The 106,063-nt window shown below is 33.6% G+C and carries 109 protein-coding genes, 1 tRNA gene and 2 pseudogenes; 76 read left to right on the forward strand and 36 right to left on the reverse strand.

The window, feature by feature from the left end:
- The 3 genes and pseudogenes from ACLL8X_RS06515 to rrpA form a co-directional block, all read right to left on the reverse strand.
- Positions 1–183, reverse strand: a pseudogene (locus ACLL8X_RS06515) (hypothetical protein); the annotation flags it as partial.
- Positions 184–405: 222 nt separating this feature from the next.
- A pseudogene (locus ACLL8X_RS06520) lies at positions 406–1,122 on the reverse strand (cache domain-containing protein); the annotation flags it as partial.
- A gap of 649 nt (positions 1,123–1,771) precedes the next feature.
- Positions 1,772–2,107: a MarR family transcription factor RrpA gene (gene rrpA / locus ACLL8X_RS06525; RefSeq protein ID WP_411990120.1), complete on the reverse strand. Its 336-nt coding sequence runs from the start codon at positions 2,105–2,107 to the stop codon at positions 1,772–1,774.
- 102 nt (positions 2,108–2,209) lie between these two features.
- Here rrpA and ACLL8X_RS06530 point away from each other — a divergent pair, with 102 nt between their 5' ends.
- The 4 genes from ACLL8X_RS06530 to ACLL8X_RS06545 are packed head-to-tail and all read left to right on the forward strand — an operon-like array spanning position 2,210 to position 4,543.
- Positions 2,210–2,725: an NAD(P)H-dependent oxidoreductase gene (locus ACLL8X_RS06530; RefSeq protein ID WP_411990121.1), complete on the forward strand. Its 516-nt coding sequence runs from the start codon at positions 2,210–2,212 to the stop codon at positions 2,723–2,725.
- A complete protein-coding gene (locus tag ACLL8X_RS06535; protein WP_411990122.1) occupies positions 2,722–3,069 on the forward strand; it encodes a TIGR04076 family protein in 348 nt (115 codons plus the stop codon). Before ACLL8X_RS06530 ends, ACLL8X_RS06535 begins: the two co-directional genes overlap by 4 nt.
- On the forward strand, positions 3,066–3,656 hold the full coding sequence (locus ACLL8X_RS06540) for an NAD(P)H-dependent oxidoreductase (protein ID WP_411990123.1): 591 nt from the start codon (positions 3,066–3,068) through the stop codon (positions 3,654–3,656). The genes ACLL8X_RS06535 and ACLL8X_RS06540 overlap by 4 nt, the downstream gene beginning before the upstream one ends.
- A complete protein-coding gene (locus ACLL8X_RS06545) occupies positions 3,653–4,543 on the forward strand; it encodes an MDR/zinc-dependent alcohol dehydrogenase-like family protein (RefSeq protein WP_411990124.1) in 891 nt (296 codons plus the stop codon). Before ACLL8X_RS06540 ends, ACLL8X_RS06545 begins: the two co-directional genes overlap by 4 nt.
- 41 nt (positions 4,544–4,584) lie before the next feature.
- Here the strand turns inward: ACLL8X_RS06545 and ACLL8X_RS06550 are convergent, their stop codons facing one another.
- From ACLL8X_RS06550 to tupA, 4 genes are all read right to left on the reverse strand, one after another.
- On the reverse strand, positions 4,585–5,550 hold the full coding sequence (locus ACLL8X_RS06550) for a 5-oxoprolinase subunit C family protein (protein WP_411990125.1): 966 nt from the start codon (positions 5,548–5,550) through the stop codon (positions 4,585–4,587).
- Positions 5,531–6,271, reverse strand: coding sequence for a 5-oxoprolinase subunit PxpB (gene pxpB / locus ACLL8X_RS06555; protein WP_411990126.1), 741 nt, complete (start codon positions 6,269–6,271; stop codon positions 5,531–5,533). The genes ACLL8X_RS06550 and pxpB overlap by 20 nt, the downstream gene beginning before the upstream one ends.
- A gap of 9 nt (positions 6,272–6,280) precedes the next feature.
- On the reverse strand, positions 6,281–7,048 hold the full coding sequence (locus ACLL8X_RS06560; protein ID WP_411990127.1) for a LamB/YcsF family protein: 768 nt from the start codon (positions 7,046–7,048) through the stop codon (positions 6,281–6,283).
- A gap of 170 nt (positions 7,049–7,218) precedes the next feature.
- Positions 7,219–8,028: a tungstate ABC transporter substrate-binding protein TupA gene (gene tupA, locus ACLL8X_RS06565; protein ID WP_411990128.1), complete on the reverse strand. Its 810-nt coding sequence runs from the start codon at positions 8,026–8,028 to the stop codon at positions 7,219–7,221.
- Positions 8,029–8,110: 82 nt separating this feature from the next.
- Between tupA and tupB the strand changes: the two genes are divergently transcribed.
- The 10 genes from tupB to ACLL8X_RS06615 all read left to right on the forward strand — a co-directional run bounded on the left by tupB (position 8,111) and on the right by ACLL8X_RS06615 (position 17,391).
- The gene (gene tupB, locus ACLL8X_RS06570; protein ID WP_411990129.1) at positions 8,111–8,797 is read left to right on the forward strand and encodes a tungstate ABC transporter permease TupB; all 687 of its coding nucleotides are present in this window, start codon (positions 8,111–8,113) and stop codon (positions 8,795–8,797) included.
- A 4-nt stretch (positions 8,798–8,801) separates the two neighbouring features.
- Complete coding sequence (gene tupC, locus ACLL8X_RS06575) at positions 8,802–9,794, forward strand: tungstate ABC transporter ATP-binding protein TupC (RefSeq protein WP_411990130.1); 993 nt, start codon at positions 8,802–8,804, stop codon at positions 9,792–9,794.
- Positions 9,795–9,928: 134 nt separating this feature from the next.
- Entirely contained in the window at positions 9,929–11,899 is a 1,971-nt protein-coding gene (gene acs / locus ACLL8X_RS06580; protein ID WP_411990131.1) for an acetate--CoA ligase, read from the forward strand.
- Positions 11,900–11,991: 92 nt separating this feature from the next.
- Positions 11,992–12,165 carry a hypothetical protein gene (locus ACLL8X_RS06585; protein ID WP_411990132.1) on the forward strand — a complete coding sequence of 58 codons (174 nt, stop codon included), beginning with the start codon at positions 11,992–11,994 and terminating at the stop codon, positions 12,163–12,165.
- Positions 12,125–12,766 carry an FkbM family methyltransferase gene (locus ACLL8X_RS06590; RefSeq protein WP_411990133.1) on the forward strand — a complete coding sequence of 214 codons (642 nt, stop codon included), beginning with the start codon at positions 12,125–12,127 and terminating at the stop codon, positions 12,764–12,766. The genes ACLL8X_RS06585 and ACLL8X_RS06590 overlap by 41 nt, the downstream gene beginning before the upstream one ends.
- 75 nt (positions 12,767–12,841) lie before the next feature.
- Positions 12,842–13,666 (forward strand): UTP--glucose-1-phosphate uridylyltransferase GalU, encoded by an 825-nt coding sequence (gene galU, locus ACLL8X_RS06595; RefSeq protein WP_411990134.1) that lies wholly within the window; start codon positions 12,842–12,844, stop codon positions 13,664–13,666.
- On the forward strand, positions 13,660–14,880 hold the full coding sequence (locus ACLL8X_RS06600) for a glucose-6-phosphate isomerase (protein ID WP_411990135.1): 1,221 nt from the start codon (positions 13,660–13,662) through the stop codon (positions 14,878–14,880). Before galU ends, ACLL8X_RS06600 begins: the two co-directional genes overlap by 7 nt.
- Before the next feature lie 125 nt (positions 14,881–15,005).
- Complete coding sequence (locus ACLL8X_RS06605; protein ID WP_411990136.1) at positions 15,006–15,455, forward strand: Dps family protein; 450 nt, start codon at positions 15,006–15,008, stop codon at positions 15,453–15,455.
- Complete coding sequence (locus ACLL8X_RS06610) at positions 15,439–16,329, forward strand: alpha/beta hydrolase (protein ID WP_411990137.1); 891 nt, start codon at positions 15,439–15,441, stop codon at positions 16,327–16,329. The genes ACLL8X_RS06605 and ACLL8X_RS06610 overlap by 17 nt, the downstream gene beginning before the upstream one ends.
- A 24-nt stretch (positions 16,330–16,353) precedes the next feature.
- Positions 16,354–17,391, forward strand: coding sequence for an ATP-binding protein (locus ACLL8X_RS06615; protein WP_411990138.1), 1,038 nt, complete (start codon positions 16,354–16,356; stop codon positions 17,389–17,391).
- On the opposite strand, the gene ACLL8X_RS06620 is transcribed toward ACLL8X_RS06615, so the two are convergent.
- The 3 genes from ACLL8X_RS06620 to coaE are packed head-to-tail and all read right to left on the reverse strand — an operon-like array spanning position 17,381 to position 19,432.
- Positions 17,381–18,106 carry a glucosaminidase domain-containing protein gene (locus ACLL8X_RS06620; RefSeq protein ID WP_411990139.1) on the reverse strand — a complete coding sequence of 242 codons (726 nt, stop codon included), beginning with the start codon at positions 18,104–18,106 and terminating at the stop codon, positions 17,381–17,383. The two genes, ACLL8X_RS06615 and ACLL8X_RS06620, sit on opposite strands and share 11 nt — an antisense overlap.
- Positions 18,081–18,830 (reverse strand): diaminopimelate epimerase, encoded by a 750-nt coding sequence (gene dapF / locus ACLL8X_RS06625; RefSeq protein WP_411990140.1) that lies wholly within the window; start codon positions 18,828–18,830, stop codon positions 18,081–18,083. The genes ACLL8X_RS06620 and dapF overlap by 26 nt, the downstream gene beginning before the upstream one ends.
- Positions 18,827–19,432 (reverse strand): dephospho-CoA kinase, encoded by a 606-nt coding sequence (gene coaE / locus ACLL8X_RS06630; protein WP_411990141.1) that lies wholly within the window; start codon positions 19,430–19,432, stop codon positions 18,827–18,829. Before coaE ends, dapF begins: the two co-directional genes overlap by 4 nt.
- A 60-nt stretch (positions 19,433–19,492) precedes the next feature.
- Here coaE and purM point away from each other — a divergent pair, with 60 nt between their 5' ends.
- From purM to ACLL8X_RS06655, 5 genes are all read left to right on the forward strand, one after another.
- Positions 19,493–20,482 carry a phosphoribosylformylglycinamidine cyclo-ligase gene (gene purM, locus ACLL8X_RS06635; RefSeq protein ID WP_411990142.1) on the forward strand — a complete coding sequence of 330 codons (990 nt, stop codon included), beginning with the start codon at positions 19,493–19,495 and terminating at the stop codon, positions 20,480–20,482.
- A 13-nt stretch (positions 20,483–20,495) separates the two neighbouring features.
- Entirely contained in the window at positions 20,496–21,773 is a 1,278-nt protein-coding gene (locus ACLL8X_RS06640) for an adenine-specific methyltransferase EcoRI family protein (RefSeq protein ID WP_411990143.1), read from the forward strand.
- A gap of 76 nt (positions 21,774–21,849) precedes the next feature.
- Positions 21,850–22,134: a hypothetical protein gene (locus ACLL8X_RS06645; protein ID WP_411990144.1), complete on the forward strand. Its 285-nt coding sequence runs from the start codon at positions 21,850–21,852 to the stop codon at positions 22,132–22,134.
- Positions 22,124–22,393, forward strand: a complete 270-nt coding sequence (locus ACLL8X_RS06650) for a type II toxin-antitoxin system YafQ family toxin (protein ID WP_411990145.1) — start codon at positions 22,124–22,126, stop codon at positions 22,391–22,393. Before ACLL8X_RS06645 ends, ACLL8X_RS06650 begins: the two co-directional genes overlap by 11 nt.
- A gap of 23 nt (positions 22,394–22,416) precedes the next feature.
- A complete protein-coding gene (locus ACLL8X_RS06655) occupies positions 22,417–23,418 on the forward strand; it encodes a glycosyltransferase family 9 protein (protein WP_411990146.1) in 1,002 nt (333 codons plus the stop codon).
- A 4-nt stretch (positions 23,419–23,422) separates the two neighbouring features.
- Here the strand turns inward: ACLL8X_RS06655 and dcuC are convergent, their stop codons facing one another.
- Positions 23,423–24,874 carry a C4-dicarboxylate transporter DcuC gene (gene dcuC / locus ACLL8X_RS06660; protein ID WP_411990147.1) on the reverse strand — a complete coding sequence of 484 codons (1,452 nt, stop codon included), beginning with the start codon at positions 24,872–24,874 and terminating at the stop codon, positions 23,423–23,425.
- Positions 24,875–25,163: 289 nt separating this feature from the next.
- Here dcuC and ACLL8X_RS06665 point away from each other — a divergent pair, with 289 nt between their 5' ends.
- Positions 25,164–25,358 carry a hypothetical protein gene (locus ACLL8X_RS06665; RefSeq protein ID WP_411990148.1) on the forward strand — a complete coding sequence of 65 codons (195 nt, stop codon included), beginning with the start codon at positions 25,164–25,166 and terminating at the stop codon, positions 25,356–25,358.
- 11 nt (positions 25,359–25,369) lie between these two features.
- On the opposite strand, the gene ACLL8X_RS06670 is transcribed toward ACLL8X_RS06665, so the two are convergent.
- The 6 genes from ACLL8X_RS06670 to cueO all read right to left on the reverse strand — a co-directional run bounded on the left by ACLL8X_RS06670 (position 25,370) and on the right by cueO (position 30,830).
- A complete protein-coding gene (locus ACLL8X_RS06670; protein WP_411990149.1) occupies positions 25,370–26,560 on the reverse strand; it encodes a molybdopterin molybdotransferase MoeA in 1,191 nt (396 codons plus the stop codon).
- A 10-nt stretch (positions 26,561–26,570) separates the two neighbouring features.
- Positions 26,571–27,026, reverse strand: a complete 456-nt coding sequence (locus tag ACLL8X_RS06675; protein ID WP_411990150.1) for a molybdopterin synthase catalytic subunit — start codon at positions 27,024–27,026, stop codon at positions 26,571–26,573.
- Positions 27,027–27,035: 9 nt separating this feature from the next.
- Positions 27,036–27,257 carry a MoaD/ThiS family protein gene (locus ACLL8X_RS06680; protein WP_411990151.1) on the reverse strand — a complete coding sequence of 74 codons (222 nt, stop codon included), beginning with the start codon at positions 27,255–27,257 and terminating at the stop codon, positions 27,036–27,038.
- Positions 27,258–27,486: 229 nt separating this feature from the next.
- Positions 27,487–28,641, reverse strand: a complete 1,155-nt coding sequence (locus tag ACLL8X_RS06685; RefSeq protein WP_411990152.1) for an Eco57I restriction-modification methylase domain-containing protein — start codon at positions 28,639–28,641, stop codon at positions 27,487–27,489.
- Positions 28,631–29,263 (reverse strand): restriction endonuclease, encoded by a 633-nt coding sequence (locus ACLL8X_RS06690; RefSeq protein WP_411990153.1) that lies wholly within the window; start codon positions 29,261–29,263, stop codon positions 28,631–28,633. Before ACLL8X_RS06690 ends, ACLL8X_RS06685 begins: the two co-directional genes overlap by 11 nt.
- Before the next feature lie 25 nt (positions 29,264–29,288).
- Positions 29,289–30,830, reverse strand: a complete 1,542-nt coding sequence (cueO, locus tag ACLL8X_RS06695; protein ID WP_411990154.1) for a multicopper oxidase CueO — start codon at positions 30,828–30,830, stop codon at positions 29,289–29,291.
- A gap of 126 nt (positions 30,831–30,956) precedes the next feature.
- Here cueO and nspC point away from each other — a divergent pair, with 126 nt between their 5' ends.
- The 13 genes from nspC (at position 30,957) to putP (ending at position 48,260) form a co-directional block, all read left to right on the forward strand.
- The gene (gene nspC, locus ACLL8X_RS06700) at positions 30,957–32,105 is read left to right on the forward strand and encodes a carboxynorspermidine decarboxylase (protein ID WP_411990155.1); all 1,149 of its coding nucleotides are present in this window, start codon (positions 30,957–30,959) and stop codon (positions 32,103–32,105) included.
- A gap of 310 nt (positions 32,106–32,415) precedes the next feature.
- Positions 32,416–33,117 (forward strand): TorD/DmsD family molecular chaperone, encoded by a 702-nt coding sequence (locus ACLL8X_RS06705; protein WP_411990156.1) that lies wholly within the window; start codon positions 32,416–32,418, stop codon positions 33,115–33,117.
- On the forward strand, positions 33,092–33,283 hold the full coding sequence (locus tag ACLL8X_RS06710; RefSeq protein WP_411990157.1) for a twin-arginine translocation signal domain-containing protein: 192 nt from the start codon (positions 33,092–33,094) through the stop codon (positions 33,281–33,283). The genes ACLL8X_RS06705 and ACLL8X_RS06710 overlap by 26 nt, the downstream gene beginning before the upstream one ends.
- Positions 33,283–36,087, forward strand: coding sequence for a molybdopterin-dependent oxidoreductase (locus ACLL8X_RS06715; RefSeq protein WP_411990158.1), 2,805 nt, complete (start codon positions 33,283–33,285; stop codon positions 36,085–36,087). The genes ACLL8X_RS06710 and ACLL8X_RS06715 overlap by 1 nt, the downstream gene beginning before the upstream one ends.
- 1 nt (position 36,088) lies before the next feature.
- Entirely contained in the window at positions 36,089–36,730 is a 642-nt protein-coding gene (fdh3B, locus tag ACLL8X_RS06720; protein ID WP_411990159.1) for a formate dehydrogenase FDH3 subunit beta, read from the forward strand.
- Positions 36,727–37,659 (forward strand): formate dehydrogenase subunit gamma, encoded by a 933-nt coding sequence (locus ACLL8X_RS06725; protein WP_411990160.1) that lies wholly within the window; start codon positions 36,727–36,729, stop codon positions 37,657–37,659. Before fdh3B ends, ACLL8X_RS06725 begins: the two co-directional genes overlap by 4 nt.
- A 59-nt stretch (positions 37,660–37,718) precedes the next feature.
- Positions 37,719–38,501 (forward strand): formate dehydrogenase accessory sulfurtransferase FdhD, encoded by a 783-nt coding sequence (gene fdhD / locus ACLL8X_RS06730; protein ID WP_411990161.1) that lies wholly within the window; start codon positions 37,719–37,721, stop codon positions 38,499–38,501.
- The gene (locus ACLL8X_RS06735; RefSeq protein ID WP_411990162.1) at positions 38,494–39,231 is read left to right on the forward strand and encodes a winged helix-turn-helix domain-containing protein; all 738 of its coding nucleotides are present in this window, start codon (positions 38,494–38,496) and stop codon (positions 39,229–39,231) included. Before fdhD ends, ACLL8X_RS06735 begins: the two co-directional genes overlap by 8 nt.
- A 97-nt stretch (positions 39,232–39,328) precedes the next feature.
- Complete coding sequence (ccaA, locus tag ACLL8X_RS09350; protein ID WP_489671748.1) at positions 39,329–41,431, forward strand: aspartate chemotaxis receptor CcaA; 2,103 nt, start codon at positions 39,329–39,331, stop codon at positions 41,429–41,431.
- A 110-nt stretch (positions 41,432–41,541) separates the two neighbouring features.
- Positions 41,542–42,114 carry a sulfurtransferase-like selenium metabolism protein YedF gene (gene yedF, locus ACLL8X_RS06750; RefSeq protein WP_411990163.1) on the forward strand — a complete coding sequence of 191 codons (573 nt, stop codon included), beginning with the start codon at positions 41,542–41,544 and terminating at the stop codon, positions 42,112–42,114.
- A gap of 8 nt (positions 42,115–42,122) precedes the next feature.
- Positions 42,123–43,145, forward strand: a complete 1,023-nt coding sequence (selD, locus tag ACLL8X_RS06755) for a selenide, water dikinase SelD (protein ID WP_411990164.1) — start codon at positions 42,123–42,125, stop codon at positions 43,143–43,145.
- 129 nt (positions 43,146–43,274) lie between these two features.
- Positions 43,275–46,772 carry a bifunctional proline dehydrogenase/L-glutamate gamma-semialdehyde dehydrogenase gene (locus ACLL8X_RS06760; RefSeq protein ID WP_411990165.1) on the forward strand — a complete coding sequence of 1,166 codons (3,498 nt, stop codon included), beginning with the start codon at positions 43,275–43,277 and terminating at the stop codon, positions 46,770–46,772.
- Between the two features lie 12 nt (positions 46,773–46,784).
- On the forward strand, positions 46,785–48,260 hold the full coding sequence (putP, locus tag ACLL8X_RS06765) for a sodium/proline symporter PutP (protein ID WP_411990166.1): 1,476 nt from the start codon (positions 46,785–46,787) through the stop codon (positions 48,258–48,260).
- Positions 48,261–48,275: 15 nt separating this feature from the next.
- Here putP and yedF (ACLL8X_RS06770) read toward each other — a convergent pair whose 3' ends face one another.
- Together yedF (ACLL8X_RS06770) and yedE are read right to left on the reverse strand one after the other, a co-directional pair.
- A complete protein-coding gene (gene yedF, locus ACLL8X_RS06770; RefSeq protein ID WP_411990167.1) occupies positions 48,276–48,503 on the reverse strand; it encodes a sulfurtransferase-like selenium metabolism protein YedF in 228 nt (75 codons plus the stop codon).
- Positions 48,500–49,711 carry a selenium metabolism membrane protein YedE/FdhT gene (yedE, locus tag ACLL8X_RS06775; protein ID WP_411990168.1) on the reverse strand — a complete coding sequence of 404 codons (1,212 nt, stop codon included), beginning with the start codon at positions 49,709–49,711 and terminating at the stop codon, positions 48,500–48,502. The genes yedF (ACLL8X_RS06770) and yedE overlap by 4 nt, the downstream gene beginning before the upstream one ends.
- Positions 49,712–49,859: 148 nt before the next feature.
- Here yedE and ACLL8X_RS06780 point away from each other — a divergent pair.
- The 30 genes from ACLL8X_RS06780 to ACLL8X_RS06925 all read left to right on the forward strand — a co-directional run bounded on the left by ACLL8X_RS06780 (position 49,860) and on the right by ACLL8X_RS06925 (position 77,677).
- Positions 49,860–49,957 (forward strand) — tRNA-Sec (locus ACLL8X_RS06780).
- A 17-nt stretch (positions 49,958–49,974) separates the two neighbouring features.
- Complete coding sequence (locus tag ACLL8X_RS06785; protein ID WP_411990169.1) at positions 49,975–51,225, forward strand: adenylosuccinate synthase; 1,251 nt, start codon at positions 49,975–49,977, stop codon at positions 51,223–51,225.
- A complete protein-coding gene (locus tag ACLL8X_RS06790) occupies positions 51,222–51,650 on the forward strand; it encodes a flagellar export protein FliJ (protein ID WP_411990170.1) in 429 nt (142 codons plus the stop codon). The genes ACLL8X_RS06785 and ACLL8X_RS06790 overlap by 4 nt, the downstream gene beginning before the upstream one ends.
- Positions 51,643–52,161, forward strand: a complete 519-nt coding sequence (locus ACLL8X_RS06795) for a MotE family protein (protein WP_411990171.1) — start codon at positions 51,643–51,645, stop codon at positions 52,159–52,161. Before ACLL8X_RS06790 ends, ACLL8X_RS06795 begins: the two co-directional genes overlap by 8 nt.
- Before the next feature lie 92 nt (positions 52,162–52,253).
- Positions 52,254–52,805 (forward strand): DUF507 family protein, encoded by a 552-nt coding sequence (locus tag ACLL8X_RS06800; RefSeq protein WP_411990172.1) that lies wholly within the window; start codon positions 52,254–52,256, stop codon positions 52,803–52,805.
- An 11-nt stretch (positions 52,806–52,816) separates the two neighbouring features.
- Positions 52,817–53,935, forward strand: a complete 1,119-nt coding sequence (gene carA, locus ACLL8X_RS06805; RefSeq protein WP_411990173.1) for a glutamine-hydrolyzing carbamoyl-phosphate synthase small subunit — start codon at positions 52,817–52,819, stop codon at positions 53,933–53,935.
- Positions 53,932–54,591 carry a sulfite exporter TauE/SafE family protein gene (locus ACLL8X_RS06810; RefSeq protein WP_411990174.1) on the forward strand — a complete coding sequence of 220 codons (660 nt, stop codon included), beginning with the start codon at positions 53,932–53,934 and terminating at the stop codon, positions 54,589–54,591. The genes carA and ACLL8X_RS06810 overlap by 4 nt, the downstream gene beginning before the upstream one ends.
- Positions 54,592–54,798: 207 nt before the next feature.
- Positions 54,799–55,479, forward strand: a complete 681-nt coding sequence (bumR, locus tag ACLL8X_RS06815; RefSeq protein ID WP_411990175.1) for a butyrate response regulator transcription factor BumR — start codon at positions 54,799–54,801, stop codon at positions 55,477–55,479.
- Between the two features lie 125 nt (positions 55,480–55,604).
- Positions 55,605–57,071, forward strand: a complete 1,467-nt coding sequence (gene ccoN, locus ACLL8X_RS06820) for a cytochrome-c oxidase, cbb3-type subunit I (protein ID WP_411990176.1) — start codon at positions 55,605–55,607, stop codon at positions 57,069–57,071.
- A gap of 12 nt (positions 57,072–57,083) precedes the next feature.
- A complete protein-coding gene (ccoO, locus tag ACLL8X_RS06825; protein ID WP_411990177.1) occupies positions 57,084–57,749 on the forward strand; it encodes a cytochrome-c oxidase, cbb3-type subunit II in 666 nt (221 codons plus the stop codon).
- A gap of 4 nt (positions 57,750–57,753) precedes the next feature.
- Positions 57,754–58,017 carry a cytochrome c oxidase, cbb3-type, CcoQ subunit gene (locus tag ACLL8X_RS06830; RefSeq protein WP_411990178.1) on the forward strand — a complete coding sequence of 88 codons (264 nt, stop codon included), beginning with the start codon at positions 57,754–57,756 and terminating at the stop codon, positions 58,015–58,017.
- Entirely contained in the window at positions 58,017–58,883 is an 867-nt protein-coding gene (locus tag ACLL8X_RS06835; protein WP_411990179.1) for a c-type cytochrome, read from the forward strand. The genes ACLL8X_RS06830 and ACLL8X_RS06835 overlap by 1 nt, the downstream gene beginning before the upstream one ends.
- On the forward strand, positions 58,880–59,101 hold the full coding sequence (locus ACLL8X_RS06840; protein WP_411990225.1) for a DUF4006 family protein: 222 nt from the start codon (positions 58,880–58,882) through the stop codon (positions 59,099–59,101). The genes ACLL8X_RS06835 and ACLL8X_RS06840 overlap by 4 nt, the downstream gene beginning before the upstream one ends.
- Positions 59,098–59,199, forward strand: a complete 102-nt coding sequence (locus tag ACLL8X_RS06845) for a hypothetical protein (RefSeq protein ID WP_411990180.1) — start codon at positions 59,098–59,100, stop codon at positions 59,197–59,199. Before ACLL8X_RS06840 ends, ACLL8X_RS06845 begins: the two co-directional genes overlap by 4 nt.
- The gene (locus tag ACLL8X_RS06850; RefSeq protein WP_411990181.1) at positions 59,196–59,789 is read left to right on the forward strand and encodes a hypothetical protein; all 594 of its coding nucleotides are present in this window, start codon (positions 59,196–59,198) and stop codon (positions 59,787–59,789) included. Before ACLL8X_RS06845 ends, ACLL8X_RS06850 begins: the two co-directional genes overlap by 4 nt.
- A complete protein-coding gene (locus ACLL8X_RS06855; RefSeq protein ID WP_411990182.1) occupies positions 59,776–60,297 on the forward strand; it encodes a FixH family protein in 522 nt (173 codons plus the stop codon). Before ACLL8X_RS06850 ends, ACLL8X_RS06855 begins: the two co-directional genes overlap by 14 nt.
- Positions 60,294–62,660: a PD-(D/E)XK nuclease family protein gene (locus tag ACLL8X_RS06860; RefSeq protein WP_411990183.1), complete on the forward strand. Its 2,367-nt coding sequence runs from the start codon at positions 60,294–60,296 to the stop codon at positions 62,658–62,660. The genes ACLL8X_RS06855 and ACLL8X_RS06860 overlap by 4 nt, the downstream gene beginning before the upstream one ends.
- Positions 62,657–65,422 carry a RecB-like helicase gene (locus ACLL8X_RS06865; RefSeq protein ID WP_411990184.1) on the forward strand — a complete coding sequence of 922 codons (2,766 nt, stop codon included), beginning with the start codon at positions 62,657–62,659 and terminating at the stop codon, positions 65,420–65,422. The genes ACLL8X_RS06860 and ACLL8X_RS06865 overlap by 4 nt, the downstream gene beginning before the upstream one ends.
- 4 nt (positions 65,423–65,426) lie before the next feature.
- Positions 65,427–65,582, forward strand: coding sequence for a GIY-YIG nuclease family protein (locus ACLL8X_RS06870; protein WP_411990185.1), 156 nt, complete (start codon positions 65,427–65,429; stop codon positions 65,580–65,582).
- Between the two features lie 283 nt (positions 65,583–65,865).
- Positions 65,866–66,291 carry a 50S ribosomal protein L13 gene (rplM, locus tag ACLL8X_RS06875; protein WP_411990186.1) on the forward strand — a complete coding sequence of 142 codons (426 nt, stop codon included), beginning with the start codon at positions 65,866–65,868 and terminating at the stop codon, positions 66,289–66,291.
- Positions 66,292–66,293: 2 nt separating this feature from the next.
- Positions 66,294–66,683: a 30S ribosomal protein S9 gene (rpsI, locus tag ACLL8X_RS06880; RefSeq protein WP_411990187.1), complete on the forward strand. Its 390-nt coding sequence runs from the start codon at positions 66,294–66,296 to the stop codon at positions 66,681–66,683.
- A gap of 117 nt (positions 66,684–66,800) precedes the next feature.
- Complete coding sequence (gene cadF, locus ACLL8X_RS06885; RefSeq protein WP_411990188.1) at positions 66,801–67,760, forward strand: fibronectin-binding outer membrane protein CadF; 960 nt, start codon at positions 66,801–66,803, stop codon at positions 67,758–67,760.
- Complete coding sequence (locus ACLL8X_RS06890; RefSeq protein ID WP_411990189.1) at positions 67,760–68,401, forward strand: HAD family hydrolase; 642 nt, start codon at positions 67,760–67,762, stop codon at positions 68,399–68,401. Before cadF ends, ACLL8X_RS06890 begins: the two co-directional genes overlap by 1 nt.
- Before the next feature lie 87 nt (positions 68,402–68,488).
- Positions 68,489–72,049 (forward strand): pyruvate:ferredoxin (flavodoxin) oxidoreductase, encoded by a 3,561-nt coding sequence (gene nifJ, locus ACLL8X_RS06895; protein ID WP_411990190.1) that lies wholly within the window; start codon positions 68,489–68,491, stop codon positions 72,047–72,049.
- A 23-nt stretch (positions 72,050–72,072) separates the two neighbouring features.
- The gene (locus tag ACLL8X_RS06900) at positions 72,073–72,375 is read left to right on the forward strand and encodes a transformation system protein (RefSeq protein WP_411990191.1); all 303 of its coding nucleotides are present in this window, start codon (positions 72,073–72,075) and stop codon (positions 72,373–72,375) included.
- Positions 72,353–73,762, forward strand: coding sequence for a pilus (MSHA type) biogenesis protein MshL (gene mshL, locus ACLL8X_RS06905; RefSeq protein WP_411990192.1), 1,410 nt, complete (start codon positions 72,353–72,355; stop codon positions 73,760–73,762). Before ACLL8X_RS06900 ends, mshL begins: the two co-directional genes overlap by 23 nt.
- The gene (locus tag ACLL8X_RS06910) at positions 73,755–74,363 is read left to right on the forward strand and encodes an ATP-binding protein (protein WP_411990193.1); all 609 of its coding nucleotides are present in this window, start codon (positions 73,755–73,757) and stop codon (positions 74,361–74,363) included. The genes mshL and ACLL8X_RS06910 overlap by 8 nt, the downstream gene beginning before the upstream one ends.
- A 3-nt stretch (positions 74,364–74,366) precedes the next feature.
- A complete protein-coding gene (locus ACLL8X_RS06915) occupies positions 74,367–74,954 on the forward strand; it encodes a transformation system protein (protein ID WP_411990194.1) in 588 nt (195 codons plus the stop codon).
- A complete protein-coding gene (locus ACLL8X_RS06920; RefSeq protein WP_411990195.1) occupies positions 74,955–76,502 on the forward strand; it encodes a GspE/PulE family protein in 1,548 nt (515 codons plus the stop codon).
- Positions 76,499–77,677, forward strand: a complete 1,179-nt coding sequence (locus tag ACLL8X_RS06925) for a type II secretion system F family protein (protein WP_411990196.1) — start codon at positions 76,499–76,501, stop codon at positions 77,675–77,677. Before ACLL8X_RS06920 ends, ACLL8X_RS06925 begins: the two co-directional genes overlap by 4 nt.
- Here ACLL8X_RS06925 and ACLL8X_RS06930 read toward each other — a convergent pair.
- Entirely contained in the window at positions 77,655–77,849 is a 195-nt protein-coding gene (locus tag ACLL8X_RS06930; protein ID WP_411990197.1) for a transcriptional regulator, read from the reverse strand. The two genes, ACLL8X_RS06925 and ACLL8X_RS06930, sit on opposite strands and share 23 nt — an antisense overlap.
- Before the next feature lie 125 nt (positions 77,850–77,974).
- On the opposite strand from ACLL8X_RS06930, the gene ACLL8X_RS06935 reads away from it, so the two are divergent.
- On the forward strand, positions 77,975–79,177 hold the full coding sequence (locus tag ACLL8X_RS06935; RefSeq protein WP_411990198.1) for an acyltransferase: 1,203 nt from the start codon (positions 77,975–77,977) through the stop codon (positions 79,175–79,177).
- Here ACLL8X_RS06935 and ACLL8X_RS06940 read toward each other — a convergent pair.
- From ACLL8X_RS06940 to ACLL8X_RS06985, 10 genes are read right to left on the reverse strand one after another with little or no spacing between them, the layout of a single operon-like run.
- Complete coding sequence (locus ACLL8X_RS06940) at positions 79,149–79,913, reverse strand: TSUP family transporter (protein WP_411990199.1); 765 nt, start codon at positions 79,911–79,913, stop codon at positions 79,149–79,151. The two genes, ACLL8X_RS06935 and ACLL8X_RS06940, sit on opposite strands and share 29 nt — an antisense overlap.
- Entirely contained in the window at positions 79,895–80,683 is a 789-nt protein-coding gene (locus ACLL8X_RS06945) for a TIGR02757 family protein (RefSeq protein WP_411990200.1), read from the reverse strand. Before ACLL8X_RS06945 ends, ACLL8X_RS06940 begins: the two co-directional genes overlap by 19 nt.
- 17 nt (positions 80,684–80,700) lie before the next feature.
- Complete coding sequence (gene flgK / locus ACLL8X_RS06950) at positions 80,701–82,527, reverse strand: flagellar hook-associated protein FlgK (RefSeq protein WP_411990201.1); 1,827 nt, start codon at positions 82,525–82,527, stop codon at positions 80,701–80,703.
- 9 nt (positions 82,528–82,536) lie between these two features.
- Positions 82,537–82,971, reverse strand: a complete 435-nt coding sequence (locus ACLL8X_RS06955) for a flagellar protein FlgN (RefSeq protein ID WP_411990202.1) — start codon at positions 82,969–82,971, stop codon at positions 82,537–82,539.
- Between the two features lie 40 nt (positions 82,972–83,011).
- The gene (gene flgM, locus ACLL8X_RS06960) at positions 83,012–83,209 is read right to left on the reverse strand and encodes a flagellar biosynthesis anti-sigma factor FlgM (RefSeq protein WP_411990203.1); all 198 of its coding nucleotides are present in this window, start codon (positions 83,207–83,209) and stop codon (positions 83,012–83,014) included.
- Between the two features lie 57 nt (positions 83,210–83,266).
- The gene (locus tag ACLL8X_RS06965) at positions 83,267–83,608 is read right to left on the reverse strand and encodes a rod-binding protein (protein WP_411990226.1); all 342 of its coding nucleotides are present in this window, start codon (positions 83,606–83,608) and stop codon (positions 83,267–83,269) included.
- Positions 83,608–84,654 carry a flagellar basal body P-ring protein FlgI gene (locus ACLL8X_RS06970; protein WP_411990204.1) on the reverse strand — a complete coding sequence of 349 codons (1,047 nt, stop codon included), beginning with the start codon at positions 84,652–84,654 and terminating at the stop codon, positions 83,608–83,610. The genes ACLL8X_RS06965 and ACLL8X_RS06970 overlap by 1 nt, the downstream gene beginning before the upstream one ends.
- A 58-nt stretch (positions 84,655–84,712) precedes the next feature.
- Complete coding sequence (gene rsmD / locus ACLL8X_RS06975) at positions 84,713–85,405, reverse strand: 16S rRNA (guanine(966)-N(2))-methyltransferase RsmD (RefSeq protein ID WP_411990227.1); 693 nt, start codon at positions 85,403–85,405, stop codon at positions 84,713–84,715.
- Positions 85,398–85,781 carry a hypothetical protein gene (locus ACLL8X_RS06980; RefSeq protein ID WP_411990205.1) on the reverse strand — a complete coding sequence of 128 codons (384 nt, stop codon included), beginning with the start codon at positions 85,779–85,781 and terminating at the stop codon, positions 85,398–85,400. Before ACLL8X_RS06980 ends, rsmD begins: the two co-directional genes overlap by 8 nt.
- On the reverse strand, positions 85,778–86,851 hold the full coding sequence (locus ACLL8X_RS06985) for a DUF5644 domain-containing protein (protein ID WP_411990206.1): 1,074 nt from the start codon (positions 86,849–86,851) through the stop codon (positions 85,778–85,780). Before ACLL8X_RS06985 ends, ACLL8X_RS06980 begins: the two co-directional genes overlap by 4 nt.
- An 84-nt stretch (positions 86,852–86,935) precedes the next feature.
- Between ACLL8X_RS06985 and ACLL8X_RS06990 the strand changes: the two genes are divergently transcribed.
- Both ACLL8X_RS06990 and truD read left to right on the forward strand, forming a co-directional pair.
- Complete coding sequence (locus ACLL8X_RS06990) at positions 86,936–87,757, forward strand: thiamine-phosphate kinase (protein WP_411990207.1); 822 nt, start codon at positions 86,936–86,938, stop codon at positions 87,755–87,757.
- Positions 87,726–88,844 (forward strand): tRNA pseudouridine(13) synthase TruD, encoded by a 1,119-nt coding sequence (gene truD, locus ACLL8X_RS06995; RefSeq protein ID WP_411990208.1) that lies wholly within the window; start codon positions 87,726–87,728, stop codon positions 88,842–88,844. Before ACLL8X_RS06990 ends, truD begins: the two co-directional genes overlap by 32 nt.
- Positions 88,845–88,968: 124 nt before the next feature.
- On the opposite strand, the gene ACLL8X_RS07000 is transcribed toward truD, so the two are convergent.
- Both ACLL8X_RS07000 and prfB read right to left on the reverse strand, forming a co-directional pair.
- Positions 88,969–90,000, reverse strand: coding sequence for an isoaspartyl peptidase/L-asparaginase family protein (locus ACLL8X_RS07000; RefSeq protein ID WP_411990209.1), 1,032 nt, complete (start codon positions 89,998–90,000; stop codon positions 88,969–88,971).
- 189 nt (positions 90,001–90,189) lie between these two features.
- Entirely contained in the window at positions 90,190–91,287 is a 1,098-nt protein-coding gene (gene prfB, locus ACLL8X_RS07005) for a peptide chain release factor 2 (protein ID WP_411990210.1), read from the reverse strand.
- Between the two features lie 72 nt (positions 91,288–91,359).
- Between prfB and rimO the strand changes: the two genes are divergently transcribed.
- Both rimO and tilS read left to right on the forward strand, forming a co-directional pair.
- Positions 91,360–92,679 (forward strand): 30S ribosomal protein S12 methylthiotransferase RimO, encoded by a 1,320-nt coding sequence (rimO, locus tag ACLL8X_RS07010; RefSeq protein ID WP_411990211.1) that lies wholly within the window; start codon positions 91,360–91,362, stop codon positions 92,677–92,679.
- The gene (gene tilS / locus ACLL8X_RS07015) at positions 92,669–93,634 is read left to right on the forward strand and encodes a tRNA lysidine(34) synthetase TilS (RefSeq protein WP_411990212.1); all 966 of its coding nucleotides are present in this window, start codon (positions 92,669–92,671) and stop codon (positions 93,632–93,634) included. Before rimO ends, tilS begins: the two co-directional genes overlap by 11 nt.
- On the opposite strand, the gene ACLL8X_RS07020 is transcribed toward tilS, so the two are convergent.
- Genes ACLL8X_RS07020 through ciaI form a run of 3 tightly spaced genes read right to left on the reverse strand, consistent with a single transcriptional unit; the run spans position 93,617 to position 95,609 of the window.
- Complete coding sequence (locus tag ACLL8X_RS07020; RefSeq protein WP_411990213.1) at positions 93,617–94,339, reverse strand: EI24 domain-containing protein; 723 nt, start codon at positions 94,337–94,339, stop codon at positions 93,617–93,619. The genes tilS and ACLL8X_RS07020 overlap by 18 nt on opposite strands.
- Positions 94,332–95,015, reverse strand: coding sequence for a dUTPase (gene dut / locus ACLL8X_RS07025; protein ID WP_411990214.1), 684 nt, complete (start codon positions 95,013–95,015; stop codon positions 94,332–94,334). Before dut ends, ACLL8X_RS07020 begins: the two co-directional genes overlap by 8 nt.
- Positions 95,016–95,045: 30 nt before the next feature.
- Positions 95,046–95,609: an intracellular survival protein CiaI gene (ciaI, locus tag ACLL8X_RS07030; RefSeq protein WP_411990215.1), complete on the reverse strand. Its 564-nt coding sequence runs from the start codon at positions 95,607–95,609 to the stop codon at positions 95,046–95,048.
- A 73-nt stretch (positions 95,610–95,682) separates the two neighbouring features.
- On the opposite strand from ciaI, the gene ACLL8X_RS07035 reads away from it, so the two are divergent.
- The 8 genes from ACLL8X_RS07035 to ACLL8X_RS07070 all read left to right on the forward strand — a co-directional run bounded on the left by ACLL8X_RS07035 (position 95,683) and on the right by ACLL8X_RS07070 (position 104,827).
- Positions 95,683–96,090 carry a hypothetical protein gene (locus ACLL8X_RS07035; protein WP_411990216.1) on the forward strand — a complete coding sequence of 136 codons (408 nt, stop codon included), beginning with the start codon at positions 95,683–95,685 and terminating at the stop codon, positions 96,088–96,090.
- Between the two features lie 69 nt (positions 96,091–96,159).
- Positions 96,160–96,942, forward strand: coding sequence for a capsule polysaccharide transporter KpsM (kpsM, locus tag ACLL8X_RS07040; protein ID WP_411990217.1), 783 nt, complete (start codon positions 96,160–96,162; stop codon positions 96,940–96,942).
- Positions 96,939–97,601 (forward strand): ABC transporter ATP-binding protein, encoded by a 663-nt coding sequence (locus tag ACLL8X_RS07045; protein ID WP_411990218.1) that lies wholly within the window; start codon positions 96,939–96,941, stop codon positions 97,599–97,601. The genes kpsM and ACLL8X_RS07045 overlap by 4 nt, the downstream gene beginning before the upstream one ends.
- Complete coding sequence (locus tag ACLL8X_RS07050; RefSeq protein ID WP_411990219.1) at positions 97,601–98,719, forward strand: KpsE/RkpR family capsule polysaccharide export protein; 1,119 nt, start codon at positions 97,601–97,603, stop codon at positions 98,717–98,719. The genes ACLL8X_RS07045 and ACLL8X_RS07050 overlap by 1 nt, the downstream gene beginning before the upstream one ends.
- Position 98,720: 1 nt before the next feature.
- On the forward strand, positions 98,721–100,379 hold the full coding sequence (locus ACLL8X_RS07055; protein ID WP_411990220.1) for a polysaccharide biosynthesis/export family protein: 1,659 nt from the start codon (positions 98,721–98,723) through the stop codon (positions 100,377–100,379).
- Positions 100,380–100,388: 9 nt separating this feature from the next.
- Positions 100,389–101,336, forward strand: a complete 948-nt coding sequence (locus tag ACLL8X_RS07060; RefSeq protein ID WP_411990221.1) for a KpsF/GutQ family sugar-phosphate isomerase — start codon at positions 100,389–100,391, stop codon at positions 101,334–101,336.
- The gene (locus ACLL8X_RS07065) at positions 101,337–102,311 is read left to right on the forward strand and encodes a galactosyltransferase-related protein (RefSeq protein WP_411990222.1); all 975 of its coding nucleotides are present in this window, start codon (positions 101,337–101,339) and stop codon (positions 102,309–102,311) included.
- Positions 102,311–104,827: a CDP-glycerol glycerophosphotransferase family protein gene (locus tag ACLL8X_RS07070; protein ID WP_411990223.1), complete on the forward strand. Its 2,517-nt coding sequence runs from the start codon at positions 102,311–102,313 to the stop codon at positions 104,825–104,827. Before ACLL8X_RS07065 ends, ACLL8X_RS07070 begins: the two co-directional genes overlap by 1 nt.
- Positions 104,828–104,860: 33 nt before the next feature.
- Here ACLL8X_RS07070 and ACLL8X_RS07075 read toward each other — a convergent pair.
- The coding region (locus ACLL8X_RS07075; RefSeq protein WP_411990224.1) for a DUF2972 domain-containing protein at positions 104,861–106,063 on the reverse strand (1,203 nt) is incomplete at its 5' end.

Consider the following 106,063-nt stretch of genomic DNA (forward strand, 5'->3'; position numbering starts at 1 on the left):
TGCTTGATTATCTTGTTCTAAACCTTTTTTAGTAGCTAGAATGTTTTCATTGATGGCATTTGATATTTGACCAAATTCATCATTAGTTTTTACATCAATAGTAGCTATGTTTTTTGTTTTATGATTGATGAAATCAAAGAAGGAATTTAGTCCTGATTGAATGGAAGAGAGTGGGGAGAGACTTCGTTTGATGAGAATTCGAATGAGAATAAGAGCTATGACTATGGCAATGACGCCTATTAAAATTTGTTGGATTAAAATTTCGTTGCTTGCAGCACTATAAGAGCTTTCGTTGATGATAGCACAAACCCTAAAATAAGGATTTAAAGCACTTTCACACATTACCGCTTCCGTTTCTCCCGTATTTCCTTCAACATAAAATAAAAAATTCGACTTATTTGGGTCGATAAGTGAAGGGTCTTTGGAAACAGCGTCATTGATGTTTTGGCTTAGGGTTGTTTTGCTAAGAATTTTGCTCTCATCTTCGTGTAGAACAACATTTCCTTCAGGATTTAAAACTTGTAAAATGGTATCTTCAGAATGCTCAAGCACTAAAACTTTTTTTGTTAAGCTTACCAAGTCCAAATCCCCGCCTACTATACCCACAAGAACACCATTTTGATACACAGGCACCGTGTAGGTGATAACGAGCTTACCTGTGGTTGCTGTCTTATAAGGGTCTGAAACAACTAATTGCTTAGCATTGATAGTTTTTTGATACCAATCTCTTGTTCTTACATCAAGTTGAGAAATGCTTAAAGAACTTCCACTAGAAAGATAGGTTCTATTATCTCTTTCTGAAAAGAAAAAAACTTCTGATAAATCCGCGGCATTTTTTATCATATTTATCATTTGGTAAATTTCTTTTTCATTTGAGCTTTGTAAATTTCCAAGTTCTTTAGCTAAAACTTCCATAGAAGCTCTTTTGAAAGTAACTTGAGAGTTAAAGACTTTAACGGTGTCGTCCATCAATCTATACTGAGAGTCTTTTAAAAGTTCGAAGCTATTGCTTTGAGACCCTGTATAGCTGATAGTGCCTACTATACATAAAATTACGACGATTAACCCGCCTATAAGAAAGGTGAGCTTGGAAGATACGCTCGCATTCTTTGATTTTGTCATAGTTTTTCCTTTTAATTGAAAATATATTTCAAAAATAATTGAACATAAAATCGTAAATTCTACAAGCAAATTTGTTAATTATTTCTTAAAAATCGTTTTTTTTTTTTTTGATTTTTTGTTAAATTTATATTAATTTTTAAGTGTTTTTTAATAAAAATGAGCTTCTTGGCTACGAAACCCAAATTATTGCTTTCTCAAAGCCCTGCAATGTTTTAGAATATTTTTTCTGTAAGAAGGGAGTTTAAAACCATTCCTAGTGGCTATAAATTTTCGTCATTGCGAGGCGATTTATCGCCGAAGCAATCTTTATTAAAATTTTAAGCAAATGGTCTAAAAGAAGCTTTTTTAAATTTTCTTAGATTGCTTCGCCTTCTTTGAAGTCTCGCAATGACGGAGCTAGTGTAGTTATCCTTACCAAAGAGCAAAACGGCTTAATTTTACCATCACAAAAGCCAACTTGCAAGCGTCTAAGCTAGAAAATCAAAAATTGCTTTAAACGCTATGCCTTCTTACAATGACGCATAAGGTTTGAATTTATAGTAATTTTGGAGTTCTTTTAAGGGAATAAATTTAAAATCTATTCTTATTGCCCTTTTTAAAAATAACTAAAAAACTAAGCCAATTTTTAGGCAAATCCCCTTGATAAAATTCAAAACTCTTTTTTATTTTTCTCGCCCCATTTACACATCGCTTCAAGCACAGGGATAAGTGTTTGACCCTTTTTAGAAAGCTTGTATTCGACCTTGGGCGGGATTTGAGGGTATTCTTTACGCAAGATAAGCTTATCGCTTTCAAGCTCTCTTAAAGCATTGGTTAAGGTTTTAAAGGAAATACCTTCTAATAAGCGTTTTAATTCATTATAACGCACCAATTCATAGCGGAATAATATATATAAAATACTCATCTTATACTTACCGCTAATAAGAGCTAAAGTATAGTGAAACCCACATTCTTTAAAGCTACATTTTTCAGTGTTTTTATCCATTTTATACACTCCTTTTATATAGTATCTTTCTTTATTTTGCGTATTGTAAATTTTATTAGGTTTGGTTATTATTTTATCATAAATTCATAAAAAGGAGTAAAAATGCAAACTTTAATTTTACTTAGCCATCCTAATATGGCAAATTCTAAGGTCAATAAAGCCCTTAAAAATGCGGCTTTAGAATGTCAAAATTTAAATCTAAGTGAGCTTTATGCTAAATACCCTAATGAAAAAATCGATGTCAAAGCCGAGCAAGAGCTTTTGCTAAATCACGAAAAAATCATTTTTCAATTCCCTGTTTTTTGGTATGCCACCCCGCCTTTGCTGAAAAAATATTTCGATGAAGTATTTAGCTACGGCTTTGCTTATGGCGAAAAAGCACGGGCTTTAAAAGGCAAGGAATTTGGCTTTTGTCTTAGTTTTGGCGATGAGGAGCAAAGCTTTGAAAAAGAGGGTAAAGTGGGCTTTAGTGTGGATGAAATCATCACGCCTTTTAAGGCTATGAGTAAATTCGTAGGGGCGAAGTATGGGGGCTATTTTGCCGTTTTTAATGCCCATGAGCTTAGTCAAAATGAGCTTTTGCAAAAGGGTGAGCAGTATAAAAGGTTCTTGATATGAAACGCATTAAAATAGAAGTTTTAAAAACACATTTTGATGAGAATTTGGCTAGAGAATATGGTGTTTTAGGTCCTTGCCCAGCTCATAAAGTTGGCGAAGTTTTTTACAGCGAAGGTTTTAATAAGCCTGATAATTTTTGCGATGAGGCTTGGAAGGCGATTTATCAATATGTCTTTGCCCTAGCCCATATGAAAAAGGATGAAATTTTTTATTATAAGGACTGGATAAAAACGCCAGCTGTGGCTATAAATTCTTGCAATGACGGGATAAGACCTGTGATTTTTAAAATCACGCCTTGTGATGAAGAAGGACAAAAAATAAAACTTTATGGAGAAGAAAAATGAAAAATATTTTATTAATCAATGGTGCTAAGGAATTTGGGCATTCTAAAGGTAAATTAAGTGAGCTTTTACACCAAAAAGCCGTGCAGGTTTTAAATGAGCTGGGTTTTCATACAGAACAAACCCTTATCGATAAGGGTTATGAGTCTTCTTTGGAAGTGGAAAAAATTCTCAAAGCTGACGCTCTTATTTATCAAATGCCCGGCTGGTGGATGGGTGAGCCTTGGATAGTGAAAAAATACATTGATGAAGTTTTTAGCCTTGGTGCTGGGGTATTTTGTAAAAATGATGGCAGAACTAAGCAAAACCCTACTAAAAATTACGGCACAGGGGGCTTACTTCAGGGTAAAAAATATATGTTTTCTCTCACTTGGAATGCCCCGCTTGAAGCCTTTACGGATAAGAATGAATTCTTTGGCGGTGTCGGTGTTGATGGGGTGTATTTGCACTTGCATAAGGCTCACGAGTTTTTGGCTATGAGTGCTTTAAAGACCTTTATTTGCAATGATGTGATGAAAAATCCTCAAGTGCCAAGTTATTTGCAAAATTACGAAAAACATTTAAAAGAACTTTTTGGAGCTAAACAATGAAAGAATTTAAAGCCTTTGCCTTTGAAAAAGGCGTTTTAAAGCCTGTTATAAGAAGCTTAAGAGAGCTTAAAAGTGATGAAGTGCTGATACAAAATCACGCTTTTAGTCTAAATCCAGTGGATTTTAAGGTTATCAAGGAAGGCAAAATCGCAGGGGTCGATGGTATGGGAGTTTGCGTAGCTGGGGGTGAGCTCGGAAAACGCTTTGCTTATCATAGTTATTTGGGCGATGATGGGAGTTTTGCGGAATTTAGCATAGTCAAACGCAAGGCTTTAGTGCCTTTAAAAGATGAGTTAAGCAATGCTTTAGCTGCTGCCTTGCCTTGTGCAGGATGGACGGCTTTAATGAGTCTTGATAAATTACCAAATCTTTGTGGGCGTAGGGTTTTAGTCAGTGGCGGGGGTATGGTGGCTAAAATTTTGATTTCTCTTTGTTTGCTTGAAGGCTGTGAAGTTTATGCACTTTGCCATCCTTCTCATCATAAGACTTTGAAAGAATGGGGCGTTAAGGAATGTTTTGAGCAATATTTTGATATTGATGAGCTTTTTGCTATTTTTGATACGGCAGCAAGAGCGCAAAATTTGCTTGATAAATTAGCCTATAATTCGCATATGGTGGCTATTTTAGGCAGGATAGAGCAAAATCACACCAAGCCTTTTAGCACTTGTGTTAGTTTGCACGAAGTGGCACTAGGAGCCATTTATGAAAAAGGCACACAAAAGGATTTTCAAAGATTAAGACAAAATGCTTTAAGGCTTTATGATTTAGCCCTTGAAAATAAAATTTTATTGCCCCGTTTTGAAAAATTTGATTTCAATGAGCTTCCAAAGGCTTTAAACGAGCTTAAAAATGGGGCTAGGGGAGTAAAATACCTGTGCGAGTTTTAAATGGGTTTAAGCAAAGTTGATTTTTTAGAAAATTAAAAGTTTTAAATTAAATTTTCAAAATCCAAATTGATTTTTTTATCCATAGCCTTAAATTCGGCTTCTCTTTGTTTATAAAGCTCTAAAGCTTCTTGCATTGTGATACTTTTAAAGCGAAAACTAGAGCCTAATTTAGCCTGTGCGAGCAAGGGTAGGTCGTTTCCTATCACCGTGGCGATTTTTGTGTAGCCTCCCGTGCTTTGCCTTGCCGCCATTAAGATGATAGGAATGCCACTTTTTGGCACTTGCACACTTCCAAAAACCGCAGGGTCTGAAATAATATCGGCTGAGTCTTTATGCTCTATGAGTGTATCAGCTTCTGCATAAATTGCCATTCTATCGCTTTTTGAGCCTATTTTATAAGGGGTATTTAAAAAAGTTTCTAAGCCCTTTTGCGTAAAAGCGTCTTCATTGGTCCCTAAAATTACCCGTATAATAGGCTCTTTAGGGTTTTTAAAAAGGGGATTTTCGCACTCTCTTGATGGGAGATTAAAGGGGATAAATTTATCCTTGATGTTTAAAATATCATTTTTTTGCAAAGCCCTTCCATCAAAGGCTCCAACGCCCATTTTAGCATCGCTTGATTTGGAATTTAAAAAAGTTTTCACATCAAAGCCCCCTGCTAGGCATAAATACCCACGAAAGCCGATTTTTGCAAGATTTAGCTCTAAAATATCGCCCTTATTTGCCTTATAAACCTTGCAAGTTTTAAGTTGTGTTTTATTTAGTTTTGCCCCAAAATCCGCCCCGCTTAAAACAAAATAATTCTCAGCCAAAAACTCGTATTTTCCACCCTTTAAACAAAGCTCAAGCCCCGCTTCATCTTGCTTGTTTCCAAGCAAAATATTAGCCATTCTTAAAGCATTTTCATCCATAGCTCCGCTTCTTGCTATGCCAAGCTTGGCAAATTTTTTTCTACCCAAATCTTGCAAACTTGAATTTATCGATGCTTCAATGATTTTTATACTCATAACTTTCCTTTTGATAGAGCTTTTTGGCAACTTGTTCTTTGATTAGAAAAAATTCATCCTTTGAGATGGCTTTAAATTTCAAAAACATTCCAGCCTTTAAAAGAGTGGGACTTTTTTCATCTTCTTTATTGAAAAAATTTAGAGGCGTTCTAGCGATGATTTGCCATCCACCCGGGCTTGATATGGGATAAACCCCCGTTTGTTTATCGGCAATGCCCACGCTTCCTGCTTCTATTTTGCTTCTAGGATTTGCAAGTCGTGGGGTAAAAAGTCGTTTATCTAAGCCACCAAGATAAGCAAAACCTGCCATAAAACCCAACATAAAAACAAGATAATAAGGCTCGGTGTGAAGCTTGATAAGCTCTTCTTTTGAGATTTGATTGTGCTTGCATACAAATTCCAAATCCAAAGCAAATTCTTCATCATAACAAAGTGGAATTTCTATGCAAAGATTTGAATTTTGCTCACTAAGTTCAGTGTCATTTTTGATTTTTTCTAAAAAATCAAGCAAGGAAGTTAAGCAAATCACACAAGGATTAAAATAAATTAGCAAACTCGCATAAGCACTCACAAGCTCATCAATGCCGTAAATTTCACCCTCTTTGATAGCCTTTTGAATTCTTTTTTCTGTGCTTAAAACACAGGCATTTATCTTAGGAGAAATTTCTTGTTTAAAACGCAAAAGCAGGGCTTTGCTTCCGCTAAAATGCACACTAAACATCATTAAAACCTATACGAAATTTTCTAAAGCACAAATTTGAATTTGCTCTTTTTCTAAATTTTCTTTGATTTTTTTCACAAATTCTAAAGCCTTGACATTGTCCCCATGAACGCAAATGCTATGGGCTTTTATACTTATTTCTTTGCCATTTATGCTGGTAACTTTGTTTTCTTTTATCATTTTTATCACTCTTTTTAGAGCCAAATTCTCATCTTCTATCACAGCCCCTGCTAATTTCCTTGAAACCAAGGTGCCATCATCATTATAAGCCCTATCAGCAAAGACTTCACAAGCGTATCTTAAGCCCTTTTTCTTAGCCGCTTCATCCATAGCTGATTGACTAAGTCCCATAAAAATAATATTTTCATCAAAACTAGCTACCGCTTCACAAAGAGCTAGGGCTAAATTTTCATCCACAGCCGCCCTATTATAAAGTGCGCCGTGAGCTTTAAAATGCTGTATTTTCATCGCTTTTGCCTTAGCAAAGCCAAATAAAGCCCCAAGCTGATAAAGGGCATAATTTTTAGCTTCATCTAAAGAAATTTGCATATCACGCCTTCCAAAGCCTAAAAGGTCAGGATAAGATGGATGTGCTCCTATGCGAACACCCCTTTGTTTGGCTAAATTTAAGGTTTTATCCATCACACAAGGCTCACCAGCGTGAAAGCCACAAGCAATATTTGCCGAGCTTACAAATTGTAAAATTTCTTCATCCATACCCATTTTATAGGCTCCAAAACTCTCCCCTAAATCACTATTTAAATCCACTTTAAACATTATTTCGCCTTGTAATTTTCTTTTAATTATATCTTTTTAATTTTTAGAAAAAAAGCTTATGTTTTTGAAAAAGAAAAAAATAGGAAAAAAGATAGGAAAAATATTATAAATTGTAACAAATTTAGAACTTGGGTTTGAATTTAAAAAAGCAGGAATAATCCTGCTAAGTTTTAATCTTTTCTTGTTTTGGCATCCACTACAAACATTGCTTTATCAAGAAGTTTAAAATCACTGATGAATTTTAAGGTCTCATCGCTTGTTAGCCACTTTATAAACTCACTTGCCTCAGTGTAATTTGTATTTTTGCAATGCTTAGGATTTGTAGCGATTATGGAATAGAAATTTTTAAGACTATCATCGCCTTCATTAACGATGACTAGATTAGGATTGCCTTTTTCATTCGCTTCGTATTTGATATAAGTGCCTCTATCTGTGAGTATGACGCCCTTTTTTTCTTCTGCTATTTTAATGCTAGCTAACATACCCTGTCCGCTTTGTTGATACCAGCTTTCTTTTTCATCTACGCCGCCTATGCTTTTCCAAAGGCTTTTTTCTTTATTATCCGTGCCTGATTTATCGCCCCTTGAGATAAAGGTTAGCTTTTCGTTTTTTATAAGCTCTAGGCTTTCTTTTAAATTTTTACCCTTAAATTTAGAAGCTATTGACTTATCCGCTATGATGATAAAATCATTATACATCACAGGGGTTCTATCCACGCCAAAACCCTTAGTTACAAATTCCTTCTCTGCTTTTGGAGAATGCACAAAAAGCACATCCGCATTGCAATCTTCACCCATCTTTAAAGCCGCGCCCGTTCCTACCGCAACCCATTTAAGCGTGTTACCGCTTTGTTTTTCATAAAGGGGTTTTAAAGCGTCTAAAAGCCCTGTATTATCAGTGCTTGTTGTAGTTGCCATTTTAAGCTCTGCTGCAAAAGCACTTAGGGCTAAGGCAAGAGCTAAAGAAATGATTTTTTTCATTTTTTCTCCTTAGAAATTTACATAAAAAAATATTTTAGCACAATTATGCTAAAATTATTCGTTTTTGGAATAAGGATATTTTTTGGATTATATTTTAGAGGGTTTTAAACAGGCTTTATTTTTACTTTTTAATGCAGATGAAAGTGTTATTTCAGCGATAAAAACAACGCTTTTAAGCTCAAGCATTTCTATAATTTTGGCTTTGATTGTGGGCTTTCCTTTGGGTTTTGCCTTAGGTTTTTTTGACTTTAAGCTCAAACGCTTTTTCAAACTCATCGTAGATACTAGTCTTTCTTTTCCAACGGTTGCTGTGGGGCTTATACTTTATGCTTTGATTTCAAGTCGTGGTCCCTTAGGGGAGCTTGGTTTGCTTTTTACCATCAAAGCTTTGATTTTGGGGCAGTTTGTTTTGGCTTTGCCCATTGTGATTGCCTTGTTTTCGAATTTAATTGAAAATATGAATAAAAAGCATTTTTTACTCATTAAATCCTTTCATTTGAGTGCTTTAAGCCTTGTTTGGAGTATGATTTATGAGTTGCGTTTTGCCTTAGTGAGCGTTGTGGCTTTAGCTTATGGACGCATTGTGGCTGAAGTGGGAGTGGCTATGATAGTAGGAGGGAATATAAAATACGACACAAGAACCATAACCACAGCCATCTCACTTGAAACCAATAAGGGCGAATTTTCTAGTGGAATAGCTTTGGCTTTGGTTTTAATTCTCATTGCTTTTTGTTTAAATTTCATCACTCATAAACTCAAAAGAACTTAGCTTAATGATAGAGCTTTTTAATCTTTCATTTGCTTACCCTAACAAAGAGCTTTTAAATATTAAAAATTTAAAGCTTGATACGAGTAAAATTAGCATTTTAATGGGGGCTAATGGGAGTGGTAAATCGACTTTTTTAAGGATACTTAAATTCTTAGAAGGGGATTTTTCAAGCCATATTTCTTATTTTGGAAAATTTAAACTCACTAGCAAAGAAAAGCGTGAAATTTATTTGCTTTTTCCAGAGCCTATTTTGCTAAATCGTAGCGTAAGGGCGAATTTTTTATTTACCCTAAAAGCTTATGGGGTAAAAAAAGAAGCGAACGAACGCATAAGAGAAAGCCTTGCTTGGTTGGAATTAGATGAGAAATTTTTGGATAAATATCCCAGTGAGCTTTCATCAGGGCAAAGTCAAAAAATAGCCTTTGCCATAGCTTTGAGCGTGAGAGCTAGGTATTATTTGCTTGATGAGCCTAGTGCTTTTTTGGATAAAAATACAACGATTTTGTTTAAAAAAGCCATTCTTCAAATGAATAAGAACTTTGGCATAGGCTTTTTAATCGCAAGCCACGATAAGCATTTTTTGGATTCTTTGGCTCAGAAAAAACTATACTTGCATAGCGGAGAAATCTTAGAATTTGAAAATACTAATGTTTTTGATTTGGAAAATAAGGGTGTAAGCTTTAGTCATTTTATAGATTTTAGTCTGTGTGAAAAATACAAAATTTTAAAAAAAATTCCCAGTAAAATCGCCATTAATCCTTATAAAATTTCTTTTTTTAGTCTAAATGAGCCAAAAAATAAAGAGCTATTTATCTTAAATAAGTGCCTTATCATCGCACTTAGAACTAGGAAAAATGATGTTTTTGTAAGAGTAAATTGTGCGGATAAGATTTTGGAATTTGCCCTAACAAAGCAAGATTTTATTAAGGCGGATTTGAAATTATATCAAGAGCTTAGTCTTTATTTTTGCGAAGAGGCTATATGTTTCTTAAATTAACAAAACTTGTAAAAAGTTAATCAAATATTACGAATTTTCCCATTTTGTCAAATTTATATTAATTATTTTTTAAATTTGTGTTTAATGCAAATAAACTCTTATATAATGTTAAAAATAAGCAAAAAGGAGTTTTTATGCCACATCAAAATAGCCCAGAACTTTTTAAGCCGAGTAAGGAATTTTCTCGTAAGGCACGCATAAAAAATTTGTGCGAGTATTATGATTTATGCGATGAAGCTAGGGAGAATTTTGAAGATTTTTGGAAAAGACAAGCCCTTGAAAAAATAGCTTGGTTTTCGCCTTTTTCTAGGGTTTTAAATGAAGACAAAGCCCCTTTTTATAAGTGGTTTGAAGGGGGAACTTTAAACGTGAGCTATCAATGTCTTGATAGGCATATGAAAACAAAACGCAATAAAGCGGCTTTGGTTTTTGAAGGCGAAATGGGCGATTATGAGGTTTATACTTATAGAAGATTATTGCACGAAACTTGCAAAACGGCTAATTTGCTTAAAAAATTTGGAGTGAAAAAGGGCGATAGGGTAGTCATTTATATGCCTATGATACCTCAAACTGCCATAGTGATGTTAGCTTGTGCTAGGATAGGGGCTATTCATAGCGTGGTATTTGGGGGCTTTTCACCTGAAGCTTTAAGGGATAGGATTGTAGATGCTAGAGCAAAGCTTGTTGTAACCGCAGATGGTGCTTTTCGCCGTGGCAAAGCTTATATGCTAAAACCCGCTGTGGATGAGGCTTTAAGCGAGGGTTGTAAGAGTGTAGAAAAAGTGCTTGTAGTCATACGCAATAACGAGCCTATAAACTATGTCAAAGGAAGGGATTATGTTTATAATGAACTTGTGAAAAATGAGTCTTATAAGTGTGAGCCTGAGATTATGGATAGTGAAGACTTGCTATTTTTGCTTTATACTTCAGGCTCTACGGGTAAGCCAAAGGGTGTAATGCACGCAAGTGCGGGTTATATTTTGTGGGCGCAAATGACTATGGAGTGGGTTTTTGATATAAAAGATTATGATAATTATTGGTGCAGTGCGGATGTGGGTTGGATTACGGGGCATACTTATGTGGTTTATGGTCCCTTAGCTTGCGGGGCTACGACTATAATGCACGAAGGAACTCCTACTTATCCAAATTCGGGGCGTTGGTGGAGAATGATAGAAGAATATCAAGTGAGTAAATTCTACACATCTCCTACGGCTATAAGAATGCTTCACGCTGACGCACCCGATGCACCTAGCGAGTATGATTTAAGCACTTTAGAAATTTTAGGCACGGTGGGAGAGCCGATAAATCCTAGTGCTTGGACTTGGTTTTATGGGAGAGTAGGGGGGTCAAATTGTCCCATAGTCGATACTTGGTGGCAAACTGAAACGGGTGGGCATATGATTAGCCCTTTACCGGGGGCTACTGCTTTAAAGCCCGGTTGTGCTACCTTGCCTTTGCCCGGAATTTTTGCTGAGATTATTGATGAAGAAGGCAATAAAAAAGGCGTGGGCGAAGATGGATTGCTTTGTATCACTAAGCCTTGGCCTTCGATGATTCGTGGAATTTGGGGCGATGAGGAACGCTATAAGCAAAGCTATTTTTCTCAGGCTAAAAAAGAAGGCAAGGCAGTGTATTTTAGCGGGGATGGAGCCTTTTATGATGAGAAGGGTTATATTACCATCACAGGACGCACTGATGATGTGGTCAATGTCGCAGGACACCGTATAGGGACAGCTGAAATTGAAAGTGCTATCGCTAAACACCCAAGCGTAGCAGAATCGGCTGTGGTGAGTGTGCTGGATGCGATTAAGGGGGAAAGTTTGTTTGCCTTTGTGGTTTTAAATTCTGCTTCAAGTTGTGATTTAGGCGGGGCTGTGGAGACTTTAAAGGAGTTAAATGATATTTTAAGAGCGGAGATTGGACCCATAGCAAAGATTGAGAAAATTCTTTATACCCCGGGTCTGCCAAAGACTAGAAGCGGTAAGATAATGAGAAGAATTTTAAGGAGCATAGCAAGGGGAGAAGAGCTTAAACAAGACATCTCAACGCTTGAAGATTCTGCTGTGGTGGAAAAGATTGTTAAACTGGCTAAGAATGAGCTTTGAAGTTTGAAATTAGGGTTTGAAAGCTTTGTTTGAAAAGGATTAAGTTAAATTGATTAGAATAAATTTCTTAAATTAATTTAAAGGATAAAAAGATGTTTAAAAAAATAAAACACCCAGATGGCTCAAGAGAGCTTTATTTTGGTAAGATAAAAGTATTAAGATATACCAATAAACGAAGCTATTTGAACTATAAACTTTCTTTTCTTAATCCACTCCAAAAAGGTAATGGGGGGGGGGATTGGTTACTTCAAGCATCTTTTAGATAGAGCGGGTATAGCCCCAAAATACCATCATATTTTTTATGATTTTTATTTAAGGACTCAAAATAATGAGAAGCTAGTTTTCATAGATGGTGGCACTCATGCTGGGGTCTTTAGTGATGTGGCTTTAGCTTGTGGAGGGCTTTGTTATGCCTTTGAACCAAATATTTATCTAGCGGCTTTTTTGAAAAATCAATATAAAGATGAGACAAGATTTATTTTATACCAACAAGCTCTTTCTAATAAAAATGAAAAAAGTATTTTTTATAATATGGATGCGGATTTAATCAGTAATGGCAATAGCATAATTTCCATTCATAAGGGCGAACAAGAAAGAGCTTATGAGGTGCAAAGCATTGATTTTTGTGAATTTGTTAGAAAATTACTTCAAAAGCACGGCAAAATTAATTTTGTTAAGCTTGATATTGAAGGGGCGGAATTTGAGCTTCTTGATTCTTTGATAGAACAAAACTTGTATAGAGATATTGAATTGATTATGGTAGAAACCCATGAGAGATTTTTTGAAAATCCTAAAGAAAAAATAAATAAACTTAAAGAAAAAATTGCAAAATATGAAATTAAAAATATTTATTTAGATTGGGTTTAAAATTTAAAACTATTTTTGAATAATGGTTTGTCAAGTTGAAGTATAATTTCTCAAATTATTGTTTAAGGAAATTTTATGCTTCAAACTTGTATTTTCCCTGCAGCAGGTTATGGGACGCGATTTTTACCTGCTACAAAAACCTTGCCTAAGGAAATGCTACCTATTTTAACCAAACCTTTAATCCACTATGGCGTTGATGAAGCTTTAGAAGCAGGTATGGAAAATATGGGTTTTGTAACAGGGCGTGGGAAGAGAGCTTTGGAGGATTATTTTGATATTTCTTATGAGCTTGAGCATCAAATTTCAGGCACAAAAAAGGAATATTTGCTTAGCGAAATCCGTTCTTTAATCCACCGTTGCACCTTTACTTTCACAAGACAAAATGAGATGAAAGGCTTAGGCGATGCGGTTTTAAAAGGTAAGTCTTTGGTGGGTGATGAGGCTTTTGGGGTAATTTTGGCTGATGATTTGTGTGTCAATGAAGAAGGCTTAAATGTGATGGCACAAATGGTAAAAATTTATGAAAAATATCGCTGCACTATTGTAGCTGTAATGGAAGTGCCTAAAGAGCAAGTTTCAAACTATGGGGTGATTTGTGGGAATTTTGTAGAAGATAGGCTCATTATGGTAAGCTCTATGATAGAAAAACCAAGCCCCGAAGAAGCTCCAAGCAACCTAGCTATCATAGGAAGGTATATTTTAACTCCTGATATTTTTGGAATTTTAGAGAACACTCAAGCAGGAAAAAATGGAGAAATTCAACTCACAGACGCACTTTTAACTCAAGCAACCAATGGTATGGTTTTAGCTTATAAATTTCAAGGAAAACGCTTTGATTGCGGAAGTGTGGAGGGTTTTGTGGAAGCGACAAATTATTTTTATGAGAAAAGTAAATGTTAAATAACACTCTTTTTTTTAAAAAAAGTGAGTTTCATACCATAAGTTCTTACGCAAATCGTATTAATGATGAAGTAAAAAGCGGAGATGTAGGGTATTATCATCTTATCGATACAAGTTTGGCTTTGATTGATGAAAGTTTGAAATTTATTCAAGATAAAGAGTGTGTAAAAAATATCGTTTTAGTAGGAATGGGTGGTTCAAGTTGCGGTGTAAAAGCCTTACGTGATATGCTTTTTGATGAAAAAAATAATCAAAGAGAACTTTTTATACTTGATAACACAAGCTCACATTCTTTTAACAAGACTTTAGAAAAAATCAAGCTTGAAGAAAGCTTGTTTTTGATTGTGAGTAAAACAGGTAGTACCATAGAAGTAGTATCGCTTTTTAAACTTCTTATTGAGCATTTTAAACTTGATATGCAAGAGCTAAAAAAATACTTTGTTTTCATTACTGATAAGGATTCAAAACTTCATCAAGAAGGTAAAAATTTAGGCATTAAATGCTTTTTTATCCCTGCAAATGTAGGGGGTCGTTTTAGCATACTTTCAGCCGTGGGTATAGTGCCACTTTGTTTTTGTGGCTATAATGCTAAAGCTCTTTTAGAAGGAGCCAAAGCTTGCTTTGAAGACTTTTTTATTCACAAAAAAGATGAAATTCTACAAAAAGCTTATCACTACTGCACACATAAAAATGCGAATATCAACGTGCTTTTTTCTTATAGTGATGCTTTTAAAGGTTTTAATGAATGGTATATACAACTTATTGCTGAAAGTTTGGGTAAAAAACAGGGCTATAAACGCATAGGTTTAACGCCAATTGCCCTTATAGGTGCAAGGGACCAGCATAGTTTTTTACAGCTTATTATGGAAGGACCTAAAAACAAAACAATAACTTTTTTAAAAATAAAAGATAGTCAAAAAGCACCTATTATCCCTGATATTCATTTTAAATTTTTAGATTCTTTAAGTAATAAAGTCAATCTCCACGAACTTTTAAACGCACAGTGTGATGCAACTATGTACGCTTTAATCGCTGAAAATTTAAGCGTTGATGTGATAGAGCTTGAAAGACTTGATGCTTGGCATACGGGATATTTGATGTATTATTATGAACTTTTTACTTCAACTTGCGGTGTTATGCTAGGGATTAATACCTATGATCAACCCGGTGTGGAAGTAGGAAAATTAATCTTAAAAAACATACTCAATCCTTAATAGAAATTTATTAAAAAAGGGTATAATGATTTTAAATTAAAATTATGATATAAATTTTTAGTTAATAATTATTCTTATTTAAGAATTTTATGCTATAATTTTAAAAATTAAAAAAGGAGTCAATTATGTCAGTTACAAAACAATTACTACAAATACAAGCAGACGCTCATCATTTATGGGTTAAATTCCACAATTATCACTGGAATGTAAAGGGTTTGCAGTTCTTTTCTATACACGAATACACAGAAAAAGCTTATGAAGAAATGGCAGAACTTTTTGATAATTGTGCTGAAAGGGCTTTGCAACTTGGCGAAAAGGCGATTATCTGTCAAAAAACCTTGATGGAAAATGCAAAGAGTCCAAAGGTAGATAAAGACTGCTTCACACCGCTTGAGGTAATAGAATTTATCAAAAAAGATTATGAATATCTTTTGATGGAATTTAAAAAGCTAAATGAAGTAGCTGAAAAGGAAAGCGATACCACAACAGCGGCTTTTGCTCAAGAAAATATCGCAAAATATGAGAAAAACCTTTGGATGATAGGAGCTACTTTACAAGGTGCTTGCAAAATGTAATTTAAGGGGCTTTTTGCCCCTTTATGAACTTGCCGATTTTATAGAACTTTCTCAAAAGAACATCCAAACATCATTTTATTTTGAACTTAAACAAAAGTTGCTTGAAAATTTAAAATACTTACAAAAACTATGTGATTATGCCTTGCTTTCAAATGCTGCTTATGTTAATTTGAAAGTTGGGGAATTTGATTTTATTTCAAATAAAAGACTTTTTAGGGCTTTGAGTGCTAATATTTTTTCAAAAGAATGTATAAAAATAGGCAAATTCCAGCCTTTTACCGCATTTTATTTTGTCAAAAGATATGCTTTGGTAGCACATAAGAGCGAGATTGCTTCTAAAACAGGCTTTAAAGCAAGTTTGTTTTTAGATAAAAAAAGTAAAGAATATATTTTAGCAGTAGCTGGAAGTGATTTTAGAATTTGGTATTTTGATTTTAAAGATTTATGGAGTGATTTTTTGATTTTAAATAAGCAAATTCCAAAAGCACAATATTTTTCCCTGCTTTGTTTTTACCGAGAGATTAAGCAACGCTTTGGCATAGAAAAGCTTAGTATGGTAGGACATTCTTTGGGCGGATATTTAATCCAGCTTTTTGCAGATAATCATCCCACAAGAGTAGAAAAGATATATACTTTTCAAGCACCCGGCATTGCCTATTTAAAACATCTTCAAAGTCATAAAGCCTTTCATATTCATACTTTAGATAGTAGCAATTTGTCAAGTTTCAAGTGGATTTATTTTCATTTTGTCCAAAAATTACATCAAAAATCAGGCACAAATATTTTTCTTAATCTTAAAACAAAACTCCATCATCCTAGTTTATGTGGAAAATTTTTATTTCAGAGCATTAAAATTTTAAGTAAAAAAGATTAGTTATAATATCTTTAAAGGATAGAAATGAAAATTCTTAATTTTTTTTACGAAAATCATCCCAAATTTGAAGCGGGTTATGAAAGAAAAATTCAAATTTCAAAGCCAAATATCATTTTAAAAGGTCCAAGATTTTGTGGTAAAAAAACACTTATTTTTAATTTTTTATCTCAGTTTAAAGCGGATGAAATTTTGTTTTTAGATTTGTATGATACACGCTTTGAAAAACAAAGTTTAGAAAGACTTCCTGATTTTTTGAATGAAAAGGGACAAATTAAAATTCTCTGTCTTTATAATCTCGATTTTATCCCCAATTTAGAAAAAATTAAAATCCCCGTCATTTTAAGCACAGATAAAAGAGCTTTAGTCCTAGAAGGTTTTAAAGAGCTTGAGCTTGATTATTTTGATTTTGAAGAATTTATCAGTATAAGTAGAAAAAATTTGCCTATAAATCATTTGCTTGGACTTTTTTTGCAAAGTGGGCGTAGTCAATTTGGAGAGAAAAACGCACTTTTAAGAGAGAATTTCACCCCCTTAGAATTAGAAATTCTAAGGTATTTAGCCCTAAATTTAGGACAACAAATAAGCATTTCTAAAATCTTTTTAGAACTTAAAAAAAGATTAAAAACTTCCAAAGACAGCGTTTATCACTCCATAAAAAAACTAGAAAATACTTATATTATACATATTTTATCCCACGATGAAAAAAGGGTGCAAAAGATTTATTTTAGGGATTTTGGCTTGAGAAATAATCTTTGTGTGGCTAAAGATTTTCCCCATTTGTTTGAAAATTTGATTTTAAGTGAGCTTTTTAAATTTAAACAAGTTTTTTTCTATAACAAATATTTTCATTTTTATAGCCAGAGTTCTAAGATTGCTTATATTTCAAGCCCTACTTTGGATATTGACTTGATAAAATTGCGTGCTAAAAAAATTCTTCCTAAAGCTTTGGAGCTAGGTATTTTTCATGTGATTTTTATCACTCTTTCAAGTGAGTATAGTTTTTTTGAAGAAGGGGTGAAGTTTGAAATTCTGCCCTTTGGAAATTTTGCTCTTAGTTTTTAAAATCGTATTTTTCAAGTGCGTATTGGGTGATGATTTTAGCGATAAGCTCGGTGTAATCTCCTTTAAGCTCCGAATAAGCGTGCAAACTCTTAGCGGCTTCTAGCCCCGTTATTTGCTTACCTTCGCTTTTCAATTTAGCTCTTTCGTTACGAAAATTTTCATAAGCAAAATGGCGGTTGAGATTTAAGACATAAGAATCAACACTATCTTGCAAACTATCAAAAATTTTAATCTTATGCTTTTTATTTGGATGTCTCAAATCAGGGATTAAGCCCTTTTCGCCCCAAGTCCATTCCCCAAAAAGATTATTCGCCTCTCTTGCAAAACGACTTGTTCCTGTGGCACTTTCAACCAGAGCTTGGGCTATACCCATAGATTTTGGAATACTTTGAATGCGTTTTTTGTATTCAGCAAAATCATAAAGATTTTCAATGCGATACTTGTTTTTGAGTGCGATAAGTTTTTCAAGATTAGCTTGATTTGAAGTTCTAAAGCCTGTTTTGTAGCTATCTTTGAAAAAGGCTTCGATAAAAGCCCTTTCTTGTTCAATTTTTTTAAAGCTTTGATTAAACATTTCATTCATTTTTGTAAAAAAAACTTGCCTTTTTTGTTCTATATCAAGCTCATAATAGTCCTTGCCAAAGCCGTCTTTTAGATTATCATCAGCAAAAAATGGACTTAAAAAAAGACTAAGAAAAATTATAATTCGCTTCAAAACAATACTTTACCTTTCCTTGAAAAAATATTTCTTCATTTTCAAATTTAAAACCAAGCTCTTCGCCACTTTTGGGTGTGATTGTAAGCTCCTTTTGTGCTTTTTTATTTAAAAATGCTAGATAAAAACAAGCCCCCATACCCGTGCCACAAGCTAAAGTTTCATCTTCAACCCCGCGTTCATAAGTGCGAACTTTTAAATGATTTTCATTTATAATCTTTACAAAATTGACATTTGCATTGTATTTTTGTCTCATTTTTTGGCAAAGCATTGTATCAAATTCATCTAAATTTTCACAAAAATGCACCAAATGAGGCACCCCCGTATCGCAAAGTTGCCAAGTTTTTCCTAATTCTTCAAAAGCCTTTTGCACACTTTTGACTTTTCCTAAGGATACTTGAACTAGGTTTTGATTAACGCTTGCTTTTATTACCCCTGCACCGCTTAAAAAGCTAAGTTTAGAAGGAAGTTTATTAATATGATGAGCAAAATGCACAGCAGCCCTAGCACCATTACCGCACATTGCAGCTCTTGAGCCATCGTTATTGTAAAATTCCCATTCAAAGTCGTATTTTTCGTGGGGTAATATCACGATAAAGCCATCCGCTCCTATACCTTCATAACGGTTGCAAAGTTCTTTAGCTAAGGTGCTTCTATCTTGTTTTTCCTTAGCATTTGTTAGGATAAAATCATTCCCACTTGCACAATATTTATAAAATTTCACATTTTTGCCTTAGATATATTTTGTATGAGTTTAACACACTCTTGCCTAAAACTCTCATAAGAGAGCGTATTTTTAATGACAAAATCCGCTTTTTTCACTTTTTTTTCTATATCCATTTGAGCTTCTAATCTCATTAAAGCTTCCTTAAAGTTTAGTTTATCTCTTTGCATTATTCTTTGAATGCTTAATTCTTTAGGTGTATAAATTACTATGACTTTGCCTAAATTTTCATAAGCACCGCTTTCAAAAAAAAGAGGAATTTCCACAAAAAAAGCTTTATTTTCTTTATCTAAAATTTGCATTTGTTCTAAAATTTTAGCTCGAATTTTAGGATGGGTAAAATTTTCTAAGATTTTTTTAGCCTCTTTGTTGTTAAAAATAAGCTCTCCAAGAACTTTTCTATCGATTTTATTTTCTTTTGTAAGTAAATTTTTTAAGCCAAATTGAGAGAAAATTTGCACAAGTTCTAAAGCATTTTCATCTAAAATTTCATGAGCGATTTTATCCGCACTCACACTTTTAAAACCCAAAGAATTGGCTATTTTTATAAAGGTGCTTTTGCCACAAGCAATACAGGCGGTTACAAAAAAAGCATTTTTCATCTTATGCCTTATTAAAACTTTTTTCGTTAAAATACCTTTTTAGTTCTTAAAGGAAAATAAATGAAAATTTCATACGAGGATGCGGGTGTAAGCATAGATAATGGAAATGCCTTTGTAGAGGCTATAAAACCTTTGGTTAAAGAAACTTTTAATGATAGCGTTATAGGGGGGATTGGTTCTTTTGCGGGTGCTTTTAGAATGCCAAGTGGTTTTAAAAAGCCTGTGATTTTAGGTGCCACAGATGGAGTAGGAACGAAGCTTCGCTTGGCAATCGATGCGAAAAAATATGACAGCATAGGACAGGATTTAGTGGCTATGTGTGTGAATGATTTGATTTGTAATTTTGCTACACCTTTATTTTTTTTGGATTATTATGCTACGGCTAAGCTTGAAGTAGAAGTGGCAAAGGCTGTTGTAGCAGGCATTGTCAAGGGATGTAAGATGGCAAATTGTGCGTTAATTGGCGGAGAAACGGCTGAAATGCCCGGAATGTATGCCAAAGATGATTTTGACTTAGCGGGTTTTGCTGTGGGCATGGCTGAAGAGCATGAGCTTGATAGAAGTAAATTTGTTAAAAATGGCGATATTTTATTAGCACTTCCTAGCTCAGGGCTTCATTCAAATGGCTATTCTTTAGCCAGAAAAGTGCTTTTTGAAAGCTTAAAATTAAAATTAGATGATAGGATAGAGGGTAAAAATTTAATCGATATTTTATTAGAGCCTACAAGAATTTATGTGCGTGATTTTCTTGCTTTAAAGCCTTATATTAATGCTTTAGCACATATTACAGGCGGGGGTTTGGTAGAAAATTTACCGCGTGTTTTACCGCGTGGGCTAGGAGCGGTGATAAGAAAACATCATCTTAAAACCCCTGAAATTTTTTATCTCATAGGACAAAGGGTTGAAGAAAGCCAAATGTATAGAAGTTTTAATATGGGAGTAGGCTTAGTAATGGCTGTAAATCCATCTAAGGTAAGTAAGGTTTTAGAAAATTCAGATGCCTTTATCATAGGCGAAATTTGCATTAACGAGGGTGTGGTTTTAGAGTGAAAAGGAAGAAAATATGCAATTTATCTACATAGTTCAATCCAAAAAAGAAAAAAGCTGGTGTAAAATCGGCATCACCAATGATTTAAAACGCCGCTTAAAAGAATACAATGCGACCACGGGAATTTCGGCTGAGAATTCTTATGCTTATCTTTTTGCTGCCCAGGTAAGTGATATGAAAGCCTTAGAGCAGGATTTGAAAAAGAAATTTTCTTATTTAAGAGAGCTTCAAAAAAGAGAAATTTATCTTTATAATCCAAGCTGTTTTGATATGTATGTCGATTTTATAAAAACGAGTGTTTATTTTCTAAAAAAAGTTGTGCTAAAAGAGCCTAAGGAGCCTAGAATTTCAAGGCTTAAAACCCAGCCTACTATGGAAGAAAGGGGCGTTAAACAAAGAATTGAAATTTTAAATAGAGCCAAAAGGATAAAAGATGATGAATTTTACACTCGTATAGAAGATGTAGAAGCTGAACTTTCTATGTATGCTCCTAAAATTTGGCAAAACAAAGTCATCTTTTGTAACTGTGATGATGCGGTAGGGCAAGAAAGGGATTATACGGATACTTCGGCTTTTGCTTTGTATTTTTTAAAGCATTTTTTTAGACTTAAGATTAAAAAACTTATTTGCACCCATTACGCGGGACCTGTGGATTTGTTTAATGCCAGAACGGGAACAAGGGGCTATGTCTTTACCAAAGAAGGAGCCACCGAAATGACAAATATGCCAAAAGGCTATACAGGAAGCTTTGATTCAGAACTTTCTGTGAAAATTTTAAACGAAGAAGCTGATATAGTTTGCACCAATCCTCCCTTTTCAAAAGCAATAGAATATTGGCAATTACTTATGAAAAGCAAGAAAAAATTTATCATCATTTCTAATGTTACCATTCCCATAAGCACAGCTTTTATCCCTTATTTTATGCAAAAAAAGGTTTGGGCGGGTTATAATAGTGTGGATTGGTATTTAAATCCTAAACGCATTCCTATAAGGGCTGCTGGGCATTTTTTCACTAATTTTCCTATAAAAGACCGCCCCGCTATTAAAAGACTTAAATTCATGCCCCTAGATGAAATCCCTAATGCGTATAAACAATACGATGATAGCGGCACACTTTTAGTCGATAATAACTATATTCCTAATGATTATGATAAGCCTTTTGCCGTATCTACAAGGCAAATTTTAAATGGAATTTTAGAATGCGGCTATGAAATCGCTTCAACAAAGCAATATGAAGCTCATATGGAAGGTAAATCAAAATTTAAAAGAGCCTTAATTCGCAAGGAAGAGTGAAATTTAAATAAGCTTGATAAAAAATGCTTTTAGAATTTTAAAATAAAAAGTTATAATCATAAAAAAGGAGTAAAAAATGTTTGATTATTCTAAATACGAAAATGCTACACCTAAACAATTAATTTATGCACTTTCTTTAGTGGAAAAAAGAGCAGAAAAACTCAATTCACAACTAAAAGAAAACAATGAACTTTTTAAATTTTTAAATGAAAAACTAAAAAACTCTTTTGATACCAAAAAAGCAAAAAAACAAGGACAAAGAAGAATTGAACTAGATGAAGCGATTGAAGATTATAAAAATGGGAATGTAGAAACTTATGCCAATTTTGAAGAATATAAAAAGGCTATGAGTGCCTTATAAAATTATACTATCTAAAAAATATAAGCAAAAATATAAAAAAGCAAATACAAAAGATAGAATATTGATTGATGAAGTGGTTGAAAAATTATCTAACGATGAAATTTTAGAAGCAAAATACAAAGACCACGCATTAAAAGGGAATTACATAGGTTTTAGAGAATGCCATGTAAAACCCGATTTGCTTTTAGTTTATCGCAAAAATAAAAATATTTTAGAATTATATCTGGCAATTTTAGACAATCATAATAATATTTTTTAAGAATTAATTAAAAAAGGACAAAGATGGAAAATATTGTTTTTCATGCAGATGGTTTTGGAGATGCCTTTGTGTGTTTTAAGGCTTTGTATGCCATCAAAGAGCTTTATCCAGAGTATAAATTAAGCTTTTTAACTAGGGGGGGGGGGGGTATAGAGCCTGCTTTCTTAGAAAAAATCGCCTTTATCGATAAAATCATAATTTATCAAAATGATTTTTTTGAAAAAATTCAAAGTGAAAATCCCCAAATTTTTATCAGCACCCAAAGACAGGGTGAGTATTTTAAAAAATTAAAACGCTTAAATCTTCCAAAATGTATAGTCCATGCCCATTTTATCAGCATAAGTTCTAAAAAACTAAGCACACCTTTCCCATTTTTTAGAGCTAAAAAACATATGAGTGAGATTGTTTTAAGACTAGTAAGAGCCATAGATACTAAACATTTTGATAAGAATTTAAAAAAAATTGATTTTTCCCGGGTGAAAAATTTACTGCCTTATGATACTAAGTTAAGCGATGAGTTTTTTAGTAAAATTGACACTAAATATGAAAAAATCATAGGGATTAATGCCTTTTCAAATTGTAGCGAAGGCGGGGGATATAATTTTTTCATCAAAGATTGGATAAATCTTGGAAGAAGATTGGCTTTGCAATATCCTAATTTTTTATTTTTGCTTCTTAATTTTGAAAAAAATCCCATCCAATACAAAATCGAAGAAAATGCTAATTTGAAAGTTTTTGTGAATAACACAAGCATAGCTTCTTTGCTAAGTATTTCTAAAAAATTAGATTTTCTCATCTCTGTGGATACGGGCAATGTGCATATTTGTGATATTTTACAAATTCCTAGCTTGGTTTTGATAAGTAAAATCGTAGCTTATAGATTTAGCGGCGGGAGTTATGGAAGTAGCTGTGATAAGCTAGTCTTAAAGCCCACTTGGCAAAAAGAATACAAAAAAATTTGGGAAATTTTTCTTCATAAGGCTAGGAGGAATTTAAATCTTTTGTTTGTCAAAAACAAGGGATAGAACTCTATCCCTTTAGTTCTATTTTTGTGGAATTTTGCTCACTAGGCAAAGGATTATTTTGTGCCAAATAGAAAGAAACAGCTATATTCACAAGCATAGCGATGAGTAGGAGCGGGGTGGTGCGTTTGATGATTTCCATAGGAGCTACTTTAGCAAAACCCGCTAGGGCAAGTATGCCCCCTGCAATAGGCGAGGCAGCACGACCCAAGCACGAAGCGATTTCAATAGGCAACACAAGAGTGATAGGAGCAACGCCTAGCTTTGTGGCAATATCAGGGGCTAATTTCCCAAAGGCATTAAAGGCTGCGATACCACTTCCCATAATCACCGTAAAACCATAAACCAAAAAGCTTAAAACAAAAATGCTTACAAAAACCGCCACAGCAGCAAATTCCCCTTCTGCTCCCAAAGCGGATACGGCACTAGCTAGAATTCCTACTCCCCCAAGAGCCTTAATGCCTTCAGCAAAAACACCTGCAGCGATGATAATGCTTACAACGCTGACAAAAATATCTGCCATAGCTTTTAAAATGACAACCATATCTTCGCCTAGCTTTTTAGCGTCTTTATGCCTTGCAAATTCCACGATGAATACTAAGGCTATGCTTACAAAATTCGCTGTGATGACATCAAGCTTGACACCTAAAAAATACGCTGAAAATAAGAACACCACAGGAAGCCAAGGAAAAAAGATATAAAGAGTAGGGCATTTTGGGTCGATGATTTCGGGAGTATCGACTTCATCACACAGCACACCTTTGGCTCTGTCTCTTTTATCCACCCAAGCGAAATAAAAAGGTATCAAAATGGCAATGATGGCAACATAGGCTAAAACAACCCAAATTTGATAATGTAAAAACAAGCCTACAACATTATCCTTTTCTCCTACCATATCTGCCATATTGATGGAATTTCCATCCTTTGGACCATAATCAAGAGCGATGAGAGAAAGCACACAAACGGCTGTTATGGGGCGGATTTTAAGGGCGATTAGCACAGGATAAATACAAGCTAAAAGCAAAAGTAAAAGCCCTGTATAGCTTGAAATAACGATTTTAAGAGCCATACCCACGATGAAGGTTCCGCTTAGTATGAGATATTTGTTTTTGATTTTGCCTAAGGGTTTGTTAGCCAGATAGGCTAATTTAGCCGAGGCGTTGATATGCTTCATATAGGCTGCAAAACCTGCCACACTCATAATGATAAGCCCAACGCCAGCGAGTTGGGATTTAAAAGTTGCTGTGATGAAGCTAAAGCTATCTAATAAGACATCTAAAAAACTCACGCTTTCTCTTGCAGGAGCCTTAGGTATGGGTGTGCCTGTAAAATAAAAGGCAAAGATGAGTATAAGCATACCTGAGAGCAAAAAGGTAAAAATGGGATTGTATTTTTTGAGTATGTAATAAGCAGTGATGATAACTGCTAGAAGCGTGGAGCCTATCATAAAAACCGACATTGTCTTTTCCTTAGAATTTTAACTTTTGTGTTTAAATTATACTATAAAAATTAAATAAATATATATTTTTTGTTTAAATTTTTATTTTTCATTGTAAATTTATTCAACCGTTATTGCGAAGGTTTAACCCTGAAGCAATCTTAATCTCTCATTAGCTGTATTATAAGTGCGGAGTAAGTTCTTTTAAAATTTTAAGCCAATTATTTTGTATTTTAAGGCTCTTCATAAGGACTTGATTTTTTTTTTTTTTGATAGCATTTTTTTCACATTTTAAATTAAAGGAGAAAAAATGGCTATTACTTTAGCAGTAGAAAAAGGAAATTGGGTGGAGGTTTATGATGGAAATAAAAAACTATGTTCCTTAAGATTTGATAAAGGCGATAAACTACTTGGCTTTACAAGCTCAAGCGTAAGTATCAAGCATGGATATTGGGTAGACACTTATGATGAGAAAGGGAAAAGAATATCACGAAATCCAGCCTAAATTTATGCCTTTTAAGGCATAAAGATAAGCTCAACTAAGCTTTCATTTTCTAAAAATTCACATTCTTTAGGCACTATCATCAATGCGGCTTTGTTGTTAAGATTGTTAATGATTGCACTTGAGCCTTCTTTTTTGCCCTCTAAATTAACCAAAATGCGTCCATTTTCAAACTCCACATTACAAGCTACAAATTCCAAAAAAGGCGTTTTTTTCTTGTAATTTCCTTGCAAAAAACCTTTGCAAACATAGTCTTTAGGCTGAAGTAGCCAAGCGTTTAAAATTTCTCTTGCATAAAGATTAAACATCACCATAGCCGAGTAAGGAAAACCCGGTAAAGCCAAAATAAATTTCTCATCCGCTTTAGCGATTTTAATATGACGACCCGGCTTTATATCTGCTTTATCAATGATGAGTTCATATTCTTTAAGGGCTTTTTTTAAAAAGTCAAAATCCCCCATCGAAACCCCACCCGTAGTCAGCAAAATATCACAACTTTGCAAAGCGTTTTTGAGTGCTAAAAAAGTAGCTTCTGCTTCATCTTTTAAAAGTGGAAAAACCCTTGTTTCACAGCCTAAATTCTTAGCCAAACTCGCTAAAGCGATGTGATTTGAAGAGCGAATTTGAGCGGGATTTTCCAAGCTTTCGCCCAAATCTTTTATCTCACTTCCACTGCTTAAAACCCCTACAATAGGCTTTATAAACACACTAATATGAAAAAATCCAAGCTCGGCTAAAAGAGCAAGTTCGCTATAATTTAGCTTCGTGCCTTTTTTTAGCAAAAGCTCATCTTTTTTATAGTTTTCGCCCACCTTACGCACCGCAAAGCCTTTGGCGACCTTTTTTTCTATAAAAAGCGTATCATTTTCCACTCGCACATTTTCCACAGGCACTAGGGTATCGCTGCCTTCACTCATAAGCGAACCTGTGAAGGTTTTAACGCAGGTATTATCTTTTATCTTAAATTCAGGCATACTTCCTGCAGGAGTTATGCCTAAAATTTTCAAAGGCTTGTCTTGGTCTTCAAATCTCAAGGCATAACCATCCATAGCAGAGCTTGGAAATTCAGGCTGATTATGAGGTGCTTTAATATCGTGGGCTAAAATGCGTCCTAAGCACTCTGTCAGGGCTATTTTTTCGATTTTTTCATAAGTTTTGATATGAGAATGTAAAATTTTTAAACTTTCTTCATAAGACATCAGCATTTTTTATCCTTTAAGCTAAAATTCCTGCACCTTTAAGCTTGTAAGAGCGTTTTTTGGCATAAATTTTTTCTCCTTTTATCACATCATATTTCCAAATGGGTGCGTTGTGTTTAAAATCCTCTACAAAATCATTTAAAAGCTTTAAGCCAAGAGTTCTATTTTTGCTCAAAACCCCAGCTAAATAGGAGCTTTGATGAATTTTAACCTCACCTAAGGAATGCGCGAAAAAAAATTTCACGCCCTTAGCTTTATATTTCTCTTGCCATTCTTCAAACCACGCCTTTAAAAGCGGCTCATAAATTTCAAAGCTAAGAGCTTCTACAATGCCCTTTTTTTCATCACTTTCTTCTTCTCGCACTATGCCACAAAAACTTAAAAATGCTCCGCAATTTTTATTTTTGAGCTCTTCATACCACTTAGCATAAATCACGCTTACATCTAAGGCATTTGTGTAAATTTCAAACATTTAATCCCCTTAGCCTCCACAAACCGGTGGTAAAAGGCTTATTTTGTCCCCCTTTTTTAAGCGAGTATTTTCATCAAAGATTAGCTCATCATTTAAGGATACAGCGCAAAGTTTTAGCCATTCTTCTAAGCTTTTATCTTTTTGTAAAATTTCTTTTAATTCTTTTAAACTTTTTACTTCAAGCTCTAAATCAGGCTTATTTATAGGTCCTAAAAATTCAATTTTTACCATATATACTCCAAATTTTAAAGTGCTTTAGTATAGCTAAAAGTTATTTAAAATTTGATGATGTTATATTTATTTGCTTGTTGGTATTGTCGCATTTTGCTCGATTTTTTTATTTATTTACAAAATTCGTCTAGCATTTGCGTGTTATGCTAATTGATAATTTGCTCATTAATTCTCTACTTTTTTATAAATTTTCTCTTAAGAGTTATATGTGTTTTTTGTAATTTTAGTATTAGATTGTTATAAACCTAGAATCTAACACCGCATTTTCTAAACTTCTTTGCGAGAAGAGAAACCGCCCATCACACACAAATCCAAGCTCTTCCCAATCTGTGTGATTTAGCTTATCGCATAAATTTTGTAGCATTGCAAAATCTACTTGAAATTTGGGAAAAATGGCTAAAATTGAGCCATCATAAGCCTTGCAAGGATGTAAGAAAAATGGTTTTTTGTTGCGTGTTTTAGTATTAACATAAATGCGTGGCAAATCATTTTTATAATAATCTCTGCCCCATTTCCACCAATTTTCTTCATTAAACTTTTTAATTTTTCTCTGCAATAATCGCGTTTTAAAGCCTTGTAAATATGCACAATCTTTACCGTATTCTCCATAAATCATTTTTTTTGTTTTGCCACTTTTGCAAGTTTGTGAACCGACAAATTCCACATTACCCCATTTTTCACTCTCAAAGATAGAATCTGCCCCACTCACAGCCCCAACTTTTACAAAAAACAATGAATTAAAAGGAATAGTATAAGCCTTGTTTGTAAATAAAATCTGTCCATTTATACAAGAAAATTCTTTTAAGCATTGTGTTTTACGCGTGAAATCCCCCTTAACAAAACGCCATATTATGCAGTTTGGCTGAGCGTTTGCAAAAATCTTTCTGTCTCCTAGCTCCACAAAATGCGTAATACTCCCTGTGCGAAACAAAAACTCATTGAGCTTCGCACTTGCAGTGCTTTTTAGAAAATCTCTGGGCGTGATGAAAATTAGCTCCCCACCATCATTTAAATGTAAAATACACTTATAAATAAAAAATAAATATAAATTACTTCTTTCATCAAACATAGACATAAAAGGTTTTAAAAACTTTTTTGTAGAAGTTCTAATATCCCCAAATCTCACATAAGGGGGATTACCTATAATCGTATCAAATTTTTCATTCATAGGATAGCTAAAAAAATCAATTTGTAAAGCTTCTTTACAAGCAACGCTAGAATCTAGCTCAATCCCTACTTTATTGCTAGGTAGATTTTGTAAAAATGCTCCATTGCCACAGCTTGGTTCTAAAAATCGCCCATTATTTTGCACTAAGGCTAACATATCGCTTACTATATGCGGTGGGGTAAAGACTTGTCCTAAATTTTCAACATCAAGATTCATAAAAGTATTTCCTAAAATACAAATACGCATCAGCCCTAAGCTTCAAAGATTGTTTAAATGTGCCTAATAAAAATTCTTTAACTTCTGCAAAATCTCTTTGTATAATATTACGATTATTATCCCATTTTGCCTGAAAGGGCAGATTGTTACCATTTGGTAAGATAGATTCTAAACATTTAAGAGAAGTGGCAAATACATCGCTAGGTTTATCTTTATTGATGATTAAAAAATAATAATCCCTGTCATTTGTTGTTAGATTTTCTTTTAGGGTTTTAAAATAAGTTTCCCAGCTTATCCCATTGCCAAAAGGAGGAATTTTACCTGTTAAAGCATAATAAATTCCAAGTTTGCAGTTGAGATTATCAGTCGTTTTTGTCGTGCTAATTTTGATATTAACAGGATAAAACACATTATTTTCTTCAAAACTAAAATCTACCCAATCACGCATATTAGGACGATTTATCGTAAAATTAGAATCTAAAAGATTAAAAACTTCATCTTCATTAAAAGCGGAATTAATTCGTCCATCACGACTTTGCTGACTTAAATGTAAATTTTGTTGTTTTAAAAATTTCACTATTTCTATCAATAAATTTGGTAATCTGTTTTGCTTTGTAATCATTTTCCCTACTCCTGCTCGACCTATATTACTCCTTTACTTCCAAATTCCCCATCATTCCCAAATCCTCGTGTTCTAAAATATGACAATGATACATTCTAAGCCCTTTAAAATCTTGTTTCATTCTAAGTCTTAATTCTTCATTTGGACGCACATTTATCGTATCTCTTAAGGCTCTAAATTCAGCCCTTGTAAGTTTGCCATTAAGTTTAGAAGAAATAAGCTCAAATTGCGTGCCGTGTATGTGAAAAGGATGGTCCATATGGGATTTGTTTATCACTATCCAGTCTTCAACCACCCCGACTTTAGAGCGTAAATCAATGCGGTTTAAATCATAGCTTTTGCCATTCATTAAAAACATAGAAGCAAGGGCTGTTTTTAGCTCATCTTCACTTTTTTGCATTAAGCCGTGCATTTGCATATGATTCTCACTCATAATGACTTCTTTAAATTCTTTAGGTTCTTCTAGGGCTTTGAAAGTTTTTAGGCTTTTTGGAAGCTCTAATTTTTCTTTTTTTAGACCAATATGAGCTAAAAAAAGCGTGCTTGGCTCTTCTTTTACCATCATTTTATCTCTATCATAATACACACTTTCTAACTTTAACTCCCCATCTTTTTCACTTTCAATCAAAACTTCCACCCGCGAAGCAGGGCTTAAAAAAAGCTCATCTTTAAGCACAGGTTTTTCTATCAAACCCCCTTCGGTTCCAACGAGTATAAATTTAGCTCCTTTGATGCGTAAATTCAAATACCTAGCCGCTGTGGCATTATAAATACGCACTCTTTCATTTGTGGCGAGTTTGATTTTAGGTTGAAATTGCCCATTAATCAGCACCCATTCGCCTTCTCTGCCATTGAGCCAGTCGGCTAAAGTGTTATTTGGAATTTGGGCGTTTTCATCAAGGCGTAAATCGCTTATCATCAAATCTTTTTCTTTCAAGTGGCTTAAAGCATCTTTTTTTGCTTTAATCACAAAAGCCCCCGCTAAACCCATAGCCACTTGTTTTGAGCTAGTGTAGTGAGGGTGAGGATGATACCAGTAAGTTCCTGCACTATCCTTAGGAATCTCAAAACGATACAGCCTTTCTTCTCCTGCTAGTATGGGATTGTGCGGATTTCCATCTTGCTCAGGTGGCACAAGCACTCCGTGCCAATGTATAGTGGTAGGCTCTTTAAGTTTGTTTTTAACTAAAATTTCAAATTTATCGCCTTCAAAAACTTCTATTTTCGGAGCAGGAACTAAGCCATTATAGGTATAAAATTTTGTTTTTTTGCCCTTGACAAGCTCTATCTTACTCTCGCTAATTTCTAGTTTTGCTTTAAAAATCCCCGCTTGCTTGCTTTCATTTTTAAGTAGGGGCAAAGCTTTTAATTTTTGTGCTTTAGGAAAAGCTTTGGGGTCTAAAAGTTTTAAATTTTTTGGAGCAAAATGGATAAAGGAAGTGTCTAAATGCTGTGTTGTGTTAGCGTTTTTGTGCATAGAGTGCATCTCGTGCATAGGATTAGCGTAAGCTATGCTTATACTTGCTAGGCTTAACGCGTTAAATTTTAAAAAATTTCTTCTATTCATTGCTTTCCTTCGAAAAAATATATTTTTGTTATTGTAATGGCTTTTTTTTAATTTTTAGCTAATCATTTGTTTTGAAAATTTGACTTAATTTTGTTATGATTTTAAGAATTTTATCAAGGAAAAATAATGTTTTATGAAAGAATTCAAACCCCAGCTTATGTTTTGGAAGAAGGTAAATTAAGAAAAAATTGCGAGCTTTTAGCCAGTGTAGGAGAAAAAAGCGGCGCTAAAGTGCTTTTAGCACTCAAGGGCTTTGCTTTTTCAGGTGCTATGAAAATCGTAGGAGAATACTTACAAGGTTGCACTTGTAGTGGGCTTTGGGAAGCAAAATTTGCTAAAGAATATATGGATAAAGAAATTCATACCTATTCGCCTGCCTTTAAAGAAGATGAGATAGATGAAATAGCGAGTTTATCCCATCATATAGTGTTTAATTCTTTAGCACAATTTCAAAGCTTTAAAAACCGCACTTCAAATTCTTCTTTAGCTTTGCGTTGCAATCTTGAATTTTCTCTAGCGCCAAAAGAGCTTTATAATCCTTGCAGTAGATATTCAAGACTTGGAATTCGTGCTAAGGACTTAGAAAATGCGGATTTAAGGGGCATTGAAGGACTGCATTTTCACGCTCTTTGTGAAGAGAGTGCGGAGAGTTTGGAAGCTGTTTTAAAAGTCTTTGAAAAGAATTTTAGCAAGTGGATAAAACAAATGAAATGGGTAAATTTTGGTGGGGGTCATCATATCACAAAAGATGGCTATGATACGCAAAAACTCATAGCTTTGTGTCAAAAATTCAGCGATAAATATGGTGTGCAAGTTTATTTAGAACCGGGCGAGGCTGTGGGTTGGCAAACGGGGGTTTTAGTCGCTAGTGTCATCGATATAGTGCAAAATGAAAAGCAAATTGCTATTTTAGATACTTCAAGCGAGGCACATATGCCCGATACTATCATTATGCCTTATACGAGCGAGGTTTTAAATGCGAGAATTTTAGCCACAAGAGAAAAGGTAAAAATTTCAGAGCTAAACGAAGGCGAAAGGGCTTATTTACTAGCTGGAAATACTTGTTTAGCGGGCGATGTTATGGGTGAATATGCCTTTAAAAACGAGCTTAAAAGGGGAGATAAAATAATCTTTTTAGACCAAATTCATTATTCCATAGTCAAAAACACGACCTTTAATGGAGTAAGACTGCCTAATTTAATGCTTTTAAATGCTAAAAATGAACTTCAAATGATAAGGGAATTTTCTTATAAGGATTATGCTTTAAGGAATTAATATTGTTTATAATTTGCATAAAATATTAATTTCATTTTAATGAGAATAAAACGCAATTTTTTTATGCAAACTTCTTTATTTTTTAAAAGAAAAATCAATTTAAATACCTAATATTACATAGTTTAAAAAGCTTTTTATTTATTTTGTATCTTTGAGAAATAAAGCTTAAATTCAGTGATTTTTAAATCAAATAGTATTAAGATAAAGCGGTTTAAAAATCAGCTTTAAAATGAGTATTAGGTGCATTTTGCATAATATTCATTCGGGCAAAAATTAAAGCTATTTTTGAAAATTTTGAGCAGGAGCTTTAATGGATTTAGAAAAATTAAGATTGGCTAGAAGTCTTTATTATCAATGTCTAGGAGAGCTTTTTATTTTTTCATTTTCTAAAGAGAGATTGTCAAAATTACAAGAGTATTTAAAGGCAATGCAAGAATGTTTATTTGATGAGAATTTAAAATCAAATTTTGATACCTTGCTAAAACATTTGGAGAGTGAAAATTCCATACAAGCATTTTTTAAAGAATATGATTTGCTTTTTTTAAGCCTTAAAAACAGCATTCCAACGACCTTTTCTTACATAGAAGAAGGATTTGAAAATTCCAATCCTTTGCTTTGTGTGCGTCAAATTTTAGCTAAAAGCAAGATAAGACGCAATGAGAAATTTTTCAAAGAAAGTGAAGATAGTGTGGGATTTTGTTTATTGTTGATGGGCGAATTTTTAAGACAAAATGAAAAGGATTTAGCCAAAGAACTCTTTGAAAAATTGATTAATAAGGGTATCGATGAGTTTTTAGACTATATTTTTTTGAATGAAAATGCAAAATTATATAAAGAAGTTGCAAGTATTGCAGGAAATTTTGTAGAGTTTGAAAGATTTTGTTTTGAAGTGGAAAAGCCTACAAAAATAAATTCTAAAAAAGTGCAAAATGATTTATCGCGTTCAGAATTTTTAAGAAGAGAAGCAAATAAACAAAGGAGGATGCATGAAAAATCGCAGGGAATTTCTTAAAAAATCCGCTTTTGCCTTAGGGGCTGCTGGAGTGCTAGGCGGCACGACTTTAGCTCTAGCTAAAGATGAAGAAAGAAAAGACTTAGTCAAGGGTAAAAGTAAGAAAAAAGAAGTGCTTTTTCAAAGAAGTGCTAATTGGGAAAATTATTATATAAAGGCTGAATAATGTCAAGTGTAACTCAAAATATCAAGCTTACGCGTCGTTCTTTTCTTAAAATGGCTGCACTTTCAAGCCTAGCAACACCGCTATTAGCAAGAAGTGAAACCCTAAGAGAAGCGAGTGCTGATGAGCTTAAAGAAGCTTATGAAGGCAGTAAAAAGGTAAAATCCGTTTGTACAGCCTGTTCTGTGGGTTGTGGAATTATCGCAGAAGTGCAAAAGGGTGTTTGGGTGCGTCAAGAAATCGCTCAGGACCATCCTGTAAGTTCAGGTGGGCATTGCTGCAAGGGTTCTGATATGATTGATATGGTGCGTTCTCATGTGCGTTTAAAATATCCTATGAAAAAAGAAAATGGAGAATGGAAACGCATAAGTTATGAACAAGCTTTAGAAGAAATTGGCGAAAAACTAGCTAATTATCGCAAAGAAAATCCTGAAAGTGTTATGTTTTTAGGCTCTGCTAAGCTTAATAACGAACAAGCTTATTATATAAGGAAATTCGCCGCCTTTTTTGGAACGAATAATGTAGATCATCAAGCTAGAATTTGACATAGTGCAACAGTCGCCGGTGTGGCGAATACATTTGGTTATGGTGCTATGACAAACCATCTTGGAGATATTCAAAGAAGTAAATGTATTATTATCATTGGAGCCAATCCAGCTGTAAATCACCCTGTGGGTTTTAGGCATTTTTTAAAGGCTAAAGAAAAGGGAGCTAAACTTATAGTTGTTGATCCGCGTTTTACAAAAAGTGCGGCAAAAGCCGATATTTACGCAAGAATACGACCCGGAACCGACATAGCTTTTATGTATGGAATGCTAAAAATCATTTTCGATGAAGGTTTAGAAGATACAAAATACCTTGATGAAAGGGTATTTGGCATAGATGAGATTAGAAAAGAAGCCGCAAATTGGACGGCTGAAGAAGTAGAAAATGTTACGGGTATTAGTGGGGAAAAATTGCGTGAGATTACTTTGGAAGTGGCTAAAAACAAGCCTACAACTCTCATTTGGGCTATGGGTTTAACCCAACACACCGTAGGAACTTCAAATACCCGTTTAGCACCCATAGTGCAAATGGTGCTTGGAAATATAGGTAAATTTGGTGGCGGGGTTAATATCTTACGCGGGCATGATAATGTTCAAGGTGCTTCTGATATGGCTTGTTTGAGTGAAAATTTACCGGGTTATTATCCTTTAAATGAAGCAAGTTGGAAATACTACGCCAAAATTTGGGGAGTGGAGTATGAGTGGCTTTTAGGAAATTTCGTAAGTAAAGATTGGATGCACAAAACCGGACTTTCTCTTGCTAGATGGTGGGCAGCAGCCTTAAATGGTAAAGACGCAAATGACGCCATAGACAATGCAGGAACGCCCTTAAAGGCTTTGATGGTTATGGGAAATGGTATCACTTCAACCGCACAACAAGCTAAGGTTAAAGAAGGTTTAGAGGCTTTAGAACTTCTTGTTTTAATCGACCCTTTTGTCAATGAAGCGGGGATTATTGCAGAAAGAAAAGATGGAATTTATCTCTTACCCGCAGCAACGCAGTTTGAAACAAGCGGAAGTGTAACAGCGACAAATCGTAGCGCTCAGTGGAGATTTAAGGTCATAGAGCCACTTTATGAAAGCAAGGAAGACCAAGAAATTTTATTTGAATTGGCTAAAAAACTTGGTTTTTATGAGAATTTTACAAAAACCTTGCGTGATGAAAAGGGTGAAATCATTTGGCCTGAAAATGCGACAAGAGAAATTGCAAGAGCGGTAAGAAGCATAGGGCTTAATGGTTGGAGTCCTGAGAGACTTAAAAAACACACTTTGCATTGGGATAAATTTGATGAGCTAACTCTAGAAGGAAGAGATGAAGTTGCGGGCGAGTATTACGGACTTCCTTGGCCTTGCTGGAGTGAAAATCATCCGGGCTCTCCTGTGCTTTATAATACTGATATTGAAGTGGCAAAGGGGGGTATGGGCTTTAGAAACAATTTTGGGCTTGAGTATGAAGGTGAAAGTTTATTGGCTAAAAATGCACCTTTAAATTCGCCTATTGATACAGGTTATCCCCAAATCACTAAGGAAAATATAGAAAAAGTTTTAGGCATTAGCCTAAGTGCAGAAGAAAAAGAAAAAATGGGTCCGAGCTGGTCTTATGATGATAGCAATATCATAGCGACTAAATGTATGCAAAAAGGCATTGTTCCTTATGGAAATGCTAAAGCTAGGGCTGTTGTTTGGACTTTTAAAGATAAAATTCCACTTCATAGAGAGCCACTTCATTCTCCAAGAAACGATTTGGTGCAAAAATACCCTAGTTTTGAAGACCAAAAAGCCCTTTACCGCGTGGATACTAAGTTTATTTCCGTGCAACAAGCTAAGGATTATTCGCAAGAATTCCCGCTTAATTTAGTTACAGCAAGGCTTGTGAATTTAAATGGTGCAGGTATGGAAAATAGGGCGTCTATGTATTTGACGCGTTTAACGCCTGAAATGTTTTGTGAGCTTAATCCCCAATTAGCAAAAGAACAAGATATTAAAGCAGGGGATATGATTTGGCTGCATTCACCTGAGGGAACTAAAATTTATGTTAGGGTTAAGCTTAATCCGGGTGTGGCAAAGGATATGATTTTCTTGCCTTTTCATTTTACGGGCGTAATGCAAGGTGTGGATTTAACGCATAATTTCCCTGAAGGAACCAAGCCTTTTGCTAGTGGAGAGAGTGCTAATACCATAACAAACTATGGTTATGATATTATGTGTCAAATTCCAGAAACTAAGGGTGGTTTGTGCCGCATTTCAAAAGACGGGGTGTAAGATGAGTAAGATTAATTTTGCAAATTTAGAAAAAGAACGCTTGAAATTCTTTTGCGATAATGAACGCTGTATTGATTGTAATGGCTGTGCGGTAGCTTGTGATGAAGCTCACGAGCTACCTATTAATGTCCGCAGACGCCGTGTTATTACGCTTAATGAAGGTGTTGAAGGCAAAGAAGTATCCACTTCTATTTCTTGTATGCATTGTGATGACGCTCCTTGTGCCATAGTTTGCCCTGTGGATTGCTTTTATATAAGAGCTGATGGCATTGTTTTACACGATAAAGAAATTTGCATAGGCTGTGGGTATTGTCTTTATGCTTGTCCTTTTGGCGCTCCTCAATTTCCAAAAGATAGTGTTTTTGGCAATAAAGGCATTATGGATAAATGCACGATGTGTGCAGGGGGTCCTGAAGCTACAAATTCGCAAAAAGAAAGAGAGCTTTATGGACAAAATCGTATCGCAGAAGGTAAGGTGCCCGTATGTGCGGCTATGTGTTCAACCAAAGCACTTTTAGTAGGCGAAAGCTCTAAAATTGAAGAAATTTATCACAATAGATTGATAAATAGAAATTATGGCATCCCAAATCCTTCTCAAAGCTTGGAGTGGAAGATTGCTTACACAGGAAAGGAAAGACTATGAAAAAGGTATTTTTGCTGTTTTTTGCAAGCCTTGTGAATTTGTTTGCTTATGGGAGTGAAAGAATGGGGCAAGATACTCAAATTTGGGATTTTAATCGTATTACAAATATCCCAAATTACGATACTTTTGGAAAGCTTTGGACAATTTTACAAGGCGAATATATTGCTACCATTGCTCTTATAGCTATGATAGCTGTATTATCAGCCTTTGCTTTGCATTATATGGTAATAGGTCCTAAACAATTTTCCCACGATGGGAAGAAAATTTACGCTTTTACTTTGTTTGAAAGAATTTTTCATTTTATAGCCGCTCTTTCTTGGGTGATTTTAGTGCCAACGGGTTTTGTGATGATGTTTGGGGCTAGCTTTGGTGGGGGAGTTTTTGTAAGGGTTTGTAAGAATTTACACGCTTTTGCTACTCTTTTATTTATCATTTCTATTATCCCTATGTTTTTGTGGTGGATTAAAAGAATGCTTCCGGCAAGTTATGATTTAAGATGGCTGATGATAGTGGGGGGTTATTTAAGCAAGGTAAAACGCCCTGTGCCTGCGGGTAAGTTTAATTTCGGTCAAAAATCGTGGTATTATATCGCTGTATTGGGTGGATTTTTGATGATTATCACAGGTGGTTTTATGTATTTTCTTGATTTTAATTCCACAGCCCTTCAAGCTCTTTTTGGTTTAACCCATATTGAGCTTTTGCGAATTTCAGCTTTGGTGCATAATTTCTTAGGCATAGTTTGTGCGGTATTTTTTGGTGTGCATATTTATATGGCAGTGTTTGCGATTAAGGGCAGTATCCATTCTATGATTAGTGGTTATAAGGAAGAAGAAGAGGTTTATATTTTGCATTCTTATTGGTATAAAGAATTAAGTGCTAAAAAACAAATCAAGCCTAGTTTTTCTTACAATTCTAAGGTGAAAATTTAGTTTTAAACAGAGTTTATTTTAAGCTTTTTTGATATAATTTTTTTAAAGGATATAATTTAATGGAAGCTCTTTTTACAACGCAAATTTTAAAATACAAAGGCGATGAGTCTTTTGTATGCGATGATACTTTAGTTCGCGAAATCAAACTTGAAATTTATATCAATGGTGAAAAAGTGGGTGCTTTGATGGCAACTCCTGTGGATGAACAGGCTTTAGCGGTGGGATATTTGATGAGTGAAAATATCATTGCTAAAGCAAGTGATATTGAGAGCATAGAAACCAAAGATGAGGGTATGAGTGTGCATATAAAAGCTAAGATTGATAAAGAAAATTTAGCTAAACTCAATGCCGAAGCTGTGGTTATAAGCGGTTGCGGTAGAGCGCATACAGCCAATATCGACCCTGATGCCATCAAAGCGAGTAAAATCATTTCTAATGTGAAATTTCATAAAGATGAAATTTTAAAACAAATGAGTATGTTTTATACTCAATGTGAGCTTTATGAAAAAACAGGTTGCGTGCATACAGCTAAACTTTTTGTCGATGAAAAAACTTTTTTTATAGGCGAAGATATAGCCCAGCATAATACCATAGATAAGGCTTTAGGCAAGGCAAGATTAGCGGGGATAAATTTAGAAAAATGTTTTTTGATGGTAAGTGGGAGATTAAGCTCTGAAATGGTAGCTAAAGCAATTATGCATAAAATTCCAGCCCTAATCTCACGCACCGCTCCTACTTGTTTAGGCGTTATGATAGCTAGGAAATTTGATTTAACGCTTTGTGGTTTTGCTAGAGAAAATAAGATAAATATTTATAGTGGAGAAGCTAGAATTTATGGATAAAAATCAAAAAAATCAAATCATAGCCTTGATGAAAGAATTGCTAAATAGTAATGAAAAATTAGATTGTGGCACAGCCTTTAAAATTGCTCATAAATTGGGCGTGGATATAGAAAAAATAGGGCAATTAGCCGATGAAAATGGCATACGCATTGATAATTGCGAGTTGGGGCAATTTGGACATTTGGATTTTGAAAAAGCAAAGATTGAAGTGCTTAAAAAAATAGAACCTAGCTTAGATGAAAAGCGTAGAATTTTTTGTAAAGATGCAAGGGATATTGCTAAAGAAGGTTGTGGGCTTAAAAGTATGCGTTCAGCTTTGAAAAGTTATAAAGTTGATGTGAAATATTGTCAATTGGGCTGTTTTAAAGAAAAAAAAGGCAAACAACTCATAGTAAGAACAAAAACTTGGATAGAAAATGCCGATGGGGATTTGCTTTTTGGCAAGGGTAAAACCGAGCTTTTAGAGCTTATAGCCCAAACGGGCAGTTTGCTTCACGCTTCGAAACTCATGGGGATTAATTATAAAAAAGCTTGGATGCACTTGCAAATTTTACAAAAAAATTCTCAAGAAGTTTTAGTCAGCACAAGGCAAGGACGTTCTAAAGAATCAGGAACAAAGCTTACCCCTAGAGCTATGGAATTGATGGAGAATTATTCTATTTTACAAAAAGATATTGAAGAGTATGCGAATAAACGCTTTAAAGAATTATTTTTCAAGAGAAAAAAATAATTCCAAGTCGGCATAATATTTTATGATTAATTAGCCATATTTTTTAAAAAATATGCTAGAATTAGGACTTTGAAATTTTTGTTTTAGGAGTTGTGAGATGTTTAAATCCTTAAATATTGGTTTAAAGCTTATTTTTTCTGTGGCAGCGGTTGTTGTTATTGGGCTTGTTATTTTAGTCTCTTTAATCACTCAACAAGTCAGTCAAAATATCACTAAAAATACCGAAACCATACTCGCTTCCATCTCAAAAGAATACGCCACAAGAACGCAAGGAATTTTCAGCGAGATGATAGCTTTAAATCGCATCATTTCAAGTAATTTAACTGAAGTTTTTCGTTCCAGTTCAAAAGAAAATTTAGACATCGATAATATCACTAATATCATTACTCATACCTTTGATAATAGTGCTTACTCCAATTTTGCCTTTTTGTATCTTATAGACCCGCCTGAATATTTCAAAGAAGAAAGTAAATTTTTTAATACCCAAAGTGGTAAATTTGTTATGCTTTATGCGGATGAAGAAAAGGATAAAAAAGGCGGTATAAAAGCCTTGCAAGCCACAGATGAGGTAGTGAATTTTAAAGTGGTGCAAGATGCTATTAGAGAAGCAAAATACGGCGAAAATAAGGTTTATGTAGGAAGTCCTATTCAAATGCACTTAGATGGGAAAGAATTTGTGGCTACAAATATCGCTATGCCTATTTTTGACAAGAAAAATCAAGTCGTGGGCGTTGTGGGTATGGTGCTGGAATTTTCAGCCATAGAAGAATATCTTTTAGACCCTAAGGAGCAAAAATATAATGAAGAATTAAGAGTGCTTTTAAATCCTGATGGTTTGATAGCTATTCATACTAAAAAGGATTTGGTATTAAAAAATTTAAAACAAATCAATCAAAACCAAGGAGCTCAAACAACCTTTAGGGCTATGGAGAAAGCAGAAGATGGGGTTTATGACTATGTCGCTTCTAATGGAGAGAATTCTTATGCGGCTATTAATAGCTTTAGAGTTGAAAATAGCTCTTGGACCATCTTAGTTACAGCGCCTAAGTATTCTGTTTTTGAGCCTTTGAAAAAGCTTCAAATGATGATTATCAGTGCTTCTTTAGTTTTTGTTATTATTGTTTTGGCTGTGGTGTATTATTGCGTTCGCAAAATAGTCGCTTCTAGATTGCCTGTTATACTTAGTTCCTTGCAAGCCTTTTTCCGCTTTTTAAATCACGAAAAAATCGAATTAAAACCTATTAAAATTCGCGCCAATGATGAGTTGGGTGCTATGGGTAGAATGATTAATGAAAATGTTGAAAAAACTAAGCGTTCTTTAGGACAAGACCAAGACGCTGTTGATGAGAGTGTGCAAACGGCTAAAGAAATAGAAAGCGGGAATTTAACAGCAAGGATTGCCAAAAATCCTGCTAATCCTCAACTTGTTGAACTTAAAAATGTTCTAAATAAAATGCTTGATGTGCTTGAAAATAAAATAGGCTCCAATATGGACGAGATTAACCGTGTTTTTGATAGTTATAAGGCTTTGGATTTTAGCACTGAAGTGAAAAATGCTAGGGGTGGGGTCGAGCTTACGACTAATATTTTAGGGCAGGAGATTAAAAAAATGCTTTTAGCATCATCGAATTTTGCCAAGGATTTAGCTGCCCAATCAAACGAGCTTAAAAATTCTATGCAAAAACTTGCCGATGGTTCTAATGCCCAAGCTAATTCTTTAGAACAAAGTGCTTCGGCTGTGGAGCAGATTAATTCTTCTATGCAAAATGTAAGTGGCAAAACCACAGAAGTGGCTTCACAAGCTGAGGATATTAAAAATATAGTCAATGTGATTAAAGATATAGCGGAGCAGACGAATTTGTTAGCTTTAAATGCGGCTATTGAAGCAGCAAGAGCAGGAGAGCATGGAAGAGGCTTTGCTGTGGTAGCCGATGAGGTAAGACAACTAGCTGAAAGAACGGGTAAATCTTTAAGTGAAATAGAGGCAAATATCAACATACTTGTCCAAAGTGTCAATGAAGTTGCTGAGTCTGTTAAAGAACAAACAACAGGTATCACGCAGATTAATAATGCCATAGCTCAGCTTGAAATCGTAACGAAAGAAAATGTTGAAGTGGCTAATATTACAAATAATATAACTAGTGAAGTTAATCAAATCGCTACGCAAATACTAGAAGATGTCAATAAAAAAAGATTTTAAAAAAAGCTCACTTTTGGTGAGCTTTTAGATTTTTCTTCCACCAATCTTAAATTTAAACGCAAAAAAAGCAAGAAAATATTATTATTTTTTAAAGTTTTAAAGGAAAAATAATGAAAATTGATTGTCGCAATCTGCCTTGTCCTAAGCCTATAATGCAAACAAAAAATGCTCTTGAAAAGCTTAAAGTTGGCGAAAATTTAGAAATTGTTTTAAATTCTCTTATTTCAAAAAATAATGTTTTAAAATTTCTTCATTCTTTAAATTTAAGTTTTAGTGTGGATGAGAATGAAGATGAGTTTTATATCAAGGTGCAAAAAAAGAATGTAAATTTCAATGAAGCAAGGCTTGATGATTATAGGGTTTTGTTTTTAAAGAGTGATAAAATAGGAGCAGGAGAGCTAGGAGTTAAGCTTTTGGCAAATTCTTTAAAAATACTTAAAGAGCTTGAAAATTGCCCTAGTAAAATTCTTTGTGTGAATGAAAGTGTTTTGATGAATGTGGATGAAAATCATCTCGCTTTCAAGGCTATGCGTGAGCTTGAGAGCTTTGGAGTGGAGATTATAAGTTGTGGGGCTTGTTTAGAATTTTTCAACAAAAGCCAAGAGCTTAAAATAGGAAGCATAGGCAATGCTTATGAAATTTTAAATGAGCTTTTTGGTAAAGCAAAAATCATTACTTTTTAGGAAAAACTTTGGAATACAAAAATCAAAATTTAACCCATTTTGTTAAAGCAGCAGGTTGAGCAGCTAAACTAGACCCGTGCGGTCTTAACAAAATTTTAACCTTTATGCAAAAAAGCCCTGCTTTGCTTAGTGATATTGATAGTAATGAAGATGCGAGCGTGTATCAAATAAGTCCTGATTTGGCTTTGGTGCAAACGCTTGATTTTATCACTCCTGTGGTCGATAGTGCTTATCATTTTGGAGCCATAGCAGCAGCAAATGCTTTAAGCGATGTTTTTGCTATGGGTGGGGTGGTGCTAAATGCCTTAAATATAGTAGCTTTTGATAAGTGTCATTTTGGGCTTGATATTTTGGGCGAAATTTTAGCTGGGGCTAATGATAAGGTTCGAGAATGCAATGCTTTAGTCGTAGGTGGCCATACCCTAGAAAGCGAGGAGCTTTTTTTTGGGCTGAGTGTTACAGGAAAAGTGCATCCTAAGGCTTTTGTGGCGAATAATACAGCTAGAGTTGGAGATGCTATTATCTTAACCAAGCCTTTAGGAGTGGGGATTTTAAGCACGGCTTTAAAGGCACAAATGCTAGATAAATCACATTTAAAAGCTATGCTTGAAAGTATGATGGAGTTAAATTTCAAAGCCAGTCAAATCGCTCTTAATTTTCACCCCAGTGCCATGAGTGATGTAACGGGCTTTGGTCTTTTAGGGCATTTAAAAGAAATGCTAAATGAGAGTATTTCTTTTGAAATTTTTACAGACCAACTTCCTTTTTTGCAAGGGGCAAAAGAGTATTTTAATATGGGTTTAATTCCTGCTGGAGCTTATAAAAACTATGATTTTATCAAACCTTTTTGTAAGGAGTTAAAAGAAGAGCATTTAATGCTTTGCGACCCGCAAACTTCAGGAGGACTTTTAATTTCCATAAACGAAAAAGAATCCTTAGAATGTTTAAAAAAACTAGAAGATGAAAATATTCAAGCTAAAATTATTGCTAAGGTTATAAATAAGCAAGAAAATGATATTATCATCTCTTAATTTTTGTTACCTATATACCCATTAAAATTTATTTTATCATTTTTTATACATTTTCTATGATTTAAAATATTATTTTTATCTTATTTATATATTATTTATTAAAATTTATTTTATCTTAGGAGATACAAAATGATACAAAAAGCTTTGATTTTAGCTGAGGAATTACAAAGAAAAATAGAATTGAATATTTCAAATTCTGAAAAAGAATTTCATTTAAAAATGCAAAAACTTCTAAACAATCCCAAAAACAAAGTAATGCTTATAGAGTTATTAGATCGCTCTTTTAGGTGCAAGGAGAAGAGTGCTAGTTTTGAACTTATAGAACACACCTTAAACAAATACGGCATAGCGGATTTTTTTAGTGCGTTTGAAAAATTCCTACTTTTTAGCTTTTTAAATTTGGGTAAATTTGCTCCAAAGCTCAGTGTGCCTTTTTTTATTAAGCATTTAAGAGCAGATACGAAGGCTATGGTTTTAGATGCCAATCCTAGCGTTTTAGAACCGCATATGCGTAAAAGAAAGAATGAAAATAATATTGTTTTAAATGTGAATTTGATAGGCGAAGAGGTTTTAGGCGAAGCTGAGAGTGCTTATAGAATAAAAAAATACGAAGAGGCTTTAAAATCAAGCTATATTACTTATATTTCCATCAAAATCACTACAATTTTTTCACAAATTAATATCATTGATTTTGAATACTCTAAAGATGAAGTGGTAAAAAGGCTAGATTGTCTTTATGCTTTAGCTTTAGAAGAAGAGAAAAAGCAGGGCGTAGCTAAATTTATCAATTTGGATATGGAAGAATTTAGAGACTTAGAGCTTACAGCCCAAGCTTTTATGGAAAGTATTGCGAAATTTGATATTAAGGCGGGCATTGTTTTACAGGCTTATATTCCCGATTCTTATGAGTATCTTAAAAAACTTTTTGCCTTTTCAAAAGAAAGGGTTTTAAAGGGTATGAAGCCTATTAAAATCCGCTTTGTCAAGGGTGCCAATATGGAGAGTGAGGAGAGTATAGCCAGTCAAAGGGGCTGGGCTTTGCCTACTTTTGATAAAAAAATACACACTGATAGCAATTATAATAAAATGTTGGATTTTGTTTTAGAAGATGAGAATTTTAAATACATCGACATAGGCATAGCCAGTCATAATATCTTTGAGATTGCTTATGCTTATACACGAATCGCCCAGGCGGGTGCTTTGAATTCTTTCACTTTTGAAATGCTTGAGGGTATGAGTTTGCAATGCTCTTATGAATTATCTAAAATGCACGATTTAATCCTTTATGCCCCCGTTTGTGATGAAACACATTTTAATAATGCCATTGCTTATCTTGTAAGAAGGCTTGATGAAAATACGAGCGAAGATAATTTTATGCGTTATTTTTTCAATCTTAAAGTAGGAGATGAAAACTGGAATATCCAAAAAGAACTCTTTTTAAAATCCTTAGAAGGTATTAAAAGCCTTGATAATTCAAGCAAAAGAACCCAAGATAGAAATAAAGAGCAAAAAATCATCAGTTCTTATGAGAGTAAGGAATTTAAAAACGAGCCTGATACGGATTTTATCTTAAAAGCCAATAGACAATGGGCTAAAATTATAAGAGCTAAGTATGAAAATTTAGAAAATTTTGATGTATATCCTGTTGCAAAAGATATAATTAAAAATGAAAATTTACAAGTCATAGAAGTGAAGGATAAAATCAAAAATCGCACCCTAGGCAAGGCACATTTAGCAGGAGAAAATGAGATTAAATACGCCCTAGAGCTTGCCAAAAAATCAAATTTTGGCGAGTTAAGCCACGATGAAATTTATAAAATATTAGCCAAAACAGCCCAGCTTTTTAGAGAACGCAGGGGGGATTTAATCGGCATAGCGGCTTTAGAAGTAGGAAAAACCTTCTTAGAAATTGACCCTGAAGTCAGCGAAGCCATAGACTTTTTAGAATTTTATCCGCATTCTTTAGAAAAATTAAAAGAGCAAAATCCAAACACCACTTTTAAAGCTAAGGGTGTGGGAGTGGTCATAGCCCCGTGGAATTTCCCAGTGGGAATTTCAGCAGGAACCATAGCCGCTCCGCTTGCAGCAGGAAATAGAGTGATTTATAAGCCCTCATCCTTGTCTATGCTAACGGGCTTTATGCTTTGTCAGTGTTTTTGGGACGCTGGAATTCCTAAGGATGCCTTGATTTTCTTACCTGCTAAGGGCAGTGATATTTCTAAATATTTGCTTGTTGATGAAGCGATTAAATTTTCAATTCTTACGGGTGGAGAGGATACTGCTTATGCGATGTTAAAAGCAAATCCTACCTTGCTTTTAAGTGCGGAGACAGGGGGTAAAAACGCCACCATAGTATCTAAATTTGCTGATAGAGATAGTGCGATTAAAAATATCATTCATTCTGCTTTTTCTAATTCGGGTCAAAAATGCTCGGCTACTTCTTTGCTTGTTTTAGAAGAAGAAGTTTATGAAGATGAAGAATTTAAAAAGACCTTAGTTGATGCGGCAAGTTCTATGGCTGTTGGAAATCCTTTTGAATTTAAAAATAAACTTGGAGCTTTAGCCGATAAAGCCGATGCAAAACTACAAAAAGCTTTAGATGAATTGGCTCCTTATGAGAGTTGGGCTTTAAAACCTAAATTTATAGATGACAATCCCTATCTTTTAACTCCGGGCATTAAATACGGCACCAAAAAAGGCGATTTTACTCATATGAATGAGCTTTTTGCACCCATTTTAAGCGTAATGAAGGCTAAGGATTTAAAAGAAGCTATTGATATAGTAAATTCCACAGGATACGGACTTACAGCGGGTTTTGAAAGCTTAGATGAAAGAGAATGGGAGTATTTTCACACCCACATAGAAGCAGGAAATATTTATATCAATAAACCCACCACAGGCGCTATCGTGCTAAGACAGCCTTTTGGAGGCGTTAAAAAGTCTGCCATAGGCTTTGGTAGGAAGGTGGGAATTTATAATTACATTACCCAGTTTGTTAATATAGAGCAAAGTCAAGCAGACCAAAATATCTTAGATGATGCCTTAGTAGCCCATTTAAACGCCCTAAATCTTGACTTAAATGAAAAGGACAAAGTAGGCGTTGAATTGGCTAAGGCTATGGCAAGAAGCTATGCTTATCACGCAAAGTATGAATTTGCGAGTGTGAGAGATTATGTAAATATTAGGGGCGAGGACAATCTTTTTTCTTATACTAAGGTAAAAAATATCGCTTATAGAGTGCATAAAGAAGATGATTTAAAAGATATTTTAGGCGTGGTTTTAGCAGCAAGTGTGCTAAATATCGAACTTTTAGTAAGCTATGATGAGCATGAAAAAATAGAACTTGTGCAAAAAATCCATCAAAAAATAGGCTCTAAAATACTATTTCTTAAAGAAAGCAAGGAAAATTTCATTGAAAAAATAGCAGCTTATGAAAGAATTCGCTATTTTGCCCCACAAGATGTAGAAGATGAAATTTTCAAAAAAGCAGCCAGTTGTGCAAAAATCATAGCCCATGCAAAACCTTTAATCAATGGTCGTTTTGAGTTGCTTTTATATCATAATGAAAAAGCTTTAAGCATAGCCTTCCATCGTTATGGAAATTTAGGCATTCGAGCTTTAAAATAAAAAGGAGAGAAAATGGAAGTAGTTCAGATTAATATACAAATTGCGATAATGTTTGTCGGGTATTCGGCTTTAATGCTTTTCATAGGCTTTTATTTTTACAAGCAAAATAAAAGCTCAGAAGATTATTTTCTAGGCGGTCGTTCTATGGGACCTGTGGTTTCAGCCTTGAGTGCAGGGGCATCTGATATGAGTGCTTGGCTTTTGATGGGTTTGCCCGGAGCCTTATATGTAAGTGGTTTGGCAGAAAGTTATATAGCCATAGGTCTTAGTATAGGTGCCTTTTTAAACTGGAGCTTTGTGGCAAAAAGACTTAGAATTTATACGAGCGTGATTGCCAATTCCATCACAATCCCTGATTATTTTGAAACGAGATTTGATGATGATAAGCATATTTTAAGAGTGGTTTGTGCCATTGTTATTTTGATATTTTTTACCTTTTATGTTTCATCAGGGCTTGTAGGCGGAGCAAAGCTTTTTGAAGCCACTTTTGGAATACAATATGAATACGCACTCACCACAGGAACGCTCATCATAGTTGCTTATACTTTTTTAGGGGGATATAAGGCAGTTTGTTGGACGGATTTGATTCAAGGGCTTTTGATGATGAGTGCTTTAATTATCGTGCCTTTGGTAATGATTTCTCATTTAGGGGGTTTAAATGAGGCTGTAAATATAGTCAAAGAAATCAAGCCAAATACCTTTTCTATGGGAGAAGGACTGAGCTTAGTGGGTATAATCTCAGCCCTTTCTTGGGGACTTGGGTATTTTGGTCAGCCTCATATTTTGGTTCGTTTTATGTCTATAAAATCCACTAAAGACATTCCAAGTGCTACTTTTGTAGGAATTTCTTGGATGGTTATATCTTTGGTGGGTGCTTGCTTGATAGGTATTTTAGGCATAGCTTATGTGAATAAATTCGAGCTGAGTTTGCAAGACCCTGAAAAGATTTTTATTGTAATGTCGCAGCTTTTATTTAATCCTTGGATAGCTGGAATTTTACTCAGCGCTATTTTAGCCGCTATTATGAGCACAGCTAGCTCACAACTACTTGTTTCAAGCTCAACCATAGCAGAAGATTTTTATAAGAGAATTTTAAACAAAGAAGCTTCAAATAAAGTAGTGATGAATTTAGGTAGATTTGGAGTTTTAGCTGTGGCTGTGATAGCTTTTATTATTTCTACGGATAAAAACTCAAGTGTTTTGAGTATAGTTTCTTATGCGTGGGCTGGATTTGGCGCAAGTTTTGGTTCTGTAATGCTTTTTTCTTTATTTTGGTCTAGAATGACTAGATACGCTGCCATTGCAGGTATGATTACAGGTGCTGTGGTGGTGGTTGTGTATAAAAATTTCCTTTCTGCTTGGTTTGGGATTTATGAAATTATACCGGGATTTTTAGCCGCTTCCTTAGTCATTATCTTAGTGAGTTTAGCAACAAAGGTGCGTCCGGGAACCAAAGCAGCTTATGAAACCATGCTAAAACATCTTTAAAATTATCCAAAAGTCTTAAGGCTTTTGGATTAAAAATCTTAGTGTAGGTCCGCTTTGATTGATTTTGAGCACTTTAAAACCACGATTTTTTGCATCTTCGGGTATGGAATTAATACTTTGCGGGCAATCACAAAGCACTTCTAAAATTTCCCCACTTTTAAGCTGGGGCAACACTTCAAGCGTGGCTATGGCTGGGTAAGGACAAGCTTCGCCTTGTAAATTTAAACTATAAGTAATTTTCATGGTATATCCTTAAATTTTTCAAAGAAGCGTTTTTTGTAAAATAAAACAAAGGCAAACATTAAAGCAAACAAAGCAAGATTGACAAAAAAGCCGTTTAAATTCCCAAATTCACTCAAAAGATTGATTTTCACGCCTTCTTTGAAAGTCCTTGGCAAAAAGTCATAAGTCAAAGCCAAAATCATTGTTCCTACTATATTTGCAATCCCTACTATCATAAAATGACTTTGTCCTTCAAAAGCACGGTAAGCCCAACCACACTCACAACCTCCGGCAAAAACTATGCCAAAACCAAACAAAAACGCCCCTAAAGCCACAGCAGGAGAAAGCTCTATGAGTTTGCTAGTATGACCTTGTAAAATAAAAGCAAAGGCGATTAAAGAGGCGATAATCATGCCTATCATTGCACCTTTGATAGCATTATCCCTACCAAATAAAAACAAATCCCTAAAGCAAGAAGTGAAGCAAATTTGTCCCTTAGCAATAATAAAACCAAAGGCAAAACCAAAAATAAGAGCCAAAGCCAAAAGACTTTGTCTATTTTGCGTTTGGATATTACCCTTTGTAAAAGCAAGATAAAATATCGCTATTAAAAAAAGGGCAAAAAGCATTATGCCTAAAGCAAAATAGACCTTCGCACGCAAGGGGTGTTCGTCAAAGGGTAAAATTTCTTTATCCACTCGTTCTAGTTTTGCTTTAGGTTTAAAAAAGGCGCTATTGCAAATTTTCACCCCCAAATAAATGCCTAAAATCATAAAAATTGTAAAGAACCAAGTGTGTAAAGAAAAATAAGGCAAGCCTGTGAAAAAATTAGCCAAATTACACCCAAATGCAAGTCTTGCCCCATAGCCTGAAAGAATTCCGCCCACTATGGCTTGAAAAATTCTTATATTGCTAGCAGGAAGGCGGAATTTGATTTTATTAGCTAAAAGTGCTGCTACTAAACAGCCTATAAACATACCTATAAGCATAATACCATCGGTTCTTGTTAGGGGAGTGCCGTTTAAATTTTGCTTTTCATAATAAGAATATCCGTCTAAATTCACGCCCAAAAGCTCTAAAAATTCGCCACCCCAACGCGTCATTTCCCCAGTAACCGCCCAAACACCCCCAAAAATCCCAAAATACACCGCACTTAAAATTCCAAGCACAATCATAGAACGGGAATTATCCCAAAAATAGATGAAATATTTTTGTTTAAAAGAATTCAAAGAAAGTTCCTAAAAGTTAATCATCAAAACTTGATGCTAAAAAAGAGTGCAATTATAACTCAAAACAAAGCCAAAGTCAAAGCTGTGCCTAGCCAAATTTGCCAAATTTATTTTGTTTTTCATTAAAAATCGCTATAATTACAACTTTGGAAGATAAGCAACTCTGGTGAGTGCCACTGACTTCAAATCAGATGAAAGGATAGCTGGCTATTCTTTGGGGAGTTCGATTCTCTCATCTTCTCGCCAAAATTCAAGGAAATTTTATGAGCAAAGCAGATATTATTGTCGGTATTCAATGGGGCGATGAAGGCAAGGGCAAAATAGTAGATAAATTATGTGAAAATTATGATTTTGTTTGCAGAAGTGCAGGGGGGCATAATGCAGGACACACCATTTGGGTTGATGGTGTAAGATACGCTCTTCATCTTATGCCAAGTGGAATTTTGCATCCAAGCTGCGTTAATATTATCGGTAATGGAGTTGTGGTTTCGCCTGAAGTTTTGATTGCTGAAATGGCTCAATTTGAAAATTTAAAAGGCAGATTATATATCAGCGATAGAGCGCATTTGAATTTAAAACACCATTCTTTAATAGATATTGCCAAAGAAAGGCTCAAAGGTAAAAACGCCATAGGAACAACAGGTAAGGGTATAGGACCTAGCTATGCTGATAAGATTAATCGCACAGGGCATAGGGTAGCCGAGCTTTTAGAGCCTAGCAAACTTTGTGAGGCTTTGATAAAGGATTTTGAAGCTAATAAAACTTTTTTTGAAATGCTTGAAATTACAATTGTAAGTGCTGAGGAATTGTTTAATGACTTAAAACGCTTTAGTGAAATTTTAAGTCCCTATATCACAGATACTACAAGAATGCTTTGGAAGGCTTTAGATGAAGATAAAAGAGTGCTTTTAGAAGGCGCTCAAGGTTCTATGCTTGATATAGACCACGGAACTTATCCTTTTGTAACAAGTTCAAGCACAATTTCTGCAGGCGCTTTAATAGGACTGGGATTAAACCCTAAAGAAGTAGGAAATATCATAGGTATTGTAAAGGCTTATGCTACAAGAGTGGGTAATGGGGCTTTTCCTACTGAAGATAAGGGTGAAGATGGAGAAAAAATCGCACGAATTGGAAAAGAAATCGGCGTAAGCACAGGGCGTAAAAGGCGTTGTGGTTGGTTTGATGCTGTTGCGGTAAAATATACAGCAAGGCTTAATGGGCTTGATGCTTTATCTTTGATGAAACTTGATGTTTTAGATGGTTTTGAGAAGGTAAAAATTTGCCGTGCTTATGAGTATAAGGGTATGGAAATTGACTATATGCCAAGCGATTTAGAAAGCGTAAAGCCTATTTATGAAGAAATGGATGGCTGGGATAAGGTTTTTGGTATAAAAGATTATGATTTATTGCCCCAAAATGCCAAGAAATACATAGCAAGACTTGAAGAACTTGTAGGAGTTAAAGTAAGGTATATTTCTACTAGTCCTGAAAGAGATGATACTATCATTTTATGAAAAGCAAATATAATTCTGTTGTCAAGGTGCGAAAACAGCAGCTAGATAAGGCAGAAAATAATCTTAACAAAGCCAAACAAAGACAGCTTGAAAATGAAGTTGCTTATGAGCTTTCACGCAAGGAATGCGAAAATTTAAGTGCCTTGCCAAAATCGGGTTCTATTGCTGATTTAAGGTCTAATTTAAGTATGGCACAAGTAGGACGCGAAGCTTTGGCAAGAGCTAAAGAAAAAGTCGAGCTTTCTAAAAAAGAAATGAATCATTATCAGTTTTTGTATCAAAAAGCACATTTAGATTATGAAAAAATGAAGGTTTTAGAAGCTGAAGAAATCAAACAAAAACAAAAAGAACTCGCCAAGGCTGAAGAGAAATTTTTAGATGAAATTGCTATAAGTCGTTTTTTCAAAGGAGAAAAAGATGGTTAAAAAATTTATATTTTTGGTTTTTATTTTGGGTGCAGTTTTACAAGCTGAGCAAGATTGTGAGCAGTATTTTGAAGCTAGAAAGGCTCAAATTGAACTTCAAACGAGAGAATTTGATGAAGCTAGGCAGTCTTTAGAAGCTTATAAGGCTTCTTTTGAAGCTTTGCAAAAAGAAAGGCTTGAAAATTTAGAAAAAAGAGAAGCAGAAGTGAATGCGACTTTGGCACAGATTGAAAATTTAAGGGCTGAAAATGCTAAATTGCTAGAACAACAGCAAGAAATTTTAAAAACTATTAATGACAAGACCGAAGGCAGGGTCAAAGAAATTTATTCTCAAATGAAAGATACTGCCATCGCTGATGTTTTAAGTCAAATGGATGCAGAGGATGCAAGTAAAATAATGCTTTCTTTAGAATCGCGTAAAATTTCAGGTGTTTTATCTAAAATGGCACCACAAAAGGCTAGCGAACTTACCTTGCTTTTAAAAAATTTAGACAATAATGCTAGTAAATAAGTGATTAAAAGGATTAAAAATTTTCATTTTTAACATTCTTTTACCAAAAATAAGCTATCATTTTAAACATTATTAGATAAAAGGTTTTTAAGATGCGTATAAAATTGCCACATATTCCTTATATTGCAAATAAAATGATATTAGATTTAGCCAATTCTTCTTTTGTTGAGATTAAAGACCAGTTAGAAAGATTGAAGCTGTGTATAGTAGAAGTTTTGGAAAAAGATATTTTAAATGAAAGAAAATTAGACGAAAAGGTAAAAGAGCTTTTAGAACAACAAGAAGATGAAATGGAGCTTATGCAAGTAGACCGCAAAAATATGTTTTGGCTTGTGAAGAGAAAATTAGCTCCCGAGTTTAGTGTGATTTTAGATTCTGAAGACCGCCATAATCACTTAGCACACAGAATTTTAGAAGAGTTGATAGAAAATGATTATATCAATTTTATAGTGAGTGAAAATAGGGTTAAGAATTTAATCTTTTCAAGCATAGAGTCTTATCTTAAAATTTATGAGAAGCTTGAAGATGAGGTTTATGAAAAAATTAGCAATTATAAAACAAAACCTATTCCGGGTAGCGAAGAATATGAACTTATATTTGAAAAACTTTATGAAGAAGAGCTTAGGAAAAAGGGTATGTTTTAAGGTGTGTTTTAATGAAAGCTTATATTTACTTAGAAAATGATATTTTTTTAACAGCTAAAGCCTTTGGAAGTAGTGGAACTTTTTTTGGAGAGCTTGTTTTTAATACTTCTTTAACCGGTTATCAAGAAATCATTTCAGACCCTTCTTATGCGGGGCAATTTATAGTGTTTTCTATGCCAGAAATAGGTGTAGTAGGAACCAATGAAGATGACAATGAAAGTAAGGAAATTTTTGCAAGCGGTGTTTTAATGCGTGAGTTAAGCCCTGTATTTTCAAATTTTCGTGCTAAAGAGAGTTTGCAAGAATATTTAAAAAAGCATAAAAAGATAGGAATTTATGAGCTAGATACGAGATATTTAGTAAAGATGATAAGAACTAAGGGAAATTTAAGAGCTGTAATTTCTACTGAAATTTCAAATAAAGAAGATTTAAAAACTGCCTTAGAAAAATCAGCAAAAATCGATGAAGTCAATTTTGTAAAAGAAGTCAGCACTAAGAAAAATTATTCCCATAAACAAGGCGTTTGGAATGCAAATTTGCAAAAATTTAATGACGCTAAAAGAAGTGCGAAAAAAGTTGCTGTGATTGATTATGGTGTGAAGATGAATATCTTAAATGAACTTGTAGAAGTGGGTTTTGAAGTGGAAGTTTATCCTTATAATGTCAAGGCTGATGTGCTTATTGCTTTATACAAAAAAGGCGAAATTCAAGGCGTGTTTCTTTCTAATGGTCCGGGTGAGCCAAGAATCTTAAAACAAGAAATTGCCGAGATTAAAAAACTAGCCGAAGCTAAAATTCCTATGCTTGGAATTTGCTTAGGACATCAGCTTTTAAGCAATGCCTTTGGTTATGAGACTTATAAGATGAAATTTGGGCAACACGGAGCCAATCACCCTGTAATTAATCTTGAAACAAAAATAGTTGAAATCACCGCACAAAATCACAATTATAATGTCCCTGAAGAACTCAGCGAAGTGGCTATTATCACTCATAGAAATTTATTTGGGGATAATGTAGAAGGAGTAAGGTATAAAAATTATCCCATCATTTCGGTGCAACATCACCCAGAAAGCTCTTCAGGTCCCCACGAGAGCAAGTATATTTTTAAAGAATTTATGAATTTAATGTGAGCATAGATTTTTTAGCCATCATTAGTGTTGCTTTTTTGTCTAGTTTTGGTCATTGCTATTCTATGTGTGGTGGCTTTATTTTGCTTTTTATAAATTTAAATTCAAAAAGCAATAATTTATTTTTATTAACTTTTATTTATCATTTATTTAGAATTTTTTCTTATATTTTCTTAGGAATAATTTTTGGAGCTTTGGGTAATATTTTAGCCATAAATGCTAAGGTTCAAAGTTTGTCATTTTTTATTCTTGGTGTATTTATGGTGATTTTAGGTTTTGCTCTTATTTTTAGGGCTAATATACTATGCTTTATTGAAAATAATGTTTTTTTTAGTCGTTTTATAAAAGAAAGCATTAAAAAATCCAAAAAGTTCAAAGGGTTAAAATCAGCCATATTTTTAGGGTTTTTAAATGGTTTTGTTCCTTGTGGATTGGTGTATTTTTTCATAGCTAATGCAATGAGTAGGCAAAATATTATTGAAAGTATTTTAGTAATGTTGATTTTTGGAATATCAACCTTACCTGCAATGTTGTTTTTTTCTAAAATTTCACAATTTTTCAGTGATTTTTTAAAAAATTTTTTTAATTATTTATCCTATATTATCATTATTGGCTATGGTATTTATCTTGCTTTTATAGGTTTTAGGGCTTTTAAATGAAAGATTTTTAAGCAATTTACTACAAGGAAATTTAACTTTTGTAAGCAATAAGCTCTGTAAGATATGTCATTTTGGTGTTATTTGAGAGATAAATTTGACATATAAAAAAGTTAATCGAATTTTTTAAATTTATATGGAAGTGTTTAAAAATAAAAGAAGATAGGGCTTGTTTTAAAGTATTTTTTAGGATTAGAGGGTGGGATAAAAATGTTGCAAGAGTGCAAAAAATTAATTGTATTAGTAGTTGAAGATGAAATTAAAACTAGAGAATCATTGATTAGTGTATTAAGCGAACGCTTTAGCAAGGTAATCGGAGCTCAAAATGGGGATGAAGGGCTTAAAAAATTTAAGAAATTTAAACCGGATTTAGTTATCACAGATATTGCTATGCCTATTATGGATGGACTGGATATGGCAAGAGGGATTAAAGAAATTTCAGATGATGTGCCAATAGTCGTTCTTAGTGCATATTCTGATAAAGATAGACTTTTGCGTTCTATTGATATTGGCATAGATAAGTATCTCATTAAGCCCGTTGATATAGAAGAATTATGTAAAGTTTTGGATTATTTGGTGGGCGAAAAGATTGAAACAAATATGCTTGTAAAAATTTCCGAAGAATATCAGTTTAATAAAACAAAGCGAACTTTGATTCATAGTGGCAAGGAAATTGATTTGACTAAAAAAGAATTAGCTTTTGTTTCTCTACTTTTAAAACATCCCGGAGTTTTGGTGCTGCATGAAGATATTAAGAAAAATGTTTGGGTAGGTGAGCATGTGAGTGATACTGCTGTTAGGACTTTTATTAAAAGAGTAAGAGATAAAGTGGGTGAAGATTTTATAAAGAATGTGCCAAGTTTAGGTTATAAGATAAATATCAATAAATAAGACTGATTTAGCCTTAAAATATAAATCATAACAAACGATTAACAAAATTATTCTTTTTAAGAAAAAATGTATAATTAATATTCTATAATATTCTCTTGTTATCAAAAATTTTAAGGAGCAAGTCGATGCACCCAGGTAAGGTATTAAATTACGACTATACGGTTGCTAAATACTTTATGTTTGCAACCATATTGTTTGGCATTGTCGGTATGGCTATAGGAACTCTTATAGCTTTTCAAATGGCGTATCCTAACTTAAATTATTTAGCAGGAGAATACGCTACTTTTTCAAGACTTAGACCCCTTCATACTTCAGGTGTGATTTTTGGTTTTATGCTTTCAGGGATTTGGGCAACTTGGTATTATATAGGACAAAGAGTTCTTAAAGTGAGTATGGCTGAATCACGATTTTTAATGAGCATAGGCAAGTTACATTTTTGGCTTTATATGCTGACTATGATTTTAGCTGTTGTGTCTTTGTTTATGGGGATAAGCACATCTAAAGAGTATGCAGAACTTGAGTGGCCCTTAGATATACTCGTTGTTCTTGTTTGGGTTTTATGGGGGGTTAGTATTTTTGGACTGATTGGAATTCGCCGCGAAAAGACTCTTTATATATCTTTATGGTATTATATAGCTACATTCTTGGGTATTGCTATGCTTTATCTTTTTAACAATATGGAAGTGCCGACCTATTTTGTCGCAGGTATGGGTAAATGGTGGCATAGCGTATCGATGTATGCAGGGACAAATGACGCCTTAGTGCAATGGTGGTATGGGCATAATGCCGTAGCCTTTGTATTTACCGTGGGAATTATTGCTCAAATTTATTATTTCCTGCCAAAAGAAAGCGGTCAGCCGATTTTCTCTTATAAACTTTCTTTATTTGCGTTTTGGGGACTAATGTTTGTTTATTTGTGGGCTGGAGGACATCATCTTATTTATTCTACCGTGCCTGATTGGATGCAAACTATGGGTTCGGTTTTCTCTGTGGTATTGATTTTGCCTTCTTGGGGTTCGGCGATTAATATTTTACTTACTATGAAAGGCGAATGGAGTCAGTTAAGAGAGAGTCCTCTTATTAAATTTATGATTTTAGCATCCACTTTTTATATGTTTTCAACTCTTGAAGGACCTATTCTTTCCATTAAATCTGTCAATGCTTTGGCTCACTTTACGGATTGGATTCCGGGGCATGTGCATGATGGAACACTAGGCTGGGTCGGCTTTATGACTATGGCAGCACTTTATCATATGACTCCTAGGGTTTTCAAAAGAGAGCTTTTTAGCAAATCTTTGATGGAAATGCAGTTTTGGATACAAACTACGGGTATAGTGCTTTATTTTGCTTCGATGTGGATAGCAGGTATTACTCAAGGTATGATGTGGAGAGCCACAGATGAGTATGGAAATTTACTTTATAGTTTTATTGATTCTGTTGTGGCGATTGTGCCTTATTATTGGATTAGAGCCATTGGTGGATTGTTATATTTAATAGGCTTTTTTATGTTTGCTTATAATATTTATAAAACCATTGCTTGTGGAAGAGTGCTTGATAAAGAGCCAAAAAATGCCTCACCTATGGCAGCGTAAAAAGGAGAAAATATGTTTAGTTGGTTAGAAAAAAATCCATTCTTTTTTGCTGTGGCTGTTTTCGTTGTGATTGCTTATGCGGGTATTATTGAAGTTTTACCGAATTTTGCAGAGAATGCAAGACCTATTGAGGGCAAAAAACCTTATAGCGTTTTGCAGCTTGCAGGGCGTGCGGTATATATTAAAGATAGCTGTAATGCTTGTCATTCCCAGCTTATCCGTCCTTTTAAATCAGAAACCGACCGCTACGGAATGTATTCTGTAAGTGGCGAATTTGCTTATGATAGACCCTTTCTTTGGGGTTCAAAAAGAACAGGACCTGATTTGGCTCGTGTGGGAAATTATAGAACAGCTGATTGGCATGAAAATCATATGTGGGAGCCTACTTCTGTTGTGCCTGATTCTATTATGCCAGCCTATAAGCATATGTTTAAAACTAATGCCGATATAGAAACGGCTTATGCAGAAGCCCTAACCGTGAAAAAAGTTTTCAATGTTCCTTATGACACGGAAAATGGAACGAAACTAGGCTCGTGGGAAGAAGCACAAGCTGAAGTAAAAGCGGAAGCACAGGCTATAGTTGAACAAATGAAAAACCAAGAAGTAAAAGATGCTTTTGCTAAAGGTGAAATCAAAGAAATCGTTGCTTTGATTGCTTATTTAAACAGCTTAAAGTAAGACAATGGAGCATTTATCAATAGTTTTTGATGTGATTAAGAATTTAATCACATTCGATTTAGCAGTAGTTCAAAAACACGAATGGGAAATTTTTCAAGGCTATGGCTTTTTTGTCTTGGTGGTGTTTTTGTCGATAGTATTGTATGCGTATTGGTATCATCTATATAGAGCCGAAAAAAGGGGTGAGAGAAATTATGAAAAATATGCAAATCTTGCCTTAAAAGATGATATTGATGATAGTGTATTAGAAAGTAAAAGGAGTGCTTGATGCAATGGTTAAATTTAGAAGATAATATTAATCTTTTATCCTTAATTGGGGCGGTATTAATCGTTCTTATCACTTTATTTGTTGTAGGTAGAATGTTTAAACAAATGAAGGAAAAAAAAGCTGAGGGTATTGAACTAAGCGAACATAGTTGGGATGAGATAGAAGAGTATAAAAATCCTATTCCTACGGGTTGGGCTGTGGTCTTTTTCCTTGCTATAGTTTGGGCGATTTGGTATTTTTTATGGGGTTATCCTTTGAATTCTTACTCAAGTATAGGCGAATACAACAAAGAAGTAGCAACTCATAATACGAAATTTGAAGAGAAATTTAAAGATTTATCTGCCGAAAATAAAATAGCTATGGGGCAAAATATCTTTTTGGTTCAGTGTTCAGCTTGTCACGGAATCACAGCAGATGGCATTAATGGAAAGGCTGCAAATTTAAATGTTTGGGGTAGTGAAGAAGGTATAGTTGATGCCATCAAACACGGCTCAAAAGGTATGAATTTTCCGGGTGGTGAAATGCTTGGTGCTGCTGATTTAGGTATAAGTGATGAGGACATTGTTGCTATTGCAGCTTATGTGGCTAAGGAGCTTTCAGCCCTTAAACATACAGCCAATGAAGATTTAGTAGCTAAAGGCAAAGAAGCTTACGCAACTTGTGCGGCTTGTCATGGTGAAGATGGAAAAGGACAAGATGGAATGTTCCCTGACCTTACAAAATATGGCTCTGCGGCTTTTGTAGTGGATGTTTTACATAGTGGTAAAGCGGGATTTATAGGAGTTATGCCTAGCTTTTCTAGCTTGAATGAAATTCAAAAAGAAGCTGTGGGTGAATATGTAATTTCTCTTTCAAGGGGTGAATAATGGAAAATAATAACAGATGTGTATTTTCTCTTTCGGGTGTTACAGGTATGCTTATTGCTACAATTTTGTTGCTTGCAATTTTAGCTGGATTAACTATTTGGGGTCTTAAAGCCCAGCAAGAAGTGATGCAAAAACCTTATACTCTTAAGGATATGCAAAATGTTAAAATGTTTGGCTCAAAAGAGCAAGAACACAGAAGTATAAAGGAAGCACAATGAGTAAAGCTTTAGAATATTTAATTGTTATTGGTTTGGTAATCACAGCTGCCATTACCGCTTGGTCGGTTTTGACTATAAATCATCTTCATATAGGATGAAAAAATTATTACAAGGTGGGCTTTTGTCCATCTTTTTTTTTCTGCCTTTAAAAATTTTTGCCCTTGATGCTGTGCTTTTAAATGAAAATATTTTAAATCAAAAAGTAAGTACTGAGCTTAATCTTATAGGTAAGGAACTCTATGAAAAAACAGGCGTTTTTCTTGGTGTTATGGTAAGCGATAAAACTCCCATCGAAGCCTTATTAAGAATGCAAAAAGAACTCCCTAAGTCTTATATTTTGCTTCTTTTGTCTAAAAATTCTCATAAGGTCGATATAGTAGGTTCTAAAGGGGCTTTAGCTTTGATTGACAAAGAAGCGGTGCTTAGTCCTTATTCAGGCACAGGCTCTATTTTGCCTATCCTAGCTACTAATAAGGGCGATATTTATAATGCGGCGATTTTAAACGGCTATGCGGACCTTAGCGAACAAGTAGCACGCTCTAGAGGCGTAAAATTAGAAAATTCCATAGGTAACGCAAACCGCGATACTATCAACATTTTAAGAATACTTATTTATGGCTTTATTTGCTTTGCCTTGCTTTATTATGTCCAAAGAAGAATGAAAAGGAAGAAAAATGTCTCAAAATAAAAAAAGTTTTTGGCCCTATGGAATTTTGCTCTCCATTTTTGCCATAGTTTTAGCTTGCGTGGCTACGATAATCTTTGCCTCTCAATATCCTGTGCATGAGGATGATTTTTATTTCGACTCTTATCAAAATGTCGAAACGAATTATAATGAGATACAAAAGCAGCAAGCTAATTTTGATAAATTTTTTAAAATAACTTTTCAAAATGACAAGGTTACGCTTTTAGGTAAAAGAAAAATTTCTAGTTATGAAGTGGAACAAAATTCTTATATAGCGAATTTTAAAATTTCTTCTTTGCAAAATTTAAATCCCGACGACTTAAAGATTCAAGTCCTTCTTACAAGACCCTTTACTAGAGATTTTGACCAAAGATTAGATGGACAAATTCAAAATGGAATTTTAAGTATTGCTTTGCCTAAACTGGATAAGGGTAGATGGGAACTTAAGCTAAAATTTTACGCAAATCAAGAAACAGTGGGTTTTTTTAGTTACGAATTAAATGCCCAATGAAATTAAGAATTTTTAGCTCTTCAAGACAAATTAGAGAGTATTATAATCATCAAGCAACACACAATGCTTTGCTTGATAGGGCTATACATATAAGTGAATTTTTAGATGAAGTTTGTTTGAGTGAGTTTCATCTCATAAGCCCTTATGAAAGTTTGCTTTTAATGCAAGAAGCTTGTTTAAAAAGCAAGGATTTAGAAAAAAAACTAGGAATTTCAGCTGAATTTTTTGCTTTTTTAAAAAATAATGAATACCTTTTTTCTTTTTTTAAGGAATTAAGTTTAGAGAAAAAAAGCATAGAAGAACTTAAAAATAGCGATTATTACGCCACTTATAATGAGCATTTGGAAATTTTAGATGAAGTGTATAAAAACTATCTTGCTTTGCTTGAAAAAAATTCTTTCTATGATGCCTTATCTTTGCCTAAAAAATACACTCTCAATAAAGATTTTTTAGCTGAGTATGAGAGTATAGTTTATGATTTGCAAGGTTTTTTAAGTAAATTTGAAGAGGATTTGCTTGGCGAACTTTCTCAAATTAAAGAAGTGATTTTAAGCTTTAAAACTAGCAAATTTAACCTTGAATACCTTTTAAAACTAGATTTTTTAAAAACATTTGATTTAAAAATAAACACCCATTATGAGATTAATCTTTCAAAACAAGAGCTTTTAAAAGAACAAAATCTTAAGATAAGAAATTCAAAAATAAAGCTTAAAGCCTTTGAGTTAAGGGCTTTGCAATGTGCCTTTGTGATGGATGAAATTTCGCATTTCATCCGCAAGGGTTTAAAGGCTGAAAACATCGTAGTGATAACCCCTGATGAGAGTTTTTGCGAATTTTTAAGACTTTTTGATAAGGATAATATGCTCAATTTCGCCAGTGGGATTAGTATCAAAGAAAGCTTATTTTATCAAAAATTAAAAAGCCTTTATGAGAGTGCTAATAGCCCTTCTTTTGTTTATAAAAACCAAGAAGATTATTTTGAAGATTCGCAAATGATTTTTGATTATCACAATACGCTTTTGCATTCTTTAAAGCTTGATTTTATAGAGTTTAAAGATAAATTTGACAAGCCGTGTGATTTTGAATATTTTGAAAAATTGTTAGCTCTATTTTTGGAAAACGAAAAGCAAGAACTTATTTATTTGATACAAAAAGAGCTTTTTTTCATCAAAGATTTATTGAAAAATAAGCCTTTAAAGCTTAAAGAAATCCTTCATCTTTTTTTCATGCAAATTTCACAACTTTCCCTTAGTGCCGTAGGGGGTGGAAAAGTTACGACTATGGGGCTTTTAGAAAGTCGTGGGCTTTGTTTTGATGGAGTGATTTTGGTCGATTTTAATGAAGAATTTATTCCAAAAAGAAGTGTAAATGAGCTTTTTTTAAATAATGAAGTGCGTAAAAAAGCCGGGCTTATTAGCTATGAAAGAAGAGAAAATTTACAAAGATTTTATTATGAAAGTTTGATTAAAAATGCCTTAGAAGTTAGCATTTGTTTTGTAGAAAATGAAGAAAAAAGCAAATCGCGTTTTTTAGATGAGCTTGATTTTAACTTTTTTTATGAAACTAAAATGCCTCAAAAAGCCTATCTTAACGCTTTAAGACTTGATTATGAGCCTATAAAACCTAATTTAACCCCCCTAAAAGCTCCTATTTTAAAGCACAATCCTTTCGATTTTGCACTTTCTTTTAGTCGTTTTGACTTGCTAGAAAATCAAAAAAGAACTTATTATTACCGTTATATTTTAAATTTAGCAGAGCCTAGAGTTTTAAGTCAAGAGAGCAAGGCAAAAAATCAGGGCAATTTTGTCCATAAAATGCTTGAAATTTATTATAAAAATTACGCTAAGAATGAATTTGATTTAAAGCTTTTTACGAAGTTATTGGAGCAAGAATATCAAAAATACTCTATTAGCGAGCTTGACCTTGAAGTGTTGAAAATAAAATTTATCCCCTTTGCCAAAAATGAAAAAGAGCATTTTTCACAGGGCTATTGCGTGGCAAAAACTGAGCTTGAGTTAAAGAGCATTTTAAAGCTTGGAGCAGCTAAGATTGAGCTTAAAGGCAAGATAGACCGCATTGATAGTTCTAAGCAAGGAAATTTTATTATCGATTATAAAAGTGGAAAAGTGCCAAGTGATTCTTATCAACTTGCCTTTTATCAAGCTTTATATGATGAAAATGCTAGTGTGGGTTTTTATGATTTAAAAAGTATGCAAATCTTGCATAGTAAGGCTAAAAGTTTAGATGAATTAAAAGAAAAATTAAAAGACTTGCTTGTTTTAAGCAAGGAAGAGATGGAATTTGAAAACAAAGAAGATAGCTATTGTCCTTATAAACTCATTTACAAAAAGGAGCTCAAATGAGTCGTTTTGAGCCTTTTTTGGCTTTAGAAGCTAGTGCAGGAAGTGGCAAGACCTTTGCTTTAAGTGTGCGTTTTGTAGCTCTTATCTTAAAAGGGGCTAAGATGAATGAAATTTTAGCCTTAACATTTACCAAAAAAGCTGCCAATGAAATGCAAAAAAGGGTTGTTGAGACTTTTTTAAATTTAGAAAAAGAGAGCAAAATAAGCGAATGCGAAGAGCTTTGCAAACTTTTAAATCAAAACAAAGAAGAGCTTATAAGTCTAAGAAATGCTAGGAAAGAAGAGTTTTTAAGAACCGAGCTTAAAATCAGCACTTTTGATGCTTTTTTTGGAAAAATTTTACGCGTTTTTGCCTTAAATTTAGGCTTAAGCAGTGATTTTACTATAAGCGAGGAAAAGCTTGATGTAAGAGAGATTTTTTTAAAACTTCTAAAAAAAGATGAGTTAAAAGACTTGGCTTATTATATTAATCTAGTCGATGAGAAGGAAAAATTTTTTAACGAGCTTGAAAGATTTTATGAGAATGCTTTTTTTCAAAATCGTCCTAAAATTCCAAGCCCTTCTAAGGCTAGAATAAATAAGGCTTATGATGAGTTAAGAAGCTATTGTTTAAGTCTAAGTCATATAAAAAATTACACCCATTTATGTAAGAATTTTAAAAGCGAGAATTTGGATTTAGCCCAGTTTATGAAATCAAGTTTTATGGAAAAATTTGATAGCACAAAATACTTGCAAGATTTACAGAGCTTAGATTTGCATTTTGGCGCAAAAAGAATGACACTTATAAATGCTTTAAATGCTTATGCCATAGAGCTTGAAGCTTATAAAATTGCTAATTTAATGAATCTTTTAAATCATTATAGCGAGGCTAAAAATATATTGCATAGGGATAAAAATATCTTAAATTTTCAAGATGTGGCTAGAAGGGTTTATGAGTTAATTAGCAGTGATTTTAAGGATATGATTTATTTTCGTTTAGATGGCTTTATTTCGCATTTGCTCATTGATGAATTTCAAGATACCAGCGTGATTCAGTATCAAATTTTACGCCCCTTAATTGCCGAGCTTGTTTCAGGCGAAGGGGTTAAGAAAAATCGCACTTTTTTTTATGTGGGGGATAAAAAGCAAAGCATTTATCGTTTTCGCAAAGGAAAAAAAGAATTATTTGATTTATTAAAACAAGAATTTACTCAAATTAAAAGCGGTAGTTTAAATACAAATTACCGCTCCAAAGAGCTTTTGGTCGAATTTGTAAATGAGATTTTTAAAGACAAAATCAAAGCCTACAAAGAGCAATTTGCCCTGCCTAGTAAAAAAGGTGGCTTTGTGCGTGTTATCCAAAGCAAGGAGCAAAAGAGCAAAAATCAAGCCCAAGAAATCAAAGAAAAAACCTTAGAAACCTTGCTTGAGCAAATAAATTTTTTGCTTTCTAAAAATATTTCTTATGATGATATTTGTATTTTGTGTTGGAAAAACAATGATGCAGATATGATTTTAGATTTTTTAAAGAAGCAAGAACTTCCAGCCTTTACCCAAAGTAATGTTTTGCTTGAAAACAAAGCCAGTGTGAAGCTTATCTTAGAATACGCAAAATACTGCATTTTTGGCGATGAGTTTTACCTTGTATTTTTAAAGGAACTTTTGGGTTTTAGCCCGAGAAAAATCGCCCTTGACTTTTCAAAAAATGCTATGGAAAATGTGCTGTTTTTAGTCAAAGAATTAAGACTTAATCTAAGCGATATAGCCTTAATCCAGTTTATAGAATATGCTAAAACAAAGGAAAATTTTTTGGAGCTTTTATTTGAGCCTTGCACTTTAAAAATAGTAAGCGAGCAAAATAGGGGCATTAGCATTATGAGTGTGCATAAGTCTAAGGGCTTGGAATTTAGCCACATTATTTTGCTTGATAGCCTATCTAAAAACAATGCGGATAATGAAGAGCTTATGCTTGAATACGACCTCAATCAGGGTTGGCAATTGCATATTAAAGATAGGATTAGAGAGCTAAATAAAGAGCCTATTTACACTCTTTTTAAAGAAAATAAAACAAGAGCTGATTATGAAGATGAGATAAATAAGCTTTATGTAGCCTTTACAAGGGCTAAGGAAAGTTTGATTATCATAAAAAGAAATGAAGAATGTGTGAGTGGAATTTATCCTAGCTATTTTAAGGGCGAGTTTTTAAATATAGCCCCGCAAGAAAAAGGGGTTTTACAAGCTAAAGAAAGGGGTGTTAGTCCCCAAAAAGAAAGCTTACAAAGCCTAGAAAAATTTGAAAAAATTGCCCCGCAAGAAATTCAAAGCGAAGAAAAAACTGAGAGTAAAGAGCTATATTTTGGCAATGCTTTTCACTTTTTTATGCAAAATTTAAAACTTCCAAAGGGTGAAAATTTCCAAGCCCTTAGCCAAAGATGCAAAAGTAAATTTAGGCATTTTTTAGGCGAAAATGAATTTAAAAAGCTTTTTAAAAGGATAGAAAATTTACTCCACAATGCTAAATTTCAAGCCTTAATCCAAGATAAAAAACTTTTAAAAGAACAAGCTCTAAGCTTTAATGGGGAGATTAAACAGCTTGATTTGCTTGCCTTAAGCGAGAATGAAGCGGTAATTTTGGATTATAAAACGGGTTGGGCTATGCAAGAAAAACACCAAAAGCAAGTAAGCCTTTATAAAAAAGCCATTGAAGAAATTTTAGCAAAGCCAAAAACAAGGGCTTTTTTGGTATATTGTTTAGAAAATGAAATTCAGATTTTAGAAAGCTAAAAATATGAAACAATATCTTTATATCGCACAAGGAAGTTTAGAGCCTAGCAAGTGTAAAATCGGCATTACAAATGATTTAGAACGCCGTTTGAAAGAATACAATGCCACCACAGGAATTTCGGCTGAAAATTCGTATTCTCAATGTGTATCAAAAGTATGATGATAGTGCATACTTTTGGTTGATAATAGCTATATCCCCAATGATTATGTAAGCCTTTTGCGGTTTCCACAAGACAAATCTTAAACGGGGTTTTGGAGTGTGGTTATGAGATCGCTTCAAAAAAGTAATATGTCCCTTATGTTGAAGATGAGATTAAATTCGCCAGAGTGCTAATTCAAAAGAGTAAAAAAGAAAACTAAACTTTAAAATTTCTTAAATTAAGTAAAAATTAATATTATTTTTTATACAATCACATTTTAAATTTTTGGCAAAGGTAAAAATTATGACAAAGATAACAAAGCCAAACGAAGTAAAACGAGAATGGATTGTTTTAGACGCAGAAGGCAAACGCTTTGGTCGTCTTTTAACTGAAGTAGCGACAATTTTGAGAGGTAAAAACAAACCTTGCTTTACTCCAAATGTTGATTGTGGTGATTATGTGATTATCATCAATGCTTCAAAAGCTGTATTCACAGGGGCTAATAAAGCAGAAGATAAGCTTTATCATAGACATTCAGGATATTTTGGAAGCGTAAAAAGTGAAAAATTGGGTGATTTGCTTGAAAAAAATCCTGCAAAATTATACAAATTAGCCGTTAGAGGTATGCTTCCTAAAACAAATTTAGGTAGAGCGATGCTTAAAAAATTAAAAATTTATGCGGGTAGTGAGCATCCACACACTGCACAAATTGCTAAAGAAGGAAAATAATCATGGCAACAACATACGCAACAGGTAAAAGAAAAACCGCTATCGCAAAGGTATGGGTAAAACCGGGTAGCGGTAAAATTAGTGTTAATGGTGTGGATTTAAACACTTGGCTTGGTGGGCACGAAGCTATAAAGCTTAAAGTGGTTCAACCCTTACTTGTAACAAAGCAAGAAACTTTGATGGATATTAAAGCCACGACTTTAGGTGGTGGATATTCCGCACAAGCTGAAGCTTTAAGACACGGAATTTCAAGAGCTTTAGCGGCTATGGATGCGGACTTTAGAGCCTTGCTAAAACCACAAGGGCTTTTAACAAGGGATAGTAGAAGTGTAGAACGAAAAAAATACGGACGCCGCAAAGCAAGAAGAAGCCCACAATTCTCCAAACGTTAATGTTTTTGGTGGGATTTTCCCACCTTTCTACAATTTTTTATAAAACTCATTCTTTTTTCTGTCATTTATGGTATAATTGCAAGACTAAAATTTTAACTCATTAAAAAAGGTTTTTCTATGAAAAAATTATTATTATGTTTGGGTTTGGCAAGTGTTTTATTTGGTGCAGATGATAGGGTAAAATTTGAATTGACTCCAACTTTCAATTATAATTATTTTGAAGGTAATTTAGATATGGATAATCGTTACGCACCAGGTATTAGATTGGGTTATCATTTTGATGATTTTTGGCTTGACCAATTAGAGCTAGGTTTAGAGCATTATTCTGATGTTAAATATACAAGAACAGATAGAACTACAGATATTACAAGAACTTATTTGAGTGCTATTAAGGGTATTGATGTGGGTGAGAAATTTTATTTTTATGGTTTAGCAGGTGGAGGATATGAAGATTTTTCAAATGCCGCACTGGGTAATAAAAGCGGTGGTTTTGGGCATTATGGTGCGGGTATGAAATTCTATCTTAGTGATTCTTTGGCTTTAAGACTTGAGACTAGAGACCAAGTGAATTTTCACAATGCTAATCATAACTGGGTTTCAACCTTGGGTATTAGCTTTGGTTTTGGTAGCAAAAAGGAAAAAGCTGTAGAAGAAGTTGCTGATACTCGTCCAGCACCGCAAGTAACTTGCCCTATAGAACCAAGAGAAGGGGCTTTGCTTGATGAAAAGGGTTGTGAAAAAACTATTTCCTTGGAAGGTCATTTTGCTTTTGATAAAACTACTATAAATCCCGCTTTTCAAGAAAAAATTAAAGAAATTGCAAAAGTTTTAGATGAAAATGAAAGATATAGCACCATAATCGAAGGACATACCGATAATATAGGCTCAAGAGCTTATAATCAAAAGCTTTCTCAAAGACGCGCCCAAAGTGTTGCTAAGGAGCTTGAAAAATACGGAGTGGAAAAAAATCGTATCCAAACCATAGGCTACGGTCAAGACAAACCTCGCTCAAGCAACGACACTAAAGAAGGCAGAGCAGATAATAGAAGAGTGGATGCTAAATTTATTTTAAATTAATGAAACAAACTATTTTATTTGACTTAGATGGCACTTTAATCGATTCTACTAGTGCCATCTTAAATTCTTTTCAAGGGGCTTTAAAAACTCTTAAACTCAGCGTAAAAAATAATGAAGAAATTAAAAGGCTCATAGGTTATCCTTTGGAGCAAATGTTTAGTATGCTTTATCCGGATAAAGTTAGTTTTAGCAAGGAATTTATTTTAGCTTACCGCGAAATTTATACTCAAATTTATTTAGAGCAAAGCACTCTTTTGCCTAAGGTTAAAGAGGCGTTAGAGCTTGGGGATAAGATTGCAGATTTAGGTATAGTTACAACAAAAGGTGGGCAATTTACTCCCATTTTACTTGATTATCTAGGAGTTAGAAAATTCTTTAAAACTTTAATCACTTTTGATGATGTTACAAAGCCTAAACCTGATGCACAGCCCATAATTTTAGCCTTAAAAAGATTAAATAAAACCCAAGAAAATGCTTATATGATAGGCGATACAATGTTGGATGTTAAGGCTGCAATTTCTGCTAAGATTACTCCCCTAGCTTTAAGCTGTGGTTATGGCGATGAAGGGGAATTAAAAACCTATGCTAGGGTATTTTTAAGTGCCTATGATGCGGTTGATTATATAGCTAAATTAAAATAAAAGTTTTTGTTAAACGCCTTTTAAGAGAATTTATAGTAAATTGATAGCTAAAAAATTATAAAAATTATCAATACAAGGAAGGTCTCAATGGGTAAAATTATGAAAACTATGGACGGAAATGAGGCTGCTGCCTATGCTGCCTATGCTTTTACCGAAGTTGCTGGAATTTATCCTATTACGCCTAGTTCTCCTATGGCTGATTATACCGATATGTGGGCAGCTGCAGGGAAGAAAAATCTCTTTGGCGTTCCTGTAAAAATCGTAGAAATGCAAAGCGAAGCCGGTGCAGCGGGTTCTGTGCATGGCTCACTTCAAGCAGGAGCTTTAACGACTACTTATACTGCCTCTCAAGGATTACTCCTTAAAATTCCAAATATGTATAAAATCGCAGGGCAATTACTCCCCTGTGTTATCCATGTAGCAGCAAGGTCCTTAGCTGCTCAAGCCTTATCCATTTTTGGCGATCATCAAGATATTTATGCAGCAAGACAAATTGGTTTTGCTATGCTTTGCTCACATTCTGTGCAAGAGACTATGGATTTAGCCGGCGTAGCGCATTTAGCTGCGATTAGGGGAAGGGTGCCTTTTTTACACTTCTTTGATGGTTTTAGGACAAGTCATGAAATTCAAAAAATAGAAGTGATGAATTATGAGCATTTTGATAGGCTTTTAGATAGAAAAGCCTTGCTTGAATTTAGAAACAATGCTTTAAATCCAGAAAATCCAAAAACACGAGGAACCGCACAAAATGATGATATATATTTTCAAACCAGAGAGTTGAGTAACCGTTTTTATGATGCTTTGCCTGATGTGGTAAATGAATATATGCAAGAAATTTCAAAAATCACAGGTAGAGAATACAAGCCCTTTATTTACTACGGACACAAAGAACCTGAGCGTTTGATTGTGGCTATGGGTTCGGTAACTCAAACACTTGAAGAAGTGGTGGATTATCTTAATGCAAAAGGCGAAAAAGTGGGGATTTTAAAAGTTTATCTTTATCGTCCTTTTAGCTTAAAATATTTCTTTGAAGTTATGCCAAAATCCGTGAAAAAAATCGCTGTTTTAGATAGAACTAAAGAACCCGGAAGTCTTGGAGAACCACTTTATTTAGATGTAAAATCAGCCTTTTATGGAAGAGAAAATGCCCCTATTATAGTAGGTGGAAGATACGGGCTTTCTTCAAAAGATGTTGATCCTGCTCAAATGATAGCCGTGTTTGAAAATCTTAAGCTGGATAAGCCAAAAGATGGTTTTACTGTGGGTATAGTTGATGATGTAACACACACTTCACTTAGCACGGGAGAAAAAATTTCTCTTGGAGATGAAAGCACCATAGAATGTTTATTTTATGGACTTGGTGCTGATGGAACTGTGGGGGCAAATAAAAATTCCATCAAAATCATCGGGGACAAAACCGATTTTTACGCCCAAGCTTATTTTGCTTATGATTCTAAAAAATCAGGGGGTTATACAAGGTCGCATTTAAGATTTTCTAAAAAAGCTATTCGTTCGACTTATCTTGTTTCAACTCCACATTTTATCGCTTGTTCGGTGGCGGCTTATTTGGAAATTTATGATGTTCTAGCTGGAATTCGTAAAGGCGGGACCTTTCTTTTAAATAGTATTTGGAATGTTGAAGAGACTTTAAGACAGCTTCCTGATGCAGTTAAAAAAACTTTGGCTGAAAAAGAAATTAATTTTTACATCATCAATGCGACTAAATTAGCCCGCGATATAGGGCTTGGAAACCGCACTAATACCATTATGCAATCAGCCTTTTTTAAACTCGCAAAAATCATTCCTTATGAAGACGCACAAAAATATATGAAAGAACTTGCTTATAAGTCTTATAGCAAAAAAGGCGATGCTATTGTTGAGATGAATTATAAAGCCATTGATGTTGGAGCTGATGGACTTGTGAAGGTCGAAATAAACCCTGAATGGAAAAATTTAGAAATTAAAGAAAAAGAGCAAAGCAATGCTTATAAAGGCACTGAATTTGTTGAAAAAATTGTCAAGCCTATGAATGCGGCTAAGGGCGATGATTTGCCTGTTTCTGCCTTTTTAGGCTATGAAGATGGAAGCTTTGAACACGGCACAACCGAATTTGAAAAACGCGGTGTGGGCGTTATGGTGCCAAGATGGATAGAGGCAAATTGTATCCAGTGTAATCAATGTGCTTCTGTTTGTCCGCACGCTGTAATTCGTCCTTTTTTAATCGATGAAAATGAGATGGCAAAAGCACCGCGTGGAGTAAAAGAACACGCTTTGGAAGCTAAGGGAACTAAGGGCGAAAAACTTAATTTTAAAATTCAAGTTTCCCCGCTTGATTGCACAGGCTGTGAGCTTTGTGTGCATGAGTGTCCTACTAAAGAAAAATCTTTGGTTATGGTGCCTTTGCAAGAAGAGATGGATTTTGGTGAGCAAGAAAATGCAGATTATTTATTTAAAGAAATCACTTATAAAGATGATATTTTAAATAAAGAAACTATGAAAGGCGCACAATTTGCCCAGCCTTTATTTGAATTTCATGGAGCTTGTCCGGGTTGTGGGGAAACTCCTTATCTTACCTTGGTTACAAGATTATTTGGAGAAAGAATGATAGTGGCTAATGCTACGGGTTGTAGCTCTATTTATGGGGGTTCAGCTCCATCAACTCCTTATAGAAAAAGTGTGAAAAATGGACACGGACCTGCTTGGGGGAATTCGCTTTTTGAAGACAATGCCGAGTTTGGTTTGGGTATGAAAATTGCGACTGAAAATACAAGACATCGCATTGAAAATATTATGAATGAAAGTATGCAAGAAGTTCCAAATGCTTTATCGGCTCTTTTTAAAGATTGGATTGCAAATAAAGACAAGGGTGCTATGTCTGTGGAAATCAAAGATAAAATGCTGCCTATTTTAGAGCAGAATAAAAACATTAAGGCTGTTCAAGATATATTAGAGCTTAAGCAGTATTTAAGTAAAAAATCTCACTGGATTTTTGGTGGAGATGGTTGGGCTTATGATATAGGTTATGGGGGGCTTGACCATGTTTTGGCTAGTGGGGAGAATGTCAATGTTTTAGTGCTTGATACTGAGGTCTATTCTAATACAGGCGGTCAAAGCTCAAAGTCTTCTAGAACGGGAGCCGTAGCGCAATTTGCAGCAGCGGGTAAGCCCGTGCAGAAAAAAGATTTAGGACAAATTGCTATGACCTATGGTTATATTTTTGTCGCACAAGTGAATTCAACGGCAAATTATACTCATTTGATGAAAGCAATTACCGCAGCTGAGGCTTATGATGGACCTTCTTTGATTATCGCTTATTCTCCTTGTATAGCTCACGGGATTAAGGGGGGGCTTGGCTACTCAGGGGAGCAAGGTGAGCTTGCCACTAAGTGCGGTTACTGGCCTCTTTATACCTTTGACCCTCGTTTAGAAGAGCAGGGAAAAAATCCTTTAACTTTAACAGGAAAAGAGCCTGATTGGAATTTATATGAGCAGTTTTTGATGAATGAGGTGCGTTATAATTCACTTAAAAAAGCCAATCCTCAGCACGCTGCTGAGCTTTTTGAACGCAATAGAAAGGACGCCCAACGCCGTTATAGACAGCTTAAGCGTATAGCTATGGCTGATTATAGTAATGAGGTTGAAAGCTGATAAAATATATTTTTAGTGCGACTTTGTGCTTTGGCACTTTGTTCGCACAAGATTTTGAAGAATATTTTAAACGAAAACAAAATTTTATAGATTTTAGCATTCTTGAAAATCCTTTTGTTAATCCTACTTTTGAAAAATTAAATCAAATTAAAATTAGTGCGATTATGTTTGATAGGGTAAAAATAGGTGAGCAGTGGTATGAAAAGGGCGATAGGATTGATGAGGCTATACTGAGTGAGATAAATGCTAAAGAGCTTAAATTTCGATACGATAATTTAGATTTTGTAATCAAATTACATAAAAATGATAAGATTAGTATTCATTAGTTTCTTTTTTTGTTCGCATTATCTGTATGCCCTAGATTGTCAAAAGCGTCTTTTTGATATTAATATCAGTGAAAAATTAAGCCTACAAGAAAGCCTTGATGAGCTTGCAAAATATTGCTCTTTTAGTATTATTGTGAAGGATAAAATCGCCAAAGAAAGATTAGAGAGCTTTCAAAATTCCGTCAATATCCACCAAATGAGCTTGGAAGAACTTTTTAATTTTTTCATCAAAGAGCATGACCTTAGCTACGATTTTGATGGTAAAATTTTAAGAATTTCAGGTATGGATACGAAGATTTTTAAGATAAGTTATATCACTTCCATTAGAGAAGGGCAGAGTATAACTAAGGCTTCTGTGGATGCCAAGCCAAGACTTAGTGAATATGGTGGTAGTTTTGATGATGCAGAAGATAATATGATTAAAAGTATGGAGAAATTTGATTTTTGGCAAGATATAGAACAAGAAATTCTTGTATTATTAAAAAATTCTTACGAAGAGGTCAAAACCCCCATTATTAACCCCAACGCAGGTCTTATCATAGTTACTGGAACAAATTCTCAGTTAAAAAGTGTGAAAAATTATTTACAAAAATTAGAAAATCGTCTTAAAAAACAAGTGATTATCGATGTTAGCATACTGGCTGTAAATTTAAATGAAAGCCATTCTAGTGGGATTAATTGGCAAAATTTCAATACGGCTTTTAATTCTCAAGCCAATAATGAAAATTCTTTCATTCAAATTCAAAATGGGCAAGGTTTTGTGAAGAATTTGGGTTTAAGAATGAATTTAGACTTTAATTCTATTATAAATTTTCTCTCTCAAAATGGAAAAACCAGTGTGCTATCAAGCCCAAAACTTATGGCTTTAAATAACCAACAAGCCATTATTTCCGTAGGAGATACTATCAATTATCAAGTCAAAGAAAGTTCCAAAGGCACAGAAAATGGCTCTGTGGTGAGTGAGAGTTTGAATAATTATTCCATTTTTGTGGGAATTTTGCTCAATATCTTGCCTGAAATTTCTGATGATGGCAAGATAATGCTTAGGATTAATCCAAGTTTAAGTGATTTTAAGTATCCAGAAGATAATAAAAGGCAAAAAGAACCCCGTGTCATAGCTCCTGATACCATACAAAAAAAGCTTTCTAGCGTAGTGCAAATGGAAAATAATCAAACCCTAATTTTAGGAGGGCTCATTTCACACGATAGGGCTGATGATGAAAGCTCTGTTAATTTTTTATCCAAAATTCCAATCTTAGGCTCTTTATTTAAGGGTTCTACTTCGCATTCTAAAACGACAGAAATCGTTTTTATCATCACTCCAAGCATAGTCGATAATGCAAATCCTCCAAGTCTTAGAGATTTAGGATTTAAGCATTATGAATGAAATTGTTCCTTTTAGAGAAGAAATTTTTCATCAAATCAATCAAATTTTAGAAAATAAAAAGGCTTTTATTTTTTTATGGGGAAAAAGTGGCAGTGGCAAATCTGTGTTATTGCAAAGATTAGCAAAGAAATACAAGCTTGATTTGACTAATGAAATTTTTAAAGATGAGAGGCAGTTGAAAGAAAAAATTGATTTTTTAACTTCACAGGGTCAAAAGTTAATTTTGCTTGATGAAGTGGGTATGTATGATAAGGCTATGCTAGAAAGTATTAGAATTTATAGTGATACTATAAGTTTTGTTTTAAGTTCTCATAAAAACTTAAAGCTTTTTAAAAAAGAGCATTTTAAAAGCCGCTTGAGTGCTTGTTTTGAGCTGAAAAATATCAGTCTTTTAGAGCTTGATGATTATATTAAATTGAAATTTGGAATGAATTTTTCAAGCAAAGCCCTTAAATTTTTACAAAAAATTTCTAAGGGGAATTTAAGATATATTGATAAAATATTAAAAAGCTTTTGTGAGCTTAATAGTTTTTTTGATGAAAATAAAAGCAGGGAATATATTTTAAAGCTCAGTGCTTTGGAAAATGGCTTATTAAGGTAAGATATGCGAGAAAGAATTGACGAACTTGAGCAAAGATATAAAATTTTTTTATTAAAAAAATATTTAAAATATTTATTTTTTGTTATTTTAATATCCATAATAGCATTTTGTTCTTTTTTGGCGATACAAAAATATAACAAGCAACAAAATATTTATTTTGAGGCACTCAAATATAAGAAAAATTTAGAACAAAAGCTTGCTATGGCACAAATTTCACAAGAGAAAGATAGACTTGCTAAAGAAAAATTATATGAAGAATTAAAAGAGCTTAAAATAAGCGAGGAAAAAACGCACTTAAGTAAGATGGAAATTGATTCTAAGCCTTTAAATTTTGTTGATTTAAAAAAATCTTTTTATCAAAATCCAAGCTATGAAAAGGCACTTGGTTTAGCTAAGAAGTATTTTGATATTAAAGCTTATAAAAAGACAATATTTTGGGCTTTAAAAGCAAATGAACTTGACAGGCAAAGTCAAGATTCTTGGCTTATTTTTGCTAAGGCTAAAAGAGCCTTAGGCGAAGAAAAAGAAGCTAAAAATGCTTTGGATACTTATATAAATTATTATGGTTTTATGGAATTGGATAATAAATAAATGGATAAAATTTTTAAAGCTTATATCGACGGTGCTATGAGTCTTGATACAATTTGCACTCAATTTTCTCTAAATTGCGATGAATTTTTTAAAAATTTAGCCCATTTTTGTCATTTAAGTTTTGTTGATTTAGATGAGTGTGATGCTTTTATTTATGAAGCTTTGCCCTTTTCTTTGATGATGAAATTTAAGTTTTTACTTATGAAAAATGATGATGGCTTTATGATTATCAAATCCAAACCTTGTTCTTTAGAGCTTTTAGAGCAAGTTAAAAATTTTATACCTTATGAAAAAATAAGTGTGCTCATTGGCGATGAATTAAAAATCTCTAAAATTTTAAATCACATTCGCATACAAGAAGAGCTTAAAAAGCTAAGTTCAAAGCTAAGACAGGAATGGCAAGAGAGTGCAAAACAGGATGAGCAAAGCTCTATCAGTCAAATTTTTGATTTTATTTTAAGTGAAATTTTAGCCTTTAACGCAAGCGATATTCATATAGAAGCAAGAAATACTGATGCCTTGATACGATTTAGGGCGGATGGAATTTTGCGTGAATTTGCTGTTTTTGAGAAGGATATTTATGAAGCCTTGGTTTTTCATATTAAATTTTTAGCCCATCTTAATTTAGCGGAGTCAAGAAAGGCACAAGATGGAAGCTTTGAACTCTATTTTGAAAACGAAAGATACGATTTTCGCGTTTCGTGTTTGCCTTTGATTTATGGCGAAAGTGTGGTTTTAAGAATTTTAAAGCATAATAAAGAGCTTTTAACTTTAGATAAATTAAATCTTACAAAGAAAAACTTAGAACTTTTAAAAAGCACCCTATATCGTCCTAATGGGATGATTTTACTCACAGGTCCCACAGGTAGCGGTAAAAGCACGACTCTATATGCTTGTTTAAATGCACTAAAGAGTGTGGAAAAAAAGATTATTTCCGTAGAAGACCCCGTAGAATACAAAATCCCACTCGTGCAGCAAATTTCACTCAATGCAAAGGCTGGGGTGGAGTTTAATAATATTTTAAGAGCGATTTTAAGGCAGGACCCTGATATTATTATGATAGGAGAAATTCGCGATGAAGAAAGCTTAGATATAGCCCTTAAAGCTTCTTTGACAGGTCATTTGCTCCTAAGCACCCTGCATACTAATGACGCACTTTCTACTCTAGATAGGCTTTTGGATATGGGGGCAAAGGCTTATTTGATTGCTTCGGCTTTGACCCTTGTGATAGCCCAGCGTCTGGTAAGGAAACTTTGCCCTTGGTGTAAGCAAAAAAGCAAAAAGTATTATAAGGAATTTGAGGGTGAATTTTTTGAGCCAAAGGGCTGTGAGCGTTGTCATCATAGTGGGTTTTTAGGCAGGGAATTGATTGCGGAGTGCTTGAAAATTGATGAGAATTTAGCTTGTGCAATTAGAGAAAATCAAAATAAAACAATTTTAATGGAACTTGCCAAAAAGCAAGGTTTTCAAACTATGTTCGAGCAAGGTTTAAAAAAAGCCAAAGAAGGTCTTACAAGCATAGATGAGCTTTTAAGGGTTGTAGGATGAGCTTTTATGAGATTGAATTTCTTAAAAACAAGCGTCCTTATAAAAAGATTGTAAAAGCCCAAAATTTAAATACAGCTCAAGCAAAAGCCTTGTCTAAAAATTGGCAAATTTTAAATATCCAAGAAGTGCAAAGGGATAATTTTAAAAGATTAAATGATGAGAATTTCATACTCTTTTTTAAAGAATTAGCCTTGTTGTGCGAAGTGGGACTAAGCGTTCAAGAAGCGATTAAACAATTGTATCTTATGCATTCTTGTGAGATTATGAAAAAAATATTAGACAATTTAATTTTAGCCCAAAGCTTAAATCAAGCTTTTGAAAATGCTAATTTTGGATTAAACCCTGCGGAATTAGCTCTCATAAAAACGGCTCAAAACACAGGAAAAATTAGCGAGATATTTGGGCAAATTGCAAAACTTAGAGAAAAGAGTATGCAGAGTAAAAAGGGACTAAAAAAAGCCTTGAGCTATCCTAGTTTGGTGTTTTTAAGCATTATTGGAGCGTTTTTATTTTTAATGCTTTTTGTAGTGCCTAATTTTAAAGATTTGTTTGAAAATTTGGGTGCGAATTTGCCTTTTATTACGCATTTGATGCTAGAGCTTTATGAATTTTTGGAATTTTATGGAATTTTTTGTATAGGGTTTTTTGCTGTTTTTGTTATTATGCTTGTTTTAGCTTATAAAAATTTTCATTCTTTTGCCTTTTCTTGTGATTTTTTACTTTTGAAAATACCCTTGCTTTCTCGTTTGATTCTTTATAATCAAAATTATTATTTTTTTATGGTTTTTTCTTTGCTTTTAAAAAATGGAATTTCAATATCTAAAGCTTTTGATTTAGCCATCATAGGACTTGAAAATAAATTTTTAATTTTTCAGTATAAAAAACTTTTTAGTTTTATAGATTCAGCTCTTGAGCTAAGTCAGGCTTTTAAAAAGATTGATATTTTTGATTCTTTGGTGTTTTCTATGCTTAGTGTTGCGATGAAAAGTGGAAGATTGGAAGCGTTAAGCGAAGAAATTGCCAAATACTACCAGCAAAAAAGTGAAGATTTGATGGATAAATTTTTAAGTCTTTTAGAGCCTTTGATGACTTTATTTGTGGCACTTTTGGTTTTGTTTTTGGCTTTGGGGATTTTTTTACCGATGTGGGAGCTTAGTTCGGGGGCGGGTTTTTAGCTTCTTTGATTAAATTTTCTAATTCTTCATAATTATTTTTTAATTGCCCAAGTAATTTTTGTGCCTGTAAGCCTATCATTAAAAGCTCATACACCTTAGGGCGGTCTTTTTTCCATTTGCGTAAAGTTTTAACATTTATATCAAGTTTTCCAGCAATATCTCTTTGTGTCATTGACTATCCCAAATTTTTATTAACTCTATCTATAAATGCTTTAAAAGACAACAAGGTAAATTTAGGACTTTTTAATATAAAAAAAGGTAAATTTAGGACTTATATTAAAAATAATCAGGACTACTATGCTAAAAACCATAGATGAAAAAGCTAATATTATATATGGAGATTTATCCTTACAACACAATTTAAAGCTTGAATTTAAAGGGAGCAACAATATAGTCTTTTTTGCGGGGAGTTCTTTTTGTATCGATATAATTTATCATCAAAATAATTCTTTGGTTTTTGTAGGCGATAACGCAGGGCTTTATTGGGGAGGAGGGGCGAGAATAGAAATATCTAATGATAGCGTTTGTTATATTGGAAATAATACTACTTTTGAACGGGTGTGTATGAATGCGCTTGAAAGTAAGCATATTATTATAGGCAATGATTGTATGTTTTCTTGGGATATTTGGCTTGATACAAATGACCATCATATGATTTTTAATGATAATTATGAGCGTATAAATATAGCTAAAAGTATTTATTTGGGCGATCATATTTGGTTTGCTAGAGAGCTTGCCATACTAAAAGGAAGTTTTATAGCTAGTGGAAGTATTTTGGGGGCAAAAAGTGTTAATAGTGGGATTAAATTTTCTAATACTATCTATGCTGGAAATCCTAGTAAATTAATCAAAGAAAATTCTTTTTGGGATAGAAAACATACTCCTAATCTAACAAAAGAACAAGTTAGACGCTATGTTGCCATGAAAAAGGACGATTATAATTTTGAATTTGAAAAAGATAAATTTTTAGACCCAAATTTACTTGAAAAAGAACTTGAAAAGCTTGAAAGTGCGGCAGAAAAATTAGAATTCGTATATGATTATATTTACAATAACACCTATAAAAATCGCTTTGCTCTGTTTAAAGATAGCGATACGAGTGAGTGTAAGTTATATAAGGATGAGAGTAAAATTCCCTTTTCAAAGTTAAAATTTGAAGAACTACCAAAAAAGGGTGCTTTATCTTTGGTTGAAAATCATTTATCTTATAAATTAGGTTTAGCGTTGATAGAAAACTCAAAAAATATGAAAGCACTCATAAAAATACCCTTTATACTTTATCGAATTAAAAAAGAACATACACAGCTAATTAAAGCCAACTTAGAAGATTTTGATGACTATGAAGAAGCTTTAAAATGCAAAAATACCCTTTGTTATAAACTCGGAAGTGCCTTGATAAAAGCACACAAAAATTGGTATAAGGGTGGATATGTGAAATTTTATTTTGAAGTATTAAAAATCAAAAAAGATTTTAAGCAAAATAATCCCAAGCTACTTTGATAATAGTCGCTCCTACCACAAGTAAAAATAAATTTTTAATAAAATTACCCTTAGTTTTTAACACAAGTTTAGAGCCTAAAAAAGCTCCTAAGAGTTGCCCTACACCCATAAGCAAACCCACAGCCCATAGAATTTCATACTGCCATAAAAAAATTATCAAAGCGACAACATTGCTTGTAAAATTTAATATTTTGGTATTGACACTTGCTTTTTTCATATTAAAGCCCAAAAACATCACACAGGCAAAAATCCAAAAAGAACCCGTTCCCGGTCCTAAAAACCCATCATAAAATCCTAAAGTTAAACCAAAAATCAAGTGAAAAATTTTAATGTTTTTAATCTTTGGCTCGCTTTCTTCTTTTCCTAAATTTGGTCTTAAGGCTGTATATAAAAAGGTCAGGCTAAGAAAAAGCAAGATGATGATTTTAAGATGTTCATCTTTGATAAAAAGCACACTATAAGTGCCTATGGCTGCTCCTAGTGCTGTGAAAAATATACCCCAAGCAAGATAGGGCAGGGTGGTGGATTTGAAATAGCTGAGAGTGGCAGCAAAAGAGCCAAAAACACTTTGAAGTTTGTTTGTCGCTAAGGCTAAGTGAGCAGGAATTCCACAAGCCATCAATGCAGGGATGGTAATCAAGCCCCCACCGCCTACAATAGCATCAATAAAACCCGCAAAAACAGCCACAAAAAAAAGTATGAAATAATAAAGAGTATCTAGGTTTTCAAAGCCCATTTTTCTAGCTCCTTAAATTTATCAATTTCTTTACTTTGCCCTAAACGGTAGAGTGCAAAGTCATATTTTATGGGGTCGTTTGAATCAAATTCTTTTAATTTTAAAGTCAGTTCCAAAACGCTTTTATAATCGTATATTTTACGCTTTAAAAGTCCTAAAGTCAAGGAAATTTTATGCGTATGTGTATCAAGGGGTATGAGTAAATCTTTGGTGTGAATTTGACTAAAAAGTCCGAGGTCAAGCTCATCTTTTCTTACCATCCATCTTAGATACATATTGTAGCGTTTAAGGGGCGAAGTAGGAGTGCCTTGCCAAATTTTACCGAAGAAAAAATCATAACCATAGCTTGAGTAAGTATTAAGTTTGTGAATTTTTTGTATGAAGGCAAGTATGGAGTCTGTGGTGTTTTGTCTTCTTTCATAAGCCTTTGTGAAAAGCTCATTCAGTGAAATTTCCTTTTTAAGTCTTGAAAGCGTAATGAAAATTTCACTTATATCTCTTTCATTTTGAAAGCGATATTTTAAGCCCTTAAGCTCTTTTTGAATTTGCTTTTCATTTAAATTCAGCACAGAAAAATCAAGCTTCTTTAAAAAATTCACTATATTTTCAGCCTTACCATAAGCAAATAAAGCACAAATAAGAGCGATAAATTCATCTTTGTGAATTTTGACAATTTGTAAGGGGTCAGGGAAGTCAAAAAGAGCTTGGTTTGTGTTTTTTTCACGCACTAAAGTATCAAGCTTGTTTTTTAGTCTTTGAAAATCTTGCATAGCTTTAGAAGGCTTAGCTAGGATTTAAGTCCTAGCAGGGTATCAAGCATTTGATCAACCGTTGTAACGATTTTCGCTGCTGCACCGTAGCTCGATTGATATTGGATTAAAGCGGCTAATTCTTCGTTGGTATTGACCCCACTTTTAGATTGATACTCTGTATAAACAGAATTATAAAGCGTTTCATTACTAGCATGGACAACATTGTTATTTTCCCCATCAGAGCCAATTTTTCCTGTGAGTTTGCGATAGTATTCTTCCATAGTAAGGTTATCAATAGTGCCATCTTCATTGTAGAAATTGACCTTATCGTATTGAAGTTGGATGATTTTATTTGCCATATCATTACCACTATCAACCCCATTTAAACTGGCTCTTACGCTGCTAGGGTCATTGAGTATAGAGTCTTTTACTTTTATATCGTTTGCATTTTTTCCGCTGAAAAATCCCCCTATACTAAAAGCACCAGCGAAATTGGTTCCCTTATCTTCTATGGCGACTTTAAAACCGGATTTTGCATTGATTTGAAACAAGCCATCTCCACTTTTGGTGTCATAGCTAAAGCTTGCATTGATAAAATCATCCACATCATCGTTAGAATTGTTGTTTGCATTATCATCGGTATTGGCGGTGATTTGTCTTATGACATCTTCCATAGTGGTTTTGACATCTATGTTGATGGTTTTTGTAAGCTTTTTATCCCCTTTTTCATCATAAATGACTATATCAAAGCTTCCCGGCTGTATAGTTTTGTCATAATTAACTAAGGGAATATCCCCTTTTAAACCACTAAGATAATCAGAAGTAACCGAGCTTTTAGCTGAACTAGCATAAAGATTATTTGTCTCATTAATCATAGTTTTTGTAAAGGTGTTTAAAGAATCCATATAGCCTTGGATAATACCATCAATGTATTTTCCTTCGCTTTTGCTATAAGTTCTACCACGCAAATCAAGTTGTGCTCCAAGCTGTCCACCATTGATTTTTGAAGTAAGGTCGCGTACTTTTTCATCCGGGGTTTCATAGTAAATACTATAAGCCTTATTTTTATCATCATAATCGAGTTTTAAGGGATGAAAATTCACTCCATCTACTATACTAAAGCCTTCTATGCTAAGATTGTATTGATGGCCGGGGTCTGTGATAGTGGTATCAAGACGATTGTCTTGATTGATTTCGTTTTTACTAGCTACGGCATTTACAAGTTTTGAAAGGGTAAGCTCAAGCTCATCTCTTCTATCTCTAAGCTCATTGGCGTGTTCAGTCGGTAAGGCTTCTTGTCCGTAAATTTTTTTGTTAATTGTAGCAATTTCTTCGCCTATTCTATTAATCTCATCCACGGTTGATTTTATATCATCATTGGTCTTTTTTTGGATTTTATCTAGGGTGGAAAAGGTTTTATTAATGCTTTCTGTTAGGGTTTGAGAAGCTTTAACAAGAGATACTTTTGTTGCATTTTCATTGGGGTTAGATGCAAAATCATTCCAAGCTTTGTTGTAATTTTCCAAATCCTTTAATATACCCGTGCTTTGCAAATCAGGAAAACGCTGGGCAATTTCTTGTAAGGTTGAAGCCATATATTTGGTGTATTCAAGTTGGGTAGAAGCACTTTTTAATTTAAAATAAGCATGTTCATCGTGCAGACGCACTATGCTCTCAATAGCCGTTCCTGTGCCTACTTGCACCCCACCCGTAGTTACATAGCCATTTGTAGTTTGCACTACTCTTTGACGCGTGTAAAAGGTCGCATTGGCATTAGAAATATTATTGCCTGTTGTAGCAATTTGCACTTCACTAGCTTTTAAGCCTGTAACCCCTGTATATAATGTTCCAAAAATACCCATCATAAATCCTTATACATTGATTTTAAAAATTGACTCTGGCTTGGTCTTTTTATCTCCATAAGCATTATTCGTTCCATCATTGGTATCAAACATTTTATTGACTAAGCCGTCTAAAAAATCTTTAACAATAAGAACAAATTTAGCGTATTCTTTGTTTTTGCTATGAAGGTCTTGAAGATTTTTTTTGAGTAAATCAAGCTTTGCCTTATCTTCATCATCTAAAAGCTCACTCAGTCCTTTTGTAGAGCTGTTATTTAACTCCACTAAGGCACTATCAAGCTCTTTTTTAGCTGCGATAAATTCGGCGATAAGTTTGTTTTTTTCTTCTACACTTGGCGTTACACTTTCGTGTTTAGCTACTTTGATATTTTCTATATCTTCTTCAGTTAAAGTAATAAGTTTTGCTAAGATAGCATTGACTGCGTCTAATTTTTGTTTAAGCATTTTTTCTCCTTTTCTTTCTCAAAAAAAGGAGAATGCTAGTTTAGATTAAAGAGTCCGCAATCGCTGCTGCTGTGGCTTTAGTATCTATCTTATAAGTGCCGTTTTTAATCTGCTCTGCGATTTTGCTCGCCTTATCATTTTCCGTTTTTTGAGTATCGTTTGTCTTTGTTTCTTTATCTGTTCTATTCGTATTTAATGTGGTGTTTGCCACATAAGATTGTTGCACAGGATTAATCATTTTATGCCTCCTTGTTTATAATCCTCTACAAACCATATCGACCAAAATTTAAAAAACTTAACCCCTTTCTTTTAAAAAATCGTATAATAATTTTGAAAAACCCATACCCCCACTTAAAGCCTTACTCATAGTATCATTATACATAGAAGAGTATATTTCATCGCTTGCATCCTTGCCAAAAAGTGAATTTTCAGTCTTTAAAGACACATCTAATACCTGCTTTAAGAAAAAGGCTTCAAAAGCATCGGTTTGCTCTTTTAAAAGCTCGTCTTCTTTGGTTTTTGTAATTATACTTTTATCATCTATTTTGATGTTAGCTTCTAAATTTTTTGCCTTACTTGCACTATCAAATAAGGCATTATTCATACTATAAGTGCTTAAAAAATTATCTATTTTCATCATATAATCTCCAAGTCCGCATTAATGGCACCTGCACGCTTTAAATTCTCCATTATGGCTATGATGTCATTAGGGGTGGCACCTAGCTTATTAAGCATTCTGGCTATGTTTGCGACTGTGCTTTTTTCGTTATTAATCCTTAGGGTATTTGAACTTGGGTCTATGAAGCCCCCATCTCTCATATCCACTTCATTTTGATTTGCCTCGGCGTTATTGTTAGGGTCTATTTTGATGGTAATGTCCTTATGCGTGATTAAAACAGGTTCTACTTCTACATCCACTCCTGCTATAACCGTGCCTGTTCTTTCATCGATGATGACCTTGCTTTGAGGCTTATAAGCTATATCTTGTTCTAAAACCCTAGCCATAAATTCCACACTAGAAAGTTCTTCGGGCTTTTGAAGTTTAATGGTGCGTGAGTCAATTGCCCTTGCTACGCTTTCATCAAAGACCGAGTTTAAAACCCTTTCTATATCGCTTGCTGTTTTAAAATCCGCTACTTTTAAGCTTAGAGTTAAATCACTATTTTGGCTAAAATTTTGTGGGATTTCTCTTTCTACATTAGCTCCTCCCATCACAGTTGCAGCGGTTGAGTGCGAACCTGCTCCGCCCGGTCTTGCTGCTAAACCTCCTGTTGCAATAGAGCCTTGAGCGATAGCATAAATTTCTCCATCTATCCCACGAAGGGCAGTAAGTAAAAGCGTCCCACCTTGTAAAGACTTTGCATCACCTAAGGATGAGACTGTGATGTCAAGTTTATCGCCGCTTTTTGCAAAGGCTGGAAGTTTGGCTGTAACCATAACAGCTGCGGTATTTTTTGATTTGATGTCATTAGGGTCCACTTTGATATTCATACCTTGCAAAAGATTAGACACAGATTGTAGAGTGAATTTAGAACTGGTGCCATCGCCGCTTCCATTAAGCCCTACAACAAGTCCATAACCTATAAGTTGGTTATCTCTTACGCCTACGGTGTTTGCTACATCCTTGATTTGCACCGCAAAAATGCTTGTCATAAAGAGTAAAAATAGTGTTAAAACTCTCATGGATTCTTCCTTTAATCTATTGTTAAAGATAGATAAAGCAATAAGTGTTCCAAGTGAGTTAGGGAGTGTAAAAACTCAAACTCGTTGAGCCAAATTTCTTTTCTTTGCTTTTTTGAAAATTCTGTAAATTTTTAGGAGTTTTGATGGTTGAGTGGTGTTCAAAAATAATTAAATTTAAAGCCTTTAAATCTAAATTTTCTAAAAAGCTATAAATTTTTTCATAAATATCACTAAAACCTTCTCTTATATCAAAGGGTGGGTCTAAATAAAGAATGATTTCATTTTTTGAATATTCCCTTTTTAAGCGTTCTAGGAGTTGGGGTAAAATTTCAAAAGTATTTGCGTGGATAATTTCTAAATTTATATCAAGATTTTTAGCATTTTCTAAGGCGATTTTATAAGCTTTTGTATCAAGCTCGATGGCATAAGCTTTTAAAGCATAATTACTCAGAGCCTCAGCTGCCATCACTCCGCTTCCACCAAAGGCTTCGATGAAAATTTTAGCTCTTAAATCTTCTCTTATGACATTAAAAACACAATTTTTTACTATGCTTTTAGTGCTTCTTGTCGTTGTAAGACTAGGCAAAAGCAGTTTTTTACCCTTAAATTTACCACTTTCTATATGGGTATAAAGCTTTGTTTCTTTAGCTTTTTTTACTTGTTCTTTGGGAGTATGGACTTTTTGAAGCAAATTTTTTTGCTTCTTAGTGGAGTTAAAAAAGTCCTTGACGCTTATAAATTCATCATTCATCATTAAGGGCTTTTATGAGTTTGCTTTTAAGCTCTTTGATGGCGGAGGATATTTTATTTTCATAGTCTTTTTGAAATTCCAAAGCAATAGAGTCAATTTTTTCTTCAAGTAATCTTTTTTGCTCCAAAGCAAGTTTTAAGGCTGCAGCTTGCAAGGCATTGTCAAATTCTTCCAAAGCTGTCATTAGGGCTTCTTTACTAAAAGGCACACTTAAAAAGGGTGAGTTTTTATTTATGATAAAGATGGGTTTTAGGCTGTGAATTTTTTCATCACTGATGATAAAATCACAATCCTTTTTCATTACCAAATGCTCTTTTAAAAAAAGCTCTAAAGCCTTTTCTATGATAAGGTCTTTGCATTCTAAAGAAATTTTCATACGAGAGTAACCTTTAGGGTGTGATTTTTTAATGATGGAGTTTGTATGCCTTGAATAAGAGCTAAAAACTCGAAACGACTTAAAATATAAAAATCATCAAATTCCCTACCACTTGTTTGCATAAGTTTTTTAGCACAAGTATCAAAAAGATAAAAGTCTTTTTCTTCTTCTACCACCATAAAATCAGCCCCACTATCATAAGCGTCTAAAAGTATATCAGCCGTCATTTTATAGCTTAGTTTGGGATTTAAATTCAGCAAAGTAAAGCCATTGTTTTTTGTGCTGTTTTCATAGGAGATAATTTTGGCTTTTAACTTAGCTTTTAAAGTGTCGCAAGCCTCAAAGCCATAAAGGGCTATATTGAAATTTTTAAAATCATATTTTATTTCTTTAAGCTCTTTGATTTCATTATCAAAAGCTCCCGTTTTAGCTAAGTCAAAGTGTAAAATATTTTTATCAAAAAGCCCTAAGGTTAAAATTTCATTTTGCAAAGTTTTTATGGCATTTTCTAGCTTTTCATTTTTACTAGGAAGATGGTAAAAAATCCCCTTTTCTCTATCGGCTAGGATTTTTAAAATTTCCATCTTTTTTTCAGGGTATTTTTCTATCATTTTAAAAGCCAAGTAAAACACTCCATCGCCCATATAATCAGGATGGTATTCTAAAATTTCACTCGCATAATACAAATAATCATACCTTTCATAAAGCTTTTTATCTCTTTCATTGCCAAATTTTGCAAGGTATTTGTATTTGTCTAAAAAATCATTTTTATCGATGATGAGGTCTTTTATAGCTCTTTTGGTGCTTAAAGGCTCGATACAAAGCTCAAAACCCAGCTTTTTTACCAACTTTTCTAAAGGGGTAAAAAGGGGCAAAATTTGCTTATTTACCTTTATATAAGCGTCTTCATTTTTGTCAAAATCAAAATAAATATCATCTTCTTGCACCTGCAAAAGCAAATCATAAAGGCTTGCAAAATTTTCGTAAGTTTCATAAACATAGGGTTTATAATAAGCCTCGTAATCCTTATTCTTATCAAATCTAAAAATTCTTAATTCTAATTTTTTCATCATTTTTCCTTAAAATTTTTATATTATATAAAATTTTTTTTAAATTCACTCAAATTTAAAAGCAAATTTTATAAAATTGCTTCTATGAATAAAGAAGATTTGATTATCAAAGCCTTTTTAAATGAAAAAAATGGCGATGATGGTGCTATCATAGACGATTGGTGTTTTAGCAAGGATTTGTTTTTTGAAAATGTGCATTTTAAAAGAGAATGGTTTAGCTTAGAGCAAATCGCTTCCAAAGCAATGCTTGTCAATATTTCAGATGCCATTGTGATGAATGCCGTGCCAAAATACGCACTTTTAGGACTTGCCCTGCCAAAAAATTTCAGCGAAGATGAAATCAAAGCCTTGCAAAAAGGCTTTTTAAAAACAGCTAGAAAATTTAATATAGAAATCATAGGCGGCGATACCATTAGTAATGATAAAATAGACCTTAGCCTTACTATTATTTCAAAAATCAATAACAAAGCCGTCTTTAGAAAAGGTTTAAAAAAGGGGCATTTACTAGCCTACACAGGAAGATTAGGGCGGAGTTTAAAAGGGCTTGAGCTTTTACAAAATGGAGGCACTTTAAATTCAAATCATATCTTCATAAAGCCTAGATTAAGGGCTGATTTTTTCTATGAAATCGCACCTTTTATTTCTTGTGCTATGGATATTTCAGATGGTTTGAGTAAGGATTTATCAAGGCTTTTAAATTTAAATCATTGTGGAATTTCTTGGTTTAAAAAGCTTGATGATGGAACGCTTTATAGTGGGGAAGAATATGAAATTTTGTTTGGTTTTGATGAAAAAGAGCGTCAAAATATAGAGCAAATCGCAAAAAAACACGGCGTGAAATTAAATATCTTTGGAAAAGCAGTGAAAGGAAAATATGAATTTGACGGAAGAGAGCATCATTTTTAAACCTTTGTATAGTTTAAAGCATAGTCCTATTAATGCGTATTTTAGTAAAAATAGCGATGATTTTGTGGTGCGTGAAAGGCCCTTGTATGAATTTAGTGGCAAGGGCGAACATCTTATTTTGCATATTCACAAAAAGGACCTAACCACAAGTGAGGCTTTGCGAATTTTAAGCCAGATAAGTGGGGTAAAACTGCGTGATTTTGGTTATGCGGGACTTAAAGACAAACAGGGTTCGACCTTTCAATACCTTTCTATGCCTAAAAAATTTGAGAGTTTTTTGTCGAATTTTTCTCATTCTAAGCTTAAAATTTTGGAAAGTTTCACTCACGAAAATAAGCTAAGAATAGGGCATTTAAAAGGAAATTCCTTTTTCATCCGTTTAAAAAAAGTCTTGCCAAGTGATGCTTTAAAGCTAGAACAGGCTTTGATAAATTTGGATAAACAGGGTTTTGCGAATTATTTTGGCTATCAGCGTTTTGGAAAATTTAAAGATAATTATAAGGAAGGGCTTGAAATTTTGCGTGGCAAAAAGATGAAAAATGTAAAAATGAAAGAGTTTTTAATCTCAGCTTTTCAAAGTGAGCTTTTTAATCGTTATTTGAGTAAAAGAGTGGAATTATCGCATTTTACAAATGATTTTAGTGAGAAAGAATTGATTCAAATTTATAAAATTTCTAAAGAAGAAGCTAGGCAGCTTAAAAAACAAAAGCAATTTTTCAAGCTTTTAAGGGGCGAGGTTTTGGGGCATTATCCTTTTGGAAAGTGTTTTTTGTGTGAGAATTTAAATGCTGAGCTTGAGCGTTTTAAAGCAAGAGATATTAGTGCTATGGGACTTTTAATCGGTGCTAAGGCTTATGAGGCAGGGGAAGGATTGGCTTTAAATTTAGAAAATGAAATCTTTAAAGACGCTTTGGAATTTAAGGCTAAAATGCAAGGCTCAAGACGCTTTATGTGGGGATATTTAGAAGATTTAAAATGGCGTTATGATGAAGAAAAGGCTCATTTTTGTATGGAATTTTTTTTACAAAAAGGCTCTTATGCCACTGCGGTTTTAGAAGAAATTTTGCATAAAAATTTGCCCGAATGAAGTTATTATTTTAAGCTTAATTGCGTTGTTTAAATTTTAAGATTTAGGATAAAAATTTAGCTAATGCTAAAGTGTTTAGGACAATATTCTTGTCCTAAAACTCAAGGTTCAAGCTAATTTGCATTTACTTAGCAACAGGAAAAAAGACCTTAGGCTCTTGACCCACTCTGGCTTCGCCGTGATACATTCCTAGTTTATCCTTAGTCCAAGCATAGCCTACATTGCCGTTTTTATCGATGGAGATAATGCCACCCGTTCCGCCTAATTTCGCCACTTCATCTATACTCTGCTGGGCTGCTTTTTGCACGGATAATTTTTTATATTTATAAAGAGCGGACACTTCATAAGCTGCAATAGCCCTTATGAAAATATCGCCCGTGCCTGTGCAAGAAATAGCCACAGAATCATTATCTGCGTAATTACCCGCCCCGATAATAGGCGAATCGCCTATGCGTCCTGTCATTTTATTGGTCGTGCCACCCGTGCTTGTCCCAGCGGCTAAATTCCCTTCCTTGTCTAAGGCTATGGCACCCACAGTGCCCAAATAAGGCTCGGTATAATTACCCAAATGTGCCTTTGCCTTATCGCTATCGAGCAGAATTTCTTTGCTCTTTTTGGCATCTTCAAGTTGTTTGTAGCGGTGCGGGGTGTAAAAGTATTTTTGCGACACAATTTCAAGTCCATTTTCTTTAGCTAGCTTGTCTGCTCCCTCTCCTGCTATGAGTGTGTGAGGCGTTTTTTCCATCACTACTCTAGCTGCTTCGATAGGATTTTTAATCGTTCTTGCCATAGCTATGGCTCCTGCTTTTTTGCTCTTACCTTCCATCAAGGAAGCATCAAGCTCATTAAAGCCATCTGCTGTAAATACCGCTCCTTTTCCTGCATTAAATTCTTCGCTATCTTCCATAACCTTAATCGCTGCAATCACTGCATCAGTAGCACTTCCACCCTGTTCTAAAATTTTCTGCCCTGCCTTTAAACTTTGCTTCATCACAACTTCGCGTTTGGCAAATTCTTCCTTGCTTAAACCTAGACCACTTGTGCCTCCGTGTATGACGATGATGGGTTTGATGTCCTTAGCGACTAGGGCGGTATTTAAACAGCCTAAACTTGCCATTAAAAAAAGGGCTTTTGCACCTATGTTTAGAATTTTCATTTTTACTCCTAGCTTATAAAATATTAATATTTTATTTTATTATTCATAATAAATTATTTAAAATTTAATATTTCTTAAATTTTAATTGAAAGAATGTTACAAAAATATACAAGTAAAATTGAAATTTCTAATAAAGAATAAGAATCATCAGCCTATAATTTTTTTAAATCATTTTAAATTTTGTAGCCTTTACTCTGCTTTCAAAGCTATCAAAACACCTTCTATCATTTTTTTAATATCCCCATCTAAGATATTATCCACTGCAGAAAAGGCTTCATTGCTACGATTATCCTTTACTTGTTGATAGGGAAAAAGCACATAAGAGCGGATTTGATGCCCCCAGCCTATCTCGCTTTTTTCGCTTGAATTTGCACTATCTTGCTGCTTCATAAGCTCAAGCTCATAAAGGCGGGATTTTAGCATTTTAAAGGCAGTGGCTTTGTTTTTGTGCTGACTTCTGTCATTTTGACATTGCACGACTATGCCCGTTGGAAAATGCGTGATTCTCACGGCTGATTCGGTTTTATTGACATGCTGCCCACCTGCACCGCTTGCCCTATAATAGTCTATTCTTATATCTTTTTCTTCAATTTCAATTTCTATATCATCATCAAGCTCAGGGCTTACCATAACACTACAAAAGCTTGTATGACGGCGTCCTGCACTATCAAAAGGAGAAGTTCTTACCAAACGATGAATACCATTTTCAGCCTTTAAATAGCCATAAGCATTTTCGCCTTTAACCAAAAAGCTCACATCCTTAAGTCCCGCTTCTTCGCCTTCTTGAAAATCCAAAGTCTCGACCTTAAAACCCTCTCTTTCACAAAAACGCAAATACATTCTATAAAGCATACTCGCCCAGTCATTGCTCTCTGTGCCACCGGCTCCGGGATGTATGGAAACAATGGCGTTTTTATTGTCATGCTCACCACTTAAAAGCATGGAAATTTCAAGACTTGTGATGGTATTTTCGAGTTTTGGTGCGTCATTAAATAAAGCTTCAAGCGTTTGTGTGTCGTTTTCGCTATTGGCTAAATCGAAAAGCTCACTAGCGTCATTTAAGGCGTTAAAGGCATTTTCGTAGTTTTTTAGCAAATGGCTGAGTTTAGTTTTTTCTTTGCCTATGAAGCCTGCTTGTCTGACATCGCTCCAAAAAGAAGGGGAATTTTCAAGTTCTTCTATTTCTTTAAGTCTTATTTGGATATTTTCAGGCTTGATGATAGAAGCTATATTGCCGACTTTGTTTTTTAGATTTTTTAAAAGTTCGCTAAATTCGTAATTATCCATAAAAGTTCTTTGCTATAATTATATTTTTAAACCGAAAATTATATCAAATAAAACTTTAATATTAGGAAAAAAATGTCAAAACTTTATCTTAGGTCTTTGGGTTGTAATAAAAATTTAGTCGATAGTGAGATTATGCTAGGACGCCTTAGTGCTTATGAGCTTTGTGATGAGCCAAGCAAGGCTGATGTTTTAATCGTAAATACCTGTGGTTTTATTGAGAGTGCGAAAAAAGAGAGTATCAATGCGATTTTAGCTTTGCACGAGCAAAGAAAAGCCAATTCGCTTCTAGTCGTAACGGGTTGTTTGATGCAGCGTTACCGCGATGAGCTTATGAAAGAGCTTCCAGAAGTTGATCTTTTCACAGGGGTTGGCGATTATGAGAGAATTGATGAAATGATACTCAAAAAGACGAATTTATTTTCAAATTCGACCTATTTGCAGGGTGAAAATTCCAAACGCATTATTACAGGCTCCAATTCACACGCTTTTATTAAAATCTCTGAAGGCTGTAATCAAAAATGCTCCTTTTGTGCCATTCCTAGCTTTAAAGGCAGGTTAAAATCGCGTGAAATCACTAGCATTATAACCGAGCTTAAAGAGCTAGTGGCAAGGGGTTTTAAGGATTTTTCTTTCATAGCACAAGATAGTTCTTCTTATTTGTTTGATAGGGGCGAAAAAGATGGGCTTATACGCTTAATAGCTGAGGTGGAAAAAATCAAAGGCATAAGAGCGGCTAGAATTTTATATCTTTATCCTACAAGCGTAAGTGAGACTTTAATCAAACGCATTATAGCTTCTAAAATCTTTGTAAATTATTTTGATATGCCTTTGCAGCACATTAGCGATAAAATGCTTAAAATGATGAAAAGAGGTGCCAATAAGGCTCAAATTTTAAAGCTTTTAGAGCTTATGAAAGCAGCACCTAATAGCTTTTTACGCACAGGTTTTATTGTAGGACATCCGGGCGAAAATGAGCAAGATTTTGAAGAGCTTTGTGAATTTATAAAAGATTTTGGCTTTGATAGGGTAAGTGTTTTTGCGTATTCTAAAGAAGAAGACACTGCGGCTTTTAATATGGAACAAGTGCCTTTTAAAGTGATGAATAAAAGGCTTAAAATCATAGAAAAAATTGTTGATGAGGTCATAGAAAAAAGTTTTGAAAAAGAAGTAGGACAAAGGCGTTTGGTGGTTTGCACTGGAGAGAGTAGTGAGGGGGAATTTTTTATTGGGGGAAAGGATTTGCGTTGGGATAGGGAGATTGATGGGGAAATTCTTATCAATGAAAGTGAATGTGGAAATTTGGAAATGGGACAAATTTACGAATGTGAAATTTTGCAGCACTTAGATAAAAAACTCCTTGCTAAGGCTTTAAGAAAAATAGATGAAAATTAAAGATGAAATTTTAGCTCTTTTAAAAAGGGGCAAAAATTTGCTTGCTTTTTCTTATGGAAGTGATTCTACTGCACTTTTTTATCTTTTGGTGCGAGAAGGCATTTTATTTGATTTGATTATGGTAAATTATAAAACTAGAAAAAATAGCGATTTAGAAGAGTTAAAAGCCAAAGAACTTGCCTTAAAATTTCATAAAAAAATTTTCATAGAACACGCTTTTAAATTTCAGAGTAATTTTGAAAAAAACGCAAGGGACTTTCGCTATGAATTTTTTGAAAAAATTTGCCTTGAACAAGGCTATGATAAGCTCATTTTAGCCCATCATTTAAATGACCAGTTTGAATGGTTTTTGATGCAACTTTCTCGTGGGGCGGGTCTGGCTGAAATTTTAGGAATGAGCGAGTGTGAAAAACGCCAAAACTATACACTTTTACGCCCCTTACTTTTTGTAAGCAAGAATGAAATTTTAACTTTTTTAAGCAAGAATGAAATTTTTTATTTTGAGGATGAGAGCAATGAAAATGAAAAATATTTTAGAAATTATATGAGAAAAAATTTCTCAAATGCCTTTGTGAATGAGTTTGATAAAGGTTTAAAAAGAAGTTTTTCTTATCTTAGCGAAGAGAGAAAAAAACTTTATGATTTTGAAAATATTAAAGAAAGTCAGGGACTTCTTATTTGTCCTAAAAATGCAAGTTTAATCGCTAGAGCGGTAAAAATGAAGGGTTTGCTTTTGAGCGCGGCTCAAAGAAAAGAGCTTTTAAAGGGTGATTGTGTTTTAGGTGGCAAAATAGCACTTGTGTATAAAAACGAAAAGGCTGTTGTTTTTAAATACGAAACTTGTGAAAAATTGCCTAAAAATTTCAAAGAAGAGTGCAGAATAGCTAAAATTCCAAGACTTTTAAGGGCTTATTTGTATAATCATAAAATCGATATTTCAAGCCTTAATTTCTAATTTTAAAATTCTTTGATAACCCAAATGCGTGAGAAAAATCACAAAAAACACCTGTAAAAAAAGTCCCAAAAGTGGCACTGATGAGAGCAGATAAAAACAAAGAGTGCTAAATTTAAACTCTAAAGGCGAAAAATTAGAATGAAAATTTTTAAAACTTTCCTTGTCTAAAACCGTGCTTGTAATATCAATCATTAAAAGCTTATGAAAGAGATAATAAAGAGCCAGATAATACACAAAAAGATTGATAAAAGGCAAAAACAAAGCCAAAGTGCAAAGCAAAAAAATGCCTAAGAATTTCGCAAATATTTTAAAAATTTCAAATAAAAGCTTCAGGGTTGAAATTTCGTTAGTATTTTCGTGGTGGTAGTATTTTTGATTGATTTCTTTGACGATGAAGGGGGTAAGAAAAGAAGTGATAAAAAGAGCCAAAAAAACCGAAGCAAAAATGACAATAAAGCCTGAAAATAAAAAGCTTATAAGAGTGATAAGAACTTGGACAAAATGAAGGGCATAAAACCACGCCCAAAAAGAGGTTTCGCTTACGCTAAATAGGGAAGCAAAATAATCTTGCAATTTTATAAAACCCCAAATTCCAAAAACTAGCAAGAATAAAAAGCTGAAAATTAGGGGGAGTAAGGAGAATTTTAAAAATTTTGGAGTGAAAAAATCCTTGATAGCAAATCTTAAAATATTTAAATTACGCATTTTTATAACATTCTTCTAATCTTTTATAAATCGCATCAAAATCAAGCTCTTGTTCTAAAATCCCTGCTAAAACTTCATTATCTTCTTTGCCATTCCAAATTTTTTTATAGCTGCCGTCTTTATAACCTTTATTTTGTCTAAAGATATTTAAAACATTTTTGCCTATATAGGTTTTATAAAGAATTTCAAGATTAAGTCCGCATTTCATCGCCAAAGTAAAATAAGTCGAAAGTAATTCTTCAAGCTTGAAGCCAAAGCCACTGCATTTATGAATGATAAGCTCTATATCGTTTAAAATACCATAAATATCACTTTCACTAGGGCATTCTTCTTCTTTGCAAAAATCTTTAAAAACGCTTAGAGAGACCACTTCATTGGCTATTGTGTTAAAATTATTGTCCTTGCGATATTCTTCAAGCAAAAGGCTGAGAATAAAATGCCAAATATCGACAATTTCTATGCGAACATTTTCCCAATTTGTAGGGGCTGAGATGTTTTTCCAATGCTTCCAAGCAAAAGAGTCTATAAGCTCAGCACACTCCATATAAATACAACGCCTCCAGCTTATGAGCTTTCCTTCTTGGGTGTAGCCATTTTCCCAGTTTAAGCCATTTGTTTCATCGTTGAGTTTTTGTTGGAGTTTGAGCATATTTTCTAAAATTTCAATCTTTGTCATTTAAAAGCTCCTTTTTTAATATTATAGGATTTAAGCGTAAAGATTTAGCCCCTCTTTTGTGTTAGTTTGATTTTCTTTAGCCTTTTCTTGCTGTTTTTCAAGCTGTTTTTTCATTTGTTCTAAAACTTCATCGAGTAATTTTTTGCTATCTTCGAGCATAGAAGAGTTGATATTCTTATCATTTGTTTGATTTTGTTTGAGCAAATCGTCTAGTTTATTGGCAAAATTATTCATAAGGGCATTTTGATGATTTTCATCGCTTGGTGTAGGCAGTATATTTGCCATTTGCATAGCCGATTCTATGATTTCTTTAGGTTTGAGTTTGCCAACCTTAGAATTAGCCAAAAAGTCATTTATCATAGGTTCGACTTCTTTCATAGCACTTTTAATCTCATTTAAGTCATCTTGAGTGAGTTTAGAACCTTCAAAAGTAAAGCTAAATCCATATTGTCTTCTTAAGCTTAGGCTATTTCCTTCTTCATTGCTAGCATAATTTACACTTTGCTTATCAAACATAGACAAGGACAAATGCTTACCACTTTTTGTTGTGTAGTCCATAGAAAAATTTTGATTTTTACTTGCATCAATTTGCATTTTTACTCCTTTGATTTATACCTTGAAATTCAAATCGGCTATTTTTAAAAATACTTGAGTATAATTTTATCAAATGGATGAAAGAATTTTAGAATTTATAAAAAACGAGCAGCTTTTATCTTGGGCTATGAGAGATGAAAAGGGCGTTTATACGGCTAGTGCTTTTTATGCTTTTGATGAGAAAAACCTAGCTTTTATCATCGCTTCTCACAAAGAGACTAAGCATATAAGATTAGCCAGTAAAAATTCAAGCATAGCTATTAATATAGCCAAAGAAAATAAAATAGCCTTTTTAAAAGGTATTCAAGCTAAGGCTGAATTTAAAATAGCCACTAAAGAGCAAGAGCAAATTTATTTTTCTAAGTTTGCTTTTGCGAGCTTAGATAGGAGTGCTAAAATTTATGCTTTAGAGCTTTTTTGGCTTAAATTTACTAACAATGCTTTAGCTCTTAGTAAAAAGCTTGAGTTTCATAAAAAATAAAATTTTTATCGTTTTGTTTAAAAAAATGCGTTATGATTAGAGCTTTAAATTTAGGATAAATAACAAGCAATGTTTAATGTAATTCACGCTTTATTTTTTAGGGAATTAAAGACGAGATTTGGTAAAAATAGATATTTGGGTTATTTTTGGGTCGTGGGTGAGCCTATGGCTATTGTTTTAGTGATTACGACCATAGTAACTATCATTAGAGAGTATCATCATCAGGTAATGCCTGAAGGGATTTCTATTTTTATGTTTTTAATCTCAGGCATAGTGCCTTTTTTTATGTTTAGAAGCATAGTCAATCAGCTAATGAATGGCACTCAGGCGAATTTATCCCTTTTTGCTTACAAGCCCGTAAAACCCATTCATGTATTTATTGCTAGGACCTTGTTGGAGTTTTGTATTTATTTTGTGATTTTGATTACCGTGCTTTTTTTTGCGGGATGGTTTTTTGGCTTTGATGTGCTTCCTAATTATTTGCTTGAAGTGTTATTTTGCATTTTTTTATTGATTTGCTCAGGCTTTGCTTTGGGAATTTGCTTTGCTATTATTTGGCATTTTGTCGAGCCTTTAAGGACCTTGCTTGCTTATTTTAGCATAGTGTTTTACTGGACTTCAGGGGTGATTTTTCCTACTTGGCTTATGCCAAGACCCTTACTTGATTTATTTTATTATAATCCTTTGCTTCATATTTTTGAGCTTTTGAGATTTAATTTTTTTGAGCATTATCCCTTGCAAGATGAGTATAGCTATTTTTACCCTATATTTTGGATTTTGCTTGTTTTATTCATAGGACTTTTTGTGTATTATTATAATAGACAGGCTCTAACAGCGGCGAAAAAAGAATGATAAAGCTTGTTAATCTTACTAAATCTTATCCTTTATTTAGCGGTGGAAGGCATTATGTTTTTAAAAATTTTAGCTTTGAATTTCCTGAAAATTGCAGTATAGGTTTGATGGGGAGTAACGGAGCTGGAAAATCTACTCTAATGCGACTTTTAAGCGGTGCAGAGCTTGCTGATAGTGGTAAGATAATCACCAATAAAAAACTCTCTTGGCCTTTGGGGTTAAATGGGGCTTTTCAAGGTTCTTTGACGGCTAGGGATAATGCTAAATTTGTAGCTAGAGTGTATGGTTACAAGGGAAAAGAGCTTCAAGAAAAAGTAAAATTTGTAGAAGACTTTGCGGAGCTGGGAAAATTTTTTGATGAGCCTATGAAGACTTATTCTTCAGGAATGAGTGCGAGAATTGCCTTTGGGCTGAGTATGGCTTTTGAGTTTGATTATTATCTCATTGACGAGGCAGGGGCTGTTGGAGACCCTGCTTTTAGGGAAAAAAGCGTGAAAATTTACAAAGAAAGATTAAGTAAATCAAAAGTGATTATGGTTTCTCACAGCGTAGCTGAAATTAAAGAATGGTGTGATAAAATAATCTATATGAAAAACGGACAAATCACGGTTTATGATGATGTGGATGAAGGAATAGCTGTGTATCAAGGAAAGGCTTAATGGAAGAAAATAAAACTTTATTGGAAAAAATCAAAGATTTAAGTATATTTGATTCTTTTAAAATTGTTTGGTTTTTAATGATTTTTGTTGTGATTTATTATGTGTTAATTGCAGCACCAAGGTATGTTAGCACTATGATTTTAGATGTTAGAGCCACAAGCGGAGAAAGCACACAAACGAGTGGAATTTTATCTTTACTCAGCAGTACCTCCACAGCTAGCGAGGATATGAAATATCTAAAGGGCTATATCTTATCCAGTGATATGCTAAAAACCTTAGATGAAAAAATTAAACTCAAGGAGCTTTATCAAGAACAACACATCGATTTGCCTTTTAGAATTTGGGACTCAAGCTCTATGGAAAGCTATCTTAAATATTACCAAGCAAGGGTTAAGCTCCATTCTGATGAAAATAGCGGACTTTTAAAGGTAGAAGTAGAAGGCTTCACGCCTGAATCAGCCCATTTAATAGCTCAAAGTATTATGCAAGAAAGTGAAAAATTTATCAATGAAATTTCACATAAGTCAGCTAGAGAACAAATGGCTTTTGCTGAAAACGAAGTGCAAAAATATAAAGAACGCTATCAAAAGGCACAAAATGATTTGATTGCTTTTCAGAATAAGTATGGAGTTTTTGACCCTTTAAAGCAAGCTGAAACTAAAGCAAGTTTGGTTGCACAGATTGAAGCCAATTTAGCCCAAAAAGAAGCCAAACTTTTAACCTTGCAAAGCTATATGAATGATGCAGCTCCTGAAGTAGTAGCCCTTAAGGCAGAAATTGAAGCGATTAAAAAGCAACTTCTTAGAGAAAAGGCTAAAATTTCAGCCAATACTCCTTCACAAAAACTTAACGACCTTGCGGCTAAATTTCAAGACCTAACCATAGAAGCTACTTTTGCGCAAAAAGCTTATGAAGCGGCTTTAAAAGCTTATGAGAGTGCCAGAATAGAAGCTTTAAGAAAGATAAAACAACTGGTTGTTATACAAAGCCCAGACACCCCCCAAAGTGCAAGGTATCCTCAAAGAATTTATAATATTTTAACCGCTTTTATTGTATTATCTTTGATTTTTGGCATTGTTAAATTTATTAAAATGATAGTAGAGGAGCATAAGTATTAAAATGAAAAAAATATGGCTTTTATTTTTTAGTTGTATTTTATGTTTTGCAGCAGTGGATATTTCGCAAATCATTGCCGCAGAGGAACAAACTTCATCCACAGCGACTATGGAGCAAAATTTAAGTTCAACTTATGGTTTAGCTGGTAAAGAAAATAATCTTACAAAGATTCATCCTGTTTCAGTATTTGGAGCCCATCTTTTCAATGGAAATTTTAAAAATTACAATCAAAGGGTTTATAATCCTGATTACAAAATCGCAGTGGGGGATCAAATTAGTCTGAAAATTTGGGGAGCTGTTGAATTTTCTCAAATTTTAGTTGTGGATTCTCAAGGGAATATTTTTATCCCTAAAGTAGGAGCTGTTAATTTATTGGGAGTGAAAAATAGCGCTCTTGTCAGTGTTATAAAAGCACGCGTGAATAAAATTTACAAAAATAATGTTTTTGTCTATGCGGATATGAATGCTTATCAAAATGTTAGCGTTTTTGTAACAGGAAGTGTCAATGCTCCGGGACTTTATCAAGGGCTTAGTTCTGATTCAGTGATACAATATCTTGATAAAGCAGGTGGGATAAACTTGGAATACGGAAGCTTTAGAGATATACAAATTTTGCGTAATAATAGCGTGATAAAAAATATTGATTTATATGATTTTTTGCTTAAGGGGCAGATGGATATTTTTCCTTTTAGAAGTGGGGATGTGATTTTAGTAGGAAATGTCCAAAATTACGCTTTTGTTAATGGGGATGTGCAAAGACCTTTTCGTTTTGAACTTTCAAATGATATTAAAACTTTAGCGGATTTAGCTAGGGTATCGGGGGCTAAACCTATCGTAACCAATGCTATTGTAAAAAGCTATGGAGATGACCATAAGCTTGATGTCAGTGCTTATAATAAAATGCAATTTTCAAAGGTTTTACTCAAAACCGCAGATGAAGTGGAGTTCCACCCTGAATATATTTCTGAAAATATAACCCTAAGCATCAATGGCGAGCATAATGGTTTAAAAACTTTAGTTGTTAGGAAAGGAACGACTTTAGAAGATGTTTCCAAACTTATCAAAGCGAATTTGCAATCAGATATGCAAGCCTTACAGGTCTTTAGAAAGAGCGTGGCTAGAACCCAAAAAGAGCTTATCAATGCCCAGCTTAAAGAGCTTGAAACTTTAGCACTGACAAGCAGTTCTGTTACAGCCCAGGGTGCGGCTATAAGAGCCCAGCAGGCAAGAACAATTTTAGAATTCATTCAAAGAGCTAAGCAAGTGCAGCCTAAAGGACAAATCGTAATTGACAATCCAAAGTCTTATAATTCCGTTATTTTAGAAGATGGTGATACCATAAATGTGCCAAGTAAAAATAATCTCATCATAGTTCAAGGTGAGGTTTCTTTACCCGGAGCTTTTGTGTATGATAAGGGAAAAGATTTAAAATACTATATCAATCTTGCAGGGGGTTACGCAGAAAGAGCTGATACTTCAAAGGTTCTTGTGATAAGAAGCAATGGCAAGGCAGAAAAATATCGTGGAAGTATAGATATGAGAGCGGGGGATTCTGTGCTTGTATTGCCAAAAGTCGATAGCGAGAATTTGCAAATTTTTTCAATGCTAACTCAAATTCTTTATCAAATTGCTATCGCTACCAATGTTGTGCTTAATCTTTAAGGTTTGAATATGAATACTCTTGAAGTAGCAAAGGAAGTTTTTGAAAAAGAAGCTAGAGCTATTTTAGATTTGGCTAAAAATTTAGATGAAAATTTCAACCAAGCTGTGAATTTAATGCTAAATACCAAAGGGCGTTGCATAGTAAGCGGAATGGGTAAATCAGGTCATATAGGAGCTAAAATCGCTGCTACTTTAGCAAGCACAGGCACTCCTAGCTTTTTTATCCATCCGGGGGAAGCTTTGCACGGGGATTTGGGTATGCTGACTGCTGATGATGTTTTGATTGCTATTTCAAATTCAGGTGAAACAGAAGAAATTTTAAAGATTATCCCCGCGATTAAAAAGCGTAAAATCCCACTCATAGCGATGTGTGGAAGGTGCAATTCTACTCTTGTAAAGCAAGGCGATGTGTTTTTAAATATAGCCATCAAAGAAGAAGCTTGTCCTTTGCAGCTAGCTCCTATGTCTTCAACAACAGCGACTTTGGTTATGGGCGATGCTTTAGCGGCTGCTTTGATGAAAGCCAGAAATTTCAAGCCCGATGATTTTGCGCTTTTTCATCCGGGGGGAAGTTTGGGGCGTAAGCTTTTAACTAAGGTAAAAGATTTGATGGTTTCAAGCCATCTTCCTTTAGTTAGTCCTGATACGGAATTTAACGACCTTGTTGATGTAATGACAAGTGGAAAGCTAGGGCTTTGTGTGGTGCTTGAAAATGAAAAATTAGTAGGAATCATCACTGATGGGGATTTGCGTAGGGCTTTAAAGGCTAATGATAAGCCAAGATTTGATTTTACAGCTAAAGAAATTATGAGTACAAATCCTAAGGTCGTGGATGCGGATGCTATGGCAAGCGAGGCAGAGGAGATTATGCTAAGGCATAAGATTAAAGAAATTGTTGTTTCTAAAGAAAATAAAGTTGTAGGCATTATCCAGCTTTATGCGATAGGGAGTGTGTAGTTGAAATATAGCGTCATCATTCCAGTGGATTTGGATTTAAGACCTTTTGATATACTTAAAAAGATTAAAAATATTTTAAAAAGGTCTAGTGATGAGGTTGAGCTTGTTTTTGGGCATAATGACCGCGGAAGCATATTTGATAAATATCTTAAAAAAATAACTGCAAGAAAAAGTAATGTAAAATTAGTTTCAGGGAAATTTTATACCGAGTTAATCTGTCAAAGTTTGCTTAGAAATAGAGCAGTAGAGCAATGTTTGGGCGAATTTATCTATCTTATGGATGTAGATTGTTTGTTTGATGAGGAATTAAGTGATGAGTGCATTAATGATATTAAAAAGGGTAAAAATTCTTTTATAATGTTGCCTTGCTTGTATCTTACAAGAAAGGGTTTAAGGGAAGTTTTTAAATTTAGCAGAGAAGAAATGTTTGAAAAGTATATTTCTTTTAGGAAAGATTTGTTTTTACATCTTGCTCTTCCTAGTGCTAGTATTTTTATGAAAAAAGAAGATTATTTTGCTGTGGGTGGTTTTGATGAAGATTTTATGGGGCGTGGTGGAGAGGATTTTGAATTTATGATAAAACTTGCTCTTTATAAAAATGCAATTAAGCCAACTAAAGATTTAATGATTAATAAATTTTATAAAGCACCTCTTCTAAGTCAAGGTTTTAGAAAATACCTTGCTTTTAATGGTTTGCCTTATTTTTTTGAGAAGAAAGTGGCATTTCATCTTTATCATGGTAGAAATAGACTGCGTGGATACTTTAAGCAGTATGATAAAAATTCAAATATCTTGCAACAAAAAATTAAACTTGGTTCGAATTTGGAGAATAATGGGGTAAGTTTAATAGAATTTTATGAGCAACTTTGCAAAAAATACAATGTAAGCATAGATAAGTATGCCATTTTATTCGATAGTTGCAAAGCTAAAAAATTTAGTTTGGAGAGTTTTTTACTTTTTTTAAGAAGACTATAATGCTAAAACTTTCGAATGAAAATAAAAAATTTGTAAAAATCATCTTAGATAGTTTTTTTAGGATTTATTTTACTAAACTTTTTTCTAAATTTAAACCCAAAAAATATAGAGCTTATAGTAAATATGCCATAGTCTCTGCAGTTTATAATGTAGAAAAATATTTAGATGATTATTTTAAATCCATTATAAATCAAAGATTGGATTTTAAAAACAATATTTTTATAATTTGTGTTGATGATGGAAGCACTGATAAATCTGCTAGTGTTATTAAAAAATATCAAAAAAAATATCCCAAAAATATAATTTATTTACATAAAGAAAATGGTGGTCAAGCTAGTGCTAGAAATTTGGGTTTAAAATATTTAAAAGAAAACGATTTAGCTATCTCTTGGGTAAGCTTTACTGACCCTGATGATTTTTTAGATAGGGATTATTTTTGCGAGGTGGATAAAAATGTCAAAAAATACAAAGATGATGATATTTGTATGCTTTCTTGCAATGTGATATTTTATTTTGAAAAATTTAAGACTTATAGGGATAATCATCCTTTAAATTACAAATATAAAAATTATTGCACTATTTTAAACAATAAAGAGTTAAATCACTTTATCCAGCTTTCTGCTGCTAGTGTTATTTTAAAATTTGATTTACTGGGCGTTTTGTTTTTCAATGAAGATTTAAAACCTAATTTTGAAGATGCGAACTTTGTGAATGAATATTTATTGCAAAATTTAGATAAAAAATCTATATTTTTAAAAAATGCAAGGTATTTTTATAGAAAAAGAAAAGATGGAAATTCCACCCTTGATGGTAAAAATAAAATTAAAGATTATTATCTTGTAGTGCCTAAATTGGGTTATTTAAAACTTTTAAAGGATGCAAAAACACCTATTCCTAATTTTATACAAAATGTTGTTTTATATGATCTTTGCTGGTATATAAAAGAATTGCTTGATTCTAATGCAAAAATACAGATTCTAAGCCATATGGAAAAAAAGGAATTTAAAGCTATTTTATTTGAAATTTTTTCTTATATAGATGTTTTTACAATAAAAAATTTTAAAAATAATTCTTTTGATTATAGGATTACACGAGGTGTATTGAGTTATTTTAAAAATGAAGTTTGTGGTGAAAATGCGGCTTTCATCGAAAGTATTGATGATAAAAATGATGAAATTTTAGTGAAGTATTATTTTAATGATAAAGCCCATGTCAATGAGATTTTTTTAGATGATAAAAAAATTGATACACAATATTCCAAAATAAGGCAATATGATTTGCTAGATGAGATATTTTTATATGAAAGAAGAATGTGGATTAAGATTAAAAATGATTCTAAGATACTCAGTGTTTATGTAAATTCACAAAAATTAAAATTAATTTTTAACGATAGGTTTATTGTGAATTTAAGCAAGGTTTTGAAAACCTTAAAAAGGCAAAAAAAACAAAGAGCAAAAAATGCTAATTTGTGGTTATTTGCCGATATGAGCTGGAGAGCTGATGATAATGCCGAGCATTTATATAGGTATGTAATGCAAAATTATCCCGAACAAAAAATTGTTTTTGCTCTTCAAAAAAAATCTTGTGATTATGAAAGACTTAGACAAGAAGGTTTTAAGTTGGTGGAACCAAAAAGTTTGAAATTTAAATATTTGCTTCATAGAGCGGATAAGGTTGTCTCATCTCATATTGATAGATATATTTTTAATGCTTTTGGTGGAGATACTTTGAAAACTAAAGATTTTATATTTTTACAACACGGGGTAACAAAAGATGATGTTTCAAAATGGCTTAATCAAAGAAAAATAGATTTATTTATCACAGGATTTCAAGCTGAATATAATTCGATTGCAGGTGATTTTAATCACTATAAATTTACTTCTAAAGAAGTGAAATTAACAGGATTTCCTAGATGGGACACTTTGCGTAAAAACAATAAAACAAACACAAAACAGATTTTAATTATGCCCACTTGGAGAGAGTATTTGAGTGGGAAAATACAAAAATATGGAGTGAGAACTAAAAATCCTGATTTTATAAAATCTCTTTATTTTCAAAAATGGCAAGAATTTTTATGCAGCAAAGAATTAGAAAATTTAGCAAAGCAATACGGATATAGCGTTGTTTTTATGCCACATCCACAAGTAAGGATGTATTTAGATGATTTTAATCTACCAAGTTATATTATAAGTTCTTATAAAACAAGTATGCAAGAGTTGTTTTGTAAATCTTCTTTAATGATTACAGATTATTCAAGTGTGGCTTTTGAAATGGCTGTTTTAAAAAAGCCTGTGCTATATTACCAATTTGATAGAGATGAATTTTTTGCAAAGCATATTTATTCTCAAGGTTATTTTGATTATGAAAGAGATGGATTTGGAGAAGTTGTTTTAGATATGGATACTCTTTTAACTGAGTTAAGATTACGGCTAGATAGCTGTAAAGTTATAGATAACAACCCGATGCAATGTTTAAATTCTTGCGAAAAAGCAAGACAAGCGATTTTGTCTTTATGATTTTTGCCAATCATCACTATTTTCCAAAGTGCTTTACTCTGCTTTATTTGTTGTATCCAACTCTTCGCACATTTTTTCAAATTCCATATAATATTTCCAAGAAGCAATTATATCGGGGCGATGTTGTTTGATATGTTGTAATTCGTGATTTGTCATAGTATGTAGCAAATTCCTGCGAATTTTATCTGCTTTATATATGTTAATATAATCAGTTTCTTTGACTCTATTTTTCTTTTGTTCTTCCAATTTATATTTTAGTATATTAGTAAAATTTTTAAAATAGCTTTGTAGATTCTCTAAGATTAAATTATTTAAGAGAGACTTATTTCCTTTAAGAATTAATACTCTATACATATTTTCCGTGTTTAAAGTATCAGTTATATCATCATAAATCATACTATCAAATGTTTCATCACGTGAAATTATCGTGAGTTTTGCATTATCATTACAATGTTTTATCATTTTAGAAATATCAAGGATTAGCGGAAAAATGATTTTATCATCATTGCTAACAATTTTTTCTTGGTAATTTTTATTTTCTTGCATTTCTAAACCAAGAAAATTAAACACACTTTTTATTGTTTGATATGTTCTATTTCCAATAATGTCTTTCATATCAATATAAAACACATCCAAAACATTATCGAAAGATTTAAGCATAGAAAATTCCATAATACAGGTTCTAAACCCCATATCTTGATGTAATGGATTCCAAGAGCTAAAATTCTTCAAATTTAATTCGATTGGAAGATTTTCCCCACTAGACGAAAAATAGCAAAACCTATCGAAAACTCTATGTAAATCTGTATCAGTATCAAATTCCATAATAGCATTAGATTTTCTAGCTCTATGGTTGTGATAACATACAAATATTTCAATATAGTCTCTTATTTGAAACACGAACTTGCATTTTTTTTGAATTAATTTGCAAAATTTTTCATAGTCATTAAAATAATAATCTTTTAGGCGTATAGCTTTAATATGAGTGATATCATTTAATAAAATGTTTAAAGCAAATTTATATCGTTGCAGTCCTGTTTCGTAATTAAAATAATTATCCGGAATAATAATATTATTATATGAAAAAAATACTTTTAATGCTTCAGTTCCAACTCCATGCCCACCCAACCATATAAACTCATAATTCTCAGGTAAAGGTAAATTCATCTCCCATGCAAGCTCAGCAGGAATATTATGATAATTAATACTTTCATTTTTATCATTGAGTTTTTTAGG

It is taken from the genome of Campylobacter parajejuni, from assembly GCF_046764905.1.
In the GTDB taxonomy this organism is placed as follows: domain Bacteria; phylum Campylobacterota; class Campylobacteria; order Campylobacterales; family Campylobacteraceae; genus Campylobacter_D.

What these genes read in the sequence shown, in the direction of transcription:
- rrpA (WP_411990120.1), bottom strand. Translation starts at nt 2,107, where the DNA reads ATGGATAAAAACACTGAAAAATGTAGCTTTAAAGAATGTGGGTTTCAC.
- ACLL8X_RS06530 (WP_411990121.1), top strand. Translation starts at nt 2,210, where the DNA reads ATGCAAACTTTAATTTTACTTAGCCATCCTAATATGGCAAATTCTAAG.
- ACLL8X_RS06535 (WP_411990122.1), top strand. Translation starts at nt 2,722, where the DNA reads ATGAAACGCATTAAAATAGAAGTTTTAAAAACACATTTTGATGAGAAT.
- ACLL8X_RS06540 (WP_411990123.1), top strand. Translation starts at nt 3,066, where the DNA reads ATGAAAAATATTTTATTAATCAATGGTGCTAAGGAATTTGGGCATTCT.
- ACLL8X_RS06545 (WP_411990124.1), top strand. Translation starts at nt 3,653, where the DNA reads ATGAAAGAATTTAAAGCCTTTGCCTTTGAAAAAGGCGTTTTAAAGCCT.
- ACLL8X_RS06550 (WP_411990125.1), bottom strand. Translation starts at nt 5,550, where the DNA reads ATGAGTATAAAAATCATTGAAGCATCGATAAATTCAAGTTTGCAAGAT.
- pxpB (WP_411990126.1), bottom strand. Translation starts at nt 6,271, where the DNA reads ATGTTTAGTGTGCATTTTAGCGGAAGCAAAGCCCTGCTTTTGCGTTTT.
- ACLL8X_RS06560 (WP_411990127.1), bottom strand. Translation starts at nt 7,048, where the DNA reads ATGTTTAAAGTGGATTTAAATAGTGATTTAGGGGAGAGTTTTGGAGCC.
- tupA (WP_411990128.1), bottom strand. Translation starts at nt 8,028, where the DNA reads ATGAAAAAAATCATTTCTTTAGCTCTTGCCTTAGCCCTAAGTGCTTTT.
- tupC (WP_411990130.1), top strand. Translation starts at nt 8,802, where the DNA reads ATGATAGAGCTTTTTAATCTTTCATTTGCTTACCCTAACAAAGAGCTT.
- acs (WP_411990131.1), top strand. Translation starts at nt 9,929, where the DNA reads ATGCCACATCAAAATAGCCCAGAACTTTTTAAGCCGAGTAAGGAATTT.
- ACLL8X_RS06585 (WP_411990132.1), top strand. Translation starts at nt 11,992, where the DNA reads ATGTTTAAAAAAATAAAACACCCAGATGGCTCAAGAGAGCTTTATTTT.
- ACLL8X_RS06590 (WP_411990133.1), top strand. Translation starts at nt 12,125, where the DNA reads ATGGGGGGGGGGATTGGTTACTTCAAGCATCTTTTAGATAGAGCGGGT.
- galU (WP_411990134.1), top strand. Translation starts at nt 12,842, where the DNA reads ATGCTTCAAACTTGTATTTTCCCTGCAGCAGGTTATGGGACGCGATTT.
- ACLL8X_RS06600 (WP_411990135.1), top strand. Translation starts at nt 13,660, where the DNA reads ATGTTAAATAACACTCTTTTTTTTAAAAAAAGTGAGTTTCATACCATA.
- ACLL8X_RS06605 (WP_411990136.1), top strand. Translation starts at nt 15,006, where the DNA reads ATGTCAGTTACAAAACAATTACTACAAATACAAGCAGACGCTCATCAT.
- ACLL8X_RS06615 (WP_411990138.1), top strand. Translation starts at nt 16,354, where the DNA reads ATGAAAATTCTTAATTTTTTTTACGAAAATCATCCCAAATTTGAAGCG.
- coaE (WP_411990141.1), bottom strand. Translation starts at nt 19,432, where the DNA reads ATGAAAAATGCTTTTTTTGTAACCGCCTGTATTGCTTGTGGCAAAAGC.
- purM (WP_411990142.1), top strand. Translation starts at nt 19,493, where the DNA reads ATGAAAATTTCATACGAGGATGCGGGTGTAAGCATAGATAATGGAAAT.
- ACLL8X_RS06640 (WP_411990143.1), top strand. Translation starts at nt 20,496, where the DNA reads ATGCAATTTATCTACATAGTTCAATCCAAAAAAGAAAAAAGCTGGTGT.
- ACLL8X_RS06645 (WP_411990144.1), top strand. Translation starts at nt 21,850, where the DNA reads ATGTTTGATTATTCTAAATACGAAAATGCTACACCTAAACAATTAATT.
- ACLL8X_RS06655 (WP_411990146.1), top strand. Translation starts at nt 22,417, where the DNA reads ATGGAAAATATTGTTTTTCATGCAGATGGTTTTGGAGATGCCTTTGTG.
- dcuC (WP_411990147.1), bottom strand. Translation starts at nt 24,874, where the DNA reads ATGTCGGTTTTTATGATAGGCTCCACGCTTCTAGCAGTTATCATCACT.
- ACLL8X_RS06665 (WP_411990148.1), top strand. Translation starts at nt 25,164, where the DNA reads ATGGCTATTACTTTAGCAGTAGAAAAAGGAAATTGGGTGGAGGTTTAT.
- ACLL8X_RS06670 (WP_411990149.1), bottom strand. Translation starts at nt 26,560, where the DNA reads ATGCTGATGTCTTATGAAGAAAGTTTAAAAATTTTACATTCTCATATC.
- ACLL8X_RS06675 (WP_411990150.1), bottom strand. Translation starts at nt 27,026, where the DNA reads ATGTTTGAAATTTACACAAATGCCTTAGATGTAAGCGTGATTTATGCT.
- ACLL8X_RS06680 (WP_411990151.1), bottom strand. Translation starts at nt 27,257, where the DNA reads ATGGTAAAAATTGAATTTTTAGGACCTATAAATAAGCCTGATTTAGAG.
- ACLL8X_RS06685 (WP_411990152.1), bottom strand. Translation starts at nt 28,641, where the DNA reads ATGAATCTTGATGTTGAAAATTTAGGACAAGTCTTTACCCCACCGCAT.
- ACLL8X_RS06690 (WP_411990153.1), bottom strand. Translation starts at nt 29,263, where the DNA reads ATGATTACAAAGCAAAACAGATTACCAAATTTATTGATAGAAATAGTG.
- cueO (WP_411990154.1), bottom strand. Translation starts at nt 30,830, where the DNA reads ATGAATAGAAGAAATTTTTTAAAATTTAACGCGTTAAGCCTAGCAAGT.
- nspC (WP_411990155.1), top strand. Translation starts at nt 30,957, where the DNA reads ATGTTTTATGAAAGAATTCAAACCCCAGCTTATGTTTTGGAAGAAGGT.
- ACLL8X_RS06705 (WP_411990156.1), top strand. Translation starts at nt 32,416, where the DNA reads ATGGATTTAGAAAAATTAAGATTGGCTAGAAGTCTTTATTATCAATGT.
- ACLL8X_RS06710 (WP_411990157.1), top strand. Translation starts at nt 33,092, where the DNA reads ATGAAAAATCGCAGGGAATTTCTTAAAAAATCCGCTTTTGCCTTAGGG.
- fdh3B (WP_411990159.1), top strand. Translation starts at nt 36,089, where the DNA reads ATGAGTAAGATTAATTTTGCAAATTTAGAAAAAGAACGCTTGAAATTC.
- ACLL8X_RS06725 (WP_411990160.1), top strand. Translation starts at nt 36,727, where the DNA reads ATGAAAAAGGTATTTTTGCTGTTTTTTGCAAGCCTTGTGAATTTGTTT.
- fdhD (WP_411990161.1), top strand. Translation starts at nt 37,719, where the DNA reads ATGGAAGCTCTTTTTACAACGCAAATTTTAAAATACAAAGGCGATGAG.
- ACLL8X_RS06735 (WP_411990162.1), top strand. Translation starts at nt 38,494, where the DNA reads ATGGATAAAAATCAAAAAAATCAAATCATAGCCTTGATGAAAGAATTG.
- ccaA (WP_489671748.1), top strand. Translation starts at nt 39,329, where the DNA reads ATGTTTAAATCCTTAAATATTGGTTTAAAGCTTATTTTTTCTGTGGCA.
- yedF (WP_411990163.1), top strand. Translation starts at nt 41,542, where the DNA reads ATGAAAATTGATTGTCGCAATCTGCCTTGTCCTAAGCCTATAATGCAA.
- ACLL8X_RS06760 (WP_411990165.1), top strand. Translation starts at nt 43,275, where the DNA reads ATGATACAAAAAGCTTTGATTTTAGCTGAGGAATTACAAAGAAAAATA.
- putP (WP_411990166.1), top strand. Translation starts at nt 46,785, where the DNA reads ATGGAAGTAGTTCAGATTAATATACAAATTGCGATAATGTTTGTCGGG.
- yedF (WP_411990167.1), bottom strand. Translation starts at nt 48,503, where the DNA reads ATGAAAATTACTTATAGTTTAAATTTACAAGGCGAAGCTTGTCCTTAC.
- ACLL8X_RS06785 (WP_411990169.1), top strand. Translation starts at nt 49,975, where the DNA reads ATGAGCAAAGCAGATATTATTGTCGGTATTCAATGGGGCGATGAAGGC.
- ACLL8X_RS06790 (WP_411990170.1), top strand. Translation starts at nt 51,222, where the DNA reads ATGAAAAGCAAATATAATTCTGTTGTCAAGGTGCGAAAACAGCAGCTA.
- ACLL8X_RS06795 (WP_411990171.1), top strand. Translation starts at nt 51,643, where the DNA reads ATGGTTAAAAAATTTATATTTTTGGTTTTTATTTTGGGTGCAGTTTTA.
- ACLL8X_RS06800 (WP_411990172.1), top strand. Translation starts at nt 52,254, where the DNA reads ATGCGTATAAAATTGCCACATATTCCTTATATTGCAAATAAAATGATA.
- carA (WP_411990173.1), top strand. Translation starts at nt 52,817, where the DNA reads ATGAAAGCTTATATTTACTTAGAAAATGATATTTTTTTAACAGCTAAA.
- bumR (WP_411990175.1), top strand. Translation starts at nt 54,799, where the DNA reads ATGTTGCAAGAGTGCAAAAAATTAATTGTATTAGTAGTTGAAGATGAA.
- ccoN (WP_411990176.1), top strand. Translation starts at nt 55,605, where the DNA reads ATGCACCCAGGTAAGGTATTAAATTACGACTATACGGTTGCTAAATAC.
- ccoO (WP_411990177.1), top strand. Translation starts at nt 57,084, where the DNA reads ATGTTTAGTTGGTTAGAAAAAAATCCATTCTTTTTTGCTGTGGCTGTT.
- ACLL8X_RS06830 (WP_411990178.1), top strand. Translation starts at nt 57,754, where the DNA reads ATGGAGCATTTATCAATAGTTTTTGATGTGATTAAGAATTTAATCACA.
- ACLL8X_RS06835 (WP_411990179.1), top strand. Translation starts at nt 58,017, where the DNA reads ATGCAATGGTTAAATTTAGAAGATAATATTAATCTTTTATCCTTAATT.
- ACLL8X_RS06845 (WP_411990180.1), top strand. Translation starts at nt 59,098, where the DNA reads ATGAGTAAAGCTTTAGAATATTTAATTGTTATTGGTTTGGTAATCACA.
- ACLL8X_RS06850 (WP_411990181.1), top strand. Translation starts at nt 59,196, where the DNA reads ATGAAAAAATTATTACAAGGTGGGCTTTTGTCCATCTTTTTTTTTCTG.
- ACLL8X_RS06855 (WP_411990182.1), top strand. Translation starts at nt 59,776, where the DNA reads ATGTCTCAAAATAAAAAAAGTTTTTGGCCCTATGGAATTTTGCTCTCC.
- ACLL8X_RS06860 (WP_411990183.1), top strand. Translation starts at nt 60,294, where the DNA reads ATGAAATTAAGAATTTTTAGCTCTTCAAGACAAATTAGAGAGTATTAT.
- ACLL8X_RS06865 (WP_411990184.1), top strand. Translation starts at nt 62,657, where the DNA reads ATGAGTCGTTTTGAGCCTTTTTTGGCTTTAGAAGCTAGTGCAGGAAGT.
- ACLL8X_RS06870 (WP_411990185.1), top strand. Translation starts at nt 65,427, where the DNA reads ATGAAACAATATCTTTATATCGCACAAGGAAGTTTAGAGCCTAGCAAG.
- rplM (WP_411990186.1), top strand. Translation starts at nt 65,866, where the DNA reads ATGACAAAGATAACAAAGCCAAACGAAGTAAAACGAGAATGGATTGTT.
- rpsI (WP_411990187.1), top strand. Translation starts at nt 66,294, where the DNA reads ATGGCAACAACATACGCAACAGGTAAAAGAAAAACCGCTATCGCAAAG.
- cadF (WP_411990188.1), top strand. Translation starts at nt 66,801, where the DNA reads ATGAAAAAATTATTATTATGTTTGGGTTTGGCAAGTGTTTTATTTGGT.
- ACLL8X_RS06890 (WP_411990189.1), top strand. Translation starts at nt 67,760, where the DNA reads ATGAAACAAACTATTTTATTTGACTTAGATGGCACTTTAATCGATTCT.
- nifJ (WP_411990190.1), top strand. Translation starts at nt 68,489, where the DNA reads ATGGGTAAAATTATGAAAACTATGGACGGAAATGAGGCTGCTGCCTAT.
- mshL (WP_411990192.1), top strand. Translation starts at nt 72,353, where the DNA reads ATGATAAGATTAGTATTCATTAGTTTCTTTTTTTGTTCGCATTATCTG.
- ACLL8X_RS06910 (WP_411990193.1), top strand. Translation starts at nt 73,755, where the DNA reads ATGAATGAAATTGTTCCTTTTAGAGAAGAAATTTTTCATCAAATCAAT.
- ACLL8X_RS06915 (WP_411990194.1), top strand. Translation starts at nt 74,367, where the DNA reads ATGCGAGAAAGAATTGACGAACTTGAGCAAAGATATAAAATTTTTTTA.
- ACLL8X_RS06920 (WP_411990195.1), top strand. Translation starts at nt 74,955, where the DNA reads ATGGATAAAATTTTTAAAGCTTATATCGACGGTGCTATGAGTCTTGAT.
- ACLL8X_RS06925 (WP_411990196.1), top strand. Translation starts at nt 76,499, where the DNA reads ATGAGCTTTTATGAGATTGAATTTCTTAAAAACAAGCGTCCTTATAAA.
- ACLL8X_RS06930 (WP_411990197.1), bottom strand. Translation starts at nt 77,849, where the DNA reads ATGACACAAAGAGATATTGCTGGAAAACTTGATATAAATGTTAAAACT.
- ACLL8X_RS06935 (WP_411990198.1), top strand. Translation starts at nt 77,975, where the DNA reads ATGCTAAAAACCATAGATGAAAAAGCTAATATTATATATGGAGATTTA.
- ACLL8X_RS06940 (WP_411990199.1), bottom strand. Translation starts at nt 79,913, where the DNA reads ATGGGCTTTGAAAACCTAGATACTCTTTATTATTTCATACTTTTTTTT.
- ACLL8X_RS06945 (WP_411990200.1), bottom strand. Translation starts at nt 80,683, where the DNA reads ATGCAAGATTTTCAAAGACTAAAAAACAAGCTTGATACTTTAGTGCGT.
- flgK (WP_411990201.1), bottom strand. Translation starts at nt 82,527, where the DNA reads ATGGGTATTTTTGGAACATTATATACAGGGGTTACAGGCTTAAAAGCT.
- ACLL8X_RS06955 (WP_411990202.1), bottom strand. Translation starts at nt 82,971, where the DNA reads ATGCTTAAACAAAAATTAGACGCAGTCAATGCTATCTTAGCAAAACTT.
- flgM (WP_411990203.1), bottom strand. Translation starts at nt 83,209, where the DNA reads ATGATTAATCCTGTGCAACAATCTTATGTGGCAAACACCACATTAAAT.
- ACLL8X_RS06965 (WP_411990226.1), bottom strand. Translation starts at nt 83,608, where the DNA reads ATGAAAATAGATAATTTTTTAAGCACTTATAGTATGAATAATGCCTTA.
- ACLL8X_RS06970 (WP_411990204.1), bottom strand. Translation starts at nt 84,654, where the DNA reads ATGAGAGTTTTAACACTATTTTTACTCTTTATGACAAGCATTTTTGCG.
- rsmD (WP_411990227.1), bottom strand. Translation starts at nt 85,405, where the DNA reads ATGAATGATGAATTTATAAGCGTCAAGGACTTTTTTAACTCCACTAAG.
- ACLL8X_RS06980 (WP_411990205.1), bottom strand. Translation starts at nt 85,781, where the DNA reads ATGAAAATTTCTTTAGAATGCAAAGACCTTATCATAGAAAAGGCTTTA.
- ACLL8X_RS06985 (WP_411990206.1), bottom strand. Translation starts at nt 86,851, where the DNA reads ATGAAAAAATTAGAATTAAGAATTTTTAGATTTGATAAGAATAAGGAT.
- ACLL8X_RS06990 (WP_411990207.1), top strand. Translation starts at nt 86,936, where the DNA reads ATGAATAAAGAAGATTTGATTATCAAAGCCTTTTTAAATGAAAAAAAT.
- truD (WP_411990208.1), top strand. Translation starts at nt 87,726, where the DNA reads ATGAATTTGACGGAAGAGAGCATCATTTTTAAACCTTTGTATAGTTTA.
- ACLL8X_RS07000 (WP_411990209.1), bottom strand. Translation starts at nt 90,000, where the DNA reads ATGAAAATTCTAAACATAGGTGCAAAAGCCCTTTTTTTAATGGCAAGT.
- prfB (WP_411990210.1), bottom strand. Translation starts at nt 91,287, where the DNA reads ATGGATAATTACGAATTTAGCGAACTTTTAAAAAATCTAAAAAACAAA.
- rimO (WP_411990211.1), top strand. Translation starts at nt 91,360, where the DNA reads ATGTCAAAACTTTATCTTAGGTCTTTGGGTTGTAATAAAAATTTAGTC.
- tilS (WP_411990212.1), top strand. Translation starts at nt 92,669, where the DNA reads ATGAAAATTAAAGATGAAATTTTAGCTCTTTTAAAAAGGGGCAAAAAT.
- ACLL8X_RS07020 (WP_411990213.1), bottom strand. Translation starts at nt 94,339, where the DNA reads ATGCGTAATTTAAATATTTTAAGATTTGCTATCAAGGATTTTTTCACT.
- dut (WP_411990214.1), bottom strand. Translation starts at nt 95,015, where the DNA reads ATGACAAAGATTGAAATTTTAGAAAATATGCTCAAACTCCAACAAAAA.
- ciaI (WP_411990215.1), bottom strand. Translation starts at nt 95,609, where the DNA reads ATGCAAATTGATGCAAGTAAAAATCAAAATTTTTCTATGGACTACACA.
- ACLL8X_RS07035 (WP_411990216.1), top strand. Translation starts at nt 95,683, where the DNA reads ATGGATGAAAGAATTTTAGAATTTATAAAAAACGAGCAGCTTTTATCT.
- kpsM (WP_411990217.1), top strand. Translation starts at nt 96,160, where the DNA reads ATGTTTAATGTAATTCACGCTTTATTTTTTAGGGAATTAAAGACGAGA.
- ACLL8X_RS07045 (WP_411990218.1), top strand. Translation starts at nt 96,939, where the DNA reads ATGATAAAGCTTGTTAATCTTACTAAATCTTATCCTTTATTTAGCGGT.
- ACLL8X_RS07050 (WP_411990219.1), top strand. Translation starts at nt 97,601, where the DNA reads ATGGAAGAAAATAAAACTTTATTGGAAAAAATCAAAGATTTAAGTATA.
- ACLL8X_RS07055 (WP_411990220.1), top strand. Translation starts at nt 98,721, where the DNA reads ATGAAAAAAATATGGCTTTTATTTTTTAGTTGTATTTTATGTTTTGCA.
- ACLL8X_RS07060 (WP_411990221.1), top strand. Translation starts at nt 100,389, where the DNA reads ATGAATACTCTTGAAGTAGCAAAGGAAGTTTTTGAAAAAGAAGCTAGA.
- ACLL8X_RS07070 (WP_411990223.1), top strand. Translation starts at nt 102,311, where the DNA reads ATGCTAAAACTTTCGAATGAAAATAAAAAATTTGTAAAAATCATCTTA.